Source organism: Micromonospora sp. NPDC005215, from assembly GCF_040607915.1.
Classification (GTDB): domain Bacteria; phylum Actinomycetota; class Actinomycetes; order Mycobacteriales; family Micromonosporaceae; genus Micromonospora.
In genome coordinates, this window is record NZ_JBEXHQ010000027.1 from 1 (window position 1) to 103,700 (window position 103,700).

Genomic DNA, 103,700 nt, shown 5'->3' on the forward strand with positions numbered 1-103,700 from the left:
CACAACCGAAAGCTCATCAGGAGTCACCGCAACATCGAACTACCCGGACGACTCCGATGACCCCACGACACGCCGACCTAACAAAGCACTACTAGCCGACGTCCAGCAGGGTCTTGCCGACCGTCGCGCGCGCCTCGATGGAGGCGTGCGCGTCGGCGGCGCGTTCCAGCGGGAACCGCTGGCCGATGAGCGGTCGCAGGCGGCCGGCAGTCGCGTCCGTCAGGGCCTGCCGGGTGTACGCCCGCAGCAGCGCGGGTGACGTGTCCGGCCGGACCAGTGCGACCTGCCGTGCCGCAGCCGCCTCCACCGACACCGAGGACCACTCCCCGCTCGCCAAGCCGTAGCTGACCATCCGGCCGCCGGGGTCCAGTAGGTCGAAAGCCGCTCGGGCCACCGCCCCGCCGACCCCGTCGAGCACCACGTCGATCCCGCCGAGCGCGGCCCGGACGCGGTCGGCCCAGTCGGGTTGGAGATAGTCGACGGCAAGGTCGGCGCCCAGGCCGGGGAGCAGATCCACCTTGCGTGGCCCACCTGCGACGCCGATCACCCGGGCGCCGGCCTGGGCCGCGAGCTGCACCAACAGGCTGCCCACGCCACCTGCGGCGGCTTCCACCAGCACCCGGTCGCCGGGGCGGACGCCGACCGCCTCGATCAGCATGGTGGCGGTGCGCCCGTCGGCCAGCAGTGCGACCGCCTCGTCCATGGCCAACCCGTCGGGCACCTCGATCGGGGCGGTCGCGTCCACCGCCGCGCGTTCGGCGTATCCGCCGGAGCCGCCGGTGGCGCTGACCACTCGCCGCCCGACCAGTGCCGGGTCGACGTCCGGGCCGACGGCGGCGATCACCCCGCCCACGCCGTTGCCGGGGATCAGGGGCGGGGTGATCTGGAACGGTCCGGGGCGGCCGGAGCGCTGCTGCGTCTCGACGAAGGTGATGTTCGCGTGCGCGACGTCGATCAGCACCTGGCCGGGGCTGGGCGTCGGGTCGGTAGCGGGGCCGGGCACCAGCACCTCGGGTCCGCCGAACTCACGTAACCAGACCGCCCGCATCGTGTCTCCCTCGGCTGCGGTGGGCGGCGCGCCCACGCTCCCGACCACTCCACCTCCTCAACCAGGGTTGAGGTCAAGCGGTGCGGGCGGACGGGCCGACGCCGGGGGACTCGGCCAGCCGGGACAGCACGATCGTGCTGCGGGTGGAGGTCACGAAGGACTCGGCGCGCAGCCGTTCCAGCGCCGCCTCCAGGTGGGCGATGTCGGCGGCGCGCAGGTGGACGAGCGCGTCGGCCTCCCCGGAGACGGTGTACGCGCCGACCACCTCCGGGTGCCGCCGGGCGGCCACGCCGATCTGGGCGGGGGTCGTCCGGCCGGCGCAGAACAGCTCGACGAACGCCTCGGTGGTCCAGCCGACGGCGGCCGGATCAACCACGGCCGTGAATCCCCTGATCACGCCGGTGGCACGCAGTCGGTCGACGCGACGCTTGACGGCCGGGGCGGAGAGTGACACCCGGGTGCCGATGTCGGCGTACGACGCACGAGCGTCGGCGACGAGTAACGCAATGATCCGCTGGTCTACCGCGTCTATCTGCAACGTTCCGCCTCTGAGAAGCAACGGTTGTGGCTGTTACCAAAGTTCTACGGTACCTACTCTTGGTGACCGTGAACCAGCACCGGGTCCCGCGAAAGCGGACATATCTCATGTGCTCGCCCGAGCACTTCGCGGTCGAGTACGCGATCAATCCGTGGATGGACGTGACCACCCCGGTCGACCGGGACCTGGCTGTCAAACAGTGGGACCGGCTGCGCGAGACGCTTGTCGGCCTCGGCCACGAGGTGCACCTGCTCACGCCCGAGCAGGGCCTGCCGGACATGGTCTACGCCGCCAACGGCGCGTTCGTGGTGGACGGCAGCGTGTACGGCGCCCGGTTCAAGCACGAGCAGCGGGCCGCCGAGGCCGGCGTCCACCACGCCTTCTACGAGTCGCAGGGCTGGCGGTTCATCGCGCCGAGCGAGACCAACGAGGGCGAGGGCGACTTCGCGTACGTGCCGGAGGCGCACGGCGGCCTCATCCTCGCCGGGCACGGCTTCCGCACCGAGCTTCCGGCGCACGCCGAGGCGCAGGAGGCGCTGGGCCGTCCGGTGGTGTCGCTGCGGCTGGTCGACCCCCGCTTCTATCACCTGGACGTGGCGTTGGCTGCCGTCGACGACTCGAACGTCGCCTACTTCCCCGGCGCGTTCTCCGCGGCGAGCCAGCGGGTGCTCACCCAACTCTTTCCGGACGCGGTGCTCGCCGACGACGCCGACGCGTTGGCCTTCGGGCTGAACCTGGTCAGCGACGGCGCGAACGTGGTGCTCAACAGCGAGGCCACCCGGCTGGCCGGCAAGCTCAAGGCCGCCGGTTACACGCCGGTCCCCGTCGAGCTGGCCGAGCTGAAGAAGGGCGGCGGCAGCGTGAAGTGCTGCATCGCCGAGCTGCGGCACTGATTCGCGAATGCTCCGGGGCCGGCCTCCCAGTGGGAGACCGGCCCCGAATCGTGCTGCGGGTGGGTGTTCAGCCCAGCGTGGCCAGCTCGTTGATCAGCACGTTCGACATGACCTGGCCGTCGCGCTGCACCTCCCGCAGGTACCACTTCTGCTGGGGGGTGCGCGGCTGGTTGAACTGCCAGATGCCGCGCGGGCTGTCGATCTGGCCGATCTTGCCGAGTGCCAGGTTGACCTGCTGCGGGTTGGGCGAGCCGCCGGTCAGCTGGATCGCCTGGTCGAGCACCTGCGCCGCGTCGTACGACGCCATCGCGTACGTGGTGGGTGTGACCTGGTACTTCTTGCGGTAGGCCGAGGCGAAGACCCGGTTTGACGTGTTGTTCAGGTCGGCCGAGTAGTTCAGCGCGGTCTGGATGCCCAGCGCGTTGTCCTTGAGGTTCTCCAGCACGTCGCCCTCGGTGAGGAAGCCGGGCGCGTAGATCGGCCCGCGGAACTTCTCCCGCAACTGCTTGATGAACTCCACAGCGGCCGCGCCGGCGAAGAAGCAGAAGACCGCTGTGGGCTCCTTGTTCAGCGCCTTGTTGATGTCGGCGGCGTAGGTGGTCTTGCCGGGGTTGGGGTTGGCGCTGGTGTAGGTGACCGGGTCGCCGATGCGCGGGTCGGTAGCGCCGAACTCCTGCCGGAAGCCACGCACCACGTCCGGGCTGCCGACGTTCTCCGGCATGATGATCGCGATGCGGCCGTTGGACGGCAGTTGGTCGCGCAGGTAGCGGCCCAGTGCCCGGCCGGCCTCGTCCAGCACGTACGACGTCCGCCAGATGTAGAAGACGCTCTGCAGGCTGCTCGGCGAGGCGTTGGAGCCGATCAGCGGGACCTTGGCCTGCTCGACGGTGTCCCGGATGCCGACCATCACCGCCGAGTTGACCACCCCGGTGAGTGCCAGCACGCCCTGCTTGAGCAGGCCGTCGACGGCGGCCTTGCCGGTCTTCGCGGTGTCGCCCTCGTCGGCGGTCAGCAGCTCCACCGGGTGGCCGCCCAGCCGCTTGTCGTGCAGGTCGAGGAAGAGTTGGAAGCCGTTGGTGATGTCATCGCCGATGCTCTTGAAACCGCCGGCCTGTGGCGTGATCAGCCCGATCTTGATCGGGCGGCGGTTGACGGTCGGCTGGGCGTCGGTGTCGGAGCCACACCCGGCGACGAACCCGGTGGTACCGAGCGCGGCCAACAGTTGGAGCGCCCGCCTGCGATTCATCTGTGACACCGAGTTCCTTTCAAGGAGCGTTGCAGGGCTGAACACCGGCCCCTCCGGCGTTCTACCTGGTCCGCGACGCTGCGTCAATGGCTAGTGATCAACGTGCAGGGACCGCAACGAATCAAGGACCCGGGACCAGGCGGTGGACTCCGGGTCGATCAGCCCGAAATGCTCGCATTCGGGCAGTTCAAGAAGGGAGATATCGGATCCTGCGGCGGTTGCTTCCGCGACAAATCGCCGGCTCATCTCCACCGGAACCTGCTGATCCTCGGAGCCGTGCAAAACTACGGTCCGTGTCCGCGTGGGCACCAACAATCGTGGATCCGACACCGCGTACCGGTCCGGAACCTCGGTCGGGCCGCCGCCGAGCAACGCGGCCACCGCGCCCGAGTCCAGGTCCCGTCGGTACGCCTCGGCCAGGTCGGCCACCGGGGCCAGGGCGAGCACCCCACCCACCGTCGGCGCGGCGGTGGCCGCCACGTACAGCGCCAGGTGGCCACCGGCGGAGTGCCCGACCAGAATCGGCGCGCCCTCGGTCACCCGGCCGGGCAGCGCCTCGGCGGCCAGCACGGGCAGCTCGGCCACCCCGGTCAGCACGTCGGTCAACGTGCCCGGCCAGCCACCTCCCGGCTGCCCGGTCCGCCGGTATTCCAGCTGCGCCACCGGGTAGCCGTCGGCGGCGAGTGCGGCAGCCAGTGGGTCGGTGTGCCGCCGGTCGTACTCGACCCGCCAGAAACCGCCGTGCAGGACGACGACCAGCGGCCGGGCCGGACCAGCTCCAGCCGGAAACCGCAGGTCAGCCACCTGGTCCGGGTGGTCGCCGTACGCCACGGTCCGGTCGGGCTCCGGTGCGGGCCGGGTCAACACGGCGCGCGGGTCGGCAGGCATGGCGCGACGGTAGCGCGCCCGCGCGGGTAATTCGGGCCCGGTAGTCGGTCCCGGATGCCATGAGTCCTGCCCGCTGGGTAAAGATGGACCCCATGACCGAAGCGCGCTCAGCTGGACACGACGACGAGCCGGGCACCGACGACTCCGGCCACCCCGGCACTGTTGTGGTGGTTGGTCCGGACGGCCGGCCGATCGGGACGATGCAGACCGACGAGGGCCAGGGTGAGGACCCGACCCGCCTTGTCGAACAGCCGGCCAAGGTGATGCGGATCGGCAGCATGATCAAGCAGTTGCTGGAGGAGGTGAAAGCCGCACCTCTCGACGACGCGAGCCGCAACCGGATGCGGGAGATCCACGAGCGGTCGATCGTCGAGCTCAAGGAGGGCCTCGCCCCCGAGCTGCGCGACGAGTTGGAGCGCATCTCGCTGCCCTTCGCCGAGGACAAGGCCCCGAGCGAGAGCGAGTTGCGGATCGCGCACGCCCAGCTCGTCGGTTGGCTGGAGGGCCTGTTCCACGGCATCCAGGCGGCCCTGGTGGCCCAGCAGATGGCCGCCCGGGTTCAACTGGAGCAGATGCGCGGCGGCCGGCAGGCGCTGCCCAGTGGCCCCGGCGGGATGGTCCCCGGGATGTCGGGCATCGTCCAGCCGGGCGGCGGTGAGGGCCACAACACCGGCCAGTACCTGTAGTCCGGCTCAGTCCACCCCGAAAACCTTCTCCAGGTACGCCGCCACGCCGTCCTCGGTGTTCGCCGTCGTCACGTCGTCGGCGACCGCGAGGACGGCGCGGTGCGCGTTGGCCACCGCCACGCCCCGGCCGGCCCAGCTCAACATCGGCACGTCGTTGGGCATGTCACCGAAGGCCAGCACGTCCGCGGCCGCCACCCCGAGCCGGTCGCAGTACCAGTCCAGGCCGGCCGCCTTGGTCACCCCGGCCGCGGAGATCTCCACCAGCCCGGAGGACGACGAGTGCGTGGCCTCCGCCAGCCCCGCCACCGCTGCGGCGATCAGTTCGACGAAGGTGTCCGGGTCCTGCTCGCCGGCCCGAGCGAGCAGCTTCACCGCCGGCGCCGAGAGCAACTCCTCCGGCGTCTCGATCGGTCGGATCCCCTCGGGGTCGACGTCCCACCGCAGCGGGTAGTGCGCCTCATGCCGCATCTCCCGGCTGTCCAGAATCTCCACGGCGAAGCTGATGTCGGGCACCTCGGCCCGTAGCCTCCGGGCCACCTCGGCCAGGTGGTGCGGCGCGAGCGGATCGGCCCGCAGCACCTCGTCGGCGAACGGGTCGTAGACCACCGCGCCGTTGGCGCAGACCGCCGGCAACGGCTCGGCCAGTTGGTCGTACACCATCTTGAGCCAGCGGACCGGACGGCCGGTGACCAGGACGACCGGCGTGCCTCGCGCGGAGATCCGGGCGAGCACGTCGGCCGTGCGTGGACTGACTGTGTGGTCGTCGCGGATCAGCGTGCCGTCGATGTCGGTGGCGATCAGGCGGGGCGTCTCTCCCATCACCGGGACAGTAGCCGGTCGAGATACACCGCCACACCGTCGTCGTCGTTGCGCAGGGTCACCTCGTCGGCGGCGGCGCGCAGGGCGGGGTGCGCGTTGGCCACCGCCACCCGGGACCAGCCGGCCCACTCGAACATCGGCAGGTCGTTGGGCATGTCACCGAAGACCAGGACATCGGCCGGGTCCACCCCGAGGCTCTGCGCCACCACCGTCAGCCCGGTCGCCTTGTCCACCCCCGGCGGGCAGATCTCGATGAAGCCGAGCCCGGCCTGGGTGAGCGTGGCGACCTGCGGCGAGATGATCCGGCGGGCCACCGCCAGCAGTTCGTCCACGTGGTGGTCGGCGGTCCGGGCGAACGCCTTGATCACGTCGCAGGAGAGGCACTCCGCGCGGCTTCGAGCCTCGAACCGGTCCTGGTAGGGCCAACTCTCGTGGTAGTCGCCCCAGAGCGGGGCGTCGTGCTCGTCGGACGCCTCCACCATCACGGTCAGCGGGCCGACCTCGGCCTCCAGGTCGGCGAGCAGCCGGGCCAGCACCTCGGCGGGCAGCCGCTCGTCGCGGAGCACCACAGGGCCGGTCGGGTCGCTCTGGTCGACCACCCGGCCACCACCGGCCATCACCAGGAAGTCGGCGGCCCGGATGTCGTTGCGGGTCAACTCGGTCAGCCGAGGGCCGCGACCGGTCGCGCCGACCACCGGGATTCCGGCGGCCCGCACCCGGTCGAGCACCCCATGGGTGTACGCGGAGACGGTGTCATCGCTGCGGACCAGCGTGCCGTCGAGGTCGGTGGCGATCAGCTTGGGCAGTCCCGGGCGGGTCATCGTTCCTCCTTCGCCCATCGCCGTCGCGCCTGCTGTCCCCTTCTGGTGAGGAGACCCTGGCGTCACGGCGGGCAGCAACCGTACCTCGCGGAACGGGTCGCATCCATGGCTTCCAGGCGAATCGGACGCGAACAGAACCACCCTCGGCGATCTTGCGCGGTCTGTTGCTGGACGCGGGTGATCGCCTGTCGTGTCGACGCGGAAATGGCGAGGTCAGCGTGGGTGGGGTCAGGACGGCGGGGTGGGGTTGGCGAAGGGGGCCGCCGGGGTGACGGTGAGGTCGGCCGGCGCGGGGAGGGCGTCATCCTCGACCGGGTTGCGGTCTCGGTGCCGGCGCCACGGGCGGGTCGCCGGCGCGTCTCCGGGGCGGTCGTCCTCCGCTGGCCCGACCAGTGCGCCCGGCGGTGCGGCCGGAGCCAGCCGCAGAGCCGCACCGAGCAGTACGCAGGCGGCGAACGCCATCACCACACCGCGGCCGTACTCGGCCCGGAAGCCGTCCTGTGGCGAGTAGAAGAAGTTGCGCTGACCGGGATCGTTGAGGGTGGCCGTCGCGGCGACCAGCAGCGCCAGCAGGGCACCGGCCAGGGTGAGGCCGGCGAGCCGGGCGTTCGGCCGCACGGCAGCCGTGCCCCGCAGGGCCAGCGCCACTGTGCAGACGAGACCGAGGAGCCCGACCAGGTAGCCGACCCCGAAGCCACCGACCTCGGACACCCCGGCCGGCACCTCGATCGTGCCCTCACCCTCGGGCCCGCCGTTCGGCAGACTCATGACCAGCCATTCGCCGACCAGCGAGGCGACTCCGGCCACCGCGCCCAGACCGGCGAGCAGCAGAGGCAGCCGAGGGTCCTGCGCGAGACCGGCCAGAGACGAGCCGAACCGCCGCCGTGGAGCCGGGTCGACAGCACCCCACTCGATCACGGCCGGCTCGTCGGACCGGTCGCCCTGCCGCGGGATTGGAAGCTCGTCGGACATCGGCCATCCTTCCGCCGGTCACGGACCTGGTCGCATCATGGCACAGCCAGCCCGTGGTGACAGGGATCGCAGGGTAGGCGTCCGTGCCGGTCGGTCGCTCGCCGGTCACCTTTCCGCTAGCGTTCTCCTCATGCCTATCCGTACCGCTTCAGCACAATGGCAGGGCAATCTCACCGAGGGTGCCGGCACGGTCCGCACCGGTAAGGGCGGCCTGTCGGGCAACTACTCCTTCAAGTCGCGCTTCGAGGAGGGCGAGGGCACCAACCCCGAGGAGCTGATCGCCGCCGCGCACGCCGGCTGCTTCTCGATGGCGTTCTCGAAGGCGCTCGCCGACGCCGGCTCGACGGCCACCTCGGTCGAGACCACCGCCAAGGTCCACCTGGACAAGACCGACGCCGGCATGACAGTGACCCGGATCGACCTGGAGACCGTCGGCCAGGTTCCGGGGATCGACGACGCGGAGTTCCAGAAGCTCGCCGAGGCCGCCAAGGCCAACTGCCCGATCTCCCGCCTGCTCTCGCCGGGTGCCGAGATCACCCTCAGCGCGCGCCTGGCTTCCTGAGCCGGTCGACCCACCACCGCTCGTTCACGGACAGAGTCTCCGCCCGCCCCTGGGCGGTCGCTCTCTCCGTGAGCCTGCGGGCCCGGTCAGCGACACCTCACGAGGGGCCCGCCGGGTCCGGCATCGGGCAGAATGGGTGACGTGCCGGTGGAGATGACCCGTGAGCGCTTCGAGGAGCTGGTTGCCGACGCCCTCGACGAGGTGCCCGAGGAGCTGCTCGGCCTGATGAGCAACGTGGTCATCCTCGTCGAGGACGACCCGCCGCCCGGCGAGGCCGACCTGCTCGGCCTCTACGAAGGCCACGCCCTCACCAGCCGTGGCTGGGACTACTCCGGCGTCCTGCCGGACCGGATCTTCATCTACCGGCACCCGATCCTGCGGATCTGCGACAACGACGACGACGTCGTCGACGAGGTGGCGGTGACCGTCGTGCACGAGATCGCCCACCACTTCGGCATCGACGACGAACGGCTGCACGCGCTGGGCTGGGGCTGAGCCCACCGACAGCCGCGCTGTCGCCGCTCGGCCGATGGCCCGTAGTTGCCCTGGTCGCCTACCTTCGGTGCAGCGACCGCAACCCTGTCAGGAGGCACCCTTTCATGCGCAGTGAGCTGTTCTCCGCGGAGAATCTGGAGAAGGAGTCCGCGCAGCCCGGCATGCGGCTGCAAAACTCCAAGATGTTGAAGATCGAACTCAACGGCGAGGCGATGGCCCGGGTCGGGTCGATGGTCGCCTACCAGGGCAATGTGCAGTTCCAGGCGCTGGGCTCGGGCGGGCTCGGCAAGTTTCTCAAGCAGAAGCTCACCGGCGAGGGTGTCCCCCTGATGAAGGTCTCCGGCCAGGGTGACGTCTTCCTCGCCGAACTCGCCAAGGACGTGCACATCATCGACCTGGAGCCGGGCGACGCCCTCTCCATCAACGGCTCCAGCGTGCTCGCCTTCGACTCGACCCTCCAGTACGACATCAGGATGGTCGGCGGTGCCGGCATGGCCTCATCGTCCGGCCTGTTCAACTGTGTGTTCAGCGGCTACGGACGGATCGCCATCACCACCAAGGGCACCCCGGTCGTGCTCAACGTGGACGCCCCCACGTACGTCGACCCGCAGGCCGCGGTCTGCTGGTCGGCCAACCTCCAGACCGGCTACCACCGGGCCGAGCAGCTGGGCCTCGGCACGCTGCTGGGCCGACGCACCGGTGAGTCGTTCACGATGAGCTTCGCCGGCCAGGGCTTCGTGGTGGTGCAGCCGTCCGAGGAGCCGCCGGTCCTGGGCAGCGGCCAGCAGCAGCAGGAGGGCGGTCTGCTCGGCGGTCTGCTGAGCTGACCACCTCGGCGCGGGCGCTCCTGATCTGTGGGAGCGCCCCGCCCGGTCAGGTCAGCTCACCGGTGCGCAGTCGGGCCAGCCAGGCCGCCGCGTCGACGTAGTCGACGTCGGAGAGGCCCGCCGGCGCGGGCACCGGCCGATCGCCCGCTGCCGCGGCCCACCGGTGCCGGGGGTACGAGCCCAGGAAACGGACCCCCGCGCAGACCCGGCGCAGCCCCTGCAACGCCTCGCCCAGTCGTACGTCGGCCACGTGCCCGGTGCAGTCCAGGAAGAAGACGTACCGGCCCAGCGCCTCCCCGGTGGGGCGGGACTCGATCCGGGTCAGGTTGACGCCCCGGACGGCCAGCTCCATCAGTACGGACAGCAGCGCGCCGACCCGGTCGTGCGCGATGTAGACCGCGAGCGAGGTGAGGTCGTCGCCGGTCGGCGGCGGGGGCGGCCCGGGCCGGGACACCAGCGCGAACCGGGTCACCGCGTCCGGGTGATCGGCGATCTTGTCGGCGAGGGTGGCGAGCCGGTGTCGGACCGCCCCGATCGGCGCGCAGATGGCCGCGTCGTACGCGCCGGCACCGGCACCCGCCGCGGCCGCGCCGTTGGAGAGCACGTCGACCACCACGGCGTCCGGCAGATGGTCGCGCAGCCAGCCCCGGCACTGGGTGGAAGCCTGCGGATGAGCCGCCACGGTGCGGATCGAGGTCAGCGGCGTGCCGGGCCGCGCGCCGAGCACGAACTCCACAGGCAGGATCACCTCTCGGGTGATCACCAGCGGCTCGCCCTCGGCCATCTCGTCCAGGGTGACGCCCACCGCGCCGCCGATCGAGTTTTCCAGCGGCACCAGCGCGGCGTCAGCGTCTCCGGTCCGGACGCTGTCCAGCGCCTCCCCGACGCTGCGGGCAGGCGTACAGGTGCCGCGCTCGGCGGCGGGGAGGGAGCGCAGGGCCTGCTCGGCGAAGGTACCCTCCGGCCCGAGGTAGACGAAGCGTGTCGGCGGTGTTCCCGGCATGCCGATCAGCCTACGCACTCGGCCGGACGGCCGAACCGGCGTCGCAGGCGAGGGCGCGGATCCCGGCCGGGCCGGTGGCGCGTACCTCGATGGTGCAGACGTCGGTGCCGGCGGTGACCAGGGTCGGTGCACTGGCCTGGCCCCGGGTGACCACCTGGAGTTCCTCGTGTCCGGTCACCTCCAGGACGGTGTACTGCCACTCGGCGGCGCAGAGCGGCCCGGTGCGGACCTGGACCCGGACATTTGTCGGAAGCACGCCGGCCCGGCCCCGCAGCAGTTGCACCACCCGCTGGCCGGTCGGGCCGTTCCGGCAGGCCGTCGCGACCAGCCCGGCATCCGGAGTGGGCGTGACCGCACCGACTGGCGGTGCGCTGGCCGGCGGGCCGGTGGGTGGGGTGCTCGGGCCGGACGCCGTCGGGGCCGCGGTGCGGGTGGGCGCGGCGGTCGGCTCCGACAACTCGGGTGGGGCACCACAGCCGGCGAGCACCGCGACGGCGAACACCGCGAAGGCGACCGGTCGGATCCGGACCGTGGGCCGCGCGGGGGCGTGATCGGACGCCCGGCCACGAGGCGCCGGTGGGATGTGGACCGTCGCCCGGGGTGGGGGAGACGAGGGGTGGGGCGGGGTGAACGGCACGGGCCGATCCTCGGGACATCGGAGAATTCGTCGCGGCCGGGGTGGCCGAGCCCATCGTAGGGTCAGCGGCCGATCGGGTGAAGGTCAGCCGGTGACGCGGTGCCCGGCGCGCTGTAGCGCGGCGGTGCCCTCGGCCAGCCGGACGGCCGGCACCAGCAGATAGTCGGTGTCGAAGGTGGAGAAGGTGAGCACGCTGACCCGTGCCTCGGCGAGCGGGTCGACGAGCGCGGCCAGGTTGCCGGTGCTTGCCAACTCCACCGGGGCGGTGACCCGTAGACAGCGCCAGACGGTCTCCACCACGGCGTGCGCCGGAACCCGATCTGCCGGGCAGATCACCGAGATCCCATCGGAGGTCCAGCTCACCGTCACCACGTCGGTGCCGCTCAGCCCGCTCGACAACGCGTACGGCAGGGCGGTGCCGGCGGCCAGCCGACACACAGCGTATTCCCCTGGCAGCACTGCGACATCGAGCATGAGGGCACCTTACGGCCTACTCGCGCAAGGCTGAGCCAGCAACGCCGTGGGGGGCTCTGCCGCTGGTCAGACCTCGGAGAAGAAGGTGAGCGAGCCGGCCACGGCGCCGTCGGTGAGCACCGGGGTGGAGATCGCGTCGACTGTCGCGTCGGAGCTGTTCGCCGAGGCGGCCTGCACCCGGAGTAACCCGCGGGCGAGTCGACCGGAGGTGAGCGCCAGCAGGGGCGGGATCTTGTCGATCTCGGCCTCGGTCAGCTCGCCCCGGTTGGCGGTGAAGTCGAGAAGGCGCAGCCCGCCGTCGAGCAGCGGTCGCCCGATCAGGCCATCTGGCTCGCCCAGGCAGAGCAGCTCGCAGCCGGCGGTGGAGATCGCCACCACCAGGGTGTCGGCGTCGATCAGCAGGCACGGCTCAGCGGCCCGGGAGACCGTCGAGGACCACTGGCCGACGTTGCCGGACTCCGGCTCTGTCAAGCCCCGCGCCGCCGGCACGAACGCTTCTGAGAGCGAAAGTTCGACGTGGGCCACCGCGCCTCCTATGTGCACCGATCGACTGTCCACGCTAGCGGGTCGCCGACGGAATCACCGAGCGCACCGGGTCACCGAGCCGCGCAGCGTGAACCGAGGCGGTCGGCGACGGCGCGGAGGCCGGTGAGGTCGAAGGGGGACCGGAGCCGCGTGGCGTCGCTGGTGACGTTACCGGCGGTGGGCCGGCTTGTCAGCGGCCGTTCGGCCCTCGTCATACCACCGGTAGTCGGCTGGTGGACGGTACGTGCCGTTCAGCCAGGTGCCGGGGTGCTGTGCGACCCGGGAAAGCTTTTCGGCGGTGGCCGGGCTGATCCGGCTGCCACCAGCCACGAGGAGCCGGTCCAGCTCTCGGTGGGTGGCCATCAGACAGTCCTTCGGAAGGCCGTAGACGCTGATCACGCCGGAGCCGACGAAGGTCAGCACCGGCGTCACCGGGACCGGCAGCCCCACCGCGTCGGAGAGGGCCTTACTGGCCCGCTTGGCGTCCCGGCGGGACTCGGCCACGTACGGCGGACGCTTGCCGTTGATCTGCACCACGTCCCCGGCGACGAGCACCCTGGCCCGGCCGTGGTCGGCGATGGTCACGGCGAAGAGGCCGCTCGGCCCGATGGCGAGGAACCCGGCCCGCTCGTCCTGACCGCGGTCGAGGACGTCGGTGACGTCGGTGCGCGGCCACTCGATGACGTGCCAGGCAGGCCCGAGGTGGTCGAGTTGACCCAGTGCCCGCGCCCCGGCCGCCTCCAGGCGGCGCGCACCCCGCTCGGCACGACGGCGGCGGGCCCATTCGAGCGGTGTCGGACGGACCGGTTCGAGAACCCCCGGCGACTCGACGCGGGGATGTGGCACCGCCACGGGCGGCAGTGCCCGAGCGGACGGTACGGCTCGTCGTGCGGGAAAGACAGTCATCGCGACCTCCGGCAAAAGGTCCCTCGAAGTTATGTCCTCACTACCCTACGTTGCCACTACCGGTGTTCGGCAAGCCGGAACGCCGGAGTGACTACGGATGAATGCCATATTCATCCACAGTTCTTTTCTCGGATGCCGCCAAACCCTGCCCTACGCTGCGGGAGTGACCCACTACGTCGACAGTGAAGTCGGCCGGCTCGGCACCGTACTGCTGCACCGGCCCGGCCCCGAACTGGCCCGGCTCACCCCCCGCAACAACGACTCGCTCCTGTTCGACGCGATCCCCTGGGTCGGACGAGCCCAGGAGGAGCACGACGCGTTCGCCGCCGCCCTGCGCGACCGTGGAGTCGAGGTGCTCTACCTGGCCACCCTGCTGACCGAGACACTTGCCGTCGCGGACGCCCGGGCCGAGCTCACCGAGCAGGTGCTGCGCTCCCGGCGGCTCGGCGACACCCTGCGGGCCCGCGTCGCCGACCATCTCTCCTACCTCGACCCGGCCGCCCTGGCCGACGTGCTCACCGCCGGGCTGGCCCACGAGGAACTGCGGATCAGCTCAGAGCGGCCGGGCGGACTGGTCTACACGCTGATGGACCGGCACGACTTCGTCATCGACCCGCTGCCCAACCTGCTGTTCACCCGTGACTCGTCGCTGTGGATCGGCGACCGGGTCGGCGTCACCAGCCTGGCCATGCCGGCGCGACGCCGCGAAACCACTCTGACCGACGCCATCTACCGCCACCATCCACGCTTCGCCGGCACCGAGTTCGTCTACCGCCCGAACCTTGAGCACCTGGAGGGCGGGGACGTGCTGCTGCTCGCCCCCGGGGTGCTGGCGGTCGGGGTGGGCGAACGGACCACCCCGGCCGGCGCGGAACGACTCGGCCGACAGGTCTTCGCCGCCGGCCTGGCCCACACCATCCTTGTGGTGCCGATCGCCCAGAAGCGCGCCACCATGCACCTCGACACGGTCTGCACGATGGTCGACGTGGACGCCGTACTGATGTATCCCAACATCGCGAGCACGCTGTCCGCGTACACGGTGATTGCCGGCGCGGACGGTGCGGACCCGCGGGTGGACGGGCCCGCGCCGTTCCTGCGGGCCGCCGCCGACGCGATGGACCTCGACCTGCTGCGGGTCATCGACACCGGGCTGGACCCGGTGACCGCGGAACGCGAGCAGTGGGACGACGGCAACAACACCCTCGCCCTGGCGCCCCGGCTCTGCGTCGGCTACGAGCGCAACACCGAGACCAACGCCCAGCTGGAGCGCGCTGGCATCGAGGTGATCCCGATCGCCGGCTCCGAGTTGGGCTCCGGTCGTGGCGGGCCGCGCTGCATGTCCTGCCCGATCACCCGCGACCCGTTGTGAGAATGGGCGCCTTCTCCCGGAGAAGGCGCCCAGACGCAGCTCAGCGGAGGGTGAGTTGCCGGCCGAGCAGTCCCTGGCGGGAGCGCCGGCCGGCGGCGTCGAGCGGGTCGGTGGCGGCCAGCGCCTCGGCGTACCGCTTGGCGAACTGCGCCACCGGCTCCTCCCAGTCGGCCGCCGGAGTCGCCTCCGGCAGGTCCCAGACCGGCACCAGCCGACCGTGCGCGCGGAACATGCCGGCGAACTTGGTCTGCTCGCCGAGCGTCAGCGAGCCGGCCGCGCCGAGGCGGGCCAGCGCGTCCAGGGCGGCGTCCTCGTCGTCGGGCAGCACCCAACGCACGTGTGCCTTCTCCGGGACCTGGCACCAGTACGCGGCCTTCGCCGCGGTCAGCCGCACGGTCGGGTAGATGGCCGCGTTCGCCCGCTCCAGCGACGCCTGGACGGTCGGATCGGCGGCGGCGCCGGGGTCGAGCCAGAACTCGAATCCGTCGTGCATGGTGATCTCCAGTGGGCCGTCCACGAGGACGTCCTGCAAGCGGGGCCCGGGGCCGGGCAGCGGCGGCACTGCCACCTGGCCACCCGGCTCGGTCCGCAGCGCGCTGAGCAGCGCCTCGGCCAGATCTCGGGAGACGTCACCGGACTGCTGGTGGCGTTGGAGACCGATGAGCACCCGACCGTCCGGCTTGGTGATCGCCGGAGCGGCCATCGGCAGCACCGTGGCGAGCGTCGCCGGCCGGTCCCCGAACTCCTCGACCAGGGCGGGCGCCAGCCGCAGCGGCGCGGAGGCGGCCGGCACCAACTCGCGCAGCGCGATCCACTCGACCTCGTCGACCAGCCCGTCGAACGGACGCGGCACGAAGACGTCGCGGACCTTGTCGCGGCGGGGGGCGGTGTCGGTGGTGGTGCGCTGGCTCTTTCGACGCTTACTCACGGCGTCACAGCCTAGAGCCCCGGCCGGCCCGCCGTGGGCCGGACCCGCCAGAGCCAGACTCAGCCCGCCGGCACCAGGTCGGGTCGGGGTGCTGGCGCCGGGTCGAACTCCGCCCAGACGCGCTGGCCCATGCCGTCCCGCTCGACACCCCAGCGGGTGGCCAGACCGGCCACGATGTGCAGCCCCCGCCCGTCCGCCGCGTCCGCGCTGGCCGTCCGGATCCGTGGCGCGGTGCTCGCGCCGCCGTCGGTGACTCCGAGTTGGATCACTGGGCCCTGGGTGGAGGGCCGCAACCGCCAGGCCACCCGGACCACTCCGCCGGGCAGCGGCCTGGCGTGCCGCACCGCGTTGCCCACCAGCTCCGCGAGCACCGCGATCAGATCCGCGAGGAGCATCGGGGGTACGACGTCCGCCAGCTCACCGGCGAGCCGGTGCCGGGCCAGCCGTGCCCCGGCCGGGTGGTGGGGGACCACCACGCACCACGCCTGATCCCTCGCTGCCACCGTCGCCTCCACGTCGCGCCACCTCGGTCAACCGCGCGGTAGCCGCACCTCTGCGACCGTACCGCCGTCGGTCCCTGGACGTAGGGATACCCATCCATTCTGTTGTTCAACGATCCGGCGGACGAGATAGAGGCCGAGCCCCGCCCCCGGGTAGCCGCGCCGGTCGCCGGACTCGCCCTGCCAGAACCTGTCGAACGCCCGCTCCACGTGCTCCGGTCGGATGCCGATGCCCCGGTCGCTGACCCGGAACGCCACCAGTTGGCCGTCCACCGAGGCGGTGATCTCGATCGGCGACTCCGGTGGGGAGTACTTGCCGGCGTTCGTCGTCAGCTCGGTCAGCACGGTGGCCAGGCTGGGCCGGTGGCCGAGCGCCTTGGGCAGGTCGGTCGGGAGACGGAGCACCAGCCGGCGACGCAACTCCGTCGGCAGGTCCAGGACCGCGGAGCGCAGCGCCTCGCCGAGGTCGAACGGGGTGGGCGGGTCGTCACCCGGCCCGGCCTCGGCCGCCGAGCTGAGGAGACGGTCGACCAGTCGGGCCAACTCGTTGGCGCGTTGCCCGATCACCCGGGCAGCCTGCCGTCGGTCGACCTCGGTCAGCGAGTCCCAGTGGTCGGTGAGGGTGTCCGCGTACCCCTTGATCACGGTGACCGGGGTGCGGAGTTCGTGGCTGGTCACCGCGACGAACAGCTCCCGGTCATGGTCGCGGCGCTGCTGGTCGGTGATGTCGCGGAAGGTGACCACCCGCAGCGTGCCCGGACCGGGCAACTCGCCGGAGGTGATCCGCAGCCAGCGGCCGTCCGGCATCCGGTGATCCCGCACCTGACCGGAGGGCGGCAGCGGAAACGGCAGCGGACGGCTCAGCGCCTGCTCGACCGTCCGGCCGGTGACCTGGGCGGCGGCCGGGTTCCAGAGCCGGACGTGCCCGTCCCGGTCGACGACGGCCAGCCCGTCGGCGAGGGCCGCCACCACCGGGCCGTCACCGTGCACCGGCAGGCCGCTCTGGTCGCCGTACATGTGCGCGACACAGGACGCGAGGTAGGCGACCACCCCCTGCCGCTCGGCGTCCGGCTCGTCGTCGCCGGGATAGAGCGCGTGCAGGCTGCCGACGGTGTGGCCGCCGATCTCGGCCCGCGAGACCACCATCCAGCGCAGGTCACTGCCGCCCAGCTCGCCGGCCAACTTGCCGTTCAGGCGGCCCACCAGCACGTTGCGCACCCGTGGCCCGTTGAGCAGGCAGACCGTGTCCGGGTCGTCGACCGCCAGCGGACGGCCGAGGGCCCACGCGGCCGCGCCGGTCGCGGAGATCACCCGACCACCGGTCGGACCGAACTCGACGAACGCCATCCCGGTCGCGCCGAGGGCCGGCTGGGCCACCCGGAGCAGCTGGGTGAGGACCGGAAGGCCCGCCTCCCCAGAGTTGATCATTTCGATGACGACGGTGTGACCGGTGAGGAGAGCGGGGAAATCGATACGCTCCGGCATGTGCCGAGTCTGCCCCGCCGACCCGGATTTGGCACCCCTGCGCGGTCAGCGGTCCAGCCGGGCGAGGGCGTACCCGGGCCGGTCGGTGATGATCCCGTCCGCCCCGGCCGCCAGCACCAGCTCAAGGTCGGTCGGCTCGTTGACCGTCCAGACGTAGACCTGGTTGCCGGCCGTGCGAAGTGCGGGCAGCAGCTGCGGACGTGCCCGGACCAGGCCGATGCCCGGCCCCGCGATACGGGTGCCGAACGGCAGCCGACCCAGCCGCGGCCAGCGCGGCAACACCTCCAGCAGCAGCACCGTGGGCAGCGTCGGGGCGAGTTCGTGCACCCGGCGGACCGCCAGCGGGGAGAACGACATGACGGTGACCTGCACCGGGTCGTCCGGTGCCGGCTCGGCCAGCCCGTACCGACGCAGCAGGCTGACCAGTCGCCGTTCCACGTTCGAGCCGTAGCGCGACGGGTGCTTCGTCTCCACCAGCAACCGGACCGGCCGGCCGGCGGCGAGCACCGCGTCCAGCAGTCGGGTCAGGGTCAGCAGCCGGGTGTGCGAATCGTCCGGCGGTACGTCCTCGCTCGGCGCGCTGCCCGGATGCCACGAGCCGAAGTCCAGCGCTTCCAGCTCCGCGAGGGTCCGCGCGCTGACCAGACCGCGACCGTTGCTGGTGCGGTCGAGTCGTCGGTCGTGCACGCAGACCAGGTGCCCGTCCCGGGTCAGCCGGACGTCGCACTCCAGGCCGTCGGCACCCTCGTCGAGTGCCCGCAGGTACGCGGCGAGGGTGTGCTCGGGAAGGTCGTACGAGGCGCCGCGGTGCGCGAAGACCAGTGGGCCACCCATCCCGGCCGCCTCAGATGACCTGGCCGGGCTGCCCGTTCGCGTCGACCACCGGGCGGCCGACCGCAGCCCACTGGCGCATCCCGCCGTCGGCGTTACGCACCTGCTCCCAGCCGTTGTTGACCAGGTAGGCGACGACCTGGGCGGAACGCCCCCCGGAGCGGCAGACGACCGCCACCTCCCGGTCGGTGGGCACCTCCGCGAGCCGAGCCGGCAGCTCCATCATCGGCAGGTGGTGGGCGTTGGGAGCATGGCCGGCCGCCCATTCGTCGGCCTCCCGCACATCCAGCAGGTAGGTCTCGTCGGCGATCTCGGTCACGGGCACGGTGGGAACCTGGGGTCCGAACACAGGAAGCAACACTAGATCCTCGTCGACCGGTTCGGCACCGACCTGGCCGTCGACACCGTCACAACCGGGACACCCAGCGCGGGTTGGCCTGCGCCCAGGACGGCATCTGTCGACCGCGAACCGCCTCGAACAGCCCGTTGCCCCCGTTGTCCAGCACCACGTACGACACCTCGTCGATGATCTGTGGGGACGACGGCAACTGGACGCCGCGCATCCCGTCGGGCGGCAGCGCGCGTAGCGCGAGGAGCAGGTCCTCCAGGGGTACGCCGTTGGTGTCGACGGTCAACGAGCCGCCCACCGCCCGGAGCACCTGATCCAACTTGACCGGGTTGCTCCGCAGGTCGGCCCTACCCGCGCTGTCCAGCATCGCCCGGAGCAGTTGCTGCTGGTGGTGCTGCCGGTCGTAGTCGCCGCCGGGCAGGTCGTAGCGCTGCCGGACGTAGTCCAGGGCCTGCGCTCCGTCCATCTGTCGGCAGCCGACGGGGAAGACCCGGTTGGTGTGGATGGAGCGGACCTCGGTGTCCACGCACATCTGCACCCCGCCGAGCAGGTCGATGACCTTCCGGAAGCCGGAGAAGTCGATGAGCGCGGCACCGTCGAACCGGATGCCGGTGAGTCGGTTGAGGGTGGCGGAGAGCAGTTGGGCTCCGGCCGGTCCGCCACCGCCGTGCTCGTACGCCGCATTGATCTTGTCTTGACCGCCACCGAAGCCGTTCGCGGGCGGGATGGCGACAAGCAGGTCACGCGGCACGGAGACCAGGTAGGCCTCCCGCTGGCCGGCCGGCACGTGCACGATGAGGATGGTGTCGGAGCGTTGGTCCGGTCCGCTGTCGCCGGGGCGGCGGTCGGAGCCGACCAGGAGATAGTTGAGCGGCCCGTCCAGGTCGGTGCGGTCGGTGCGGGCGTCGGGGGCGAGCAGCTGTTCCTTGGTCACCGTGCGGTCGTACCGGTTGCTCAGCGTCTTGAGCCCGACCACGGCCAGTCCGGCCAGCACGACGAGGGTCAGGCCGATGCCGAGCATGATCCGCGAGCCTCGGGCGCGACGTGCTCGGGTGGGCGGGGCCGCTCCGGCCCGGCCCGCCGCGTTCCGTCTCCACCTGGCCGTGACCGCCTCCCCGCAGCCGATACATGAAACCTGCTCATGTCAGGCTACGGGCGGTGACGGGATGGTCGCCGGCTTTCCGGGACTTCCGGCCACCGTCCCTCACTTGCGGGTGGAGATCACCTCGGGGTGGGTGAAGACGAACTCGGCGAGCTTGTCCTGCTTGACCGCCCGGAACATGTCCTTCGTCTCGTCGTTCAGCGCCTCGGTGCCGTTGCTGGTGCCGTTGAAGGTGCCGTTGTTGGTCTTGAGCATGGTCAGCTCGTTCGCTGTCACCCCGCGCATGGTGAAGATGAAGTTCTCGATAGACGCGCCGCCGGTGTCCAGCACGAACGCCTTGCCGGCCGCCTTGATCAGCTGCTGGAGCTTGGTCGGGTTGGTGAGCATCCCGCCATCGGTGGCCTTCTTGGCCATCGCCTTGATCAGCTGCTGCTGGTTCTGCTGCCGGTCGTAGTCGCCACCGGGCAACCCGTAGCGCTGCCGCGAGTAGTCGAGCGCCGCCCAGCCCTCCATCTGCTGGCAGCCCTTCTTGTGCACCACCGGGGTCATCTTCTTGCCGGTCTTCTTGGCGTCGGCGTTCCACATCGGCTTGCCGTCGACGAACGACATGTGCTTCGACTTGACCTCGTGACTCACGCAGATCCGCACGGTGCCGAGGGTGTCGATGACGTTCTTGAAGCCGCCGAAGTTGATGATCGCCGCGCCGTCGAAGCTGACCCCGGTAAGTCCCTTGATCGTCTCGGCCATCAACTGTGCGCCGCCCTCCCAGCCGCCGCCGTTGCGGGCGCCCACCTCGAAGGCTGCATTGATCTTCGCGCTGCCGCCGGACCAACCGTTCTTCGGACGAGCCGGGATCTGCACCTCGGTGTCGCGGGGAATGGAGATCAGGTACGCCTGGTCGTGCGTGGCCGGGATGTGCAGGATGATGATGCTGTCCGAGCGCACGTCGTCGGCGGCCCAGCGCTCCCGAGCGTCAACGCCGAGCAGCAGCATGTCGATCGGGCCGTCCAGACTGGCCCCGCCCTCGGCGTCGGACTTGCTCGCGTCCCCCAGCAGGTTCCGTTGCGCGATGTCCCCGGTCGCCTGGCCGATCAGCACCTTGCCGCCGACGATGCCCACTCCGCTGCTGAGCATCAGCACCGCCCCGAACACCACTGTCAGCCGGGCCCACAGCGGGTCCTTGCGCTTGGTCCGCTTCTTCGCCGGCCCTCCGCCACCCACCCGGCCGCCGTCACCGCCGCCGGGCGGGCGACCGCCAGGCCCACCACGCGAGGGGTGCGCCTGCGCGGGTATGGCCGCGGCGACACGGCCGCTGGGGGCGGCGGACCCGGGGGAAGGAGGGCGGCGACTGGCCTGAACCGGCATGCGTGCTCCAGCTCGTGATCAGGAGGGGGCGGCACCACTGTACGTACATCAAATCGACTTGGCGAGTTCATCGTGGGTCAATCTCGACGCCGATTTACACGAATCAGGTCGATCGTCACACCTCGATGACCGACCGTCGCCGCGGCGTACCACCGGGCCGACCCGTGCGGTCAGCCGCCGTCCTTGCCCTTCGGCGGGTTGGCCTTGACCCAGTCCGCCATGGTGTCCGCCGTCATGGCCTGGTACATGGCGAGTGCCTTCTCCCGGTCCGAGACCACCACCGACTCGCCGTTGATGGTGTCGCTGCCCGAGTTCGGGCTTGTCACAAAGGTGAGGTTCTGGCCGCGCAGGTTGCGGAACTGCAGCGCCATGTCGGTAACCGAGAAATCCTGGTCGACGGTTACGGCCGCGGTCACCGACTTGAGGAAGTTGTTGAGCTTCCCCGGGTTTGCCAGCGTGCCGGTGCTCGCCGCCTTGTCCATCAGCGCCCGGAGGAACTCCTGCTGGTGCCGCATCCGGGCGAAGTCCCCGTCCGGGAACTGCTTGCGCTGCCGGATCCAGTCCAGCGCCTCCGCGCCGTCCATGTGGTTGGTGCCCTTGGTGAACGTCCGGTACGGCTTGTGGATCGAGGTGACGGTCCGCTCCACCTTCAGGTCCACCCCGTCGAGGGCGTCGGTGACCTCCTTGAAACCGCCGAAGTCGATCGCCATCACGTGATCGATCCGAACGTCGGTGAAGCACTCCACTGTGCGAACCGCCAGCGGCAGACCGCCGAACGCGAACGCGGCATTGATCTTCGACCGCTGTCCGGAGCCGCAGTCCGCACCGGCGCTCTCCGGAATCGGCACGTAGAGGTCACGCGGGATGGAGACCAGGTACGCCTCCTGGTGGTCGGCCGGGATGTGCATCACGATGATCGTGTCGGCACGCCACTGGCTCTTGCTGTCGACCGGCGCGTCCGGGTCCCGCGAGTCGCTGCCGACCAGCAGGATGTTCAGCGCGCCATCCACCGTCTTTGCCGGCCGGCCACCGGTGATCTCCGCGAACGGGTCGGTGCGGGCCAGGTCGCCGTCGAGGTTGCGGGCGTACAACCAGGCGCCGACGCCGCCGAGCAGCGCCAGCACCAGCACCGTGACCCCCGACACGAGGGCGATCCGACCCCAACGGGGGCGCGGCCCACGCCGCCCCGCCCCGCCGAGGCCACCCGGTCCGCCGGGCCCCCGTGGCCCCACCGGACCGCCGGGCCTGGGCTGCTCCTCGTCGTACGGCGGGTAGAAGCGTGCCTCGGTCGGACGGGCGCGCCCGGAGGCGCCCCGATCGGGGCCGGGGACCGACGCGCGCCCGGCGCTGCGGTGCAGGTGCGGATGCGGGACGCCGGCAGACGAGGTCGCAGACATGTCACTCAGGGTACGTAGCGGGAGCCACCGCCGCCTTCAGCCGACACTCAGAGAACGCCGGTGCCGACGAACTGGTTATCCCAGCCGCGCCCGGAAGTACGCGATGGTGCGTCGCAGGCCATCTTCGGGCGTCACCGTCGGCTCGTAGCCGAGCAGTTCGCGGGCGAGCGTGAGATCGGGCCGGCGCATCTCCGGGTCGTCCGAGCTGCGAGTGACATAGGTCACCGACGAGGTGCTGTCGGAGAGTGACACGATCAACTCGGCGAGTTGCCGCATCGACAGCTCGTGCTCGGTGCCGCAGTTGACCGGGCCGGTTTCGGTCGAGTCGAGCAGCAGCAGGATGCCCCGCACCAGGTCCTCGACGAAGCAGATGGACCGGGTCTGGTTACCGGTGCCGTGCACGGTGATCGGCTCGCCGCGCAGCGCCTGGGAGATGAAGGTGGGGATGGCGCGGCCGTCGTCCGGGCGCATCCGCGGGCCGTACGTGTTGAAGATCCGGACGATGGCCGCGTCGAGCCCGCGGTAGCGGTGGTACGCCATCGTCGCGGCCTCGGAGAAGCGCTTCGCCTCGTCGTAGACGCTGCGGACCCCGATCGGGTTGACGTTGCCCCAGTAGGTCTCGCGCTGCGGGTGCTCCTTCGGATCCCCGTACGCCTCGGAGGTGGAGGCCATCAGGAACCGGGCGCCGTCGGCGGTCGCGCGCTCCAGCAGGTGCAGGGTGCCCACCGAACCGACCCGGAGGATCTCCACCGGCAGTTGGGCGAAGTCGGTGGGGCTGGCCGGCGAGGCCATGTGCAGGATCGCGTCGAACCGTTCGGCCAGCGCCGGGTGATGGGTCGGCAGACCCTCGGAGATGTCCGCTTCGACGAGCGTGAAGGTGGGCTGGTCCAGCAGGTGGGCGACGTTCTCCTTGGAGCCGGTCACGAAGTTGTCCAGCGCCACCACCGTGCACCCACGGGCGATCAGGACATCCACCAGGTGCGATGGGACGAAACCAGCGCCGCCGGTGACGAGAACGCGATGACCGGAACCGAAGCGCTCAGCAACCTTCATGCTGGTCAGCCTACCGACCCTGGATTGCCGGGACGGGCCCCCGGTCGACGCGTGGCGTTGACCGAGGGCCCGTCCCTGCGAGCTGCGGCGATCAGTGGGCGCCATGCCCGGTGAGGGCACGCACCTCCAACTCCGCGTACTTGTCCTCGTCGTGCTCCTTGGAGACGACAGTGCCGATCCACCCGCACAGGAAACCGAACGGGATGGAGAGGATGCCCGGGTTGGACAGCGGGAACCACTGCCAGTCGTGATCCGGGAACATCGAGGTCGCCGCGCCGGAGACCACGGGCGAGAAGAACACAAGCAGTACGGCCGAGAGCAGACCGCCGTAGATCGCCCACACCGCGCCGGAGGTGTTGAACCGCCGCCAGAAGAGGCTGTAGAGGATCGCCGGCAGGTTGCCCGAGGCGGCGACCGCGAAGGCCAACGCCACCAGGAACGCCACGTTGAGGTTCTGCGCGTAGATCGACAACAGGATGGAGATCGCGCCGATCACCAGGGCGGAGATCCGGGCGACCCGTACCTCCTGGCGCTCCGACGCCTCCCCCTTCTTCATGACGTTGGCGTAGAAGTCGTGCGCGAGGCTGGACGAGGAGGCCAGGGTCAACCCGGCCACCACCGCCAGGATGGTGGCGAAGGCGACCGCCGCGATGATCGCGAGCAGGGCTGCCCCACCCAGGTCACCGCCGAAGAAGTCGAGACCCAACGCCTCGGCCAACTGGGGTGCCGCCGTGTTGCCCGCCTTGTCCTGTTCGGTGATCGCCTTGCTGCCGACCAGCGCCGCCGCACCGAAACCGAGGGCCAGCGTGAGCAGGTAGAAGGTGCCGATGATGCCGATCGCCCAGAGCACGCTCTTGCGGGCCGCCTTCGCGGTCGGCACCGTGTAGAAGCGGATCAGGATGTGCGGCAGACCGGCGGTGCCGAGCACCAGGGCGATGCCCAGGGACAGCAGATCCACCTTGTTGTAGAAGGTCTGCGTCGAGTTGCCGGCGACCTCGACGCCGTACCGCAGTCCGGGTTCGAGGAACGCGCTGCCCTTGCCGGACGCCTCGGCCGCCTGGCCCAGGAGTGCCGACAGGTTGAAGTTGAACTTCGCCAGCACCAGGATGGTCATCAGCAGCGCGCCGGTCATCAGCAGGAACGCCTTGACGATCTGGACGTAGGTGGTGCCCTTCATGCCGCCCACGGTGACGTAGATGATCATCAGCGCGCCGACCATGACGATGGTGGCCACCTTCGCGGTGGCCGCGTCCATGCCGAGGAACTCCGTCCCCGGCTTGATGCCGAGCAGCAGCGCGACAAGCGCGCCGGCACCCACCATCTGGGCGAGCAGGTAGAAGATCGACACCGTGATGGTGGAGACCGCCGCCGCCGTACGCACCGGACGCTGACGCATCCGGAACGCCAGCACGTCGGCCATCGTGTACCGGCCCGAGTTACGCAGCAGCTCCGCGACCAGCAGCAGGGCCACCAGCCAGGCGACCAGGAAGCCGATCGAGTAGAGGAAGCCGTCGTAGCCGTAGAGCGCGATGATGCCGGCGATGCCGAGGAACGACGCGGCCGACATGTAGTCGCCGCCGATCGCCATGCCGTTCTGGAAACCGGAGAAGGACCGGCCACCGGCGTAGAAGTCGGTTGCCGTCTTGGTCTGCCGGCTGGCCCAGATCGTGATGGCCAGGGTCACCGCCACGAAGACCAGGAACAGCGTGATGGTCAGGTTGCGGGCTGTGTGGTTGCCCGCCTCGGCCGCGAGGACCGTCTCAACCGCGTGGACCGTCTTCACGGGTCACCTCCCCGATCTCTTCGCGGATCCGGTCGGCGATGGGGTCGATCTTCCGGTCCGCGTACCGGGAGTAGAGCCAGGCGATCAGGAACGTGGAGACGAACTGGAGCAGGCCGAAGACCAGTGCGACGTTGATGTTGCTGCCGAACAGCTTCGTGCCCATGAAGTCCCGGGCGTACGCGGAGAGAATGACGTAGAGCGCATACCACAGGAAGAACGCGACGGTCATCGGGAAGACGAAGCCGCGCAGCGCACGCCGCAGCCCGGCGAACTCGTCCGACCGTTGTACGGCCAGGTACTTGTCCGACTGGGAAGCGGCCGGAGCGGGTGTGTCCGTGGACATCTGTGGATCACCACCTTCACAGGCGTCAGGGGAGTTTCGCGCACCGTAAAGAGCGCGCTCCCCGACAGGGAAGGCTGAGATCGACGCCGGTAGGCGAGTGCGCCGAGCGGTTGGTTGCTTGCGCCAAGTGACTCAGATCACCCCGGTGACCGGTCAGTCCGTCGAGCCGCCCGATCAGGCCGGCAGCTCGTGGTACCGACCGCGGTAGTGCAGCAGCGGAGACGCCTCGCCGGTTAGCTCGACAGTCTCGATGGTGGCCTCCACCAGCAGGCCCCAGCCGTACTCCCGGGCGTTGTCCAGTCGACATCCGGCCCAGCCGCCAGCGTCCCCCGGCACCGGCCCGTGCGGCGTGTCGATCCACTCGCCGGTGGCGAAGAGCCCGCCCGGAGCGGGGAAGAGGCCGGCGAACCGGTCCGCGAGCTGCCGGTGCGGCGGGCCGAGCGGCGTTACCGCGAACCGGCCCGCCTCGTCCGCCGCCGCCCACAGGTCGGACTCCGGGTCGATCAGGCCGAGCAGCCGGTCCGGTTCCCCCTCGGCGACCAGCGTGGACGACACCGTCAGCCCGGCCGGGCCGGGCGCCGTCCAGAGCGTCACCGGTGCGGCGAGCCGGCCGCGCAGTCGGCGTACCGGCGACCGTTGCCCGCTCGGCACCGCGAACGGGTCGGTGTGATGGATCTCGGCACCCGGTTCATGATTCACGTGAAACATTGTGCCGCCCCGGCCCCGCGCCCAACCAAGGAAGCGCTCGCCAGCCACCTCCGTCGGGCCGCGTCGGCGGGCAAGTCCCGATCGCGGGGTATGACTCAGAGGTATAAATATTCCTCACAGTCATATCGCTCGTGGGAACACGACGGTCTTCGCCGCGCGCCGCGCCGGTCAGCGGCGCGGGGTGACAGTGGCAAGCAGTTCCGGCTGCCGCCGGTCCAGCACGTCGCCGGCCAGGTACGCGCCCAGCAGCGCGGCGCCCACCCCGTACGCCGCGCCGAGCGGCAGGGCCAGCCAGAGCCACACGTCGCCGAGCAGCGCGGCGGCAACCACCATCGGCACTGCGGCGACCGCCGAGGCGACCATGGTCAGCAGGGTGAGCAGCCCCTTCGTGAGGCCCGCACCGCTGTTCATCGCGAACGGGTTGCTCGTCTCCGGCAGCGAGTAGGCCCCGAGCACGGAGACCAGGCTGTTCACCGCCAGCCCGACACCATAGGTGGCGGCCAGGCTGCCGAAGGTGAGCCCGATCCAACCCGGTCGACTGAGCAGCACCGACAGCACCACCGATACGAACGCCAGCATCGGCAGCACGTACAGCGAGAAGGCCGTCATCCGCGCCCGCAACTCCACCCGACCGGGCACCCCGGCCACCACGTTCGCGGCGTACGCGCTGCCGTCGAAGCCGAACTGGTTGGCCAGGGTGGCCGCGGCGAGTACGCCCACGAGAACCATGGAGATGGTGACCACGACCGGTGAGCTGTCGCTGGCAGCCGCGGTGAACCCCGCGCCGTCCTCGACCGCGAAGTCCCCGCCCGTCACGTTGATGAACACGGGTACGAAGATGCCGACCACCGCGATCGTGATCAGGTTGGCCCGGCGGCGAGCGTCCCGCCACCAGTAACGGGCCTCCCGGGCGACCAGGGCACCGAACCGGTCCCGGCGCGCCCAGCCGGTGGCCCGGGGGAACAGTTGGGCGACCGCGCCACCGGCAACGCCGCGCCGCACCGGGGCCTTACCGGCGCTCGCCGCACCCACCATCGCCGACTCCAACGACCGGGACCACCAGGCCAGCAGGGCCACGAGCGCCACCACCGTGATCAGCAACTTGACCGGCGCGGCCCAGACCCGTCCCTGGGCCACGTCGATGCCGGCGGTCCACGGCGCGCCGAACGGCGTCCAACCGATCACGGTCGCCGCGCCGGCCAACCGGGCCCAGTCCGCCTCCCGCAGCGCGGCGAGACCGAAGACCTGCAACGGGCCGATCAGCGCGGCGGTCACCGCCAGCAGCACGGCCGCCAGGTCGCGTACCCGGCGGGACCGCAACATGGTGGCGAAGGCGCTGGTCATCGCCCGGCTCGCGGCCACGCAGAGCAGCAGCCCGGCGAGCACACCCACGACCGCGACCAAGCCGGCCGACCAACCGCCCAACGACCAGGCGGTGAGCACCAGCCCCAACGACGCGATGAGCACCGCCAGCACCGGCACGCTGATCAGGGCCGCCACGAACAGGCCGGTCACCAACGTGCGGCGGGGCAGCGGCAGCAGCGCGAACCGGGCCGGGTCCAGGGTTTCGTCCACACCGAAGAAGACAAGTGGCAGCAGCAGCCAACCGAGCACCAGCAGCCCGCCTCCCGCCGCCGCGACCAGCACCGCGTACTGGCCGTCGCCGGCCAGGCCGGGGGCGGCGAAGAGGAAGAAGCCGCTGGCGGCGAACCAGAGCCCGAGCAGCGCGCCGCCGATGAACAGGGCGATCCGCCAGCCCTGGCCCCGGAAGTTGTTGCCCATCACCCGCAGCTTGAGCCGGGCGAAGTGGTGAGCGGAGACCGTGCGTACGGGCGCGGCGGGGGTGGCCTCCACGCTCACTGGGAGAGCCACGACAGCTCCTCGCCGGTCGCGGTCCGGCCGCCGACCACCTCGACGAAGATCTGCTCCAACGAGCGATCGCCACGGACCTCGTCGAGCGTCCCGACCCGCTTGATGACGCCCTGGGCGAGAATCGCCACGTGCGAGCAGAGCCGCTCGACGACCTCCATCACGTGACTGGAGAAGATCACCGTGCCGCCGCCGGCCGCGTAGCGGGTGAGAATGTCCCGGATCAGCGCGGCGGAGACCGGGTCGACCGCCTCGAACGGCTCGTCCAGCACCAGCACCCGAGGGCCGTGCAGCAGCGCGCAGGCCAGGCCGATCTTCTTCTTCATGCCCGCCGAGTAGTCCACCACGAGCGTCCGACCGGCGTCACCGAGCGCCAGCACGTCCAGCAGCTCCGCGGCCCGCTGGTCGACAACCGCCGGGTCCATCCCCCGCAACAACCCGTTGTACGCCAGCAGCTCCGCCCCGGTGAGCCGGTCGAAGAGGCGGACCCCGTCGGGCATCACGCCGAGCAGCCGTTTGGCGGTCACCGGGTCCTGCCAGACGTCGTGCCCGAGCACCCACGCCGATCCCGCGTCCGGCCGCAACAACCCGACCGCCATCGACAGGGTGGTGGTCTTGCCGGCGCCGTTCGGGCCGAGCAGGCCGTAGAAGGAGCCGGCGGGGACGTCCAGGTCGACGCCGGCCACCGCGACCGTGCCGTCGAATCGCTTCGCCAGGGCACGCAGCGCGAGCGCGGGATGGTCACCAGTCATGAGCTGACGTTATCCGTCGACCGCCAGTTGTGCCCTCCGGCGACGGGCGGATTCGCGATCATTTTGTAGGCGTACGTTGCCGCAAATCGCGTCGTCGGGTGGTGCGGACGCCGGTTGGATGAGCCAGGACGCACCGAGGTTTTCAGCCGTTCTTCTCGACGTCTTTCCGGGCGCGGTCGAGTACCCATCCGAGGAACCGTTCGGCGTACGCCGCGGGCTGCGGATCCAAGCCCAGCCTGAACGCGTCCGTCAGCGCCGCAACGGCATGCTGTGACAGCAGCATCGCCAAACCGTCGAAGTCGCGTTCCCACCGCCACAGCAGCGACAGTCGCGCGGGCGAGCACGGCCAGTGAGCGCCGCAGGTCGTGCAGCGCCAGTGCGGATGCCCGGGGTGGTGCGGTCGGGCGCTCATCCGACGCGCGACGGGGTACGACGCACGGGGCGACCGGTGGTCGGCCTCGTCGGCGTGGCGGGCGGGTCCGACTTCACCAGCTGAACCCCTTCGCGCCGTACGTACAACTCGCGGCGTGTTCGGGCGTCTCCCGCCGCGTTCAGCTCATAACCTTCTATCCACACCCATCCGTCGTACGTGATCCGCTCCGGCAGCTCGCGAATGATACGAACAGAGATCGGGCGCAGAAATTGCACACTCGCGTCGATGGTCAGGCGGACTACGTCGCCGGCTGTCATCTTCACCGTCACCGCGGCACCCACCGGCACTCAGGCACGCGGTTCGCGCGCAAGCCGGGACGCGGCGGGACGGGGCCGATGGTTCCCGCCGGGCGCGGGACCGGCGCGGGCGGCGGTGCCGGGTTCGGTGCGGGCCGGTGGTCAGACATGTGTCTCCCCCTCCAGTGGGTTGGGAGGGGCCGCCCCTTGAGCGCACGCCTGCGGGGCGACCCCGGGCCAGCACCGCCGCCGGGCTGCGCCTCCACCAGCGGTACCGCTCACCCGACACCCTGCCGTTCTGCGATGGGACGCTCACACGCCGTGAGCGTATGCTTGCGGGACATCCGGGACGTCCTTAATGGAGGCACGGTGAACCGAGTCTTGATGGCGGCGATGACCGAGGTCGGTGAGACCGCCGAAAGCCTCGCTGCGCAGGTCGGGGTTGATCCGAAGACCGCTCAGAGGTGGGTGAGCCCAGGGCGCACACCGAGGCCGAGACAACGCGCCCAGGTCGCAGAACTCCTCAGCCGGAGCGTGGAAGATCTATGGCCGGACGTCCTCAAGCGACGCGAACCCGCGTGGTTCCGGCCGTGGGTCGACATCGAGCGTGAGGCGGTCGCGTTGCGGTGGTTCGAACTCGCGTGGGTCCCGGGCCTGTTGCAGACCGAGGCGTACGCGCGAGCGACGCTGTCAATGGAGTCGCTGACCGCCGAGGAGATCGACGAACGCGTGGCGGCGCGGGTGTCGCGGCAGACGATCCTGCACCGCTCGCGCCCGCCGTTGGTCATCGCGGTGCTGGACGAGGCGGTGCTGCGCCGCCAGGTCAGGGGCGACGGCGGGATCATGCGCGAGCAGTGCGAGCAAATCGCGACGTACGGGCTGCTCCCGCATGTTCAGGTGCACGTGGTGCCACTAGACACACCCATGTACCTCGGAATGGGTGGCCCATTCACTATGGCCGAGATGCCTGACGGTGCACAGGTGACACATGTGGACGGACAGGTCAGGGCGCAGATCATCGAAGACGCGGCGGAAATTGCTACCCTGGGCCGCAGGTGGGCGCGCATAGTTGGCGACGCCCTACCTCGGGCGCTATCACTCGACCTCGTCAGGAAAGCGGCAGCATCATGGACATGACCGGCGCGCAGTGGCGAAAGAGCACCCGCAGCGGCAGCAACGGCGGTAACTGCGTCGAGGTCGCCGATAATTTCCCGGGTGTGGTCCTCGTTCGGGACACGAAGGATCGTGACGGCGGGGTGCTGACGTTCAGCGCCGCCGCGTGGCGTGGGTTCGTGTCGATGGCCCGGAACGCCGGCTAACCTACCGACCTCGACGGCTTCCGGCGCTGGTCGGAGGCCTTTCGACGGGTCAGCCCCCGGTGGGGTGCCTTGCCGGCTCCGACGGCGAGCACGTCGACCAGCTACAGCCGGACGGTCTCGGGGGTGTGCAGGCGGAGCATGATGGCCGCGACGTCGGCCGGGGCTCGACGCCGGGTCGCCATCGACACCACGACCATCACGGTGAAGGCCAGCGGCACCGTCCAGGCGGCCGGCTGGGTGGTGAGCGTGGCCGGCCAGCCGGACAGCGGCGGGCCGAGCACGGTGACCAGCACCGCCCCGATCGCCGCCCCGCCGCCGACCACCACACCCGCCGCGGCGCCCACGTCGGTCAGCCCACGCCACCAGATGCCGAGCACCAGCAGCGGGCAGAAACTCGACGCGGCGACCGCGAACGCCAGCCCGACCACCTGCGACACGTCCAGTCCGGAGACGTGCAGCGCCAGCAGCGTCGGCACCGCTCCGGCGATCACCGTGGCCAGCCGGAAGCCGCGTACCGAGCCCCGGCCGAGCACATCCGTCGAGATCACCCCGGCGACGCTGGTCAGCAGCCCGGACGAGGTGGAGAGGAACGCCGCGAACGCGCCCGCCGAGACCAGCGCGGCGAGCAGTCGCCCGGTCGCCCCGTCGCCGAGGGCCGCACCGGGCAGCAACACCACCACCGCGTCGGTCTGCCCGCTGACAAGCAACTGCGGCGTGTAGATCCGGCCGAGCACCCCGTACAGGGTGGGCAGCAGGTAGAAGACGCCGACCAGGGCCAGCACGACCAGGGTGGTCCGGCGGGCCGCCGCGCCGTCCGGGTTGGTATAGAAGCGGACCAGTACGTGCGGCAGGCCCATGGTGCCCAGGAACGTTGCCAGGATCAGGGAGTACGTGGCGAACAGCCCTCGGTCGTCGTTGCCCGCGGCGCTGGGCAGCAGCCAGTCGCTGGCGGCGGTGGCTACCCCGGACACGTCCGGCACCGGGTCGCCGGCCGCAAAGGTCAGCTCGTCGCCGGGGCGTACCTCGCGGATGTCACCGTCGGGCAGGGTGAGGGTCGCGCGGTGCTCGACCACGACGGTGGTCGCGGCCCGGAACGTCGGCCCGTCGGGCGGCGTCACCGCCGGGCGGCCGTCGGCCTGCCACTGCAACGCCAGGAAGATCACCGGTACGGCGAGCGCGGTCAGCTTGAGCCAGTACTGGAACGCCTGCACGAAGGTGATGGCCCGCATTCCGCCCAGCGCCACGTTGGCGGTGACCACGGCGGCCACCAGCAGGGCACCGACCGGGTACGGGGAGCCGGCAACCGTGGCCAGGGTCAGCCCGGCGCCCTGAAGTTGCGGCACCAGGTACAGCCAACCGATGAAGATCACAAACGCGGTGGCCAGGATGCGCAGCCGGCGGGACCCGAGCCGCAGCTCGCAGAAGTCGGGCAGGGTGAACGCGCCGGAGCGGCGCAGCGGCGCCGCCACGAAGAGCAGCAGAGCCAGGTAGCCGGCGGCGAAACCGACCGGATACCAGAGCACGTCCACGCCGTACTTGAGGACCAGACCGGCGATGCCGAGGAAGCTCGCCGCCGACAGGTACTCACCCCCGATGGCTGCGGCGTTCCACGTCGGACTGATCGCCCGGGACGCCACCAGGAAGTCGGACGTGGTCCGGGCCAGCCGCAGCCCGTAGAAGCCGATCCCGACGGTGACCAGGGTGACCGCGACGATGGCCGGGACCACGAAGTCGTTGCCCACTCAGCGCTCCGGCCGCTGCACCAGATCGGTGAAGTCCTGCTCGTTGCGCTCGGCCAACCGCACGTACGCCCAGCCCACCCCGATCAGGAACGGGAACGAGGCCACCCCGAGCAGCAGCCACGGCAGGTTGACGTCGGCGACGGTGGTCCGGCCGAGCGAGGGCGCGATCGCGAACAGCAAGGGCAGCCCACCCAACCCGATGGCCACCACCAGGGAGAGCCGCAACGCCAACGCGAGTTGGGCCCGGACCAGGCCGCGGACCAGCGCCTCGCCGACCTGGGTCTGCTGGGCCAGCTCGGCGCGGGTCCGCTCGGCACGGGTGTCCTGCCGGCTGATCTCGGCCAGCACGACCCGGGTCCGCCGGGGCGGCGGTACCGCACCGCCCGACCCCACGTCAGGGAGTTGCTTGGCCACCCCGGCAGTCTTGCCCGCCGCGCCGGATTGTCAAGCGCTAGCTCTCACCAGAGTCGCGTGCCGGGGCAGTCCGTCACCTTGGCGGTCGTCGGGATCGCCGCAAGGTCCCGGCGCGCCCGCTCCCGGCCGAGGTTCGCCCCCCAGAGACCATCCCGGGGCAGCTCGGCGGCGATCTGCCCCAGCGCGCAGACGCGCATCGGCTCGGGCAACCGGGCCAGGGCCGGTACGGCGTCCGCCGACAGCCCGGACAGGTAACTGACGTCCAACCGGCCGGTCTCCAGGTACCTGTCGACGTTCCGGTCGGCGATCAACCGGTCCGGATTGACCAGAGCCAACCCGAGCAGCGCCAGCACCGCCGTGCCGACCACCAGCCGGGGCAGCCAGGCGGCCCGCAGCCGCACCACCGCCACCCCGACCAGGACGAAGAGCAGCCCGAGCCAGAGTTCGACTGTCGTCACGAAGAGCCGGAGGCGGGTCGCACCGTACGCGTCGGCGTAGACCTGCATTCGGTAGAGCGCGGAGGCGACGACCACCAGGCTGAGCGCGGCGAGCGTGCCGAGCAGTGCACGGACCAGCAGCCGGTCCACTCGGGTGGTCTTCGGTGCCCGGCGGGCGGCGACCGCGATCACCAGCAGGGTCAGCGCGGTGACGGCGAGCAACTGCCAGAAGCCGCCACGGGCGTACTGGGCGTAGGTGAGACCGGCCGTCCGCAGCACGTGCCCCGCGCCGCCGAAGAACACAGTGAGCTGGACCAGCACGAACGCGGCGAACAGGGCGTCGAGCAACACCAGCGGCACTGTCCACTCCAGCCGGTGGGCCGGTCGGGCCGGCCCCGGCCGCAGACCCTCCAGGTCGGGTGGGCGACTGATCAGGTACGCGGCACCGAGCAGAGCGCCGCCGATCAGCACCAGACGTACCAGCCAGCCCACGACACCATCCGGTGAGATGTCGGGCAGGAGACCCGTGACCAGGTCGGCGAAGACCGCGTCGGCGGAGGAGAAGAGCAGGCCGAACAGCGTCAGCAGGCCAGCGGAGATCGTCAGGCTCTTCAGGACGCGTCCCACACCGATCCCCGCCCCGGCCGGGCGGGTGTCGCGCAGTCCGCGTACCGCCCAGGGGAGCGCCCGTACCGTCGCAGCCGGCGGCAGCGTCGCGGCGACCAGCATCCCGAGTGGGCTTCGCCCGCCGGTCACCGCGAGGGTCCCGGTCACCGCGGCCGCGACCAGGCAGAGCGCGAAGAGCCACCCGGCGGCGCGGACCGTGCCGACCGCGACCAACGCGATCGTCGCGACGGCCCAGGCGACCTGTACCGCCCGCCCCGGTGCCCCCGTGGCACCGGGACGGTCGGTCGCCCCCGCGGTTGGCGGCGCTGGCGTGCTGGCGGTGGCCGGCCCACCCGAGGGTGCCGGCGTGTTGGTGGTCGGTGGCGGCGTGCCGGGCTGCGCGGTTGGCGGCGATGTTCTGGGACGGACGACGCCAGCGGTGACCAGGGCGGCGGTGCCGGCCAGGGTGGCCACCAGCCAACCGAGGCCGGGACGAACCATCGTGAGCGTGGCGGCGCCGACGGCCGCCGCCGCCGTCAACGCCGCCAGGACCAGCGGACGGGCGGCGCCGGACGGCCCCGGCCAGCGCCGCTCGATCGCTGACGGTGGCCTCGGTGCAGCCGGGGCGCCCGGCCACTGTTGGGGCTGACCGGCGGCCGGGGCGCCCGGCCACGGATGGGGCTGACCGGCGGCCGGTGCGGTGGCCAGACCCGGTCGGACGGTCGGGACGACCTGCGGTCCGGTCGGTCCGGTCGGGCCGGTGGCCGGAAGCGGGGTGGTGCCAGGGCTGGTCATGCGACCTCTTTCCGGTGTGGCCCGTCGCTCGGGATGGTGACCTGGATGCGGCAGCCGGGCCGATCAACCCGGTGCGGTTTAGCGGGATCGAGGACAGCGATCCGACCACCGTGCAGTTCGACGACCCAGCGGGCGATGGCCAGGCCGAGCCCGGTCCCGCCGCCGGCGGATCGATCGCCGCGGGTGAACCGTTCGAAGACCCGGGACCGCTCGCCAGGTGAAATGCCCTGGCCTTCGTCGCTGACCTCGAAGCGGAGCTGGTCGGCGTGTTCCTCGGCGCTCAGCCGCACCGTGCCGCCGGGTGGGCTGTGCCGGGCCGCGTTGTCGAGCAGGTTCGCGAAGACCTGGTGCAGCCGCCACGGGTCCGCGTGGACGGTCAGCGGCACCGGCAGTTCGCGGAGCTGGAAGCGCACGTCCAGCGCCGCTCCGGACGCGCTGGCGGTGGCGTGCTCCACCGCCTCGTCGAGGAACTCCCCCACGTCGATGCGTACCCGGCGCAGTGGGACCACCCCGGCGTCGAGGCGGGACAGGTCGAGCAGGTCGGCGACGAGGTGCCCGAGCCGTTCGGTCTGGGACAGCGCCGAGCGCAGCGCGGCCGGTTCGGGATCGGCCACCCCGTCGACCATGTTCTCCAGCACGCTCTGCAGGGCGGTGATCGGCGTCCGCAACTCGTGCGAGACGTTGGCGATCAACTCACGTCGGCGCTGGTCCGCGGCGTGCAGATCCTCGGCCATCTTGTTGAACGCCTGAGCCAGCTCGCCGACCTCGTCGCGGGAGGTGGCGCGTACCCGCCGGGTGTAGTCGCCACGGGCCATCGCGCCGGCAGCAGCCGTCATCTCGCGCAGCGGCGAGGTCATCCCGTGGGCGAGCACCTGCGAGGTGACAAGCCCGATGCAGATGCTGGTGACCGCGGTGCCGGGCGGGAGCCATCCGATGCCGTACCAGAAGTAGCCGATGGCCACGGCCCAGGAGGCGACAAGCAGCACGCCGAGCTTCATCTTGATCGAGCGGATCGGATCCAGTGGACGCGGTAACACCCGTTCCAGCCAGTCCAACAGCCGACCGGTCACGCGGGCACCTCCAGGGCGTAGCCGACGCCGTGGACGGTCCGGATCAGGTCGGCGCCGAGCTTGCGGCGCAGCGCCTTGATGTGGCTGTCCACCGTGCGGGTGCCACTCCCGTCGGCCCATCCCCACACGTCGGCGAGCAGGCGTTCCCGGGGCAGCACCGTGCGGGGCCGCCCGGCGAGGTGGACCAGCAGGTCGAACTCCGTCGGCGTGAGGTGCACATCCGCGCCGGCCCGACGGACCCGCCGCTCGGCCTCGTTGATCTCGATGTCGCCGAGGTGGATCGCGGGCGGCGTCGGGGTGGCGGCCCGCTCCACCCGCCGCAGCAGGACGTGCACCCGCGCGGCCAGCTCTCGCATCGAGAAGGGCTTGGTGAGGTAGTCGTCCGCGCCGACCGCGAGCCCCACCAGCAGGTCGGTCTCGTCGTCCCGGGCGGTGAGCATCAGCACCGGCACCGGCCGGTCGGCCTGGATCCGGCGGCACACCTCCAGGCCGTCGAAGCCGGGCAACATCACGTCGAGGACGACGAGATCCGGCTGGCCGCTGCGGAACTGCGTGACGGCGCTGGGCCCGTCCGCCGCGACCTGCACCGTGAAACCCTCGGCCCGCAGGCGGGCGGCGATGGAATCGGCGATGGTCCGTTCGTCCTCGACCACCAGTATCCGGCGTTCCTTCATGGGTCCCGACTGTAGGGAGCCGCCGTGGAGATCAGTGGGTCGCGTTGTGAACAACCTGTGGAGAACCGCTCGTGCCTGTGGATAACTCTGGCGCCAGGCCGCCTGGTGTGCGGGAACTTTCGAGGCTCGTTGTGGACGACCGACTGAGCTGTCAGGGTGGTCCGGTAGAGAGGAGGTGTGACGGTGACCAACCCCGCCCGGCCCGGCTGGGGCGACGCCTGGACGGTGGACGACCTCCAGAGCTTCCCCGAGGACGACCAGGTCTACGAGATCTTCGACGGGAGCCTGCTCGTGTCCCCCCATGCGGACGTCTTCCACGGCGCGGTCGCCAACCGCCTCCGCCGGATCCTCGACCGGCAGGCCCCCGCCGGTGTGCTCGTCGGCCAGGACATCGGCGTCAGTGCGAAGCGCTCGTCATACTTCGTGCCTGACCTCTTCGTCGCCAGCGAGAGCGCACTGGACAGCGGCGGTGCCGCGCTCGACCCGGCCGACGTGCTCCTCGTCGTCGAGGTGATCTCGCCGAGCAACGCGGGCCGGGACCTGGTGCTCAAACGTCACGAGTACGCGTCCGCCGGAATTCCCCTCTACTGGCTGGTCGAGCCCCGTAAGCAGACCTTGACCGTGCTGGTGAACGGCACCGGTGGTTACCGCGAGCAGGCGGTTCTCCCGGTCGACGAGGTCTACCGCACCGAGCAGCCGTTCCCCCTCGCCCTTTCGCTGGCCGACATCTTCTGACCCGTCGCGCGGAACCTTTCCCGCCGCCCAGGAGTGGGACTGGTGAAGAGGGGTGGTGAGGGTGTTCGAGGGCGATCTGATTGGTGATCTCTACACCGGCTGTTTCCGACGCCTGGTGGTCCAGCTCTACGCGGTGACTGGCGATCTGGGCGAGGCGCAGGAGGCGGTCCAGGAGGCGTTCACCAGGGCGGTGGCGGCACCCGGTCGGCTCGCCCGCCTCGACAACCCGGAGGCGTGGCTGCGTCGGGTCGCGGTGAACGTCGCCCGTAGTCGGCACCGGCGGCGGCGGGTGTTGGACGGGCTGCTGCGTCGGATCGGCCCGCCGCCGGAGGTCGCCGACCGCTCGCCCGAGCACCTGGCGCTGCTCGCCGCGTTGCGCGAACTGCCTCAGGGGCAGCGCCACGCGCTGGCCCTGCACTACCTGGTCGACCTGCCGGTCGACGAGGTGGCCGCGACGCTCGGCGTTTCGACGGGCACGGTGAAGTCCCGCCTCTCCCGAGGTCGGCAGGCACTGAAAGCGCTGCTCACCGACTCAGAGATCAGCGAGAGCATGAACATCGGGAGGATCGATGTCCAAACGTGAGTTCACCGGCTTCGACGTCGACACCGTCGCCGACGCGGTGCGCCAGCCACCCCTGGACGACATGCGGACGGTAGCGCGGGCCCGGCGTCGGCGGCGTACCAGCGGGGTGGCGCTGGTTCTGGTTGTCGCCGTGGCCGGCGTGGCGATGCTGCCACTGTTCGGCAATGCCGGCCGGGAGGGCTGGACTGGTCCGGACCAGCCGCCGGTCAGACCGGACCGCAGTGGCCAGCTCTTCCTGACCGGGCCGGACTCGGCAGTCCTCGCCGGGGTGCGGGACGCCGACGAGGGTTGCTTCACGGTGTGGTTCCGGAACACCGACGACGGCGGGCGGAGCTGGACCGACGACGAGATGACCCGTTATCGGACCACCAGTCAATGCGGACCGGATGAACAGGGAAATCCGCTGGGCAACCCGGAGTTCTCGGTGCTGAGTCAGCGCTCCTACCTGGTCCGGGACGGTGACCAGCTCCTGCTCTCCACCGACTACGGCCGTACCTGGCGGGACGCCGAGCAGGCCGTGGTGACGGTGCCGGCCTTTCCGGCGAGGGCGCAGCCGGTCTTCTGTCAGTGGGGCCAGGGCTGCGGGGCGCTACGGGAACCGTTGGCGGTCTCGTCGACCGGGACGGTCTACCGGCTCGGAGGCAAGCCGCCGTCGCCCTATCCACCCGCGATCATCTATCCGAGCGCGGACGGAACTATCTGGGCGACCTACTGGCCGGGTGACATCGGCGTCATGGTGGTGGCCCGGAGCGTGGACCGGGGAGCCACCTGGACAACCTGGCAGCCGCCCGAGAGGGCGGACGTGATCGCGCTAGCCGGGGTCAGCGCGCGGGAGGCGTACCTGTTGATCGGGCCACCACCACCGGCCGGTGCCCAGCCGACGGAGGTCGAGGGCACGGCACAACTGCTGCGTACCACGGACGGGGGGCGAACCTGGGCGGACATGGGCACCGACCTGCCCAACTCATTGGAGAACCGGTTCCTCGTCGTCGGCTCGGACGGGTCCCTGCTGCTCGTCGAGACGGGAAACACAGAGCCCTCCCGCAACACGTCCAAGGCCATGATTGGCCTGGATGCCGGGCGACACTTCAAGACGGTCCGCGAGTACGACCGACGCGACGGAGGCGTCGGTGCCGCGCCCGGATACGCCTGGCTCTACGGCCGGGACGACCTGGCGGTTGGTGGCGCGGACCACGTGCAGTTGACTGGCGACGGCACCGCCTGGACGCGCTTTCCGCTCCCGGACTGAGCGCACACATTTCTTCGGGTACGAAACGGGGCCGGTGGCACAGTGCCACCGGCCCCGCCTCGTCGAACCGTCAGCTGGTCGGTACGACCAGGTCCACTGACATGCTGCCGCTGGCCGGGACGGTGAACCGCGCCAGCTTGCGGGTGCCGTCCGGCTGGGTCACCAGGTAGCGACCGTCGAACTCCTTCGCACCGAGCGAGACGTTGTAGGTGAAGAAGACCTTCTGCGGCCCCTTGAGGCGGAAGCTGAACTGCCCGTTGGTCATCCAGATGTTGCCCGCGATGTCGCCGGTGTCGACGTTGCGGGCGATGACGAACCCATCGGTGAAGGGGGTGCCGTCCGGCGTACGGAAGGTGCCTGTCAACTGGACGCCCTGGTCGAGTTGGACGTTGTTGGTGGCTGCCGTTCCGGCGGTGACCGTCACCGGAGTGGCGGTGAAGCGGCTGGGCTTGTCGCCGGACCACTCGCTCGCGTACGGGTAGGCGCCGACCACCACCGGCCAGGCGTACGGGCCGAGCCGGCTGAGGGTGTAGACGCCGTGCTCGTCGGTGGTGGCGTCCTGCGCCCCGACCCCGGGGTGGCCGGTCAGCACCGACACTAGGGCGTCCGGGACCGGCTTGCCGGCCGTGCCGGTGACCGTGCCGGTGACCGTGCCGGCCCGGTCCAGCTTGACCTGCGGCCCGGAGACGACCTGGCCGGCGGTCGCGGTGACAGCGATCGCCTCCCGCTCGTCACCGGTGCCGCCGTTGGCGCCCACCCACTGACGACCGTAGGTGTCCGCCTGCGGCACTGCGAAGAGCTTGTAGCTGCCGGCGGCGAGCGGTCCAACCTGGATCCGGCCGGCGCGGTCGCTGCAGTCGCCGTAACCGTCCTTGAGCGCGGCCTGCTTGGGCAGGAAGGTGTCCAGGCAGACGTCCGCAACCGGTGCACCGCTCTGCCGATCCACGATCGTGGTGCTGATGACCGCGCCGGGCCGCAGCTTCGCGGTCACGTTGGTGTCGCGGTCCGCCTTGACCCGCACCCCGCTCACCTCGCGGCTGAAGTGGAGCCGGTCCGGTGCGTTCAGGTAGATGGTGTGGCTGCCCTGCGGCAGGTCGGTGACGGTCACCGAGCCGGTGCCCCTGCTGCACAGTGACTCGACGCAGAAGTCGGCGACAGGTGCTCCGGTGACCGAGTCGACAGCCTTCACGGTGACCGAACCGGTGCCGAGCAGGCTGTCCGTGATCCTCGTCTGCTGCCCGCCGCGTACCTCGACGCGGTCGGCGTCCATGGAGGTCAACTTGCCGCGGTAGTACTGCTGGCGATCACCGGCGTACACGCCGACCAGGTAGGAACCCGGGAGTAGTTGCGCGGAGAACTCACCGTTCGCGTCGGTCTGCGTGTACGCCCCGGTGGAGCCGTTGCCGGTGGAGATGCTGACCTGGGCGTCGGTGAGCGGGGCACCGGCGGCAGTGGTGAACCGACCGCTTAGGGTGCCCGCGGGCAGCGCTGTGTCGTTGACCGTGATCGCCTCACCCGCCTTCACCTCGAAGACCGTGGCGCTCTCCTGGTCGGTCTTTCCGGGTACGTACTGCAGCTGGGAGGAGCCCTCGATCGGCCCGAAGCTCACGACGTAGCGGCCTGGCCGGGTGGAGATGGTGAATCGACCCTGGTCGTCAGTGAGATTCCCGGCCGTGCCGTCCGTCTCGACCTCGCGGGCTTCGACGTACAGGTTGGGCAGGGGTGCACCGGCGGTGTTGACAAGCTGGCCGGTGATGGTGCCGGCGGGGAAGAGCTGGTCATCGGCCTTGGCGGTGCCACCAGCGGTGACGGTGACCGGCGTGGCGTCCCAGATCGTCGCCTGCTGGCGGTAGAACTGCCCAGGCTGCTCGGGCGGGAAATAGCCCAGCAGGTACGCGCCTACGGGCAGATCGGCGACGGTGTAGTTGCCGTCGGCGTCGGTGCTGGCGTTGCCGACCCAGTCGTAGGTCTCCGACTCGTAGACCTGTACCCGGACCTCGGCGGCGGGGGTGCCGGTGCTGGTGGTCAGGTGTCCGCTGACCGCACCGGTGGCCGCAGCCTGGGCCGGAGTGGCGCCGGGCAGCACGAGTGCCGCCACGACGGCACCGGCCAGCAGGGCGCGGCGGGTTGGGAATAGCTGCATTGATGTCCCTTGTGAGGGTGGTGGGGCGACTAGAGCAGGCTTCGCCCACACCGACCCTGCGCCCCGTACGGGAATCGGCATCAGGAGAATAGGCCACCGGCGATGTCCGTCGGCAGGGCCGGTCGGGCGGACCTGAACGACCGGTCATCCCTCCTCAGCGGACTGTCACTCCAGGCCGACGCGCTCCGGGCGGGCCGAGGCGGAGCCGAGCCAGGTGTGCGGGTTGCCGTACCAGCACCAGCCCAGCTTCGGTGCCCCCTGGCTGATCCAGAGCGCCGGCACCCGCTTGTCGCCGCATCGGGAACCGACGAGCGAGAAGCACCTGTTGCTCGCCAGTGCGGCCGGGTGCAGCGTGACGAAGGCGAGACCCTCGTCGATGGTGAGTGGCAGCCGGCCCTGGGCGGTGATCCCCTCCATGGCGGCAGCCGGGGCCAGATTGCGGAACTCCTCGCCCCGGTCGACGTCGAAGAGCAGGTACGCCGGCCCGGTCGGCACCTCCAGCTCCTTGATCGGGTCGAAGCGCGGCAGGTCGTCGTCGGCGTAGTTGCGGTCGAGGACGCCGGGCTTGCGCTTGCCGGCCAGGTTGGTGAGCCCCAGCCGCTCCACCACCCCGATCAGGTCCCGGGTGATGACAAGCAGGAACGGCACCCGGGCGTCGGTGGGGGCGGGCAGATCGGCGGTGCCCTCGATCGCCCTGGCCCGCAGCGGCGCGACCAGGTCGCGGAAGGCGGGCTCGGGCAGCCCCGCCAGCGCGGGGTAGCCGAGTTGCACCAGGTGGTCGAGTTGACTGTCGAACTCGGTGGCGGCGTCGAACACGGCGGCTCCATTCGTCAATTGACAACGTACCGTACGACGTACGGGCAGGCGCGCTTATTCCCGCCGTGTCGGTGCGACAGTGCTTGTCGGCAGGAGAGCCGGGTCAGCGGCCCCAGTCCTGCTTCGCCGCCCGGACCAGCTTGTCCTTCAGCTCCCGGGTGTGCCGCCGGCTCACCGGCAGCTCGGTGGCGTCGATCACCACGACGTAACCGGAGTTGACCAGCCGCAGCTCGGCGATCAACTTCAGCTGCACCAGGTACGACCGGTGCACCCGGACGAAACCGGCGTCGGCCCACCGCTCCGCCAGCGTGGCCAGCGAAACCCGCACCAGGTGCGACCCGTCCGCCGTGTGTAACCGGGCGTAGTCGCCCTGCGCCTCCACCCACCGCACCGCCGAGCGGGGCAGCATCCGGGTGGTGCCGGCCAACTCGATGGGAATGGTCGGGTCCTCCTCCGCGCGGGCCAGCGCCGCCGGATGCGACGGCACCACCCGCGACCCGATCACCCGCCGCAGCGACTCGGCCAACCGGTCGGCACGAACCGGCTTGCGGACGTAGTCGGTGGCACCCAGGTCGAAGGCGTCCACCGCGCCGTCGTCGTACGCGGTGACGAAGACGATCGCCGGTGGCCGGGCGAACCGGCGCAGCACCCGGGCCAACTCCATCCCGTCCAGGCCCGGCATCCGGATGTCCAGGAAGACCACGTCCACGTCGCCATCCCGCAGGAGCCGCAACGCCTCCGTCGCGTCCCCGGCGGTGTGCAGCCGGGCCACCCGCGGATCGGCCCGCAGGTGGTACGCCAGCTCGTCGAGCGCGGGCGGCTCGTCGTCCACCGCCAGGACCCGCAGAAATCCGGACCCGTTCACCGCACCCGTCCCGGTTCGCTCGCTCACGACCCCGCCCGTACGCCGGGGTGGAACTTCGGCACCCGCATGCTCACCTTCGTGCCCGAGCCCAGCCCCGTCTCCACCACCAGGCCGAACCGGTCCCCGAAGACCGACCGCAGCCGCTCGTCGACGTTGGAGAGGCCGACGTGCTGACCGGGGTCGTCGCCCGGGTCGACCGTGCCCCGGGCCAGCTCGGCGATGCCGGCGGTCAGCGTGGTCGGGTCCATCCCCACTCCGTCGTCCTCCACCGTGATGTGGCATTCGGCGCCCGCGTCCCGGGCCTCGATGCTCACCATGCCCGTGCCCGGCTTGCGGGACAACCCGTGGCGGACGGCGTTCTCCACAAGCGGCTGAAGGCAGAGGAACGGCAACGTCACAGGCAGCACCTCCGGGGCGATCTGCAACCGCACCTGCAACCGGTCGCCGAACCGGGCCCGCTCGATCGTCAGGTAACGGTCGATCGAGCGCAGCTCCTCGGCGAGGGTGGTGAACTCCCCGTGCGCCCGGAACGAGTACCTGGTGAACTCCGCGAACTCCAGGATCAGCTCCCGGGCCCGCTCCGGGTCGGTGCGGACGAACGAGCCGATGGCGGTCAGCGCGTTGTAGATGAAGTGCGGGCTGATCTGCGCCCGCAACGCGCGGATCTCGGCACGGGCCAGCCGCTCCCGCGACGAGTCCAGCTCGGCCAGGGCGAGCTGGTTGCCGGCCCAGTGCGCGGTCTCCAGGGTGGCCTGCACCAACCCCGGGGCAGGCGGGCTGTCGGCGATCGCCACCAGCGCGCCGACCACCCGGCCGTCCGCCCCCTGCAACGGCGCGACCACCGCCCCCCGGATCGGGCAGTCGACCCGGTCGCAGTGCAGCTCCTGCTCGCCGAGCACCGTCGACCGCCCGGTGTCCACCGTCCGCCGGGCCGCCGCGAGCAGTTGGTCGCCGTGGTGCGTGCCCCGCCCGTCGAGGGCCAGCAGCCGGTCGACGTCGGTGAGGGCCAGGCCGACCGCGCCCACCAGGGCCCGGAGATGACGTACGGCCTTCGCCGCGCCCGCCGCGCTCAGCCCCGCCCGCAGCGGCTCGGCGGCCAGGCCGGCGGTGTGCAGCACCTCGTAGGTGGCCCGCTGGGTGGCGGTGGCGATGCCCCGGCGGGCCCGCAGCCGCAGCACCGCCAGCAGGGCGGCGGTCAACGCGGTGACGAGTGATACGACGCCGACCACGGCGGAGAGGTTGGCGCCCACGCAGTGATCCTTGCCCCTGGGAGCCGGTGCGCCAAGACCCTAGTACGCGCCCTTGCGGGCGAGCACCACTCCGACAGTGCGCCACAGGATGCTCAGGTCGTACGCCAACGACCAGTTGTCGACGTAGTAGAGGTCCAACCGGACCGACTCGTCCCAGGACAGGTCGGAGCGGCCCGAGACCTGCCACAGGCCGGTCATGCCGGGGCGGACCAGCAGCCGCCGGCGTACGTCACCCAGGAAGTCGCCGTCGTCGGCCGGCAGCGGGCGTGGCCCGACCAGCGACATCTCCCCCCAGAGCACGTTGATCAGCTGCGGCAGCTCGTCCAGTGACGAGGCGCGCAGGAAGCCGCCCACCGGGAAGACCCGGGGGTCCTGCTTCATCTTGAACAGCATGCCGTCGGTCTCGTTCCGGTCGACCAGACTGGCCAGCCGATCCTCGGCGTCGACATACATGGTCCGGAACTTCCACACCCGGAACGTGCGCCCCTCGTGCCCCACCCGGGGCTGGCGGAAGAAGACCGGCCCACGATCGGAGATCCGGATCGCCAGGGCGATGGCCAGGAAGAGCGGGACCAGCAGCAGCAGGCCGAGGCCGGCGGCGACGCGGTCCATCAGGTTCTTGGCCAGCAGCGCCGGCCCGGAGAGGGTCGGCTCTTCGACGTACAGCAGCGGCAGGCCCTCGATCGGGCGGATGTGCACCCGGGGGCCGGCGATGTCGGTCAGCTGCGGGGCGACCACCAGGTCGACACCGGAGCCTTCCAGCTGCCAGGCCAGCCGGCGCAGCTCACCCGGCTCGGCGCTGGCGGACCCGCAGACGGCGATGGTGTCCCCGCCGACCTCCCGGACCAGGGCCAGGACGTCCCGCCCGGCGTATATCGGCACCGGGGTCGGCATTCCCCGAGCCGCCGCGTACCCGTCGGTGATGTGGATGGCGACGGGCACCAGCCCGGCGTTCGGGTTGCGGGTGACCGCCGCGTAGACCTCCAGGCACTCGGGCAGGGTGCCGACCAGCACCATCCGGTGGGCGGCCTGGCCGGCCCGCCGCCGGATGTAGTGCAGCGCCCAGCGGGCCACGAAACGACCCCAGAGGATCAGCAGCGTCGCACCGACCAGCGCCGTGCCCACGGTGAACCGGGAGAGGTGGGTCACTGTGGAGAAGGCGAGGAACGAGACACTCGCGGCCACCGTCACCGAGGCCCGGATCACCCGCTTGAACTCGTCCGGGCCGAGCCCCAGGTAGCGCCGGTCGTAGGCCCGGTTGCTCCAGAGGATCACCACCCAGCCGAGCGGCAGCAGCAGGTACGAGACGGTGTGGAACCAGGTCGGGTCCTGCTGGGTGCCGGAGAACCCGGAGGCGGCCTGGTCGAACAGCTGGATCGCGATCCAACTGGCGAACGCCGCCGCGCCGAAGTCGAGCAGCAGCAGGACGGCGATGTACGGGCGGTGCCAGCGGGAGACCCGGCGACGCGACCTGGTCCACGCCGACCGGGGGACGCCGTTGTGAGACGGCGGCGTCGGCGGCTGGATCTCGAAGCTGTCGACGTGCCGCACGAGTCTGCTCCGGCCTTCGTTGGTTACCGGGCGCTGGAGGCTTGCCGTCACCTCACCCATGTCCTCCCGCATGACGCGGGCCGCTCACTCGGCGTGAGGGCCCGGGTCGCCCACCGTCCCAGTCTCCCACGCGGGCTCCGACCGGTCGCCGCCCCGAAGGAGATTGGCGAGCGATGGTGCCGGTGCGATCTGGCCGGCTCCGCACCATTTCAGAAGCCGGGGACCGGGCCACTATACCGATGGATGCGCGCGTGGCGAGAACGGCGGACCGGAGCTTCCGCTCAGCGTGGGCGATTCCGCTGCGTAGTCGCCGAGTGGAATTACTCACCGTACGAGTCTGGACAACCGTCGGTCAGCTAGGGGCTTCCCGCCGGTCTGGCACGACGGGCAATATTGGAGGCTGGAATCGGCGAACGAAACCTCACGCACGGTGTCCCCGCACACCGGGCAGGGCAGCCCGGCACGGGCGTGCACCTTCAGCCCGGAGCGCTTCTCGCCCTTCAGTTCCGCGGCCCGCTGACCGAGGGACCGTTCGACAGCGTCGCCGAGGACCTGCCGGGTGGCCGCGTGCAGGGTGGCGATCTGGGCGTCGGTGAGCCGATCGGTGATCGCGAACGGGGACAGCTTCGCGGCGTGCAGGATCTCGTCGGAATAGGCGTTGCCCACCCCGGACAGCACCGACTGGTCGGTCAGCACCCCCTTGACCTGCCCCCGCCGGCTGCGCAGTCGCTCCGCGAAGGTGGGTAGGTCGGCGGCGAGCGCGTCCGGGCCCAGCTTGACCACCCCGGGCACCGCCGCCAGGTCGGTCACCAGGTACGCGGCCAGCTTCTTCTGGGTGCCGGCCTCGGTGAGGTCGAAGCCGGAGCCGTCGTCCAGGCGTACGCGCAGCGCGATCGGACCCTTGCCGGGACGCAGCGGCGTGGTGGCCGGGAATGCCTCCCGGTAGTGCAGCCAGCCCGCCCGGGCCAGGTGCACCACCAGGTGCAGGTCGCCCTCGAAGAGCACGTCGAGGAACTTGCCGTGCCGGCTGGCGTCGACCACCGCCCGACCGGCGACCGCTGTCGGTGCCGGTTCGTACGTCTTCAGGGCGCTGATCGCGGCGATCTCCAGCCGATCGACGCGCCGGCCCACCGCGCGCTGTCGCAGATAACCCGCGAGCGCCTCAACCTCCGGTAGTTCGGGCACGACTCAACGGTAGCCTTCTTTCCCGTGAGAATCGTCGTGGCGCACAACCGGTACCGGGAAGCCCAACCCTCCGGCGAGAACACCATCGTCGACTCGGAGATCGCTCAGCTCACCGCCGCTGGCGTCGAGGTGCTGCCCTTCATCCGGAGTTCGGACGAGATCCCGTCGATGTCGAAGGCGGCGAAGGCTCTGCTGCCGATCTCGCCGATCTGGGCTCCGCGCGCCCAGCACGACCTGAGCCGGCTGCTCACCGAGCATCGGCCGGACGTTCTGCACCTGCACAACCCGTACCCCCTGCTGTCGCCCTGGGTGGTGCGGACGGCGCACCGCCACGGCGTGCCGGTGGTGCAGACGGTGCACAACTACCGGCAGGTCTGCTCGTCGGGGATCTACTTCCGGGACGGCGTGATCTGTCAGGACTGCAAGGGTCGGGCGCTGGGTGTGCCGGCGATCAGGCATCGCTGCTACCGCGACTCGGCGGCGCAGAGCGCGTTGATGGCGACCACCCTGGCCGTGCACCGGGGGACCTGGCGGTCGGTGGATCGGTACGTGGCGCTCACCTCGGCCATCGCCGACCACCTCCGCGATTACGGCATTCCGGACGAACGGGTCGTGGTGAAGCCGAATTCCGTCCCCGACCCGGGCCGGCCGACCCCAATCGGCGACGGATTCGTCTACCTGGCCCGGCTCTCGCCGGAAAAGGGCGTCGACCTGCTGTTGAACGCCTGGCGGCAACACCCGGTGGGTGCCCTGGGCACGCTCCGCGTGGCGGGCGACGGTGAGCTGCGCCCGCTGGTGGAGGCCGCCGCCGCCGAGCGACCCGACGTGGTCTACCTCGGTCAGCTCGACCGGGCCGGGGTGCGGGCGGCGGTCGAGGCGAGCGCCGTGGTGATCGCCGCCTCCATGTGGCACGACGTGCTGCCGACCGTGATCATCGAGGCGTTGGCGAGTGGCCGGCCGGTGCTCGGCACGGCGTTGGGCGGCATTCCGTACCTGGTCGGAGCCGACGCCCCGCACGAGCCCGCCGGCACCGGCCCGGCCGCTGTCGCCTCCGCCGTCGTCGGGGGCGGGTCGCCCATGCCCGCTGGCATCGGTCTCGGCGAGGCCGGCTGGGTGGTCGCACCGGAAGTGGCAGCGCTGGCCGCCGCCCTACCGGTCGCCCGAGCCGGTGCGGCCGGACTGGCCCCGGCCGCCCGCGCCCGCTACGAGCGCACCTTCCACCCCGACGTGGTGACCAAGCAACTCATCGACATCTACGCGGGCCTGGCCCGAACCCCCAACCACGTCTGAACCCCGCCCGCACCGGAACCACCCGCGCTGGTCCTGTCGCGCCGCCGGGCTTGCCCGACGCAGGGGGCTCGTCAAGATCGCGCTCGATCCAGGAGGTCGCGCCGTGGCTGGCGAGCGGCGCGCAGGCCCGGGGCCCTGGATCAGGTGGGGACCGATGCAGTGGCCCTCGCGAGGACCCGGGCGCCATGATCGGCGCAACATCAGGGATGTTGGTGCCTCCCCGGCGTCGGAGGCAGCAACATCCCGGTAGTTGCGCGGATCTTATGGCGCGGGTCGGGTGGAGCGGGGAGAAGTGGGTCAGCGCAGGGAGGCGCGGGCGGAGAAGGCGATGCTCGCGAGCAGGAAGCCGCCGTTGACGATGGTGAACGCGACAATCACCCAGAGGACCAGCGCGGGGGCCACGGCGAGCACCAGGGCGGCCACGAAGACCACCGCGCCGTAGTCGCGGACCAGCTTCACGAGACGCACCGGCAGCGAGGTCGAGGTGACCATGCTGGCCGCGTTCGGGCCGGCCTGCATCACCGAGGTGACCAGGTTGACCATCCAGGTCCCCGCGAACGTCGCCACCAGCCAGGTCGGGGTGGACGGCTGCTGCGCCACGGCGGTGGCGGCCAGCGCGGCGACCAGGGCGATCTGCGCCGCCACGTCGCAGAGCACGTCGATCCGGGCCCCGGCCGCGCTGCCCTGGCCGGTCACCCGGGCGAGCTGCCCGTCGGCGCAGTCCAGGGAGTACGCCACCTGCCAGCCGACCAGGGCGAGCAGGCCGACCACCCAGGCCGGTACGTCGCCGGAGGCCACCGGGCCGGCGAGCGCCACCACGGTGACCGAGGTGGCCAGTCCGAGCACCAGGTTGGTGATGGTCAGCGCCGTGGGACGCAGGCCGAGGCGCTGGGCGACAAGCGCGAAGGCGGCGCCCAGCCACTGGCTGATCGACTCGCTGAACAGGCCGCCGCCCCGGTTCACCCGGTGGAAGTCGGCGATGGTGGGACGGGGGTCAGCCAAGCTGGTCGCGGATTGCACCGGCGTAGTCTGCCAGCCGTTCCCGCGTCTCGGTAGGAGACAGCGCCAGGTGCTCGAGGATCGTGTACCGGTCCGGTCGGGTACGCGGGGCGAACTGCACCGCCTCCACGAACTGGTCGTCGCTGAGCGCCACCTCGGCGGGGAGCCGGGGCAGACCGTGCCGGGCCAGGCAGGCCGACATCTCCCCGAAGCGGCGCAGGTCCCCGCGCAGCCAGGTGCAGAACAGCGCACCCAGCCCGGCCAACTCGCCGTGTGAGGCGGTGCCGGGGAAGAGCGCGTCGACGGCGTGCATGATCTCGTGGCAGCCGCCACTGCACGGGCGGCTGGTGCCCTCGATGGCCATGGCCAGGCCGCTGGAGATCAACGCGTCGGCCAGCACTGTGACGAAGGCGTCGTCGGTCATGTCGCCCGGGTGGTTGAGCACCGCTTCGGCGCCTGCCCGGGACAGCGACGCGGCGAGCCCGTCGAACGGTTCGACGCGTACCCGGCGGGCCAGTTCCCAGTCGGCCAGCGCACTGATGTTGCTGATCACGTCGCCGATGCCGGCCCGGTTGTGCCGGTCCGGACCGCTCTCCACGAAGTCCAGGTCGACGATCACCGCGATCGGGATGTGCACCCCGTAGGAGCCCTTGAGCCCGTCGGTGATGAGGCTGGCCACCGGGGAGGCGATCCCGTCGTTGGCGAGGCTGGTCGCCACCGACACCATCGGGAGCCCTCGGCGGGTCGCCGCGTACTTGGCCACGTCGATGGTCTTGCCGCCACCGATCCCCACTACCGCGTCGTACGACCGGGCGCGCAGTTTGCCACCGAGGTCGTCGGCGGCGTCCAGCGTGCCCCCGGAGACGGTGAACACGTCGGCCGTCCGCAGTGACGGTCGGATCAGCTCCGCGATCTGGGTGCCCTGACCTGGGCCGACCACCACCGCGACGTCACCGCCGGCGGAGATCCGCCCGTCGGCCAGGATCGCGCCCAGGTCGGCCACCGCCCCACGTCGCACGTCGATGTGCAGCGGCGTGAGGACGCTCCGAGCTAGTAGCGGCACGCGATCTCCCGCGCACGGGCCAGATCGGCGTGGTTGTCGACCTCGACCCACGGAACGTCACCGATCGGTGCCGCCCGTACCTCCCCGCCGCGGTCGGAGAACTCCTGGTAGCCGTCCTCGTAGTAGAGGTTCGGGTCCCGTCGCCAGGTCGCCTCCAGCGCGTCGGCGAGGGCGTCGGCGACCTGCGGCTCGATCAGCGTCGCGCCGATGTACTCCCCGTACGCCTCGCCCGGGTCCATCACCTTGGTGATCCGGGTGAGCTGACCGGCGGCGTCGAAGGTGGTCTTCATCTCCTCCTCCGCCAGCGGCTTCAGCGTGTCGACGGCGAGCAGGATGCCCGGCCCGCGCTCGGCGAGGAGCGTCTTCTCCACGCTCACCGGGTGCACGGTGTCCCCGTTGACAAGCAGCACTCCGCGGGCGAAGTACTCCCGGGCCAGCCAGAGCGAGTAGGCGTTGTTCCACTCCTCGGCCCTGTCGTTGTGCACAAGGGTGAGCGTGACCCCGTACCGCTTCTCCAGGTCGGCCTGCCGCTCGCGGACCGCGTCCGCCGCGTAGCCGACCACGATCACGATGTCGGTGAGCCCGACCTCGGCGAGGTTGCCCAGCGCGATGTCCAGGATCGTGGTGTCGCCGTCCACCGGCACCAACGCCTTGGGCAGGGTGTCGGTGTACGGGCGCAGCCGGCGTCCTGCTCCGGCCGCGAGCACCATTCCGATCATCGCGACTTCCTCCCTCGTCCTGCTCCCCGTCACCGCTGGAGGATAGCGCCGGCTGGCCTCGCCGCTCCGGCCAACCGGGTCAGCCGGGCAGCACGGCCAGGTCGGCGAGCATGGCCAGCCGCTCGTCCGCGCTGAGCACGGAGTACGGGCCGGCGGCCCGTCGGTCGGTTTCCAGCTCGATGGCGAGCCGCTCGGGCCCGGCCGGCAGGGCGGCGATGCTGGACGCGGTGTGCCCGGCGGCAGCCCAGGCGTCGGCGTGCGCGTCGGCGCGGTGGTAGCGCAGCGTGCCGAGCCGGTTGAGCAGCAGCACGCCCGACGGGGTGCCGTCCGGCTCGTGGGGAGGCGCCATCGCGGCGAAGGCCGAGCCGCCCCGGTCGCCCTCCTCGTCGGCCAGCACCAGGGCGTACGACAGCAGCCGGCCGAGCACCGCGACCAGCCGGGACACCCGCTCGTCGTGCCCGGCCCACAGTTCCTCGGTGACCTCCGCGTGCACCTGGTACAGCTCGGCGAGGAAGGCCGCGCCCCGCTCGGTGGCGGAGAGCGCGCCGTCTGGGCGGCGGTGGAGCATCCCGTGCGCCACCTGCTTGTCGACCGTCCGCCGGCTGACGACCGGATCCCAGTACCGGGTGATCGCCGCGAATCCACCGCCGTCGACAGTGCCGCCCGGCGCGGCCAGGCGGGTGCGCAGGTCCACCAGGAAGCCGTTCGCGGTCGGCCCGCCGTACCGCTGGCTCAGCTCGGCGCCCCCACCGTCGCGGCCGGCCAGCATGCCGGCGCGGAAGACCCGGTCCACGGCCGGGGCGAGCAGCCCGGCGACGCGGTGCGGCGCCAGCTCGACGGTGTTCACAGACCGATCGACCGCAGGAGCGCGAAGCCCTCCTCCGCGATCCGCCGGATCAGCCCGTCGTTGACGTAGCGGTGCTCGTCCAGCACGGCCACCTCGTGCTCGGCCAGCCAGCGGAACTCGGTGTGCTTGCCGGCCTCCAGCGTCGGGCGGTCCAGGTCACCGTCGACCCGGACCAGGAAGTCGTACTCGATGCGGGCCAGACCGTCGTCGCCCACGTAGCTGTACTCGCCGACCGGACCGAGGACGTGTGAGAGGAGCCAGCCGGTCTCCTCGGTGATCTCCCGGCGGAGTGCCTCGTCGATCTCCTCGCCCGGTTCGAGGTGGCCGCCGACGATGTCCCAGCAGTCGGGGAAGAGGCGTCGGTGCGGTGAACGGCGCTGGAAGAAGATGCGGCCGTCGTGGTCGACGATCAGCGCGCCGGCGCAGCGCAGGGGCTCGGTGGACACGGTCCGACAGTAGCGAGCGGCCGCTGGTACGGCGATGTTCGGTCTTGTCCCGGAAACATCCACGGACGACCATGTCCGTACCGGATGCCACCGTCCCAAGGGAGTGATGTGTGATGCAGGTACGGGATGCGATGTCCAACCAGGTTCTCGTCGTCGGTCCGGAGCACACGCTCCGCCAGGCGGCCCGGATGATGTCGGCCCGTGGTGTCGGGTCGGCCGTCGTGATCGACCCGGATTCCGAGGGGGTCGGGATCATGACCGAACGCGACGTGTTGAAGGCGATCGGCGCCGGCCTGGACTGCGACGTGGAACGCACCGGGGCCCATTTGACCTGGGACGTGGTCTACGCGGGGCCGGAATGGACGGTGGCCGAGGCGGCCGCCGCCATGGCCCGTGGTGGATTCCGGCACCTGGTGGTGTTGGACGGCCGCGAGGTGGCCGGGGTGATCTCCGTTCGGGACATCATGCGGGTCTGGGCGGAGAGCCAGGTGGCCGCCACGACCTGAGCCGCGCAGGTGTGCCAGGCCGGATCGACGGGTAAGGATCCCCTGCGGGCGCGGAGGTGCCGTGGCCCGCGAGGGAGGGCCCGATGCGTGACGCGGAGCGCCTGGTCGAGCAGCAGTACGCCATGCTCCTGCGTCGGGACGTGGCCCGTCTACCGGACCTCTACGCCCCGGAGGCGTTCTACGCCATGCCGGGTGTGACGGTCCGCCCGATCGAGCTGCCCGCGCTGCTGCGCACCTGGACCGGTGCCTTCCCGGACCTGCGGGTGGACCCGCTGGGCGTGGTCCGTACGGGCGGTGGCGTGGCCGTCGAGCTGCGCCTGACCGGCAGCCACACCGGCACGCTGCACTCGCCGTACGGCACTGTCGCGCCCACGGGTCGGCTGGTGAGCTGGGAGGTGGCCGACGTGGTCCGGGCTCGTCAGGGCCGGATCACCGCCTGGCGCTCCTACTTCGACTGGAGCCAGCTCCTCGACGCGCTCGGCGTGCAGTTTGAGGGGCTTTCCCGGGCGGCGCACCACGACGCGCTCGCCCTTCCGGTCTGATCTGGCGCCGACCGGTGGAGTCGGGTCACCCGTCCCGGTGGCTCAGGATGCGGACATCGCCGTGCCGTCCGCGCGTCCCCCGCCGCCGCCCGTACGCTCAACATCCATGACCGCCGAGCAGTTGATCTCCTTTGCCCGTGGGGCTCCCTCGCTGGACATCGTCGATGTCGAGGGGCTCAAGGCCGCCGCCGTTCGCGCCTTCGACGCCGACCCCGCGGGGGTCACGGCGTATGGCACCTCCGTCGGCTACCTTCCGCTGCGAAAGTGGATCGCCGACAAGCACGGCGTCCAGGCCGACCAGGTGCTTGTCACAAACGGGTCGCTTCAGGCCGACGCGTTCCTCTTCGACCACCTGGTCCGCCCCGGCGACGCGGTGGTGGTGGAACGCCCGACGTACGACCGGACGCTGCTCAACCTCCAGCGGATGGGCAGTGAGCTGCACGGCATCTCGGTGCAGCCGGATGGGCTCGACACCGCCGAGCTGCGCAAGCTGCTGGAGTCCGGGGTCCGGCCCCGGCTCGCGCACGTCATCCCCAATTACCAGAACCCGGCCGGCATGACCCTCTCGCTGGAGAAGCGTCGGGAGTTGCTCGACCTGGCCGCCGAGTACGAGTTCACGATCTTCGAGGACGACCCGTACGCGGACATCCGGTTCCGTGGCGAGGCGTTGCCGTCGATGCTCTCGCTGGACACCCGCAACGTGGTGGTGCACGCGTCGAGCTTCACCAAGACGGTCTGCCCGGGTGTGCGGGTCGGTTACCTGGTCGGCCCGGCGGACCTGATCGCCGCCATCGCCAAGAACGCGACAAGCCTCTACATTTCGCCGGGCATGGTGTCCCAGGCGATCGTGCACGAGTTCTGTGTCTCCGGTGACATCGACCGCTCCATCGAGACGGTTCGGGCGGCGCTTGGCGAGCGGTCCGCGTTGCTCGCCGAGTCGTTGCGCCGGCACCTGCCGCAGGCGCGGTTCGTGGAACCCGACGGCGGCTACTTCCTCTGGATCGAGTTCCCGGAGGACGTGCTTGTCGATCGGCTCGCCCCGGCGGCGGCCGAGCGTGGGGTTGCCGTGGTCAAGGGCAGCGACTTCGTGCTGGAAGGTGGGCGGCACGCCCTCCGGTTGGCCTTCTCGGCGGTGACCGCCGACAAGATCGACGAGGGCGTTCGTCGGCTCGCCGAGGCCGTCGAGGCGGTCCGTAGCTGAACTGACTGTCGGGTTCCCGACAGTACGAGGACGCCGGCCGCCTCGGGGCTCCCGCCCGGGGCGGTTGGCGGCCCACAATGCTGCGAGCGTCACCCACCAGCTGTTGCGGAGGTCACCAGCGGCCTTCGGCCGACCGCGACCCGGGTGCCGCGGCAGCACAACCTCCCGCCCCCACAGGTGCCGGGTGGGCCGTGTCGTCCCCGCACACCCCCCGATGCGGCCCGCCCGGCGCCGCCCCACGCGATCGCCGTCACAGGTGTCCTGGACCGCGGTCGGCGTAGCCTGCAAGCCGCAGCCGAGCGTGGGAGGTGACGCGATGACGGATCGGACAGAGCGGGACCGGACGGCACCCCCGACCAGCGGTCGGGTGCTGCGGCCCCGGGCGTGGCCCTCCCCGGTCCGGGCGATGACCCGGATCCTCAACGCCGACGGGTCGCCACCCGTGCCGACGCCCGCTGGCACCGGCCGCAGCGCCGTTGTCGACTGCGCCCTCTACGTCGACGGCAAGCGGCAACCCGGCGACTGGACGTACGCCGACGCGCTGACCGCGGCCCGCCGCGAGGAACACGGCTTCGTGTGGATCGGTCTGCACCAGCCCGAGTTGGCCGAGATGAGCGCCATCGCGGAGACCTACGGTCTGCACGAGCTGGCCGTCGAGGACGCGGTGAAGGCCGAGCAGCGCCCGAAGCTGGAGCGGTTCGGTGACGTCGTCTTCCTGGTGCTGCGTACCGCGCGGTACTGCGAGCACGCCGAGCTGACCGAGAACTCCGAGGTCGTGGAGACCGGGCAGGTGATGCTCTTCATCGGCCCGAACTTCGTGATCAGCGTCCGACACGGGGATGCCTGCCGGCTCGCACCGATCCGCGCCGACCTGGAGACCAAGCAGGATCTGCTGCTGCAAGGCCCGTGGGCGGTGGCGTACGGGGTGACCGACCGGGTGGTCGACCTCTACCTGGAGGTCGCCGACCAGATCGAGGACGACCTGGATGTGCTGGAGGCCGAGGTCTTCGACCGGCACGGCCACGGGCGGATCCAGCGGATCTACCAGATGAAGCGGGAGCTGGTGGAGTTCAAGCGGGCGGTGGTGCCGCTGCAACGGCCGCTGATGACGCTGACCTCCCAGGTCAACCGGGACGTGCCCAAGGAGATCCGCAAGTACTTCCGGGACGTGCAGGACCACCTGAGCCGCACGGTGGAGCAGGTCAACTCCTACGACGACCTGCTGAACTCGATCCTCCAGGCGCGGTTGGCCCAGGTCACCGTTGACCAGAACAACGACATGCGCAAGATCGCCGCCTGGGCCGGCATCGCCGCGGTGTGGACCGCCATCGCCGGCATCTACGGGATGAACTTCGACAACATGCCCGAGCTGAAGATGACGTACGGCTATCCCGTCGTCCTCGCCCTCATGCTCGGCGTCTCGCTGGCCCTCTACCGCTGGTTCCGCCGCAACGGCTGGCTCTGACGCGAGGGCGGAAGCCGAGTGGGTCTTGGCATGCCGCTTAGGCGGAGCGGGCGGCGAGCATGCGAACAGCGCCGGCGCGCGGGGTGGCCCCGCGTCGCCGGCGCTCGACGCGCTGTCGTCGGGTCAGCGACGGCCGTTGGTGCGGGCCGTATCCTTGCCCAGCGCCTTGGTGAGGTCGTCGGTCGGCCGACCGGAGACATCCGTGGCGCCCTCGGCGACCGACGGAACCTTGTCCGTCGGACGGATGCCGGTCTGCTTGGCCGGGCCGGTGGTGCTCGCGCTGGAGCCGCCGGCCACCGCCGAGCTGCCGGCACCGGTCATTCCCGCCGCGCCGGTCATGGCCGCCCCGTCGGTCCCCTTCGGGGCGGACGGCGTGCGCACCTCGATCGAGTCGACCTCGTCGCGCATCGGTTCGAGGTTGCGGGTCGGGTCGTACTCGGCCCACTCCTGCTGCTCCCGGCGGCGGCGCATCGCGACGGCGCCGGCCAGGCCGGCGACGACACCCGCGGCCAGCAGGCCGGTCATCATCGAGCCGCGACGGCGCGGCTGCTTCTTCTTACCGGTGATCCGCATGGTCTTCGACTTGGCCTTCCTGGTCAGCGGCCCTGCCTGCGCGGCGCCGTCACGGGCCGCCGCGGCCAGCGGTGCCAGCGTGGTGAGTGTCGTCCCCCAGCCGGTCGACGCCTGGCCGCGAACCCTCGCCGCAGCCGGCCCGACGTAGCCCCGGGCCACCTGGACCCGCGGACCGACTGTCGCGCCAGCACCCTTCGCGGCGTGGTTGGCTGCCTGCATCAGGTGGCTGATGCTCTGGTTCAGCTCGGCCTTGGCCAGCTGCCCCTGGGACTTACGCCGCCCGAATCCAAACACGGTCCTACCTCCTGGGAGTTGTTCCTTCGTCATCCTCCACCTTCGGATGCCTCCGCGATGCCAGATCGGGCACATGGGAGGATCCGCATGGAACTGACCAACGAGTGAGGAGTACCCGTGGCCGAGGCTGTCTACGCCACCCTGCACACCAACGCTGGCCCGATCCGGCTGGAGCTCTTCCCCAACCACGCGCCGAAGACCGTCCGCAACTTCGTCGACCTGGCCGAGGGCAACCGTGAGTACACCGACCCGCGCACCGGTCAGCCGGGCAGTGGGCCGTACTACGACGGCACCATCTCGCACCGGGTGATCAGCGGATTCATGGTCCAGATGGGCGACCCGACCGGCACCGGTCGGGGCGGACCGGGCTACAAGTTCGCCGACGAGTTCCACCCGGAGCTGCGCTTCGACCGGCCGTACCTGCTGGCGATGGCGAACGCCGGACCGGGCACCAACGGTTCGCAGTTCTTCATCACGGTGTCGCCGACGCCGCACCTGAACAACCGGCACACCATTTTCGGGCAGGTCGCCGACGAGCAGTCGGTGAAGATCGTCGACTCGATCGCCAGCACCCCGACCGGCCCGAGCGACCGTCCGCTCCAGGACGTCGTCATCGAGCGGGTCGAGATCGAGCGGTCTGCTGCCTGACCGACCGACGAGGTACCTTTGCTCGCATGATTGAGCGCTCCGGAGCACCGCACCGGCCGGCGCCGGTGGATCGCGCGGCGGTGGACGGAGGATCAACCCGGTGAACGAGTCTCCGCCGACCACCCCGGTCTGTTATCGGCACCCCGGTCGGGAGACCTACGTCCGGTGCTCACGCTGCGACCGGCCGATCTGTCCGGACTGCATGCGGGACGCGTCCGTCGGGCACCAGTGCCCGGAGTGCGTCAACGAGGGACGTCGCAGTGTCCGGCCGGCGCGTACCGCCTTCGGTGGCGGTACGGCCGGCCGGCACGGCTATGTCACAAAGGCGCTGATCGCGCTGAACGTGCTGCTCATGCTGCTCTCCATCGCCTCCGATCGGGGCGGGGACGCGGCGCTGGGTGGTTCCGGTTTCGGTGGTCTGATGGGCGGCGATACGCCGCTGACCGACTGGGGTTCGGTGCTCGGCCGGGCGTTCCTCCCCGACGGCACGCTGGGCGGGATCGCCGAGGGTCAGTGGTACCGGCTGGTCACAGCGATGTTCCTGCACTACGGCGTGATTCACCTACTGCTCAACATGTGGGCGCTGTGGGTGCTCGGCCGGTCGTTGGAGGCCAGCCTCGGGCGGGTGCGTTTCGCCGCCCTCTACCTGATCGCGGGCCTCGGCGGCAACGTGGCGGCCTACCTGTTCAGTGACCCGAGAGCGACCACTGTCGGCGCGTCGACGGCGATCTTCGGGCTCTTCGCCGCGCTGCTCATCGTCGAGCGCAAAATGGGCCGGGACATCTCCCAGATCATCCCGGTCCTGGTGATCAATCTCGTGTTCACGCTGACCGTGAAGGGCATCTCGATCCCCGGGCACCTCGGTGGCCTGCTGGTCGGGGCGCTGATGGCGCTGGTGCTCGCGTACGCACCACGCGGTCGGCGCACGTTGGTGCAGGTCGCCGGCGGGGCGATCATCCTGCTGGTCCTGCTGGGCCTGGTCCTCGTCCGCACCGCCTACCTGCTCGGCTGACTCATCCGGTCGGGTCCCGGCGGGCGGCACGCAGCTCTGCGGCCACCTCCTCCGGGGTAGCTCCCAGGTCGTACCGGCCGAAGAGGTGCAGCGAGTCGCCGGCGTCGATCTCCAGGGTGTCGCTTGTCAGCCCCATCCGTGCGCGACGGTCCACGGCGATCGCCTGGACCGTCGACCACTGCAGCAACCGGTGGCCCGCGAACCCGTGGATCACGGTGAGTCCCGCCGGGTCCACCGCCAACCGGACCGGCGCGACCAGATCGCGTACCGCCCAGCCGGCCAGGGTGGCGGCGGCCAGGACGGCCACCACCAGCCGGACCGGGTCGCCGTCGGCGAAGAGCAGCCCGAGCGCGACAAGCAGGGCCGCGCCGACCAGCTTCACCGCGGGCACTGTCGCCGGCACCCGCCACTGTCGCATCGGGGGATTCTCGTCCACCCGCCCAGCATGCCAGCGGCGGTCGAGTGCCGCCGGTGCGGCTGCCCGGTCCCCTGGGCGACGTAGGATCGGGGCCAGCCCACGTTACCGGGGAGTAAACATGAGTGACGCGGTCATCGTCGGCGCGGTACGCACCCCGGTCGGGCGGCGCAGGGGCAGCCTCGCCAGCGTCCACCCGGTCGACCTCTCGGCGCACGTGCTGCGCGCCCTCGCCGAGCGCACCGGCATCGACCCGGTCCAGGTCGACGACGTCTTCTGGGGCTGCGTGTCCCAGGTCGGCGAGCAGTCGTGGAACGTCGCCCGCATCGCCGTACTCGCCGCCGGCTGGCCCGAGACGGTGCCCGGGACGAGCCTGGACCGGCAGTGCGGTTCCAGCCAGCAGGCACTGCACTTCGCCGCCGCGACGGTGCTCTCCGGCCAGGCCGACCTGGTGGTCGCCGGTGGCGTGGAGTCGATGACCCAGGTGCCGTTGGGCACCGCCAGCGCGGCCGGCGGTACGCCGTTCACCGACCAGGTGCGCGCCCGCTACCGGGGCGTCGACGGCTTCGCCGATGACGCGCACCTGCCGTTCAACCAGGGCGTCGGCGCCGAGCTGATCGCCCAGCGGTGGCGGCTCTCGCGTCCGCAGCTCGACGAGTATTCGCTGGCCAGCCACGAGAAGGCGGCCGCCGCGCAGGATGCCGGCGCGTTCGACCCGGAGCTGACGCCGGTGCCGCTCGCCGATGGTGGCAAGTTCCTCGCCGACGAGGGCATCCGCCGCGACACGTCCCTTGACAAGCTCGGCGCGCTGACCACCCCGTTCCGCGCCGACGGTGTGGTGACCGCCGGGTCCGCGTCCCAGATCTCCGACGGCGCAGCGGCTCTCGCGGTGACCACCTCGGAGTGGGCCAGCCGGCACGGCCTGCGGCCACTTGCCCGGATCCACACCGCAGTGGTCGCCGCCTCCGATCCGGTCACCATGCTCACCGCGCCCATCCCGGCCACCGCGAAGGCGCTGCGCCGCGCGGGGCTGGGCATCGAGGAGATCGGGGTGTACGAGGTGAACGAGGCGTTCGCGTCGGTGCCGCTGGCGTGGCTGGCCGAGACCGAGGCGGACCCGGAGCGGCTCAACCCGCGCGGTGGGGCGATCGCCATCGGTCACCCGCTCGGCGGTTCCGGTGCCCGGATCATGACCACCATGCTCCAGCACATGCGGGACAACGGGATTCGGTACGGCCTGCAGACCATGTGCGAGGGCGGCGGCATGGCCAACGCGACAATCGTCGAGCTGGTCTGACGGTGCGGGCGGAAAACGCCTCGCCCGGCCCGGGAGGGCCGCCTATGGTGCCCAACGTGACGACGATCGCGGGTGGGCGCGTCCCCGACTGGTCCAGCAAGCAGTGGCAGGTGCGGGCCCGGTCCTGGGTCGACGCGCAGCTGAGCCGGGTCGGCCGTCGGGTGACCGGGTCGGTGGAGCCGCGGGTGCGTCCCTGGTCGTTGGTCTGGCGGGTGCCGACCGACGACGGCCCGGTCTGGTTCAAGGCCAACAACCCGGGCACCGTGCACGAGGCGGTGCTGATCGCGACACTCGCCCAGCTGACGCCGGAACGGGTGCTGACCCCGATCGCGGTGGACCCGGCGCAGGGCTGGTCGCTGCTGCCCGACGGTGGCGAGTCGTTGCGCGACGTGTTGGCGCGCGACAGCGATCCGGCCCACTGGGAGCGGGCGCTGCCCGGGTACGCGGCGCTCCAACGGGCCACCGCGCCGCACGCCGACGAGCTGGTCACCCTGGGCGTGCCGGACCACCGTCCCGAGGTGCTGGCCGGGCTGCTCGCCGAGCTGCTCGATGATCGCGAGTCGCTGCTGATCGGTGCGGAGGGCGGGCTCAGCCCGGACCTGCACGAGCGGCTGCGGGCGGAGCTGCCGTCGTACGCCGAGCGGTGCCGGCGGCTCGCCGACATCGGCATCCCGGCCACTGTGCAACACGACGACCTGCACGACGGCAACGTCTTCGCTGCCCCGGACAGCTACCGCTACTTCGACTGGGGCGACGCCTCGGTGGCACACCCGTTCGGCACGTTGCTGGTGACCCTGCGTTCCATCAGGTACGCCACGGAGCTGGCGGCCGACGACGCCCAGTTGGCCCGGTTGCGCGACGCGTACCTGGAGGCGTGGACCGACCGGTACGACCGGCGGACCCTCGTCGAGGCTGCCGACCTCGCGATCGACCTGGGTGCGGTGAGCCGGTCGCTCTCCTGGCGTCGGGCCCTGGACACCGCCGAGGAGTCACGGGCCGAGTACGCCGCTGCGGTTCCCGGCTGGCTGGCGGAGCTGTTCGCCGCCAGTCCGCTCCCGACCGACTCCTGACCATGATCCGTCCACGTCGGAAATCGGACAGGCAGTGCGACCCGCCGCGTGGAACTTCCAAAAAAGCGTCGTGACCCACGTCACCCCGCCGGGGAGGTCGTTGGGCAGGTCATGGACGTCTTCTCCCGAACGTTCCTCCCGGCCGCCGCTGAGGCTGGCCTGGCCGTGCAGACCGTGAGCCGGCACATGCCGGTCTTCCGGCGCTGTGTCGGCTCCGGTGACGCCACCATCCTGGTCACCCGTTGCAGCCGCCCCGACCGCCCGGTCACCGGCGACTACCTGCTCCTGCTCACCCATCGTCGGCTCGTGGTGACCCAGCAGACCCGTCTGCTGCACCGACTGCGTCTGCACCTCAACACCGAGTTACGCGAGCTGAGCAACGTCACCTGGAGCCCGGACCCCCGACTGCACTCGGTCGAGATGGCGGCCACCGCGATCGACGGGATCCGTGAGCGGTTCCTGATCCGCACCAGCCACCCGAAGCAGGTCTGGCAGCTCGACGCGCTGCTCAACCAGGCGTTCCGGACCCGCCTGCGGCCGCCCGGCGCGCGGGTCGTCGCCAGCATCGGCGACGCGCCGGCCGTCGCGCGGCCCGGAGTGTTCGCCCCGTCCTGGTGAGCTGACACCCGACCGGGTTCGCGGCACCTTTACCGAACTCGAACACACACCGATCGCCCCGAACGTCCGCCGTCGGGAATCATGGGCCGGTGACCGTCGAACCGCCGCACCGCGGGCTCGTCCTCGTGGTCGAGGACGAGCCGGCCATCGCCGACCTGGTCCGGCTCTATCTGGCCCGGGACGGGTTCGGCGTCCACCTGGAACGGGACGGCCAGGCCGGGCTGAACGCGGCTCGCCGGCTACGCCCGGTGGCCTGCGTCCTGGACATCGCGCTGCCGGGTCTTCCCGGCACCGAGATCTGTCGCCGGCTACGCGAGGCCGGCGACTGGACCCCGGTCATCTTCCTCACCGCCCGGGACGACGAGGTGGATCGGATCGTCGGCCTGGAGTTGGGCGCCGACGACTACGTCACCAAGCCGTTCAGCCCCCGGGAGTTGGTCGCCCGGGTACGCGCGGTGCTGCGCCGGGCCGCCGGTGGCCCGGAGGGCGCGGACCGGCCGCGCGTCGTCGGCCCGGTGACGCTCGACCCGGGCCGCCGCACTGTCACCGTCGCGGGCGCACCGGTGCAGCTCACCTCCACCGAGTTCGACCTGCTGGCCCACCTGATGGCCCGGCCCGGCCGGGTCTTCACCCGGGAGGAGCTGCTGGCCGGGGTCTGGGGTTACGCGGCGCACGCCGGCACCCGCACTGTCGACGTGCACGTCGCCCAGGTGCGGGCGAAACTCGGCCCGGCGAGCGTCATCCGGACCCACCGTGGCGTCGGGTACGCGGTCGATGCCTGACCGCCCCGGGCCCGTCGAGTCGCCGACCATGACCCTGCCGGTGATCGGTGCCGGCCCGCCCGCCGCACCTCGACGAGGCCGGTTCGGCCGTACCCTGACCGCCCGCGCGGTGCTTGTCACCTGCGCGGTCGCGCTGGTGTCGGTGCTGGTCACCGCGATCGTGGCGGTGCCGTTGGCGATCCGCGGAGCGGAGCGACGCGATCAGGACGCCCTCGCCGCGCAGGCGCGGCTCGCCGCCGAGGTGCTGCGGACCCGCCTGGACCGGGGCCGCACCGCCGACGAGGAGCGGCTCATCCAGCAGCTGCGCAACCAGGGCATTGACGCGTATCTGATCCGGCGTGGGGCGGTCGACCGGCCGGGGTTGCCATCTCGGGTGGTGCAGCGGATCGAGCAGGGCCGCAACGTGTCGGTGCGGCGCGTCGTCAACGGCGAGCGTGCCCTGGTCGAGGGTCGGGCGCTACCCGACGGCAATGGGGTGGTGCTCTCCCGTAGCGCGTCGAACGGGTTGTGGGCCCAGGTGCTGCTCGGTCTCTGGGTGCCGCTGCTGGCCGGGTTGGCCGCCGGTGTGGTGGCCGGCCTGCTGCTGGCCCGCCGGCTGGCCCGACCGATCCGCGTCGCGGCCACCGCCGCCGCCCGGCTACGCGCCGGCGACCGCGCCGTCCGGATACCTGTCGAGTCACCGGACGAGGTCGCCGACCTGGCCGAGGCGTTGAACGGCCTGGCCAGCGCGCTGGCCACCAGCGAGGGGCGGCAGCGGGAGTTCCTGCTGTCCGTCTCGCACGAGTTGCGCACCCCGTTGACCGCGATCCGGGGGTACGCCGAGGCACTCGCTGACGGGGTGCTCGGCGCGGACGACACCGTCGACACCGGTCGGACGATGCTGACCGAGGCCCAACACCTGGACCGGCTGATCGGGGACCTGCTGGCGCTGGCCCGGTTGGAGGCCGCCGACTTCCCGCTCGAACCGATGCCGGTGGACCTGACCGAGTTGGTGGTGGACGCGGAGCCGACCTGGGCCGGTCGGTGCGCGGCGGTGGGCGTGCCGTTCCGGTTGGAGACGCCCGGTCGGCCGGTGCCCGCGTACACCGATCCGGGGCGGATCCGGCAGGTGCTGGACGGGTTGCTGGAAAACGCGCTGCGGGTCGTACCCCCGGGGTCGCCGGTGGTGCTCGCGGTCCGGGCGGCCGGCGCGGACCCGGCCGCCGGCGGTGAGCTGGAGGTCCGCGACGGCGGGCCCGGCTTCACCGACGACGACCTGGCGGTGGCGTTCGAACGCGGTGCGCTGCACGAGCGGTACCGGGGAGTGCGCAAGGTGGGCAGTGGGCTCGGGTTGGCGCTGGCCGCCGGCCTGGTCCGTCGGCTGGGCGGGGAGATCACCGCGGGGCACGCGCCGGAGGGCGGCGCCGCCTTCACGGTCCGGCTGCCCGGCGATCCTTACCTGGCTCGAACATCGGCCTGACGCTCCGCTCGTCTCCGGCGGGAATGCTGAGGACTCCACGGACGAGAGGAACGTCATGCCACGTTGGGGATTCGCCACCGGCACCACGGCACTGCTCGCGGCGGTCACGCTGGGCGTCACCGGCTGCGGTGCGGCCGAGGTGGCCAGCCAACCCGCCCGGGAGGCCGCCGTCGAGGTCGCCGCCGCGATGGGGGTGGAGGGTCAGGCGCTGGCCGCGATGGGCTTCGACGCCGACGACCTGGACGTGCAGACCGTGGCCGCGCCGGCCTCCCCGACGCCGGGCGCCTCCCCCACGGCCGGCGACAAGGCCCGGGAGAAGCGCGGCGAGGAGTGGCGCAAGCGCCGCCAGGCCCGCGTGCTGTTGCGCAAGAACACCCTGCACGGTGAGGCGGTGGTCAAGACGAAGGACGCCGGTACGCAGACCGTGGCCGTGCAGCGCGGCGAGGTGACAGCTGTCGACGGTGACTCGATGACCGTCAAGTCCACCGACGGCTTCACAATGACCTGGACCTTCGGCGACGACCTGCGGGTCGTCGAGCGGCGCGCCACGGTGCAGCCGAGTGAGGTCAAGGTCGGCGCGACGCTCGGTGTCGCCGGCGCGAAGGACGGCGACAAGGGTGTTGCCCGGCTGATCCTCATCCCCCGGGCCAAGTGAGCGAGGGGCCCCCGATCGACTCGGGGGCCCCTCCTTCCGTCAGTAGACGCGGGAGCCGATGAAGTCGTCGTGACCGTAGCCGACCGGGTTGGCGGCGGTACGGGCCTCGAACGACCACTGCTGTCGGGTGCTGCTTCCGCAGTTGGCCAACCGCAGGCGCGGGCTGCCCAGCAACGGGTTGTCGAACGCCACGCAGAGGTTGCTCGCCGCCGCCGGCTTGAGCTGGTTGCCGGCGAAGACGAACTGCTGCGCGGCGGTGCCGTTGCAGTCGTAGATGTTGACCGCCGTACCCGAGGTCATCGAGCTGTTGGCGACGTCCAGGCAGCGGTCGTGGGACAGCTCCGAGTGCAGCGACCGCCGGGTCGAGTCGTACCAGAAGCCCTGGTTACGCCCGCCGTGACAGGCGTACGGCTGCTGCATTGTGCCGTTGCGGGAGTCGTACCCCTTGCCGTCGACGCAGGTGCCGGTGGCGAGGTTGCGCAGTTGCCTGAAGTCGAGCAGCCCCGGGTAGAGCACACCGCTGCCGGTGCTGGCCGGGTCGACGCAGCTGGCCCGTTCCTGCCCGGAGTTCCAGAACTGGGTGATGCACTGGGCGAACATGCCGTGCCCGCGGGCGTTGGGGTGGAACGACTGCCGGGCGGCGTTCTCGTTCCAGATCCCGATTTCGATGAAGAGGCCGCGGACCGAGGTGTTGTCGGTGCACACCTCGTGGCCGTGGAAGAGTCGGCTGGCGTCCAGGTAGCGGGTGCCGGTGTTCGCGGCGGCCGACCGTAGCGCCGACTCGAACATCGGCACCGCCTTGTTCCGGGCGAACGCAGCGTCGGCCAGGTAGAGCAGGCAGCCGCCGGAGTACCACCCGGGGAAGTTCGGGTTGTCCTCCACGTCCGGGCTACCCGGGCTCGGGTACGACATGAGCACCAGTTCGTAGTCCGAGCGCAGGTAGCCGGCGTCGGTCATGGTCTGCCGGATGTCGGTGAGCGCGTCGGTCACGGCCTGCCGGCTGCCGTCGGTACGGATCGTCCACTGGTCGGTGTAGGTGGGGTAGCAGGCCCCCTGGAAGAGGACCCGACGGATGGCGCAGTCGGTGGCGACCGGGCCGAACTGGATGGTGCCGTCGCCGTTCGCGCCGACCACCACCCAGATCAGCTTCACGTGCGTGTTGCGCGCCTTGATGCCCAGGTAGTCGCCCTGGTTCAGCTCGTTGTGCTGGGTCGGTCCGCCGGCGACGAGGTTCCACGGGGTGGCGCCGGAACAGGCCAGGTTGTACTGCGCGTCCGACGGGATGCCGGTCCGGAAGACCGCCTGGTCGTACGAGCGGTCGCACCAGTTGCCGTCCTGGTGGGTGCCGGGGACGTAGTTGCCGACGCCCTCGCCGGAGATCTCGCTGTCGCCCATGGTGATCAGCGCGGTGCGACGTTGCTCGATCGGGCGGATCGCGGGACTGCCGTAGAGGGCGGTGGCCTCGGCGGCCCGGACGGCTTCGAGGTTGGCGGGGAGCGGCTGGACAGCCGGCCGGTCGGCGGCGGTGGCGGGGGTGGCAGGTCCGGCGAGCATCGGTAGGACGAGAGCGGCGACGGCGACGACGACGGTGCTGGCCCGTCGTCGGGTCGCGCGTTCGGGCCTGGCGGGGATTGCAGGCATCGACGCACTCCTTTCGGCTCAGTCGCGGGACGTCGACTGAGTTACCAGACGGTAACGTGCGGATCAACGGATGTGAATGCGTCTCGGATCCTTGCGCGCGGGCTGCAGAACCGCCCGGATCGGACGATCCGGACGCAGGGTCAGCGCGCGGGTGGCAGTGCGTAACCGACGTAGGTGCGGAACTCCAACCGCCAGCCGGCCGGAACCAGCTTGGCGCAGGCCGGCCGACTGCCGGTGCAGACGATCGCGTCCACCGAGCTGGGGTCGGCCGGCGGTCGTTCGGGCAGTACCGACTGCAACGACACCAGCTCCGGCGAGCCGCCGTCCGGCTGGCGCAGCACCAGCCACCACGGGTACTCCCAGTTGTCGTTCTGCTCCACCAGCCCGATCCGCCGGGCGTCGCTGCCGCGGACCGCCGTCGCCGCCCAGCGGAACTCGTCGGCCCACTGGGGACGGCGCAGGAACCGGGTGTCCCAGTCCGAGGTGGTGAAGACCGAGCCGGAGCCGACGAGCCGGCGTGGGAAGCCGTACGACAGCGCGAGCACCCCGGCCAGTGCCGAGGTGGCCAACACGACGACCACCGCCAGAGTGGCCACCGACCGCCGACGGCCGGCCGTGCCGGTGGTGCGGCTGGTGTGGCGGCGCAGGAGCGCGTCCAGCCACAGCCCGGCGAGCGGCACGGCGAGCACCACTGCGTAGAGCAGCAGCCGGTTGCCCCACGGCTGCCATTTGATCATCGAGGTGTGCAGCAGAACGGTGGCCAGCACCACCACCGCGTACGCGCGCAGCGGCCCGACCTGCCCGCTGTCGATCCGGCGCGGCCGGGCCAGCGCGACCACCGCACCGATCAACGCCAGCGCCCCGGTGACCGGGAAGGCCACCCGGTCCTCGTCCGGATACCAGGCGGGTTCCGGGAAGATCTCCCGGCCGAAGGTGATCGCCGGGTCCTGGGGGTCGACGCCGATCGCGTCCGCGCCGCCGATGATCGCCTCCCCGCCGAGGTGACGCAGCGGCGCCAGCGGTGTGTCGAACGCGGTGTGTCCGATCCGCATTGCGTTGATCAGGATCGACGGCGGATCGTGCCGCTCCATCGGGATCGACTCGCGCAACCGGGGCGGGCCCAGCGGGTGCCCGAACTCGGCAGTCACCCGAGCCAGGAACGGGCCGACCACCACGGCCGCCACCAGCACGACAAGCACCGAACCACCGATGACGCGCGCCACCTGGGCAACCGGTCGGGACGTGGGCGCCTCGGCCGGGACGGCGTGAACTGTCGACCCCCCGGCGGCCGGTGCCCGGGTAGCCAGGGCCAGCCGGAGCTGCGCCAACCCCCAGAGCACCAGCAACGGACCCACCGCGATCAGGCCACTGGTCTTCGTCAGCGCGGTCAGCCCGGTGGCCGCGCCCAACCCGAGCAGGGTGCCCCAGCCGGTCCGCCGACGCAGCCCGTCCAGCACCAGTGTCGCCGCGCAGGCCACCCATGCCGCACAGACCAGGTCGGTCTGCGTGCTGGTGGCCTGGAGCACCACCATCGGCGTGGTGGCCAGCACGAAAGCGGTGATCAACTGAGCCCGCCGGCCGCCGCCGAGCTGCGCCGTGATCCGTGCGGCCACCAGCAGGCAGAGCACCCCGGCGGCCCACTGCACCAGGTTGTACAGGTGGTCCCCGCCGGTCAGCAGGCGTAGGTGCAGCAGCAGATACTCGGCTCCGGGCGGAATGGTCACCTGTCGGTGGATGGCGGTCGGCCAGAAGTCCAGGTCGCCCTGGGCCACCCAGTGCTCCACCTTCGGCAGGTGGTACGTCTGCGAGTCGAAGTTGTTCGGCTCGGCCAGCAGCGCGACAAGCAACTCCACAAGGACCAGCCCGCCGACAGTGCCGGCGAGCAGACGTTCACCCCGACCCGCCGTACGCCAGGCGTCGACCGCCCTGGCGAACGGGCCACCGCGTACCCGACCGTCCTGGCCCGGCCGGTGCTCGGCTTCGACCCGGCCGCCGTCGGCGATCGGCGCGGGCAGCTCCGGGCCGGCGCTGGCGGGCAGTGCCGCGCCGACCGGTACCGGACGGGGCGCCGCGGCGGGCTGTTGTGCGGGATTGGTGTCCCGGCGCCAGCGCCGCCACGCGGCCGTCGCGCAGGCGAGCAGGAAGAGCAGCCAGGCGGCGAGGAATGCCGGCCGGGTCAGCGCGTGCGACGCGCCGAGCACCTCGACGACGAGCACCGCGTACGCCCCGCTGAGCAGGGCGGCGCGTACCACGGCGAGCCGTAGCGGCGCCACCCCGGCGGCCCTGCGCGGCCTCGTCACGACGGTGAGCAGGAGCACCGCGGCGGCAGGTACCACCGCGAGCAGGGAGCCGGCAGCCGACATGGCGGGAAGTAAACACCATCGGTCTGGGACCGCCACGCCGACGGCCCGTCGATGGCGGCATACGTCGGGCTGACCAGCCAGGCTAGGCTATGCCCGACGTGTCGTCGCCACCGTGGAGATTCCCGTGAAGCTCTCGATCCTCATGCCGGTCTTCAACGAGGAAGAACGCATCGCGGATGCCCTCAAGCAGGCATTGGCGGTGGACTATCCGTGCGAGATCGAGCTGATCGTCGTCGACGACGGGAGCCGGGACGGCACCGGCGAGGTCCTCGGTCGCGCCGACGACGCACGCCTGCGGGTCGTCACCCACCAGCGCAACGCCGGTAAGGGTGCCGCCATCAAGACCGCGGTCGACAGCGCGGAGGGCGACTACATGGTCATCCTCGACGCCGACCTGGAGTACGACCCGCAGGACATCCCCAAGCTGCTCGACCCGGTGCTCGACGGGCGAGCCACTGTCGTCTACGGCAATCGCACCTTCGGCAGCCACAGCGCCTACAGCTTCTGGTACGTGATGGGCAACAAGGGCGTCACGATGGCGGCCAACGTGCTGTTCAACTCGTACATCGGTGACCTGGAGACCTGCTTCAAGCTGATGCCGGTGGCGCTCTACCGGTCGCTGGAGGTCCGCTCGCGCGGCTTCGGCATGGAGGCCGAGGTGACCGGCAAGCTGCTGCGCCGCCGGATTCGGCCGTACGAGGTGCCGATCAGCTACCGGGCACGTGGCCGGGAAGAGGGCAAGAAGATCACCTGGAAGGACGGCGTCGAGGCGATCTGGATCCTCGGCCGCGAGCGCGCACGCCGCCGTCCCGCCCCCTCATCCGCGCGCTGACCCCAGGAACGCGCTGATCGACCGCCGCAGACCGGCGGCGTCCAGGCCGTGCCACCGGGTGTGGTCGGCGGGACTGCCGTACCGTCGCAGGTCGGTCTGGCCCACCCCGAGCGCGAGCAGCCGATGCGGCACGTCCGCCATCGCCCGGCTGACGACCGCGCTCGACGTGCCGGCCAGGTACGGCTCGACAAGCACCACCTCGGTCCCGGCGAGCGCCCGTAGCCCCGGCGTGTCGAACGGCCGGGGAGTGTGGGTGTACGCGACAGTCACGTCCATCGCCTCGGTCGCGGCCAACGTGGCATCGAGCGTCGGCCCGACGGCCACCACCAGCGGCGCGCCCGTCCCACCCTGCCGCAGCACCCGGAGCCGGTCCGCGTCCGGATGCGCCTCGGCGTTGCGCTGCTCACTGAGCCGCAGGTAGACCGGGTCGTCGCTGGTCGCGGCGTGCCGGAGCAGCGGCGCGACCTCGTCCGGGTGGCCGGGCACCCGCACCGTCCAGCCGTCGCCGAGAGAGTCGAAGAGCGCCACGTCTCCGGGCGACTGGTGGGTCCGTCCCTCCGCCGACCCGTCGTACGACGCGCCGATGCTGACCAGGACCGCGCCCACGCCCTGGTGGTCCAGACCCAACTTGATCTGCTCGTACGCCCGGTCCACGAGGAACGTCGCGTACGAGTGCACGATCGGGCGGAGCCCGGTCAGGGCGAGCCCGCCGGCCACACCGATCATCAGTTGTTCCCGGATACCGACGTTGAGCACCCGGTCCGGGTGCCGTCGACCGGCCGGAGCGAACTGGCTGGCCGAGATGTCGGCAACGACGAGCGCGGTTCGCGGGTCCTCGTCGAGAAGCGCGGCGGTGCTGTCGATGAAGGCGGCACGCATGACGGTCATCCCTTGCTCTCGATGCGGGCGACCACCAGGTGGGGCCGCCGTGGGCGGTGCCCGGTCAGCGCCCGGTACAGGGCGGTGTGGTGTCGGCCGTCGACGGTGTCGGCGGTCCAGCCGTTGACGGTGAAGCGGCTGGCGATGCCACCCGACCAGCCGTGGGTGGCCGACGAGTTGTCGACAACGATCGCGGTGAGGCTCTCCAGGCCGGTTGCCCCCGCGTACGCGATCGCCTCGTGGTTGGATCCCTCGTCCAGTTCGGCGTCGCCGAGCAGCACGTACACCCGGGGTGTGAGCAGCCCCTGGGCCCGCAGGCCGAGGGCGGTGCCGACGGCGAGCCCGAGCCCGTGGCCGAGCGAGCCGGAGCCGATCTCGACCCCGGGCACCAGCAGCCGGTCCGGGTGGTGGCCGAGCCGGCTGTGTGGCCCGGCCAGGTCGTCGAGCCAGGCGTCCGGGATGAAGCCGTGCGCGGCGAGCACCGCGTAGTAGGCGGCCGGCCCGTGCCCCTTGGAGAGCAGGAACCGGTCCCGCTCCGGGTCGTCGACGGTGTCCGGGGTGACCCGCAGCACCCGGTCGTAGAGCACCTGGAGCACGTCGATGGTGGAGTGCGCGCTGGGGGCGTGCTTCTCGTCGCCGGTCAGTCGTCGGATCAGCCCGGGGAGCCGGGCCCCGGTGTCGGTGGTCAGTGTGGTGGTCATGCCACTACTGTCTGACTTGAAGTGCACTTCAACTCAAGGACCTGGTGATGCAGGATCTACTGACGATCGGCGAGCTGTCCGCCCGATCCGGCGTGGCACCGTCGGCGCTGCGCTACTACGAGCGACTCGGGCTGATCCGCGCCGCCCGTACCGGCGGCAACCAGCGCCGGTACGCCCGCGCCGAGCTGCGCCGGGTCGCCTTCATCCGGATCTCCCAGCAGGTCGGCGTCTCACTCGACGAGATCCGGGCGGCGTTGGAGTCGCTCCCCGAGGCCCGCACGCCCAGCCCGCAGGACTGGGCGCGGCTCTCCGCGAGCTGGCGGGGCCGGTTGGACGAGAAGATCCGGCTGCTCACCAACCTCCGCGACGACCTGGACGGCTGCATCGGCTGTGGGTGCCTGTCCCTGCAACGCTGCACGCTGAACAACCCGGGGGACGCGCTGGCCGGCGAGGGGCCGGGCGCCCGCCTGCTGCTGCCCCGACCAACTGACGACACGCTCGTCTGAACACCCGCGCCAGCTTGCGTCACCCGCGCGTGAGCAGCACCTTGCCGAAGTGGTCGCTCGACTCGACGAGCCGGTGCGCCGTCGCCGCCTCGCTCATCGGCACCCGCCGGTCCACGATCGGTCGGACCGTGCCGGCCTCGATCAACGGCCACACCTCGTCCCGTACGCCCTGGACGATCTCCGCCTTCTCGGCGAGCGGTCGGGAGCGGAGCGACGTCGCGGCGACGCTCGCCCGTTTGGTAAGCAGCGCGCCGAGATCCAACTCGGCCTTGCGCCCACCCTGCATCCCGATCACCACCAGCCGGCCGCCGGTGGCCAGCGCGGAGACGTTCCGGCCCAGGTAGGACGCGCCCATGATGTCCAGGATGACGTCCGCGCCCCGACCGTCGGTGACTCGTCGGACCTCCTCGACGAAGTCCTGCTCCCGGTAGTCGATCGGGTGGGCCGCGCCCAGCTCACGCAGCCGGGAGTGCTTGGCCTCCCGGGCGGTGGTCACAACTGTCGCGCCGAGGGCCGCCCCGAGTTGGACCGCGAAGGTGCCGATCCCACTGCCCCCGCCGTGCACCAGCAGCGTGTCACCCGCGCCGAGCCGCCCCACCTGGACGAGATTCGACCAGACCGTGCAGGCCACCTCCGGCAGCGCCCCCGCGTCCACCGGGTCGCAGGCCGGCACCGGCAGCAACTGCCCGGCCGGGACCGCGACCCGCTCGGCGTACCCCCCGCCCGCCAGCAGCGCGCACACCTGCTGACCGACCGCCCACCCGGCGACCTCCGACCCGACCTCGGTGATCACCCCAGAGCACTCCAACCCGGGGTACGCGGACGCGCCCGGCGGCGGCGGGTAGTGCCCCTGCCGTTGCAGCAGGTCAGCGCGGTTGACCGCACTGGCCCGCACATCCACGATCACCTCGTCGGGGCCCGGCTCCGGGTCGGGCACCTCGGCCCAGACCAGCGCGTCGGGTCCACCGGGCTCGGGAATGGTGATGGCTCGCATGGGCCCAGTCTTCCCGATCTCGTCGGCTGTCGCAGGCGCAACCGCGAGCCCACAGTGGACAGCCGAGATGGCCTGGTCGGCGCGTTCGGGGAGGGACGCCGGGCCGTCCGGCGGGAGCCGTGGCAGACTGTGCGTGGCCGTACGCCCGCGGGTGGCGGCCCAGGAGGGTTCGCCTAGTGGCCGATGGCGCTGGTCTTGAAAACCGGTAAGGCAGCGATGTCTTCGTGGGTTCGAATCCCACACCCTCCGCCCCCTTGGACAGCAAAACGCCCCCTGACCAGCGCGAACGCTGGCCGGGGGCGCGTCTGTGAATGGCGAGTCAGTCTCACTTCGTCCTGCTCAGGGCTGCCGCACCTCACTCGTCGCGGCAAATGGGCGGCAAAGTTTCGTCGGCCGGTCGGGCGTTCTCATGCTGGTCAGGAGTGACTAGCGCCGCCTCGATCCGCTTCCGCGCCGCCTCGTCCTGACCATCGATGCACGAGGCGTAGACCTTGAGCAGGACGTGCGCGCTGTGCCCTGCCCACTCGGCGACCTGGGTAGCCGGCACACCAGCGTTGAGCCAGAGCGCCACGGCAGCGATGGTGCAGGTGGTAGGGCAATCGTGCAAGAACGGCGCGCTGCTGAGCGGGGTTAGCGCCTTTTCTCGTGCCTGTCGCCAGGCTCGTATGTAGGTGCTTTTCGTGACAGGGCCGGGCCGTGAGCCTGGTGCGTTGAACATCCGCCTGCCCGGGTTGCCGGAGTGCTGCCGACGGTGCCGCAAAATGCGGACAAGCTTCGGGCAAGTTTGGCACAACGCGCGTCTCCGTCTTCGCTCGGTGCTTCAGCTCTCGGTCCTTGCGCATTCGCCGCTGACCGCCCATTCGTCGCCGACGTGTTGGGTTGGCCCGCTGAGGAGGTGAAGCCATTTCATCCGGCCTACTTGCATCTCCTCACCGGTCATCTCCTCCCACAAGATGCCCCTCGACCACTGCGGCTTGATCTTGATGGTTCCAGACGAAGTTTGCCATGGCTCGCACAAACTCGGTTGCCTTAGGTGCTTCTTTGTAAGCGAGGGTTCGGAGGACCTCTCTCAACCAAAACGCTTTATTGTCAGACGGTATGGATTTGTGGAAACCTTCGAGTTCTCCAACAGGAACTAGGAAAATTCCGAGTTTCCTTAGATTAGCGTCCAACGACTGGTATGCGGCGGCAGCCTCGCCGCGCAATATTGTGTCGGCGGCAATCTTGAAGAGACGCCAACCGCTCCGAGCTGTCAGTAACCCCTTGATTTGGTTGATGTCCCCAGAAGTTAAGAAAGCGTCCCTCCGGCCTCCGAAGACTTCTTCGATCTTGACTTTTGCTACGACTTTGTCGACTTTCTCCGTCCTCGCCTGAATGGCGGAAATGACCACCTTTCGATCCCGCTCAAGGGCGTCCGGGTCGCCGCCGCAAGCAGTCACTAAGCCCTTAAAGTCATGGTCGGCCTGCAAGAAATCAATGTCTACGGCACAGGAGACGGGAACCCGGGACGCGCGCAAGGCGCGGACAGCCTCAGGCATCCGAGATTTTCCGCCGCAATGCGCAAAATGCAAGCTGAGGGCTGTTGCAGGATGCCCTCGGTCTAGGTCATGCACGGTCGATTCGAGTACAGCGCGGTAGTAGGTGCAGTCAGAATCTGCTTCGCACAACAGAACCCCGTGGAAGAAGAGTCCGTCAAGAATGCCGTAGTATTTGATGAGCGGATCTTCGTACAGCTTCTGGACGTCCTGAACATGCACCTGCGCCGCATGGTTTCCCCGTGGCGATCGAGTGAGACGTACAACAGTAACGGCAGCCTCGGCTCCCTTAACGGAAACTATGCCCCGAAGGATGTCATCGCTATGAGTGGCGACAATTACTTGGGTGTCGTTGTCGTGCTGTCGGGCGAGAAACTGGCCTAGCATGTATGCCTGAGGTGGGTGCAGAAAGGTCTCCGGCTCGTCAATTAATACAATGGGATAGGCTGCCGTGATTAACGTCAGCACGACTCCCATGTACGAGCGCACGCCGTCTCCCTGTTCTTGCAGCAAGGGTAGACGCTCGATCTCGGCCAAATATTTCAAGGACGCAGGTGGCGGCGTTTCCGGGGTGGTTACTTTACCGATGTGGAGACTTATTTGGCTTCCTGCGTACCGGTGTATGACTAGTTCCTCACCAAATGCTCGCCGCATTTCTGCGCTGACCAACTTTTCTAAATCTCTATCGGAGAAGAGTCTTTGAATCGGACTTGCGGGAGCTTCGCGTCCAACGTGGTACGTCGAAGTCGACGAGATCGATCCGCCCTGGCTCCCGGCCGGCATGTAGGCCATAAGAAAGGGCACTAGTGGTTGGAAGTGGCCGGCGTGCCTCCTCCACACATGCGAGATGCTAGAAACTGGCATCGCCGTGCCGCCTTGATTAGGAATAGGAAAGTGTTCCTCATCAAACGATCCGTAGTTGTAGACGCCAGGCGGTTGAACTCTGTACCTGCCTCTCATCCAGTCCGCGAGTTCGCCTGCAGTACACCGCTCCTCGTAGTTGACCGAAGACGTAACCTTCGGCCTGTAATGCCCATATGTTGCCGTTCCGCTCAGTCTCTCCTGAATCTCCTGCAAAAGACGGCTTTTGCCGGCATTGTTTGGGCCAACAAGAACAGTCAATCCTTCCGCTATGGATATGACTTCTCCGCTCGTAAGGGACACTTTGTTGATCTGGATGATCTTGGCCCGCCGGCCGCCGAGGCCCGGTCCGATGCCTTGCTGTGGGTTTTCGTCAATGGTCACTCGCCTATGATGCGGGCAGCGGCGTCCGCAGGTGCTGTTCGGAGTAGTCGCCACGCCGTGCCAATGAAACTCGCGCATCGAGACCGTCGAGAGAACGCGGACAAACGAATCCCAGCTGGCTGGACGTCGTTCAGACGTTTGGGCGAAGTGGCGAGGTCGGCGGCTGAGGGTCGAGACCGAGTGGGCCGATGTGTTGCTATGAGTGTTAGCAAGCTTAGGTAGAGCTCGCGTGAGGGAAATCAGCGGCATCAGATGGTAGGTCAATGCCGTTTTCCCTGGTCAGTTCCTCATGCCTAGATCTTGAAACCGGTAAGGCAGTGATGTCTTCGTGGGTTGGGTCCCATAACCTCCGCCCATCCGAGCGCCGAGCTTGATCTACTCGGCTTACGCCCGTAGTGGCTGAAGCCGTCGCCGTAGCGGAACCGGAGAGCGGGATGTCCCTACTCCGGATACCCCGACGTCACTGAAACGGAGTTGATCATCTAAGGCGAGGACTGGCGGCGTAGGCATCGACGGGTGGCTTATGCCGGCGTACGGTCGGGGTACGCGATGTACCCAATTCGGCGAGGTGTCTCATGGCGGATCAGCAACCCACCCCCGGCCAGCGTGTCGAGCGGCTTCGTCGAGCGGCCGGCCTCTCCCGTGAGCAGCTCGCCGGCCTCGCCGGACTGTCGCCGACCACCATCAAGTTCGTGGAGAACGGGCGTCGGAGCCTGACGTTGCGGGCCGCCCAACAGGTCGCACCGCACCTCGGCGTGCGTGACCTTGGTGATCTGTTCGGGCCGCAGGTGACCCTGTCCCTGGATGGGCGTCCCAGTCATCCCGCGATCGGAGATGTCCGTCGGGCGTTGACCGCCTGGCACATTTCGATCTCTGGTGAACCGGAGTCCCCCGACTATCTGCGCGGCGCTGTCGACTCCGCGTGGCAGACCTGGCACACCTCTCGACATCAGCGCACCGAGGTGAGCGTCATCCTGCCCGGTCTGCTCGACGCCACTCAGCGAGCGGCCCGGCTGCACACCGGCGAGGATCGGCGCGACAGTCTCGCTCTGCTCGCCCAGGCGCATCACCTCGCGCAGGCTTACCTTGCCTGGCACGGTGACCGCGAGCTGTGTTGGCTGACCGTCGACCGCGGTATGACGGCGGCCCTCGATGCTGACGACCCCCTCGCCATCGCCCAGTCCACCTGGTACGCGGCGCATCTGTTGCGCGCCGTCGGCCGGGGTGACGAGGCGTTGGAGCGCTTGCGGGAGGCTCGCGATCTGATCGAGCCCCGAGTTGCCGATGGTGGCAGCGAGTGGGCCGAGATGCTGGCCGACCTGCATCTTTGCACCGCGTTGACGCGGGCTCGTACCGGTGACCAGGGCGCCTGGTCCGACTGGGATGCCGCTCGTCGGGTGGTCGAGCAGGCCCTGCCGACCGGTTTCGTCGGCCTTCGCACCCGGGTGTCGCGGCCGTTGGTCGACGTGTACGCGGTGATGTGCGCGGTCGACCTGGGCGATCCTGACGAGGCGCAACGGCGGGCGCACTCGCTCGACCCGGCGTCGATCCCGTCGACTGAACGGCGGGGCCGGCACTACGTGGAGTTGGCTCGGTCTGCCGACCTGGAGGGGGCGCAAGAGGCGACGCTTCACCTGTTGGGCCTCGCGGAGTCCACCTCTCCCGAGACGGTCCGATACTCACCAGCGGCTCAGGAGTTGGCAGGCCGGCTGGCCCGGGAGGCACCGGCGGCCATCCGCGCCCAGGCGATCCAGTTGGAGAGCAGGATCGCGGTGCCAGAGCTGTAGGGGTACCTCCTGTCGCTGGGTACGCCGCGTACCCTGCACGCCCCCCGCCGCTGCCTAGCGTGTTCTCACGATTGCAGCGGGTGTGCGGCATCGCCCCCGATTGGGGGTGATGGCCTGCCGCCTCTGAGACGGGAGGGCACGCGATGATGTGGCCGTTCAACCTGCTCCGCCGGCAAGCTAGGCGCCTGGGGGCTTCTGCACCGCTCGGTGCTACCGGTCCGGCGATCCAACGCGCAGAGCAGGAAGCTGCCCGGGAACGGTTGTTGGCTGAAGCTCGGCGTCACTCCGCCGGCATTGGCGACGGCGGTGCCGGCCGATGTTGGGCGAGATCCCCACCACGATCAGAGCGGCTGTGGATGCCCGATCGGCACAGGGCCAACGCGCTGCCGCTGTCTTGGCGAGCCGCCTCGCCGACCAGCACATCCCGCGCCGGCCCGAGTGGACCTGCCGTAGCTGCGAGCAGGACACGCCGTGGCCCTGCGCTCCGGCCCGAGTCCGACTGTCTGAGGCGTACGGCCGGGACCGGATCGGGCTGTCCATGTACCTGGGCAGTCTGCACGCGGTGGTGGTCACGGAGTTGCCCGCCGTCCCTGCGGGTGAACTGTTCGAGCGCTTTGTTGGGTGGGCGCGTTGAGCAGCGCGATCACTCCGGAGCGCTCTGTGACGCGCCGCCTGTCGCGGATCGCTTGGTCCACGCCTCGTAGCTGAGGAGTGCGACGAGGAACGCGGTGAGCAGGGCGAGGGCGGCCAGGCCGGGCAGGTAACGGCCGACGGGTAGCAACAGCAGTGCCAGTCCGGGCGCCACATACTGCTCGGGCCGTACGCACCGGACGATGAGACTCAGGAACGTCGCCCGGCCCGCGAGGTACAGGGCGGTCCCGCCGAACAGCGCGATGGCCGGGATCCAGTTCAAAGCGGCGTGCGACTCCTCATGGGCCAGGGCGGCGAGCACCTCCTCGACTCCCAGCGCCACGTAGACGGTCCCGGCGAGCAGCGGGAGGTGGGCGACGCTGTACGCGTTGCCGGCCACGAGGCCCCGCCGTAGGCCGGACTCCATCGTCAGTGCCTTTCCGGCGTTCGCCGCGCTCGCGGAGTACAACCAGTACAGGCACACGGTGACGGCGAGGGTGAGCAGCGCCGCCACCAGGGTTGGCGGGTGGATCATCTGGGTTCCGACCCCGGCGCCGACCGAGATCAGGGATTCGCCGAGCGCGATGATCACCACTAGGCCGTGCCGCTCCACGAAGTGGCCGGGACTGCGTACCGGCCACCCGCTCACCAGCAGGGCGAACACCCCGCCGCTCATGTCGATGAGGAGCGCCGCGGCCCAGAGCAGGATCTGCGCGGTGCCGCCGAGCACGGCCCCGAGGACGAGGGGAATCCAGGACAGCGCGGTGGTGAGGGCGTAGAGGCGAACTGTCCTGCGCAGCCGGGGGTCGTCGGCCGCCGCCCAGTGGAAGAGGGCGGTGTCCACTACCCGCACCACGACGTACGCCAGCACCAGGATCAGCCGCGGTTTCGTCGTGTGCGGGCCGGTCTGCCAGGTCTCGGGGATGATCAGCGCGATGAGGAAGACGGCGGCCATCGCCACGGTGACGCCGGCCCGGGTCAGCCCGACGTCGAGCCGGACGTAGTTGCCCAACCAGGCGTAGACCAACCAGGAGTTCCACAGCAGCATGAGGACGAGCAGTCCCTGCGCCAGGATCACCGACGAGGGCCGTTCGGTCATGAACGTGGTGATCCGGATGAGACCGAAGACCAGCACCAGGTCGAAGAAGACCTCGAACAGCGTCGGTCGGTGTGTCTCCGTCGTGACTACCGGCCGCGACTGGAAGATCCGCCCCATCGGGTCATCTTCATCGGTTGCCCGGTGACGGGTCCGGCACCCGGCAGCGCGGTCACTCCGGCGGGTCTGTGGTCCTCCGGTCCTCGCGGATGGTTTCTTCGGCCAGTCGTTCGACAGCGCGTCGGCGTTCCCGGGCGAGCGACTGCTCGTCCGGTTTGCGGAGCGCGGTGACGACGGCGACCAGGAAGTCGCGCCAGATGTTCAAGAATTTCCCCCGTGAACGTTGCGACATTGATCATATCCGCGCTGGCGGTGCCCGGACAGCGCCCAACCGGTCGTCGGCGGCCCCGGAACGGGGTAAGAAGGGGCTGATATCTCCGCACACCGGAAGGACGCGTTCTGATGACCCTGGAACGACCGATCGCCCCGGACCCGTACGAGCTGCTGCCGACGCTGCCTTCGTTCACGCTGACAAGTGACGACGTGCAGAACGGTGAGCCGATGGAGGCCCGGCACGCGCATGGCAGCACCGGGGGTGACAACGTCTCGCCGCAGCTGACCTGGTCGGATTTCCCCGCTGAGACGAAGAGCTTCGCGGTGACCTGCTACGACCCCGACGCACCGACCGGCAGCGGTTTCTGGCACTGGGTGCTCGTGAACGTGCCGGTCGAGGTCACGCAGTTGCCAAGCGGCGTCGGTGGCGCCGCCGGCGCGGACCTCGGTGGGGCGTTCTCGGTCCGCAACGACTACGGCGAGCAGGGTTACGGCGGTGCGGCGCCGCCGGCCGGCGACCGCCCGCACCGGTACGTCTTCGCGGTGCACGCCGTGGACGTCGACCGGCTGGACCTGACTCCGGACGCCAGCCCCGCCTACGTCGGCTTCAACCTCACGTTCCACACCCTGGCCCGAGCGGTGATCCGCCCGACCTACCAGATCAAGGAGTGATCCGTACCCCGCGATCTTGCGCTTGACCATGAGGGTGAGTGCAGGATCGCGGGGTGGGCGGGTCAGGACGGGACGCGGGCCACCGCGAAGACCGACTGGCCGAACGGGGGGCGGACGAGCTGCTCGGCGGCCTTGGTGGCGGGCAGGACCACCGTGTCGTACACCTTGACCATCGGGCCCTCCTTCGGCATCAGCCGGAAGACCTTGGTGGCCATGAAGTAGCCGATCAGCCCCAGCGCGTTGGCGTAGTGGATCTTCTCGACGGTCAGGCCGGCCTCGGTCATCGCCGCGTGCAGGGTCTTCTTCGTGTAGCGGCGGACGTGCCCGGTGGCGATGTCGGCCGGACCCATCGCGAACTGGAAGGCCGGCACGATGATGACCACGGCGCCGCCGGGTCGGACCAGGTCGCGCATGCTGCTCAGCGCGCCCACGTGGTCCTCAATGTGCTCCAGGACGTTGTACGAGACGGCGGCGCTGTAGTGGCCCCGATCGTTGTGCGGGAGCAGCATCTGCCGGACGTCGATGTTCGGCCGGTCGGCGAGGCGCTCCTTGAGCTGCACCAGACGGTCCGGGTCGGCCTCGGTCGCGGTGAACCGGGGCAGCAGCTCGGACCACTCCAGCGCGTAGTCACCGAGGCCGCTGCCGATCTCGATCGGGTCGTCGCCGAGGTACGGCACGGCCAGCTCGATGAACCAGCGACGGTGGTTGACAGCGGTCGCCAGGCCTTCCAACACCTCGGACTGAACGCGCTGATCCCCAGTGATTTCTGCCATGCGTCGATTCCTCACGATATGAACTCGACCCGTGCCTGGACCGACAGAGTGAATCATCCGCTGAGACGGCAGAAGAATCGGGGCATCGGGGGTGGCCGAATTGTGGTCGGGGGTGGGTTCGTGATCGGCGGTCGGCGAACCCGGCACATAGTACGGCAGTACCCCGAAACATGTCACGGCAGCGCCATGCCCTGACTACCCTGTGAATTGTCATGACTACTCCTGAGCCGGACCCGCCCAGCGACAGCGACGGTCCGGTCGTCGCGCCGTCGGCGCAGGGGGAGCCGGGCCGCGCTCGGCCTTCCCGCAGGGGGAAGTGGGCCGATCTGGTCGCGGTGCTGAGCTTCGTGGCTCTCGGCTTGTGGGTTACCGCTCGACTCTGGTTGGACCCGGGCAGTGGCGTACGGGACAACCAGTCTGATCAGTCGCAGTTCGAATGGATGATGGCGCACGGTGCACGAGTCGTCACACAGTTTGCGTATCCGTTCCATTCCAATCAGATGAACGTCCCGGACGGCGTCAATCTGATGGCCAATACGTCCGTATTATCCATTTCGCTGCCACTGACACCCGTCACAGTGCTCCTGGGGCCGAGAGTGGCATTCCTGGTCTTTCTCACCGTCGGCATGATTGCCACCGCCACCGCCTGGTATTTCCTGCTCTCCCGCGTCCTGATCGGCAGCCGCGGGCCGGCGTGGCTGGGTGGTGCCTTCTGCGCGTTCGCGCCGGCAATGGTGTCGCACGCCAACGGGCACCCGAACATCGTGTCGCAGTTCGTCGTCCCGTTGATCATCTGGCGGACCCTGCGGCTCGGCGAACCGGGCCGCTGGCTGCGCAACGGGGTCCTTCTCGCGCTCGTGATCGTCTGGCAGGCGTTCCTCAACCTGGAGATCCTGCTGATGACCGCGATCGGGCTCGGCCTGGTCATCGGCGTGCTCGCCCTCGGTCGTGCCGAGCTACGCTCGCGGGCCCCGTCCTTCCTCGCCGGCCTCGCCGTCGCCGCCGGGCTCGCCGCGCTGCTGCTCGCGTACCCCCTGTACGTGCAGTTCTTCGGACCGGACGCGTACTCCGGGCTGTCCCGGCTGATCCGCGGCTATTCCAGCGACCTGGCGTCGTTCGTCGCGTACTCCCGGGAGTCACTCGCCGGTAGCTCGCGCACCGCCGCGGGCCTGGCCAAGAACCCGACCGAGGAGAACAGCTTCTTCGGCTGGGCGCTGGTGGTGCTGGTGATCGCCCTGCTCTGGTGGCTGCGGCGCTCGGTCGTGGTGCTCGCGCTGGCCGCGCTCGCGCTGCTCTTCGCGGTGCTCTCGCTGGGCCGGGAGGTCCGCTTCGACAACCGGGGTACGGGGGTGCCAGGCCCCTGGGCGGCGCTGGAGAACCTGCCGATCCTGCACTCGGTGGTGCCGACCCGGTGGGCGTTGGCGATCACCCCGATCATCGGGCTGCTCCTCGCCTACGGCGCCGAACGTGCCCGGGAACTGGCCGGCTCGCACCCGGTCGCCAGGGGGCAGGTCCGCTTCGTCACCGCAACAGTGCTCACGATGGCCCTGTTGCCGATCGTCCCCACTCCGCTCCCCGTGGTCCACCTCGATCCGGTCCCCACGTTCGTGACAAGTGGGGCCTGGCGGCCGTACGTGACCGGTGGGCGCAGCGTGGTGGCCCTGCCGTTGCCGGACAGCACCTACGCGGAGCCGCTGCGGTGGGCGGCGGAGACCCGGCTGGACATGCCGCTGGCCCGTGGTTACTTCCTCGGCCCGGACACCCGCCCGAGCGCCGATCCCCCGAGCGTCGCGTTGTTCGGTGCGCCGCCCCGCCCCACCAGCAGCTTCTTCGCCACCATCCGGCGTACCGGGGCGGTGCCGCCGATCACCCCGCAGGCACGGGTCCGAGCGGTCGACGACCTGCGCTTCTGGCGGGCCGGGGTGGTCATTCTCGGGCCGCACGAGCCCGAGCACGAGACCGCGCTGCGTCGGGGAATGACCGAGCTGACCGGGATCCAGCCGGTCCACACCGGGGGTGTGTGGGTGTGGGACGTCCGGTCGTTTACCGACTGACCCGACGGTGGGTTAACGGACGCAGCAGCCCTGGCAGACCTTGGGACGGGGCAGGGTGAAGGCGAGGCAGCAGGTACGCCGCTGCACGCTCGGCTCACCGGTCGGCCCCGGCACCAGCTCGATCAGGTCGGCCAGGTCGAGTGCGCCGAGCAGGGTGTCGATGCTCTGCACCGTCGAGCCGGGCAGACCGTCCGCGGCCCGCAGGATGCCGTGCGCGATGCCGGAGGCGACCGAGCCGAGCAGCGTCCGGGTGCCCACCCGGACCTCCGACTGGATCGCCGTGATGAGCGGCGCCAGGTGGGCGTCGAGCAGGGACGCGCGCAGCGCGGCCAGCAGCTCCGCCTCGTCGGCGACGACCCGCACCTCCGGCAGGGCGGCGAGCGCCAGCGGATCGTTCGGCAGCACCGCCACGGTGGTCCGACGACGCAGGCCCATGGTGAGCAGCGGCCGATGGTCCTCGAAGTGGATCAGCACGTCGGTCGGATCGACAAGCGGCACCCGCCGGGCCGAGGCCCAGCCGAGCACGACCGGCAGCGCCGTCCAGTAGCTGTACGACTTCCAGGCCAGCGCCGCGCACGCGTGCGGGGTGCCACCCCAGCGGACGGCGGCGCCGCGCAGCAGCTCCGGCAGCCGACTGCCGTCGATCAGGGTGCTGGCGGGCACCCAGCCGAACTCGTCGTCGACCACCAGGCCCCGGGCGAGCCCGGGAACGTCGTCGGTGCCGAACATGGCCCGGAGCGCCGCGGTGACGGGGGCGAGTGGCGTGGCGACGGTGTCCCGCCTCGGCATCACCGCTGTCACCTGAGTCATCCCCCGTCCACGTGACCGGGGAGGTGCCCCGGCGGACGACAGCTGCCGTCCTGAGCTAAGGCTAGCCTAACCAGACTCGCGGGTCTAAGGGAAGCCTCACCTTGGTCTGACAGGGAGGCCCAGGTCACCGGCGTTCGGTGCGAGCAGCGCTCCGCGTTCCGCCTACTACCCGCCGTGTGTGCCGAGAAACGGCACCGCACGATCGACGGCTGTCGGTGGATTGTCAAGCAGTGTGTCGAAAAGATGCCAGTTGCGTGTGTGCTCACGCACAGAACGTGAAACTTAATACCCCGGCCGTGAGGAAGCCGATGACGACCTCACCCCTCGAACGGGCTGCCGACTCCTTCGCGGCCGAACTCGCCCGGCAACGGACCGGGCGCGGGCTGTCCAAGAAACAACTGGCCGTTCTCATGGGGTTCGACCCGTCCTACGTGAGCCACGTCGAAGGGCGCCGACACCGCCCGACCGAGGACTTCGCCCGCCGGGCCGAGGCCGTCCTGGAAGCCAACGGCGCGATCTGGCAGCGCTTCCGGGAGTACGACGACCTGCGGCACACCCGCGCGGGTCAGTCGTACCGCGAATCCCACCTGCCCGGACAGTGGCTGCCGCCCGGCACCGGCCTCGTCGTGGAACGGGAACTCGCCACGCTCACCCACTCCGACGACGGTTACCGGTGCATGATCCGCCGGGAGCTGTACAACGCCGGGACCGAGCCGGTCACCCGTTACCTGATCCGGGTCGCCGTCGACCGCTACCCGAACGATCCGGGCCGCTCCAACCGGCACCACCGCGAGCACCAACTCACGTTCGCCGAGCTGCAACTACAGGCCCGCCGAGACGACGGCAGCGGCGACCCGGAGCCGATGCACTGGCGAGCCAAACACGATCGGGACGCGTTCAAGGAAATCTGGCTGCTCTTCGAGAACGGGGAACGGCGCTTCCCGCTCTATCCGGGCGACCGGGCCACCATCGAGTACGCGTACAGCGTCGGGCACGAGAAGTGGGGCCCCTGGTTCCAGCGGGCCGTCCGGCTACCCACCCGACAGCTCGCCGTACGGCTGGACCTGCCCGCGGCGCTCGACCCGCAGGTCTGGGGCGAGGAAACCTCGCTCTCCGCGGAGGAGGGCCCGCTGCGGACGGCACCGCAGCGCCACGACGAGGGTGACCGGGCGATCTACGAATGGCAGACCGAGGACCCGCCGCTGAACGCCCGCTACCGGATGCAGTGGCGCTTCCGCGCCCGACCCGATATCGAACCGGACAACGGCCCCGGCGGTGTCCGGGTGCGCCCCAGCGACCGGATGCGCGGCCTCGGCATCGTGCAGCGCGGCGACGACCTGCTCCGCCAGCGCGCCCGCCCGTTCGACCTGCCGGGGGAGGAGCCGGTCGCGCGGGACGTGGTCGACCGGCTCACCACGGCCCTGGCCCGACTCGACGAACTGCACCCGTTCAACAAGGGGGTGGGCGTCGCCGCCCCGCAGCTCGGCATCGGCCGGGCGGCGGCCGTGGTGCGGCCCCCCGACCGGTCGGCAGAACCCGTCGTGCTGCTCAACCCCCGGGTGGTCGACGCCGACCCGGACACCGACGAGCAGTACGAGGGTTGCCTGTCCTTCTTCGATCACCGAGGTCTGGTGCCCCGACCGCTGCGGCTGGACGTGGAACATGCCCAGTGGGACGGCAGCCGGATCATCACCTCGTTCGAGTTCGGCATGGCTCGCCTTGTCGCACACGAGATCGACCACCTGGAGGGCCGCCTCTACGTCGACCTGATGGCACCGGGCGTGCCGCTGGTGCCGGTCGAGGAATACCGCGAGACCGGGCACCCCTGGCGCTACTGACAGGTGAGGGACCGGGGCGCGTGCCCCAGGGGGCGGGGGCACGCGCCCCGGTGTGGGGGGAGGAACGTCTAGAGGTCACCGAAGGTGTCGTAGCGGATGTGCGGCGGCGGCACCTCGTCCGCGGCGAGCACCCGCAGCGTGGACCGGACCATCCGGGCCGAGCCGGAGACGTAGCAGTCGTGCGCGGTCCACGGGCCGAACCGGGCCACCACATCCGGGACGTCGCCCAGCTCACCGTCGAAGTTCGGGTCGTCGCTGCACGCCGCGGTGACCGACAACCACGGGTGTACGGCGACCAACTCCTCCAACCCGGCCAGGCCGTACAGGTCCGCTGCCTCCCGGGCACCGTAGAAGACGTGCACCCACCGGGTGCGGTTGTAGGTGGCGAGATCCTCCACCAGCGCCTTGATCGGTGCCAGGCCGACCCCGCCGGCCACACAGAGGATGTCCCGTTCCGAGGAGCGGTCCAGGGTCATCGACCCCATCGGCGCCGCCAGGCGGAGCAGGTCACCCGGCCGCACCCGACGCACCAACGCACCGGACACCCAACCGGCTCCCGGCGACCGGACGTGGAACTCCAGCACGTTGTCGTCGTTCGGGGCGTTCGCCACCGAGTAGTTCCGCCACTCCCGGGGGTGGTGGCGCGGCACCTCCAGGCTGACGTACTGCCCGGCCTGCCAACGCAGTGGATGCTGCAACGCCTGGCAGGTCAACACGGCGGTGTCCGGGCCGTAACGCTTGTGGGTCAGCACCTCGGCGTGCCAGAACGGCGGGCCGTCGTCCTCCGCCGCCCCGGCCACCATCAGGGCGGCGACCGCCTCGTACGCCTCCCGCCACGCCTGGTCGTACTCCAGGTTCCAGCCGTCGCCGGCGATGCGGCGCAGCGCGTCCAGCAGCGCGGTGCCCATCGTGGCGTAGTGCCGATCGTCGACGTGGTACTTCCGGTGGTCGCGGCCCAGTGCCCGGAGGAACTCGGCGAAGCTCTCCGGGTCGTCGACCGTGTGGATCGCTGTGATGATCGCTTCCAGCAGCCGGTCGCCCTGGCCGGTCATCTGCACCGGGAAGAGGTGCCGCAGGGCGGGGTCGAGCAGGAACATCCGGGCGTAGAAGTGGTCGGTCAGTCGGGCCCGATCGTCCTCGACCAAGGTCCAGCTCTCCTTCAGCAACCGTGCGAGGTTGTCCACGGGGCGCTCCTCCTCCAGTCGACAGCGGATCGGGCGCCCATAGAATCTCCACGGAGAGTGTCGACCGGTCGCACAGAATGTGCGATCGGCTCATGCTGGCCGGTCGCCCGTGCCACCGCTGTAGCTCGTCGGGCAGAGTGGTGCGGTGACCGTTGAGCTGACCCGCCCGGTGTCCCGCCGTCTGCTGGGCACCGAAACGCTGCTGGTCCTCGGCCTGTCCCTGGGCCAGTCGGCGGTCTACGCGGTGGTCTCGATCATCGCGAAGCTGACCGCCGAGGGTCCGCTCTCCAAACAGACCGCCTCGCTGAACACGTCAGCATCGACCCGGCCCTGGCTGGACCTCACCTACCAGCTCCTCGGCATCGTGTTCGCGCTGCTGCCGGTGCTGCTCGCCGTACACCTGCTCAGCCGTGACCCCGGCGACCCGGCGCGGACCCTCGGCGTGGACGCCCGGCGGCCCGGCCAGGATCTGGCCCGCGGCGCCGGTCTGGCCGCGCTGATCGGCCTGCCCGGACTGGCCCTGTTCTTCGTCGCGGCCCAGCTCGGCCTCAACGCCACGCTGGTGCCGGCCGCGCTGCCGTCGGTCTGGTGGGCGGTCCCCGTGCTGATCCTCGCCGCCGTGCAGAACGCCGTGCTGGAAGAGGTGATCGTGGTCGGCTACCTGGTCACCCGGCTGCGCCAGCTCCAGTGGCGGCTCGCCGCGATCATCGCGGCCAGTGCGCTGCTGCGCGGCTCGTACCACCTCTACCAGGGCTTCGGCGCGTTCGTCGGCAACGCGGTGATGGGCGTGATCTTCAGCCTCTTCTACCTGCGTACCCGGCGGGTGCTGCCGCTGATCATCGCGCACACCCTGCTCGACGTTGTCGCCTTCGTCGGCTACGCGTCGCTGCCCCGGGAGTGGTTCGACTGGCTCTGACGGATCAGCGCCGGTAGACGGCCACCGTTCGAGCGGCGAGCCGGTCGGTCGCCGCCGCGTCGCCCAGCGCCGCCGCCAGCACCGCCGCGCCCGGCAACAGCCGAGCCGCCAGCCGCAACGCCACCCAACCGCCGGCCTGCGCGGTGAGCGGCGCGGCCAACCGCCGAGCCGCCTCCGCCGCCCGCGGCCAGGCGCCCTCGACCGCATCGCCCGCCGTCTGTGCGGCAGTCAGGGCCTCCCGCGCGCTCGCCGCGTCCGGATGCACCTGGGTCAGCACCAGCAGCTCGACGGCCCGGTCGGGATCCGCCGGATCCTTGCCGTACACCGCCGCCAGGTGCAACACCAGGTTCGCCTGCGTCCACAACACCGAGGCCAACTCGGCGAGCGGCGCGAAGAAACCAGCCAACGCCGCGGTCGCCCCGCCCGCGCCCGCCGCCCGCACATACCGCCGGGTCACCAACCGGGCCAGGCCGTCCGCCGGCGCGTCCGGATACCGGTCGCGCAGCCGCGCGGTCCACTCGGCCGCGCCGGGTCCGAGCGACCGCACCGCAGCCAGCGCCAGCAACTCCGGCGCGAAGCCCGGGTGATCGAGCACGCGCGCGGCGACCGCCCGCAGCTCCAATTCCGGGGTACGCCCCGAAGCCGGCACCGGGTTGCTGAGCTGCGCTCGGGCCTGCGGTGCTGGGGTGACTTCCTCGGAGGCGGCGTTCCGGCGTGGGGTCCCCGCGCGCTCGGCCGTCGAGGCAGCTCGCCTGGCCGGGACGGTGGGTTGGGTGGCCGGGCTGGCCGCCTTCTCAGTAGGTGGGGCCTTCTTGGTGGGGGCTGCTCTCCTGGCCGGCGCGGCTTTCTTGGCCGGCGCGGCTTTTTTGGCCGGCGCGATCGTCGTGCTGGTCGGGGTTGGCACCTGGCTGGTCGGGCTGTCCGTTGTGCTGGCCGGGCTGTCCGTTGTGCTGGTCGGGCTGTCCGTCGTGCTGGTCGCAGCGGGTATGGCCGGGGCTGTGGCGCTCGGTTTCGCGGCCTTCCCGGCGCTGGCCTTCCCGGCGGTGGCCTTTCGAGGGGTGGCCTTACGAGGGGTGGCCTTACGAGGGGTGGCGCGAGCCGTCGGCGTGCGTGTCGACGCTGCGGTGGGTGGTTGCGGGTCGCCTTCGGGTGCATCGGCCTGCTCGGTGGCCGGTGCGGGCTCCTCGGGTGGGCCGGTCCGGATGGAGGCGGGTGCGGGCTCCTCCGACGGGCCGGCCTGGTCGACGGCGGGTGCGGCCTTCTCGGGTGCGTCGGCCTGGTCGGCGGCGGGTGCGGCCTTTTTGGGGGGACCAGCCTGGTCGGGGGCGGCGACCTTCTTGGAAGGGGCGGCCGGGTTGACGGCGGGTGCGGCGTCGTCGGGTGGGGCGCTCGGCGAGGGTTTCGAGCGGACCGGCTGCCGAGGCAGCGGGCGGTCCGGCTCCGGAGGCTGGAAGATCACCGCCGGGGCGGCCTTGGCCCGTCGAGGACGCGGGCTCGCCGGAGCGGCTGGCGGGGGTGGCGCCGTCTCCCCGGGCTGCTCGGCGGCGGTCGGCGGTGTGAAGGTGGGCCGCGGGGAGCGCCGGCGCGCTCTTTCAGCAGGCTCTCGACGGGTCGACTCGCTGGGCGGCTGCTCCTGCATATCGATGGAGCGTAGTCCCGATCACGCCGCCGCACAGCGCTGAAACACGGGGGCGGGCGGCCCCTGGTCGGCGTACCCCGGAAGTCGTTTTGCTCCCGGCGGGTGGCGACCTGTATTCTCGGGCGCGGTGGTCTGCGGATCACCGGGGAGACTTCGCCTAGTCTGGTCTATGGCGCCGCACTGCTAATGCGGTTGGGGTCTTAAAGCCCCTCCCGGGTTCGAATCCCGGAGTCTCCGCGCGAAAGCCGGGTGTGTAGACTGGCTGAGCACGAGCGCCCGTAGCTCAATGGATAGAGCATCTGACTACGGATCAGAAGGTTAGGGGTTCGAGTCCCTTCGGGCGCACAAGATCAAACAACGTCTGGCCTGCGGAAACGCGGTCAGGCGTTTCTTGTTGATCGTCCTGCTTGGACAGTGGGTGTCATGTGGGCGCCGTCACTTTCTGTAATCATGCTTAGGTTGCATAGGTGTTGACCTGCTCTTTTGTGGTGTGGTAACCGCTGCTTTGCGGGTGGTGTGCTTATTTTTTCTGGGGTTGGGGCGGTTGCTCTGGCCCCTCTTCCTGATCTTTTCGCGGGTGCGGCGGGCTGCGGCGAGGACCAGTCGAGCGGTGGCCTCGGCGCACTTGCACTGGGCATATGGCAGGACGCTGGTGACGATGCTGGCGTGGCCGAGTAGGTCTTGAACGGTTTTGAGGTCGGCACCGGCTTGGTGAGCGAGGGATGCGGCGCCGTGGCGGAGGTCGTGCAGGCGGATCGGTGGGATGTCGGCTCGCTTGACGAGTCGGGTGAAGTGCCGCGTCGCGTATTCGGGGTGCAGCCGGCCTGCCGTCGGGGCGGATGAACACGTAACCGCTGTCGTAGCAGGCTCTGCCTGCCGTCTCGCGTGCGGCTTGTTGCTGACGTTGTCGGCGTAGGTGCTCGCGGAGCACGGCCATCTGCGCAACCTGGCCGGGATGGTCGGCATCGGCCTGCTGTGCGCGGCCCTGCTCGGCGGCGCGCTGGCCTGGGCCGGCCCTGCCGCCTATCTCATGATCGCCCTCTCGCGTTGTACACGCAGTGGCACGGACCGGCGGTGACCACGCCATGGATGTGGCCGGCTCGACCGCCGTACGACGTCGGCGCCGCACTCTGCGCCGGCCTGGTGTTCGTCGCCGGAGTGGTGCTCATCGCCGTGCGCGGAGCCCGTGACAGCGGCACCGGCTGAGCGCGCCGATCACGGGTACGACGGAGCTCAGCGGTACACCCTGCCGATGACGATGTTGAACGGGATCACCGGCCCGGAGACCGCACGCAGCGAGACGGCGGGGGAGTTGCACCACCCCTCCGTCTCTCAGCGATCCCAAGCCCGATGCGGCTGAATCACCGTCCACGTCGCCACGATGCCCCGGTGGCGTCTGCCGGCACCGCCGAGCAGGGCGCCCGGAACAGTTGGGCGAACACTTGCTTCGACGCCACCACAGCCGTCGTCCGCTCTTTCGAGGCGGCGGCCGCGGGCAGGGGCGGTGCGGGCGCCCGTCTGTCGCGCCGCCCGGGCGGTCCGATGGCCTTGCGGGGGATTGTCATCGCGGTCCGGTTACTCGACACATCGTGCAGGGTCAGCGCGGTCGAGCGGAGGGGACGCGGGTGCGGTTGCGCTGCTGGTGGCGCCCGAGCGCGACTGCCACGACGGCGAGGCCGGCGATGGCTGCCGCGGCGAGGATGTCGCCTGGATAGTGCACGCCAACCCATACCCGTGCGATGCCGACGGTCAGCGCCGCGGCGGCCAGGATGACGCCCCATCGGTGGTTCAGGAAGGCGTAGACGCCGAAGGCCAGCGTGAACGCCGCGGTGGCATGGTCGCTGGGCAGTGACACTCCCGGGTCGTGGGGGATCAGTTGGTGGACGTGATGGCTCTGGAACGGGCGTAGCTGGTTGTTCAGGTGTGCCAGGACGGTAGCCGCGGCGAAGGCGAGGCACAGGGCGACGCCGAGTTCGAGCACCGGACGTATTCGTCGGCGGTGCAGTGCCACCGCAACCGGAACCGCGGAGGCCGCGATTATCAGGTAGAACAGCCAGGTCGCGGCGAATTCCATCACGTCATCCATGCTGTCGATCTGCCCGGCCGGGCCGTTGATCAGCTCGAACAATCGGTAGTTCACCCGTTCATCCTGCCGAGCGGGTGATAAGAATTCGCTGAAAGCGGGTCATCCGGGCGGGTTCGGGCGGCGTAGTAGCCCGTTGGACACCAGTTCGATGGTCACGGCCACGGCGATCGCCTCGACGGCCAACAGCGCCACCAGGACCAGCAGTTGGGTTGCTCCGGCTTGAACGGGTGGGCCGCCGCCCAGCAGCACGCCGACGAAGGCACCGGGAAGCGTGACCAGACCCACGGTGCGAGTTTGATCCAGCGCGGGCACCAGCGCCCGCCCCGCGCTGGGCCGGCAGATTTCGAGAGCCGCCTCGCGAGGCAGGAAGCCCAATGCCAGGGCCGCCTCGTACTCGCCGTGCCGGTCGCGTAGTTCGTCCAGCGCGCGGCGGCCCGCCAGCGAGGTGGCGGTCATCGCCCCGCCGATGAGGATCCCGGCGATGGGCACGACCGCGACTTCGGTCAGCGGTACGGTGCCGGACGCCACGACGAGGACGCAGATCGGGAGCGCCCCGAGCGCAATGGGCGCGAGCACCGGCCAGCCGAGGCGAAGCGAGCTGACCCGGCGGGCGGAGGTGACCGCCGCGACCAGGACCATCAGCGTGATGAACCCGACGCTCGCCGACCACGAGCGCAGGACGGCGGCTATCAGCAGCGCGACGGCGCCCAGTTGCAGCACGGCGCGGGCCGACGCGGTCGCGATGCCGCGGCCGCTGCCCAATCGGCCGATCCACACCGTTACCACCGCGACGAGGACAAGAGCGGCCAGCACGACCGCGAACACCGGACCGACCGAGACCGCACCCTGATCCACCCGCACAGTGAAGCAGCCCGACTTGACAACTCCCACAGCCTGTAGGAGTTTGGCGATAGTAGGTAAGGCTTACCAATCTGAGGGGTGCGAGTGGGCGCGGTCTTCATCGCCAGCTATCTCATCGGTCTGCGCGACGGCCTGGAGGCGGCGCTCGTCGTCGCGATTCTGCTCACCGTCCTGGCCCGTTCCTCACGCCGTGACGGGCGGGCGCCGTTGTGGTGGGGCGTGGGGCTGGCCGTGCTGGTCGCCGGCGTGCTCGGCGCGGTGCTCACCTACGTCGCGACGTCACTGCTCGGCGGCGTGCGGCTGGAACTGTTCGAGGCGGTGACGTCCCTGGTCGCCGTAGCGATGGTCACCTGGATGATCTTCTGGATGCGGCGTAGCGCCCGCACCCTCAAGGCTGAGCTGACCGGCAGGCTCACCGAAGCGCTCGGCATGGGCCGGGCGGCGATAGCCTTGCTCGCTTTCGTCGCGGTCATCCGCGAGGGCGTCGAGATGGTGCTGCTGGTCTTCTCCGCCGCCCAAGCCGCCGCGCAGACCATCGCGCCGCTGCTCGGCATGATCGCCGGCGTGCTGTCCGCGGTGCTGCTCGGCTGGCTGATGAACAAGGCCGTCGCCCGGGTCAATCTTTCTCGGCTGTTCACTTGGACGGGTGTGCTGCTGATCCTGGTCGCCGCCGGCATCGCCAAGTACGCGGTGCACGGTTTCCAGGTCGCGGGCGCGCTGCCGGGCGCCGGGAACCTCGCCTACGACGTCTCCCACACGGTCGAACCGGCATCCTGGTACGCCACTCTGCTCGCCGCCACGGTCAATCTCACCCCGCGCGCCACCGTACTGGAGATCCTTACCTGGATCGGCTACGCCGTCGTTGTCCTCTTGGCGTTCTTCCGCCCGGCGCGCGCGGCGACGAGGTCAGTGCAGGAGCGTGAGGTCACGCAAGCCGAGGCGGCCGCGTGAGGGCCAGGGCCGCCCAGGCTGTCGCGGCGCTGATGAGCGCCGCCGTCGTGGTGGCCGGTTGCGGCGGCACGCCGAGCGCCTCCCGCACGGTTGTCGTCGGGGTCGCCGCCGATGACACGGCCTGCACTGCGGCCCCGGCGCAGGTGCGGGAGCTCTCTGATGCGATCAACGGCTTGGCCGAGCCGGTCAGCCGGCTCGCCGCCGCTGTCGGCCAGCGGTGACCTTCGGCCCGTCGCGAGCGAGCGCCGCGCGCAGCACCACCGCCGTGCCGGGGACCGTGACCAGCACGAACAGCCAGGCGCCGATGATGTCGCTGGGCCAGTGCACCACGAGCGCCACCCGGCTGACTCCGACGCTGAGCGCCCACCCGCCGGCGGCGACTGCCAGCAGGATCCGGCTGCGCCGCAGCCGCAGCAGCGGCCAACACACGACGAGCAGGATCAGCGCGGTGGCGGCGGACACCGTGCTGTGCCCGGACGGGAACGAGTAGCTCGACGCCGACGCGAGCTGGTCGACCGGACGGGCCCGGGCGACGACAGCGAGCACGACCAACCGCAGGCACACCGTGGTGGTCATCGCGACCGCGGCGAAGACGGCTTGGCGCCACCGGCCGAACACCAGCAGGATCACACAGCCCAGGGCGGTCAGCGGACCCAGGACCGCGGTGCTGCCGGTCACCGTGACAGCGGCCATGCTGGCTCGCCAGAGGGGATGGGCCATTGCCGCGGCGTACGCCGCGCTGCTGACCCAGGCGTCGAGACGCGGGACCGGCCCGGCCGAACCGGCCACCAGCAGAGCGAGCAGCACGAACGCCACAGTGGCCCAGCCGACGAGCAGTACAGCGGCGCGGGTCCCGGCGGGAGGAGGGTGCGACGAGCGCAGGGTCACGACGACGAGACTAGCTCCTACAACTAGTAGGTTGCTGATGTCGCCCTGGCGTTCGCCGTGGAGGTGTCGGGTTATTCTGGCGGCGGAGGTCGGTGACTGTGACGATCAAGGGCGGCCGGCGGCCGCCGGGCACCCTCGAGGCCGAGGTCATGGGGGTGTTGTGGGCCGCCGTCGAGCCGATGACGGCGACCGAGGTGCACGCCGCGATCGGCGCTGATCTCGCGTACAACACGGTGCAGACGATCATGATTCGGCTGCACGACAAGGGCCTCGTCGCGCGACGCCGAGCCGGCCGCGGGCACCTCTACTGGCCGGTCGAGGACGCCGCCACCGCGGCCGCCTCGCAGATGCGCGCGGCGCTGGCCGGCCGCCCCGACCGTCAGGCCGTGCTCCAGCAGTTCGCGGCCTCACTGGAAGAGGCCGACGCCGTCGCCCTGCGAGACCTCTTGGACGCCGCCCGGCGCCGACGACGCTCATGACGGTCACGGTCTACCTGCCGCTGCTGCTGGCTGTGGTGCTGGCCTGGTCGGCTCCCCGGATCGCCAAACGCGGTGGACCCGGCCCCGCCGCTCGCGGGCTGAGCGCGATCGCGGTCATCGCGGCCGCCTCGTCCACCTGGTCGCTCACGATGCTCGCGCTGACCGCGTTGGACGACCTGCCGCCGTTGGCCGCCCTGGACGAGCACCCGAGCATGGAGCTGCCAGAGCCCGTACCGGGGCCGGTCGCGCTCGTCGCGGGACTCGCGCTGCTCCTCGGCGGCGTACGCTTGTTAATCGATCTGCGCCGTCGGCTGGTCACGCACCGGCAGTTGCGCGCGGCCGGCACGGCGGAGCACGGCCTGGTCGTTGCCGATTGGTCTGCGCCGCTGGCGGTCGCTGTGCCTGGTCGGCGGGGCCGCGAGGGTCACCTGCTGGTCACCACCGGGATGGTCCGGCTGCTCGACGCCGACGAGCGCCGGGTGGTCTTCGCCCACGAGCAGGCTCACCTGGCGCACCGTCACCACCGCCTCGTGGCCGCCACCGCGGCCGCGGCCGCACTGAATCCGCTGCTCGTACCGGTCCGTGAGACCGTCGCGTATCTGGTCGAGCGGTGGGCCGACGAGGACGCCGCCGCAGTCGTCGACGACCGCGATCTGACCGCTCAAGCCGTAGCCCGGGCCGCGCTGGCAACGGTCGGGGCCGGGCCGGGCGCCGCGCTCGGAATCAACGGCGGCGCCGCGCTGCACCGGGTGCGGGCACTCACCGAGCCCGCACCCGCACCGCGACGACGGCGGCTGATCGGCCCGGCCCTGCTCGGCGTTGGCTATCTCACGACCGTCACCGCGGCGACCGTCGAGTTCGTGGCCCTGGCCCGCGCCTGGCTTTGATTCCAGCGGGTCGGGTGCGGCGCTCAGACGTCGGCGTCTGAGCGTCGCTGCACCTGGGCGCGACGACGGCGTCCGAGCAGCAACTCGACGCCGATCGGGAGCACCGAGACGACCACGATGCCGATCAGGATGAGCTCGATGTTGTTCTTGACGAACGTCACCTGGCCCAGGAAGTAGCCGAGGACGGTGACCCCGCACCCCCACAGCGTGCCTCCGAGGACGTTGTAGACGAGGAACGTGCGGTAGTGCATGTGGCTCGCGCCGGCCACGATCGGCGTGAACGTCCGCACGATCGGCACGAACCGGGCCAGCACGATCGAGCGGGCGCCGTACCTGCCGAAGAAGTCCTGGGCCCTGGTCAGGTTTTCCTGCTTGAACAACCGGGAGTCGGGTCGCCGGAAAAGGGTGGGGCCGAGGCGTCGCCCGAAGAGGTAGCCGAACTGGTCGCCCGCGACCGCCGCGATCGACACCAGCAGGCACATCAGCCACAGCGACTGGTGCAGGTAGGTGCCGTCGGCCACGAGCAGGCCGGCGGTGAACAGCAGCGAGTCGCCGGGCAGGAAGAAGCCGATCAGCAGGCCGGACTCGGCGAAGACGATGGCCAGGATGCCGATCAGTCCGAAGGTGGAGATGAGCCACTCCGGGTTCAGGAACGACGGTCCCAGCGCAAGGGTGTTCGGTGCGGCCAGCATCTGTGCGACTTCTCCTCGACGGCGTGCCATTAAACCTACACGCCGTAGGTTTCAGGGTTGGGGATCGGCAGCCGGACCCGCAGCGCGGCGCCGTCGGTCAGCGCGTCCACGGTCACGGTCCCACCGAGCGCGACGACGATGTCGCGGGCGATCGGCAGCCCCAGCCCAGCGCCGCCGCCCTGCCGGGACCGGCTGTCGTCGAGCCGCACGAACCGGTCGAAGACGCGCTCCCGGTCAGCGGCGGCGATAGCGGGCCCGTCGTTGCCGACAACCACCTCGGCATGCGAGTCGTTGGTGGTGAGGCTGACGAAGACGGTGTGACGAGCGTGCCGCACGGCATTGTCGACCAGGTTGCGCAGCGCACGGTGCAACTGATCGGGATCCCCCACCACGCGCACCGGCTCGACTCCACCCTCGACGCGCAGGCCGGAATGCTCGACGGCGATGCGTTCACGCTCGGCGTAGACCAGATCGTCGAGGTCGACCTCGTCACGGCGCAGCCGCGCGGTTGAGTGCGGGTGACCTGACCCTCGACCCGGCCGAACACCGCGTCGCCGCGCCGGTCCGACAACCCACCGTTGACAACATCACTCGCCTCTCAATACGCTTAACATATTGGTTAAGTGAAGGAGGCTTCGGATGGCTGGCACCGACCAGCTCAGCGCGGTGTTCTCGGCACTGTCCGACCCGACCCGACGGGCGATCATCGCCGAGCTGGCCGAACGCGACGCCACGGTCACCGAACTCACCGCTCCTCTGTCGATCTCGATGCCAGCGGTGTCACGGCACCTGAAGGTGCTCGAGCGCGCCGCGCTCATCTCGCGGTCACGGTCGGGCAAGTGGCGCGCGAGCCACCTCGAATCTGCCCCGCTGCGCGAGGCGGCCGACTGGATCGAGCGCTACCGGCGGCTCTGGGACTCGGCCCTCACCCGCCTCGATGCCCACCTCGCCGCAGTGCAGGCCGCCGGACCGGCAACGGACCGGATGGTCGACGACCCCAGGGGGATCGAATGAAAACGGAAACTCCGCAGCTCGTCATCTCGCGTGTGTTCGACGCCCCGCGGGAGCTCGTCTACCGAGCCTTCACCGATCCCGACCACCTGGCGGCGTGGTGGGGCCCGACCGGCAACTCACTAGCGCGCGACGAGATCGAGTTCGACGTACGCCCCGGCGGCTTTCAACGGTGGATGGAGGTCAGGGCATCCGACCCCGGCCTTCGCGTGCACATCCACGTCGACCTCACCGACGTCGCCGACGGCGAACTACTCGAAGGCGTCATGCACGTCAGTGGCCGGCTGCAAGAGGGCATCGAGCCGTTCGAGACGAGACTGCGGGTCGAGTTCCACGACGAGGCTGACGGACGGACGCGACTGGAGAGCCGCCAGTGGCTCCCCGAACATCTGGCGCACCCCAGCGAGCAGGGTTGGCGCCAAGCATTCACCAAGCTGGACGCCACGTTGATGAATGTCCAGGCTGTTGCAGCTAATTATCGAAGCAGGTAACCACCGCTCCAACAAAGCGGGGGAAACTCACGTGTGCGCCGGCGTCGAGTTGAACGTCGCTGTTGTTGAGGCCGATGAGTTCGGACAGGCGCAGACCGGTCTGGACGGCCAGGGTTATCAGGGCGCGGTCTCGGCGGCCTTCCCAGCGGCGGCTGGCGTTCGGGGCGGCGAGCAGAGCGTCGACCTCCTCGGCGGTCAGGAAGGACACCGTGGTGTGCCGGCCGAAGCGCGCCGGACAAACCCGGCGCTGGTCGTATCCCGGGACGCGCGGAAAGGGCGCGGGAGCCTGTCCGCTCCCGCGTCCTGACCGTCAGCGTGCCCCTCGGCCGGCCGTCACGCGGCCTTCACGAAGGACTGTGCGGCCGATCCGTTGCAGTCCCAGATCTGCAGTCGCGCGCCGTCCGCTGTCGAGCCTTCCGGGGAGTCCAGGCACCTGTTGGAGTTCGGGTTGCGCAACCGGTTACCTTCCTGGACCCAGTTCTGTGCGCCGCCGCCGTTGCAGTCCCAGAGCTGCACCCTCGTGCCGTTGGCCGTACCCGCGCCGGTGACGTCGAGGCACCGGCCCAACGTCCGCAGGGTCTGGCCGTCCCAACTCCACTGCTGGTCCCTCGAAACAGAAGGCCCCTGGCACGTCCACAGCTGCACGGCCGCGCCATTGCCGCCCGTGTCGTTTCCGCCCACGTCCACGCATTTGCCGCCCGGCCCGTTGATCTGCGTCGCGGGTCCGCCCGTGGAAGGCGGCGTCGTGCCCCCGCCGTCCTGGTAGTAGCGCACGTAGTCGATCGATGCGGTGAGCGGGAACTGGCTCTGCACGGGGTTCTGTCCGGGGTACGTGCCGCCCAGCGCCAGGTTGAAGATGACGTGGAACGGCTTGCGGAACTCCTCCAAGGTCGCCGGTGTCGTGTCGATCACGTGCGTTTGCACACCGTCGATGTACCAGCGGATCTGCGCGGCCGTCCACTCGATCGCATAGACGTGGAAGGCCGCGGCGTTGTTGACGGCGGGGTTCGCGACGTAGTTGGCGTTCTGACCCGCTGTCCACGGGAACACGCCGGTCCGGAGATCCCAGAAGATGTTGTTCGTCACGGTCGCGTTCGCGTTCGCGTGTTCCATGATGTCGACCTCGCCGCAACTGGCCCAGTTGGTGGGCAGGCGGTCGTAGTAGGTCTGCGCTGGGTTGTAGGCGCTCGTGGACGTCTCGTCGCACGAGTCACCGAGCATCCAGAAAGCCGGCCACGAGCCGGCGGCGGTCGGGAGCGCCATGCGCGCCTCGATGCGGCCGTACTGGAAGGACCTCTTCGTGTCCGTCGTCATGCGGCACGACGTCTGGTAGAAGTTGCGGCCGTTGACCGTGATGGGCGTCGTGAGCCAGTTGGCGCGCATCACGAGGTTGCCGCCGGACTGCGTGCAGTTCTCGGGGCGGTACCACTCCCACTCGCCGTTGCCCCAGCCGTCGAAAGTATTGAGGCCGGGGTTGAGGCCGTTGCCGACGTTGTAGTTCCAGTTGGCGCTGCTGGGCGCGCCGGACCCGTTGAACTCGTCGGCCCACACGAGGTTCCACGCGGCGTGTGCGGGCTGCTGCTGGATGACCACGCTGCCGACCAGCGCAGTGACGGCCGCGGTGAGGAGGACCATGAGGCGCCGGCTGCTGCGTGACAGCGCTCGGTCCGCGAAACCTGCATTCCTGATCTTCATGTCGGGGAGCCTCGCCTTTCCATTGGGGATGACGGATCGACGCCATGCCCGGGGCGACCCCGCGGCCGGACACAGCGAGTGGGCGACGGACACTCCCGCCCGGGGCGACCGAGAGTGCTCTTCCTGGACAAGCAATGCGAGCCATCAATGCGTGAGAGCGCTCTCACGCTAACCACACGGCTCAATCGATGTCAATGGCTGATGAACGCCGTGTTGCCGGTACATTGCCAGCTGACAGTTGACTCAAGAGACGGTCATGGTGCTGGTGGCCGCGCCGTGGGCGATCAGGGTCGCGGCGAGGATCCAGAACCGGGTGTCGCGCATCGCGGCCTGGGCGGCGGCGCGCCGTTGGGCGTGCCCGGACCGCTGGGTGCTGGCAGGTGCCGCCGTCGCCACCGGTCGGGGCTGGCGGATGGTGAGTGCGTGCAGGGGCACGGTGACCGCGCCGTGGATGGCGGCGAGGACGAGCAGCGCGCCGCGCCAGCCGAGGTGTGCGCTCAGGAGGCCGGTCAGGGGCATGAAGATGGTGCTGGCGAATCCGGCGACGATGGTGACGGCGAGCAGGGCGGCGGCCCGTCGGTCGGGGGTGAACCAGGCGACGATGACGGCGAAGGCGGGTTCGTAGAGGACCATCGCGCCGGTGATCCCGACGCCGACCATCACGGCATACAGCTGGCCGATGGTGTGCACCTGGGACCACGCCACGAGCAGGGCGGTGGCGGTGATCGAGCCGGTGGTCATGAGGGCACGTCCGCCGTGGTGGTCTAGCCACCGGCCGACGGGGATGGCCGCGAGAGCACCGGCAAGGACACTCGCGGTGAGCGCGCCGGTAACGGCGGTGGTGGAGACGCCGAGGGTGGCGGCCATCGGGGTGAGCAGGACCGCGTAGGCGTAGTAGAGGGTGCCGTAGCCGACGGTCGAGGTGATGGCGAGGGCGGCGACGATCCGCCACCCGTGGTGCCCACCGACGGCGGGGTCGGCGGGCACCGTAATGCTGGTGGGCATCAGCTGCTGCAGCAGCTGCCGGTCTGAGCGTCGGCGGGGGCGGCGTTGAGGGTGAGCAGGGTCAGCGGCGCGGCGAGGAGTCCGCCGGAGATGCCGGTGGCCAGGCCTCGTCCGGCCGTCTCGGCGGTCGGGGCCGGCGCGCAGCAGCTGTCGCTGGTCGCGGAGTCGTCGGGGTTGCTGTTGCAAACGCTGGTTTCGGCAGGTCGAGTTGCACGTCGCGGGCGGCGGTCCAGTCTCCGGCGAGGGCGGCGACGACGGAGCGGACCTGCTCGTAGCCGGTGGCCATGAGGAACGTCGGGGCCCGTCCGTAGGACTTCATGCCGCCGGCGTAGTAGCCGACCTCCGGGTGGGTGAGCTCGTGCACGCCGTGTGGGGGCACGGTGCCGCAGGAGTGCTCGTTCGGGTCGATCAGCGGTGCCAGGGCGCGGGTGTCCACGCCGGTAGCGGCTACGCCGGCCGGGTCGCCGTCGGTCGGCGTGGACCCCACCCGGGCCATACTCGCCGGACAGCGGCGAATCCTGCTGCACGTGGTGAAGATCGACCATGACCTCTCGCTGCCGTCTCACGGTGAGCTTGAGGTCGGCGACGGGACCGGCAAGGACGCGCTCTTCGTGCTCGAACCGGTCGGCGTCGACTACATGATCAAATCGGTGAACCCGGACATCGCCCACCGACCGTGCCTCGGGGTCAAGATCGATGCGGAGGGGTACAAGTCGCTGGTGGGAGCCGACTGCCGGCCGACCGTGGCAACCCTGTTCGTGATATCCCGGGAGGGCAAGGACGACAAGGGGCGCACCTCCTACTCTGTCGTCAGCGAAGAGTACGGCGTGGTGCGGTGGAGCCCGACCAAGAGGGAGATCTACGTCGAGTTTCTCGGTGACGCCCCGCTCGACACCGCGTTCAGCCTGGTCGACCGTGGCGCGATCTGACGCGGGCGTACCCCGAATGACCCGGTCAGCGCGCAGCACCTGCCGTTGCCGAACCCCAGGCGCAACCCCACGTCTCCTGAACCTGGATCGTGACCGGCACACTCTGCGTCCGCACGCCGTCCGACGCGGTCAGCTCCAACTGGTAAATCCCGAACGGTAGCGGCGGCAGGGTCATCGCTACCAGATTGAGCACCGTGTGCCCGTCGCTGGATCCCGGGGGGATCGGCGCATGCGGGAGACTCGTGGTGGTGCCGGGGGGCAGATTGCGTGCTCCCACCTCGATGGGTGTCGACCAGGTCCCGTCAATGGTGATCCAGAAGTAGGTGAACCACGACTGGTCGGCCGGGATGCAGATGCGCTGACCGACGCTCGTCAGCGTCCAGGTGGCGGCCGGTGTGCGGGTAGGTGACGCGGCGGCTGGCTGGGTGGCTATCAGCGCCAGCGTCGCCGCGGTAACCAGCGCGAGCGCCAGCCGAGCGATGCCGAAGGTCGATCGCAACATCAAGGTCTCCTACCTTTGCGCGATGGGCCGTTCAGGACTGAACCGGTGGCGAATAAATCGGCGTGCATAAATATCAGAGCCCACTGTGCTGCTTTTGGCAAGACGCCGGATTCGCCCCGGAGCGGTCATCGCGCCTGGGCCGTGTGTCCACCGAGGGTGCGCCACCCTCGGCAACCGGAGCGGTGGTGCAGTCACACCGCTGGTGTCGATCGCACGGCTCGCGTCGCGGCGCCGGCGATCCAGCCGGCCGAAACATGCCGGGCTGGGGTTGCTCCCGAATAATGGGCAAACGTCGATGTTAGCGCCAACGCATCGGCTCCTCAAGGGTCCCGCGGCGGTCTGTGCCGGCAAGCTCGGGGCGATGCCTGCGCAGTGCTGGTGGGGAGCGGTCGGGTCCTGGGTCACGGCCCGTCACCGCCAGATGTTCCCAGCACGTTACGTCTTGACGAACGGCATGTTATCGCTCACAGTCGATGGCTAAGGACGACGACATCTATGGCTTACCGGGGAAGCCTGCTTCGTCGACCCTCGAATCGGTCGTGCGCCAGGGCAGCAGGCGTGTTGTTAGCGCTAACTTCCTCGACGCCTCGCCCGGACACGTATCGCGGTGCGCCCACCCTCGGGCAGGCCGTTCGGCTTTGGTCATTGAAGGAGGATCATGTCTGCCCTCGATAGGTCTCCATCGATCGCGCCGCCGTCGCGGCGGCGGCGTTGGTGGTTGCCCCGCATTCTCGCCGCCGGCGCGGCGGCGGTGCTGGTCGGCGGTGCTGCCGTAGCGGTGGTGTCGTCACCCGCCGCCGCGGCGACGGTCGACACGAGCGCGTGGTACGTGTTGATCAACCGCAACAGCGGCAAGGCCCTGGACGTGTACAACCTGGCCACGACTGACGGGGCCCGGATCACCCAGTGGACCCGCAACAACGGCAACCAGCAGCAGTGGCAGTTCGTCGACTCCGGGAGTGGCAACTACCGGGTGAAGTCACGGTTGTCGGGCAAGGTGCTTGACGTCTCCGGCTTCTCGACCGCCAACGGCGCCAGCATCGTGCAGTGGGCCGACAACAACAGCACCAACCAGCAGTTCCGGTTGGCCGACTCGGACAGCGGCTACGTCCGGCTGATCAACCGCAACAGCAACAAGGTGATGGAGGTGCAGGGCGCCTCGACCGCCGACGGTGGCAACATCGTGCAGTACGACGACTGGAACGGCACCAACCAGCAGTGGCAACTCGTCCGCGTCGACGGTGGGAGCAACCCCACCACGCCGCCACCGACGACGCCGCCGCCGGGCGGCACCTGTGACCTTCCCTCGTCGTACCGTTGGTCGTCGACGGGTCAGCTGGCGACTCCGAAGTCGGGGTGGGTGTCGCTGAAGGACTTCACGGTGGCCCCCTACAACGGTCAGCAGTTGGTCTACGCCACCACCCACGACAACGGCAGCAGTTGGGGTTCGATGAACTTCGGCCTGTTCACGAACTACTCGCAGATGGCCTCGGCGAGCCAGAACGGGATGAACAACGCGACTGTCGCGCCGTCGTTGTTCTACTTCGCGCCGAAGAACATCTGGGTGCTCACCTATCAGTGGGGTGGGCCGGCGTTCTCGTACCGGACCTCGACTGA

At 70.5% G+C, this 103,700-nt stretch carries 112 protein-coding genes, 3 tRNA genes and 1 pseudogene; 46 read left to right on the forward strand and 70 right to left on the reverse strand.

From position 1 onward, the window contains the following. Window positions 1-91: 91 nt before the first annotated feature. Both ABZU25_RS20380 and ABZU25_RS20385 read right to left on the reverse strand, forming a co-directional pair. Complete coding sequence (locus ABZU25_RS20380; RefSeq protein ID WP_355030923.1) at window positions 92-1,096, reverse strand: zinc-binding dehydrogenase; 1,005 nt, start codon at window positions 1,094-1,096, stop codon at window positions 92-94. Window positions 1,097-1,121: 25 nt separating this feature from the next. Next, window positions 1,122-1,586: an Lrp/AsnC family transcriptional regulator gene (locus tag ABZU25_RS20385; protein WP_355030924.1), complete on the reverse strand. Its 465-nt coding sequence runs from the start codon at window positions 1,584-1,586 to the stop codon at window positions 1,122-1,124. 59 nt (window positions 1,587-1,645) lie between these two features. Here ABZU25_RS20385 and ddaH point away from each other — a divergent pair, with 59 nt between their 5' ends. Continuing rightward, complete coding sequence (ddaH, locus tag ABZU25_RS20390) at window positions 1,646-2,479, forward strand: dimethylargininase (RefSeq protein ID WP_355030925.1); 834 nt, start codon at window positions 1,646-1,648, stop codon at window positions 2,477-2,479. Window positions 2,480-2,546: 67 nt separating this feature from the next. On the opposite strand, the gene ABZU25_RS20395 is transcribed toward ddaH, so the two are convergent. Beyond that, window positions 2,547-3,734, reverse strand: a complete 1,188-nt coding sequence (locus ABZU25_RS20395) for an ABC transporter substrate-binding protein (protein ID WP_355030926.1) — start codon at window positions 3,732-3,734, stop codon at window positions 2,547-2,549. An 81-nt stretch (window positions 3,735-3,815) separates the two neighbouring features. Continuing rightward, window positions 3,816-4,613 (reverse strand): alpha/beta fold hydrolase, encoded by a 798-nt coding sequence (locus tag ABZU25_RS20400; protein WP_355030927.1) that lies wholly within the window; start codon window positions 4,611-4,613, stop codon window positions 3,816-3,818. Window positions 4,614-4,696: 83 nt separating this feature from the next. On the opposite strand from ABZU25_RS20400, the gene ABZU25_RS20405 reads away from it, so the two are divergent. After that, window positions 4,697-5,299 (forward strand): bacterial proteasome activator family protein, encoded by a 603-nt coding sequence (locus ABZU25_RS20405; RefSeq protein ID WP_355030928.1) that lies wholly within the window; start codon window positions 4,697-4,699, stop codon window positions 5,297-5,299. Window positions 5,300-5,305: 6 nt separating this feature from the next. Here the strand turns inward: ABZU25_RS20405 and ABZU25_RS20410 are convergent, their stop codons facing one another. From ABZU25_RS20410 to ABZU25_RS20420, 3 genes are all read right to left on the reverse strand, one after another. Continuing rightward, window positions 5,306-6,118, reverse strand: a complete 813-nt coding sequence (locus ABZU25_RS20410) for an HAD family hydrolase (RefSeq protein WP_355030929.1) — start codon at window positions 6,116-6,118, stop codon at window positions 5,306-5,308. Further along, window positions 6,118-6,939 carry an HAD family hydrolase gene (locus tag ABZU25_RS20415; protein WP_355030930.1) on the reverse strand — a complete coding sequence of 274 codons (822 nt, stop codon included), beginning with the start codon at window positions 6,937-6,939 and terminating at the stop codon, window positions 6,118-6,120. Before ABZU25_RS20415 ends, ABZU25_RS20410 begins: the two co-directional genes overlap by 1 nt. Window positions 6,940-7,167: 228 nt before the next feature. Beyond that, entirely contained in the window at window positions 7,168-7,911 is a 744-nt protein-coding gene (locus tag ABZU25_RS20420; RefSeq protein WP_355030931.1) for a hypothetical protein, read from the reverse strand. Between the two features lie 130 nt (window positions 7,912-8,041). Here ABZU25_RS20420 and ABZU25_RS20425 point away from each other — a divergent pair, with 130 nt between their 5' ends. The 3 genes from ABZU25_RS20425 to ABZU25_RS20435 all read left to right on the forward strand — a co-directional run bounded on the left by ABZU25_RS20425 (window position 8,042) and on the right by ABZU25_RS20435 (window position 9,795). Continuing rightward, the gene (locus tag ABZU25_RS20425; protein WP_110564777.1) at window positions 8,042-8,473 is read left to right on the forward strand and encodes an OsmC family protein; all 432 of its coding nucleotides are present in this window, start codon (window positions 8,042-8,044) and stop codon (window positions 8,471-8,473) included. A 147-nt stretch (window positions 8,474-8,620) separates the two neighbouring features. Continuing rightward, window positions 8,621-8,968 (forward strand): metallopeptidase family protein, encoded by a 348-nt coding sequence (locus ABZU25_RS20430; protein ID WP_355031019.1) that lies wholly within the window; start codon window positions 8,621-8,623, stop codon window positions 8,966-8,968. Window positions 8,969-9,072: 104 nt separating this feature from the next. Next, window positions 9,073-9,795 carry an AIM24 family protein gene (locus ABZU25_RS20435; RefSeq protein ID WP_196920294.1) on the forward strand — a complete coding sequence of 241 codons (723 nt, stop codon included), beginning with the start codon at window positions 9,073-9,075 and terminating at the stop codon, window positions 9,793-9,795. 46 nt (window positions 9,796-9,841) lie between these two features. Here ABZU25_RS20435 and pheA read toward each other — a convergent pair whose 3' ends face one another. The 5 genes from pheA to ABZU25_RS20460 form a co-directional block, all read right to left on the reverse strand. Further along, window positions 9,842-10,798: a prephenate dehydratase gene (gene pheA / locus ABZU25_RS20440; protein ID WP_355030932.1), complete on the reverse strand. Its 957-nt coding sequence runs from the start codon at window positions 10,796-10,798 to the stop codon at window positions 9,842-9,844. Window positions 10,799-10,808: 10 nt separating this feature from the next. Beyond that, window positions 10,809-11,321 carry a hypothetical protein gene (locus ABZU25_RS20445; protein ID WP_355031020.1) on the reverse strand — a complete coding sequence of 171 codons (513 nt, stop codon included), beginning with the start codon at window positions 11,319-11,321 and terminating at the stop codon, window positions 10,809-10,811. A gap of 198 nt (window positions 11,322-11,519) precedes the next feature. Continuing rightward, a complete protein-coding gene (locus tag ABZU25_RS20450; RefSeq protein ID WP_355030933.1) occupies window positions 11,520-11,909 on the reverse strand; it encodes an ACT domain-containing protein in 390 nt (129 codons plus the stop codon). Between the two features lie 66 nt (window positions 11,910-11,975). Then, window positions 11,976-12,434: a hypothetical protein gene (locus ABZU25_RS20455; RefSeq protein WP_355030934.1), complete on the reverse strand. Its 459-nt coding sequence runs from the start codon at window positions 12,432-12,434 to the stop codon at window positions 11,976-11,978. A 168-nt stretch (window positions 12,435-12,602) separates the two neighbouring features. After that, window positions 12,603-13,340 (reverse strand): hypothetical protein, encoded by a 738-nt coding sequence (locus tag ABZU25_RS20460; protein ID WP_355030935.1) that lies wholly within the window; start codon window positions 13,338-13,340, stop codon window positions 12,603-12,605. A gap of 163 nt (window positions 13,341-13,503) precedes the next feature. Between ABZU25_RS20460 and ABZU25_RS20465 the strand changes: the two genes are divergently transcribed. Further along, window positions 13,504-14,709, forward strand: a complete 1,206-nt coding sequence (locus tag ABZU25_RS20465; protein ID WP_355030936.1) for an arginine deiminase — start codon at window positions 13,504-13,506, stop codon at window positions 14,707-14,709. Window positions 14,710-14,749: 40 nt separating this feature from the next. Here the strand turns inward: ABZU25_RS20465 and ABZU25_RS20470 are convergent, their stop codons facing one another. The 16 genes from ABZU25_RS20470 to ABZU25_RS20545 form a co-directional block, all read right to left on the reverse strand. Then, entirely contained in the window at window positions 14,750-15,637 is an 888-nt protein-coding gene (locus tag ABZU25_RS20470; RefSeq protein ID WP_355030937.1) for a DUF5926 family protein, read from the reverse strand. Between the two features lie 59 nt (window positions 15,638-15,696). Beyond that, the gene (locus ABZU25_RS20475; protein WP_355031021.1) at window positions 15,697-16,113 is read right to left on the reverse strand and encodes an ATP-binding protein; all 417 of its coding nucleotides are present in this window, start codon (window positions 16,111-16,113) and stop codon (window positions 15,697-15,699) included. Between the two features lie 54 nt (window positions 16,114-16,167). Continuing rightward, window positions 16,168-17,622: a PAS domain-containing sensor histidine kinase gene (locus tag ABZU25_RS20480; RefSeq protein WP_355030938.1), complete on the reverse strand. Its 1,455-nt coding sequence runs from the start codon at window positions 17,620-17,622 to the stop codon at window positions 16,168-16,170. A gap of 45 nt (window positions 17,623-17,667) precedes the next feature. After that, window positions 17,668-18,456: a glycerophosphodiester phosphodiesterase family protein gene (locus ABZU25_RS20485; protein ID WP_355030939.1), complete on the reverse strand. Its 789-nt coding sequence runs from the start codon at window positions 18,454-18,456 to the stop codon at window positions 17,668-17,670. Between the two features lie 10 nt (window positions 18,457-18,466). Next, entirely contained in the window at window positions 18,467-18,802 is a 336-nt protein-coding gene (locus ABZU25_RS20490; RefSeq protein ID WP_355030940.1) for a rhodanese-like domain-containing protein, read from the reverse strand. Between the two features lie 58 nt (window positions 18,803-18,860). Next, entirely contained in the window at window positions 18,861-19,823 is a 963-nt protein-coding gene (locus ABZU25_RS20495) for an LCP family protein (protein WP_355030941.1), read from the reverse strand. A gap of 183 nt (window positions 19,824-20,006) precedes the next feature. After that, window positions 20,007-21,125, reverse strand: a complete 1,119-nt coding sequence (locus ABZU25_RS20500; protein ID WP_355030942.1) for an LCP family protein — start codon at window positions 21,123-21,125, stop codon at window positions 20,007-20,009. A 314-nt stretch (window positions 21,126-21,439) separates the two neighbouring features. Further along, window positions 21,440-22,666 (reverse strand): LCP family protein, encoded by a 1,227-nt coding sequence (locus tag ABZU25_RS20505; protein ID WP_355030943.1) that lies wholly within the window; start codon window positions 22,664-22,666, stop codon window positions 21,440-21,442. Between the two features lie 75 nt (window positions 22,667-22,741). Further along, complete coding sequence (locus tag ABZU25_RS20510; RefSeq protein ID WP_355030944.1) at window positions 22,742-23,719, reverse strand: NAD-dependent epimerase/dehydratase family protein; 978 nt, start codon at window positions 23,717-23,719, stop codon at window positions 22,742-22,744. 91 nt (window positions 23,720-23,810) lie between these two features. After that, complete coding sequence (locus ABZU25_RS20515) at window positions 23,811-25,502, reverse strand: cation acetate symporter (RefSeq protein WP_355030945.1); 1,692 nt, start codon at window positions 25,500-25,502, stop codon at window positions 23,811-23,813. After that, the gene (locus ABZU25_RS20520; RefSeq protein ID WP_355030946.1) at window positions 25,480-25,845 is read right to left on the reverse strand and encodes a DUF485 domain-containing protein; all 366 of its coding nucleotides are present in this window, start codon (window positions 25,843-25,845) and stop codon (window positions 25,480-25,482) included. The genes ABZU25_RS20515 and ABZU25_RS20520 overlap by 23 nt, the downstream gene beginning before the upstream one ends. A 174-nt stretch (window positions 25,846-26,019) precedes the next feature. Further along, entirely contained in the window at window positions 26,020-26,652 is a 633-nt protein-coding gene (locus ABZU25_RS20525; RefSeq protein WP_355031022.1) for a flavin reductase family protein, read from the reverse strand. 69 nt (window positions 26,653-26,721) lie between these two features. Then, entirely contained in the window at window positions 26,722-28,413 is a 1,692-nt protein-coding gene (locus ABZU25_RS20530; RefSeq protein WP_355031023.1) for an ABC transporter permease, read from the reverse strand. Further along, entirely contained in the window at window positions 28,410-29,174 is a 765-nt protein-coding gene (locus tag ABZU25_RS20535; protein ID WP_355030947.1) for an ABC transporter ATP-binding protein, read from the reverse strand. The genes ABZU25_RS20530 and ABZU25_RS20535 overlap by 4 nt, the downstream gene beginning before the upstream one ends. A 142-nt stretch (window positions 29,175-29,316) precedes the next feature. Further along, a complete protein-coding gene (locus tag ABZU25_RS20540) occupies window positions 29,317-29,586 on the reverse strand; it encodes a hypothetical protein (protein WP_355030948.1) in 270 nt (89 codons plus the stop codon). Next, window positions 29,583-29,864 (reverse strand): hypothetical protein, encoded by a 282-nt coding sequence (locus tag ABZU25_RS20545; protein ID WP_355031024.1) that lies wholly within the window; start codon window positions 29,862-29,864, stop codon window positions 29,583-29,585. The genes ABZU25_RS20540 and ABZU25_RS20545 overlap by 4 nt, the downstream gene beginning before the upstream one ends. 348 nt (window positions 29,865-30,212) lie before the next feature. On the opposite strand from ABZU25_RS20545, the gene ABZU25_RS20550 reads away from it, so the two are divergent. Then, window positions 30,213-30,980, forward strand: a complete 768-nt coding sequence (locus ABZU25_RS20550; RefSeq protein WP_355030949.1) for a DUF5753 domain-containing protein — start codon at window positions 30,213-30,215, stop codon at window positions 30,978-30,980. Beyond that, a complete protein-coding gene (locus ABZU25_RS20555) occupies window positions 30,977-31,162 on the forward strand; it encodes a DUF397 domain-containing protein (RefSeq protein WP_355030950.1) in 186 nt (61 codons plus the stop codon). The genes ABZU25_RS20550 and ABZU25_RS20555 overlap by 4 nt, the downstream gene beginning before the upstream one ends. Window positions 31,163-31,263: 101 nt before the next feature. Here the strand turns inward: ABZU25_RS20555 and ABZU25_RS20560 are convergent, their stop codons facing one another. The 5 genes from ABZU25_RS20560 to ABZU25_RS20580 form a co-directional block, all read right to left on the reverse strand. Further along, a complete protein-coding gene (locus tag ABZU25_RS20560) occupies window positions 31,264-32,904 on the reverse strand; it encodes a cation acetate symporter (protein WP_355030951.1) in 1,641 nt (546 codons plus the stop codon). Then, window positions 32,905-33,318, reverse strand: coding sequence for a hypothetical protein (locus ABZU25_RS20565; protein WP_355030952.1), 414 nt, complete (start codon window positions 33,316-33,318; stop codon window positions 32,905-32,907). It lies immediately after the preceding gene. Between the two features lie 44 nt (window positions 33,319-33,362). Next, window positions 33,363-35,156, reverse strand: a complete 1,794-nt coding sequence (locus tag ABZU25_RS20570) for a DUF4153 domain-containing protein (protein ID WP_355030953.1) — start codon at window positions 35,154-35,156, stop codon at window positions 33,363-33,365. Further along, window positions 35,153-36,154 (reverse strand): HAMP domain-containing sensor histidine kinase, encoded by a 1,002-nt coding sequence (locus ABZU25_RS20575; protein WP_355031025.1) that lies wholly within the window; start codon window positions 36,152-36,154, stop codon window positions 35,153-35,155. The genes ABZU25_RS20570 and ABZU25_RS20575 overlap by 4 nt, the downstream gene beginning before the upstream one ends. A 68-nt stretch (window positions 36,155-36,222) precedes the next feature. Beyond that, on the reverse strand, window positions 36,223-36,900 hold the full coding sequence (locus ABZU25_RS20580) for a response regulator transcription factor (protein ID WP_355030954.1): 678 nt from the start codon (window positions 36,898-36,900) through the stop codon (window positions 36,223-36,225). 183 nt (window positions 36,901-37,083) lie between these two features. Between ABZU25_RS20580 and ABZU25_RS20585 the strand changes: the two genes are divergently transcribed. Genes ABZU25_RS20585 through ABZU25_RS20595 form a run of 3 tightly spaced genes read left to right on the forward strand, consistent with a single transcriptional unit; the run spans window position 37,084 to window position 39,467 of the window. Continuing rightward, window positions 37,084-37,635, forward strand: coding sequence for a Uma2 family endonuclease (locus ABZU25_RS20585; RefSeq protein ID WP_355030955.1), 552 nt, complete (start codon window positions 37,084-37,086; stop codon window positions 37,633-37,635). Window positions 37,636-37,690: 55 nt separating this feature from the next. Then, window positions 37,691-38,218, forward strand: a complete 528-nt coding sequence (locus ABZU25_RS20590; protein ID WP_355030956.1) for a sigma-70 family RNA polymerase sigma factor — start codon at window positions 37,691-37,693, stop codon at window positions 38,216-38,218. Continuing rightward, a complete protein-coding gene (locus tag ABZU25_RS20595; protein WP_355030957.1) occupies window positions 38,205-39,467 on the forward strand; it encodes a hypothetical protein in 1,263 nt (420 codons plus the stop codon). The genes ABZU25_RS20590 and ABZU25_RS20595 overlap by 14 nt, the downstream gene beginning before the upstream one ends. A 70-nt stretch (window positions 39,468-39,537) precedes the next feature. Here the strand turns inward: ABZU25_RS20595 and ABZU25_RS20600 are convergent, their stop codons facing one another. The 6 genes from ABZU25_RS20600 to ABZU25_RS20625 all read right to left on the reverse strand — a co-directional run bounded on the left by ABZU25_RS20600 (window position 39,538) and on the right by ABZU25_RS20625 (window position 47,277). After that, on the reverse strand, window positions 39,538-41,610 hold the full coding sequence (locus ABZU25_RS20600; protein WP_355030958.1) for a carboxypeptidase regulatory-like domain-containing protein: 2,073 nt from the start codon (window positions 41,608-41,610) through the stop codon (window positions 39,538-39,540). 165 nt (window positions 41,611-41,775) lie between these two features. Beyond that, window positions 41,776-42,426 carry a DUF5701 family protein gene (locus ABZU25_RS20605; protein ID WP_355030959.1) on the reverse strand — a complete coding sequence of 217 codons (651 nt, stop codon included), beginning with the start codon at window positions 42,424-42,426 and terminating at the stop codon, window positions 41,776-41,778. A 103-nt stretch (window positions 42,427-42,529) separates the two neighbouring features. Continuing rightward, on the reverse strand, window positions 42,530-43,291 hold the full coding sequence (locus tag ABZU25_RS20610; protein WP_355031026.1) for a LytTR family DNA-binding domain-containing protein: 762 nt from the start codon (window positions 43,289-43,291) through the stop codon (window positions 42,530-42,532). A gap of 23 nt (window positions 43,292-43,314) precedes the next feature. Continuing rightward, the gene (locus ABZU25_RS20615; protein ID WP_355030960.1) at window positions 43,315-44,541 is read right to left on the reverse strand and encodes a histidine kinase; all 1,227 of its coding nucleotides are present in this window, start codon (window positions 44,539-44,541) and stop codon (window positions 43,315-43,317) included. Between the two features lie 39 nt (window positions 44,542-44,580). After that, the gene (locus tag ABZU25_RS20620; RefSeq protein ID WP_355031027.1) at window positions 44,581-46,152 is read right to left on the reverse strand and encodes a sugar transferase; all 1,572 of its coding nucleotides are present in this window, start codon (window positions 46,150-46,152) and stop codon (window positions 44,581-44,583) included. A 264-nt stretch (window positions 46,153-46,416) separates the two neighbouring features. Next, on the reverse strand, window positions 46,417-47,277 hold the full coding sequence (locus ABZU25_RS20625) for a DNA-formamidopyrimidine glycosylase family protein (RefSeq protein ID WP_355030961.1): 861 nt from the start codon (window positions 47,275-47,277) through the stop codon (window positions 46,417-46,419). A gap of 24 nt (window positions 47,278-47,301) precedes the next feature. On the opposite strand from ABZU25_RS20625, the gene ABZU25_RS20630 reads away from it, so the two are divergent. Beyond that, complete coding sequence (locus tag ABZU25_RS20630) at window positions 47,302-48,567, forward strand: glycosyltransferase (protein ID WP_355030962.1); 1,266 nt, start codon at window positions 47,302-47,304, stop codon at window positions 48,565-48,567. 297 nt (window positions 48,568-48,864) lie between these two features. Here the strand turns inward: ABZU25_RS20630 and ABZU25_RS20635 are convergent, their stop codons facing one another. The 5 genes from ABZU25_RS20635 to ABZU25_RS20655 form a co-directional block, all read right to left on the reverse strand. Then, window positions 48,865-49,587: a CDP-alcohol phosphatidyltransferase family protein gene (locus ABZU25_RS20635; RefSeq protein ID WP_355030963.1), complete on the reverse strand. Its 723-nt coding sequence runs from the start codon at window positions 49,585-49,587 to the stop codon at window positions 48,865-48,867. Next, window positions 49,562-50,629 carry an iron-containing alcohol dehydrogenase family protein gene (locus ABZU25_RS20640; RefSeq protein ID WP_355030964.1) on the reverse strand — a complete coding sequence of 356 codons (1,068 nt, stop codon included), beginning with the start codon at window positions 50,627-50,629 and terminating at the stop codon, window positions 49,562-49,564. The genes ABZU25_RS20635 and ABZU25_RS20640 overlap by 26 nt, the downstream gene beginning before the upstream one ends. Continuing rightward, the gene (locus ABZU25_RS20645) at window positions 50,617-51,348 is read right to left on the reverse strand and encodes a phosphocholine cytidylyltransferase family protein (RefSeq protein ID WP_355030965.1); all 732 of its coding nucleotides are present in this window, start codon (window positions 51,346-51,348) and stop codon (window positions 50,617-50,619) included. The genes ABZU25_RS20640 and ABZU25_RS20645 overlap by 13 nt, the downstream gene beginning before the upstream one ends. A gap of 79 nt (window positions 51,349-51,427) precedes the next feature. After that, on the reverse strand, window positions 51,428-52,195 hold the full coding sequence (locus ABZU25_RS20650; RefSeq protein ID WP_355030966.1) for a hypothetical protein: 768 nt from the start codon (window positions 52,193-52,195) through the stop codon (window positions 51,428-51,430). After that, window positions 52,192-52,641, reverse strand: coding sequence for an NUDIX domain-containing protein (locus tag ABZU25_RS20655; RefSeq protein ID WP_355030967.1), 450 nt, complete (start codon window positions 52,639-52,641; stop codon window positions 52,192-52,194). Before ABZU25_RS20655 ends, ABZU25_RS20650 begins: the two co-directional genes overlap by 4 nt. Before the next feature lie 113 nt (window positions 52,642-52,754). On the opposite strand from ABZU25_RS20655, the gene ABZU25_RS20660 reads away from it, so the two are divergent. The 4 genes from ABZU25_RS20660 to corA all read left to right on the forward strand — a co-directional run bounded on the left by ABZU25_RS20660 (window position 52,755) and on the right by corA (window position 56,355). Beyond that, entirely contained in the window at window positions 52,755-53,147 is a 393-nt protein-coding gene (locus tag ABZU25_RS20660) for a CBS domain-containing protein (RefSeq protein ID WP_355030968.1), read from the forward strand. Between the two features lie 83 nt (window positions 53,148-53,230). Continuing rightward, on the forward strand, window positions 53,231-53,689 hold the full coding sequence (locus ABZU25_RS20665) for an ester cyclase (RefSeq protein WP_355030969.1): 459 nt from the start codon (window positions 53,231-53,233) through the stop codon (window positions 53,687-53,689). A gap of 106 nt (window positions 53,690-53,795) precedes the next feature. Beyond that, window positions 53,796-54,890 carry a PLP-dependent aminotransferase family protein gene (locus tag ABZU25_RS20670; RefSeq protein ID WP_355030970.1) on the forward strand — a complete coding sequence of 365 codons (1,095 nt, stop codon included), beginning with the start codon at window positions 53,796-53,798 and terminating at the stop codon, window positions 54,888-54,890. Between the two features lie 316 nt (window positions 54,891-55,206). Beyond that, window positions 55,207-56,355: a magnesium/cobalt transporter CorA gene (corA, locus tag ABZU25_RS20675; RefSeq protein WP_355030971.1), complete on the forward strand. Its 1,149-nt coding sequence runs from the start codon at window positions 55,207-55,209 to the stop codon at window positions 56,353-56,355. A 123-nt stretch (window positions 56,356-56,478) separates the two neighbouring features. Here corA and ABZU25_RS20680 read toward each other — a convergent pair whose 3' ends face one another. Continuing rightward, on the reverse strand, window positions 56,479-57,255 hold the full coding sequence (locus tag ABZU25_RS20680; RefSeq protein ID WP_355030972.1) for a hypothetical protein: 777 nt from the start codon (window positions 57,253-57,255) through the stop codon (window positions 56,479-56,481). A gap of 84 nt (window positions 57,256-57,339) precedes the next feature. Between ABZU25_RS20680 and ABZU25_RS20685 the strand changes: the two genes are divergently transcribed. Continuing rightward, window positions 57,340-57,870: a peptidylprolyl isomerase gene (locus ABZU25_RS20685; protein WP_204942580.1), complete on the forward strand. Its 531-nt coding sequence runs from the start codon at window positions 57,340-57,342 to the stop codon at window positions 57,868-57,870. Between the two features lie 100 nt (window positions 57,871-57,970). After that, window positions 57,971-58,882 (forward strand): rhomboid family intramembrane serine protease, encoded by a 912-nt coding sequence (locus tag ABZU25_RS20690; protein WP_355030973.1) that lies wholly within the window; start codon window positions 57,971-57,973, stop codon window positions 58,880-58,882. 1 nt (window position 58,883) lies between these two features. Here the strand turns inward: ABZU25_RS20690 and ABZU25_RS20695 are convergent, their stop codons facing one another. Next, complete coding sequence (locus tag ABZU25_RS20695) at window positions 58,884-59,300, reverse strand: PH domain-containing protein (RefSeq protein ID WP_355031028.1); 417 nt, start codon at window positions 59,298-59,300, stop codon at window positions 58,884-58,886. A 118-nt stretch (window positions 59,301-59,418) separates the two neighbouring features. On the opposite strand from ABZU25_RS20695, the gene ABZU25_RS20700 reads away from it, so the two are divergent. From ABZU25_RS20700 to ABZU25_RS20725, 6 genes are all read left to right on the forward strand, one after another. Continuing rightward, window positions 59,419-60,594: an acetyl-CoA C-acyltransferase gene (locus tag ABZU25_RS20700; RefSeq protein ID WP_355030974.1), complete on the forward strand. Its 1,176-nt coding sequence runs from the start codon at window positions 59,419-59,421 to the stop codon at window positions 60,592-60,594. 56 nt (window positions 60,595-60,650) lie between these two features. Beyond that, window positions 60,651-61,664, forward strand: coding sequence for an aminoglycoside phosphotransferase family protein (locus ABZU25_RS20705; protein WP_355030975.1), 1,014 nt, complete (start codon window positions 60,651-60,653; stop codon window positions 61,662-61,664). A 111-nt stretch (window positions 61,665-61,775) separates the two neighbouring features. After that, window positions 61,776-62,282: a hypothetical protein gene (locus ABZU25_RS20710; protein WP_355030976.1), complete on the forward strand. Its 507-nt coding sequence runs from the start codon at window positions 61,776-61,778 to the stop codon at window positions 62,280-62,282. Window positions 62,283-62,371: 89 nt separating this feature from the next. After that, entirely contained in the window at window positions 62,372-63,064 is a 693-nt protein-coding gene (locus ABZU25_RS20715) for a response regulator transcription factor (RefSeq protein ID WP_355030977.1), read from the forward strand. Then, the gene (locus tag ABZU25_RS20720; RefSeq protein WP_355030978.1) at window positions 63,057-64,523 is read left to right on the forward strand and encodes a HAMP domain-containing sensor histidine kinase; all 1,467 of its coding nucleotides are present in this window, start codon (window positions 63,057-63,059) and stop codon (window positions 64,521-64,523) included. The genes ABZU25_RS20715 and ABZU25_RS20720 overlap by 8 nt, the downstream gene beginning before the upstream one ends. Window positions 64,524-64,578: 55 nt before the next feature. Beyond that, a complete protein-coding gene (locus ABZU25_RS20725; RefSeq protein WP_355030979.1) occupies window positions 64,579-65,178 on the forward strand; it encodes a hypothetical protein in 600 nt (199 codons plus the stop codon). A gap of 39 nt (window positions 65,179-65,217) precedes the next feature. On the opposite strand, the gene ABZU25_RS20730 is transcribed toward ABZU25_RS20725, so the two are convergent. Beyond that, window positions 65,218-66,819, reverse strand: coding sequence for a ricin-type beta-trefoil lectin domain protein (locus ABZU25_RS20730; RefSeq protein WP_355030980.1), 1,602 nt, complete (start codon window positions 66,817-66,819; stop codon window positions 65,218-65,220). Between the two features lie 140 nt (window positions 66,820-66,959). Continuing rightward, window positions 66,960-69,182 (reverse strand): glycosyltransferase family 39 protein, encoded by a 2,223-nt coding sequence (locus tag ABZU25_RS20735; RefSeq protein WP_355030981.1) that lies wholly within the window; start codon window positions 69,180-69,182, stop codon window positions 66,960-66,962. Window positions 69,183-69,306: 124 nt separating this feature from the next. On the opposite strand from ABZU25_RS20735, the gene ABZU25_RS20740 reads away from it, so the two are divergent. Then, window positions 69,307-70,014: a glycosyltransferase family 2 protein gene (locus ABZU25_RS20740; RefSeq protein WP_355030982.1), complete on the forward strand. Its 708-nt coding sequence runs from the start codon at window positions 69,307-69,309 to the stop codon at window positions 70,012-70,014. Here the strand turns inward: ABZU25_RS20740 and ABZU25_RS20745 are convergent. Then, window positions 70,000-70,893, reverse strand: coding sequence for a transketolase (locus ABZU25_RS20745; RefSeq protein ID WP_355031029.1), 894 nt, complete (start codon window positions 70,891-70,893; stop codon window positions 70,000-70,002). The genes ABZU25_RS20740 and ABZU25_RS20745 overlap by 15 nt on opposite strands. Before the next feature lie 5 nt (window positions 70,894-70,898). Next, on the reverse strand, window positions 70,899-71,594 hold the full coding sequence (locus ABZU25_RS20750; RefSeq protein ID WP_355030983.1) for a transketolase: 696 nt from the start codon (window positions 71,592-71,594) through the stop codon (window positions 70,899-70,901). Window positions 71,595-71,641: 47 nt separating this feature from the next. Between ABZU25_RS20750 and soxR the strand changes: the two genes are divergently transcribed. After that, window positions 71,642-72,100, forward strand: coding sequence for a redox-sensitive transcriptional activator SoxR (gene soxR, locus ABZU25_RS20755; protein WP_355030984.1), 459 nt, complete (start codon window positions 71,642-71,644; stop codon window positions 72,098-72,100). A gap of 19 nt (window positions 72,101-72,119) precedes the next feature. Here soxR and ABZU25_RS20760 read toward each other — a convergent pair whose 3' ends face one another. Continuing rightward, entirely contained in the window at window positions 72,120-73,094 is a 975-nt protein-coding gene (locus ABZU25_RS20760; protein ID WP_355030985.1) for an NAD(P)H-quinone oxidoreductase, read from the reverse strand. 162 nt (window positions 73,095-73,256) lie between these two features. On the opposite strand from ABZU25_RS20760, the gene ABZU25_RS20765 reads away from it, so the two are divergent. Beyond that, window positions 73,257-73,343 (forward strand) — tRNA-Ser (locus ABZU25_RS20765). Window positions 73,344-73,449: 106 nt separating this feature from the next. Here the strand turns inward: ABZU25_RS20765 and ABZU25_RS20770 are convergent. Then, entirely contained in the window at window positions 73,450-73,665 is a 216-nt protein-coding gene (locus ABZU25_RS20770; protein ID WP_355030986.1) for a hypothetical protein, read from the reverse strand. Between the two features lie 358 nt (window positions 73,666-74,023). Next, window positions 74,024-75,874 (reverse strand): AAA family ATPase, encoded by a 1,851-nt coding sequence (locus ABZU25_RS20775; protein WP_355030987.1) that lies wholly within the window; start codon window positions 75,872-75,874, stop codon window positions 74,024-74,026. A 575-nt stretch (window positions 75,875-76,449) separates the two neighbouring features. On the opposite strand from ABZU25_RS20775, the gene ABZU25_RS20780 reads away from it, so the two are divergent. Further along, window positions 76,450-77,661, forward strand: a complete 1,212-nt coding sequence (locus ABZU25_RS20780; RefSeq protein WP_355030988.1) for a helix-turn-helix transcriptional regulator — start codon at window positions 76,450-76,452, stop codon at window positions 77,659-77,661. 316 nt (window positions 77,662-77,977) lie between these two features. Beyond that, on the forward strand, window positions 77,978-78,295 hold the full coding sequence (locus ABZU25_RS20785) for a hypothetical protein (protein WP_355030989.1): 318 nt from the start codon (window positions 77,978-77,980) through the stop codon (window positions 78,293-78,295). A gap of 9 nt (window positions 78,296-78,304) precedes the next feature. Here ABZU25_RS20785 and ABZU25_RS20790 read toward each other — a convergent pair whose 3' ends face one another. Both ABZU25_RS20790 and ABZU25_RS20795 read right to left on the reverse strand, forming a co-directional pair. Further along, window positions 78,305-79,507: a low temperature requirement protein A gene (locus tag ABZU25_RS20790; RefSeq protein WP_355030990.1), complete on the reverse strand. Its 1,203-nt coding sequence runs from the start codon at window positions 79,505-79,507 to the stop codon at window positions 78,305-78,307. A 52-nt stretch (window positions 79,508-79,559) separates the two neighbouring features. Next, window positions 79,560-79,739, reverse strand: a complete 180-nt coding sequence (locus ABZU25_RS20795) for a hypothetical protein (RefSeq protein WP_355030991.1) — start codon at window positions 79,737-79,739, stop codon at window positions 79,560-79,562. Between the two features lie 110 nt (window positions 79,740-79,849). On the opposite strand from ABZU25_RS20795, the gene ABZU25_RS20800 reads away from it, so the two are divergent. Further along, complete coding sequence (locus tag ABZU25_RS20800) at window positions 79,850-80,392, forward strand: YbhB/YbcL family Raf kinase inhibitor-like protein (protein WP_355030992.1); 543 nt, start codon at window positions 79,850-79,852, stop codon at window positions 80,390-80,392. Between the two features lie 62 nt (window positions 80,393-80,454). Here the strand turns inward: ABZU25_RS20800 and ABZU25_RS20805 are convergent, their stop codons facing one another. Beyond that, on the reverse strand, window positions 80,455-81,165 hold the full coding sequence (locus tag ABZU25_RS20805) for a class I SAM-dependent methyltransferase (RefSeq protein ID WP_355030993.1): 711 nt from the start codon (window positions 81,163-81,165) through the stop codon (window positions 80,455-80,457). A gap of 212 nt (window positions 81,166-81,377) precedes the next feature. Here ABZU25_RS20805 and ABZU25_RS20810 point away from each other — a divergent pair, with 212 nt between their 5' ends. Then, window positions 81,378-83,219, forward strand: coding sequence for a hypothetical protein (locus tag ABZU25_RS20810; protein WP_355030994.1), 1,842 nt, complete (start codon window positions 81,378-81,380; stop codon window positions 83,217-83,219). A 12-nt stretch (window positions 83,220-83,231) separates the two neighbouring features. Here ABZU25_RS20810 and ABZU25_RS20815 read toward each other — a convergent pair whose 3' ends face one another. Then, window positions 83,232-84,008, reverse strand: a complete 777-nt coding sequence (locus ABZU25_RS20815) for an IucA/IucC family C-terminal-domain containing protein (protein WP_355031030.1) — start codon at window positions 84,006-84,008, stop codon at window positions 83,232-83,234. Between the two features lie 329 nt (window positions 84,009-84,337). On the opposite strand from ABZU25_RS20815, the gene ABZU25_RS20820 reads away from it, so the two are divergent. Continuing rightward, window positions 84,338-85,867, forward strand: coding sequence for a peptide deformylase (locus tag ABZU25_RS20820; protein WP_355030995.1), 1,530 nt, complete (start codon window positions 84,338-84,340; stop codon window positions 85,865-85,867). Between the two features lie 68 nt (window positions 85,868-85,935). Here ABZU25_RS20820 and ABZU25_RS20825 read toward each other — a convergent pair whose 3' ends face one another. Beyond that, a complete protein-coding gene (locus ABZU25_RS20825) occupies window positions 85,936-87,051 on the reverse strand; it encodes a globin domain-containing protein (RefSeq protein WP_355030996.1) in 1,116 nt (371 codons plus the stop codon). Between the two features lie 145 nt (window positions 87,052-87,196). Between ABZU25_RS20825 and ABZU25_RS20830 the strand changes: the two genes are divergently transcribed. After that, a complete protein-coding gene (locus ABZU25_RS20830; RefSeq protein ID WP_355030997.1) occupies window positions 87,197-87,967 on the forward strand; it encodes a CPBP family intramembrane glutamic endopeptidase in 771 nt (256 codons plus the stop codon). Between the two features lie 4 nt (window positions 87,968-87,971). Here ABZU25_RS20830 and ABZU25_RS20835 read toward each other — a convergent pair whose 3' ends face one another. Then, window positions 87,972-89,606: a hypothetical protein gene (locus ABZU25_RS20835; RefSeq protein ID WP_355030998.1), complete on the reverse strand. Its 1,635-nt coding sequence runs from the start codon at window positions 89,604-89,606 to the stop codon at window positions 87,972-87,974. Window positions 89,607-89,752: 146 nt separating this feature from the next. Between ABZU25_RS20835 and ABZU25_RS20840 the strand changes: the two genes are divergently transcribed. Beyond that, window positions 89,753-89,843 (forward strand) — tRNA-Ser (locus ABZU25_RS20840). A 35-nt stretch (window positions 89,844-89,878) separates the two neighbouring features. Further along, window positions 89,879-89,951 (forward strand) — tRNA-Arg (locus ABZU25_RS20845). 90 nt (window positions 89,952-90,041) lie between these two features. Here the strand turns inward: ABZU25_RS20845 and ABZU25_RS20850 are convergent. Further along, complete coding sequence (locus tag ABZU25_RS20850; RefSeq protein ID WP_355030999.1) at window positions 90,042-90,572, reverse strand: tyrosine-type recombinase/integrase; 531 nt, start codon at window positions 90,570-90,572, stop codon at window positions 90,042-90,044. Between ABZU25_RS20850 and ABZU25_RS20855 the strand changes: the two genes are divergently transcribed. Together ABZU25_RS20855 and ABZU25_RS20860 are read left to right on the forward strand one after the other, a co-directional pair. Further along, the gene (locus tag ABZU25_RS20855) at window positions 90,523-90,684 is read left to right on the forward strand and encodes a hypothetical protein (RefSeq protein WP_355031031.1); all 162 of its coding nucleotides are present in this window, start codon (window positions 90,523-90,525) and stop codon (window positions 90,682-90,684) included. The two genes, ABZU25_RS20850 and ABZU25_RS20855, sit on opposite strands and share 50 nt — an antisense overlap. Further along, a complete protein-coding gene (locus ABZU25_RS20860) occupies window positions 90,681-90,812 on the forward strand; it encodes a hypothetical protein (RefSeq protein WP_355031000.1) in 132 nt (43 codons plus the stop codon). Before ABZU25_RS20855 ends, ABZU25_RS20860 begins: the two co-directional genes overlap by 4 nt. 391 nt (window positions 90,813-91,203) lie before the next feature. Here ABZU25_RS20860 and ABZU25_RS20865 read toward each other — a convergent pair whose 3' ends face one another. Together ABZU25_RS20865 and ABZU25_RS20870 are read right to left on the reverse strand one after the other, a co-directional pair. Continuing rightward, window positions 91,204-91,746 carry a phosphatase PAP2 family protein gene (locus ABZU25_RS20865; protein ID WP_355031001.1) on the reverse strand — a complete coding sequence of 181 codons (543 nt, stop codon included), beginning with the start codon at window positions 91,744-91,746 and terminating at the stop codon, window positions 91,204-91,206. Between the two features lie 45 nt (window positions 91,747-91,791). Further along, a complete protein-coding gene (locus tag ABZU25_RS20870; protein WP_355031002.1) occupies window positions 91,792-92,547 on the reverse strand; it encodes an ABC transporter permease in 756 nt (251 codons plus the stop codon). A 90-nt stretch (window positions 92,548-92,637) separates the two neighbouring features. Between ABZU25_RS20870 and efeU the strand changes: the two genes are divergently transcribed. Next, window positions 92,638-93,504, forward strand: coding sequence for an iron uptake transporter permease EfeU (gene efeU / locus ABZU25_RS20875; protein WP_355031003.1), 867 nt, complete (start codon window positions 92,638-92,640; stop codon window positions 93,502-93,504). Then, a complete protein-coding gene (locus ABZU25_RS20880; protein ID WP_355031004.1) occupies window positions 93,501-93,725 on the forward strand; it encodes a hypothetical protein in 225 nt (74 codons plus the stop codon). The genes efeU and ABZU25_RS20880 overlap by 4 nt, the downstream gene beginning before the upstream one ends. Here ABZU25_RS20880 and ABZU25_RS20885 read toward each other — a convergent pair. Beyond that, the gene (locus ABZU25_RS20885) at window positions 93,691-94,392 is read right to left on the reverse strand and encodes a phosphatase PAP2 family protein (protein WP_355031005.1); all 702 of its coding nucleotides are present in this window, start codon (window positions 94,390-94,392) and stop codon (window positions 93,691-93,693) included. The genes ABZU25_RS20880 and ABZU25_RS20885 overlap by 35 nt on opposite strands. A gap of 92 nt (window positions 94,393-94,484) precedes the next feature. Here ABZU25_RS20885 and ABZU25_RS20890 point away from each other — a divergent pair, with 92 nt between their 5' ends. Together ABZU25_RS20890 and ABZU25_RS20895 are read left to right on the forward strand one after the other, a co-directional pair. Next, window positions 94,485-94,871, forward strand: a complete 387-nt coding sequence (locus tag ABZU25_RS20890; RefSeq protein ID WP_355031006.1) for a BlaI/MecI/CopY family transcriptional regulator — start codon at window positions 94,485-94,487, stop codon at window positions 94,869-94,871. Then, a complete protein-coding gene (locus ABZU25_RS20895; RefSeq protein ID WP_355031007.1) occupies window positions 94,868-95,758 on the forward strand; it encodes a M56 family metallopeptidase in 891 nt (296 codons plus the stop codon). Before ABZU25_RS20890 ends, ABZU25_RS20895 begins: the two co-directional genes overlap by 4 nt. Before the next feature lie 23 nt (window positions 95,759-95,781). Here the strand turns inward: ABZU25_RS20895 and ABZU25_RS20900 are convergent, their stop codons facing one another. Together ABZU25_RS20900 and ABZU25_RS20905 are read right to left on the reverse strand one after the other, a co-directional pair. Next, entirely contained in the window at window positions 95,782-96,450 is a 669-nt protein-coding gene (locus ABZU25_RS20900; protein WP_355031008.1) for a VTT domain-containing protein, read from the reverse strand. 35 nt (window positions 96,451-96,485) lie between these two features. Then, on the reverse strand, window positions 96,486-96,785 hold the full coding sequence (locus ABZU25_RS20905) for an ATP-binding protein (RefSeq protein WP_355031009.1): 300 nt from the start codon (window positions 96,783-96,785) through the stop codon (window positions 96,486-96,488). Here ABZU25_RS20905 and ABZU25_RS20910 point away from each other — a divergent pair. The 3 genes from ABZU25_RS20910 (at window position 96,777) to ABZU25_RS20920 (ending at window position 97,952) form a co-directional block, all read left to right on the forward strand. Continuing rightward, entirely contained in the window at window positions 96,777-96,962 is a 186-nt protein-coding gene (locus ABZU25_RS20910) for a hypothetical protein (protein ID WP_355031010.1), read from the forward strand. The genes ABZU25_RS20905 and ABZU25_RS20910 overlap by 9 nt on opposite strands. A gap of 127 nt (window positions 96,963-97,089) precedes the next feature. Beyond that, entirely contained in the window at window positions 97,090-97,464 is a 375-nt protein-coding gene (locus ABZU25_RS20915; RefSeq protein ID WP_355031011.1) for a metalloregulator ArsR/SmtB family transcription factor, read from the forward strand. Then, on the forward strand, window positions 97,461-97,952 hold the full coding sequence (locus tag ABZU25_RS20920; RefSeq protein WP_355031012.1) for an SRPBCC domain-containing protein: 492 nt from the start codon (window positions 97,461-97,463) through the stop codon (window positions 97,950-97,952). The genes ABZU25_RS20915 and ABZU25_RS20920 overlap by 4 nt, the downstream gene beginning before the upstream one ends. Here the strand turns inward: ABZU25_RS20920 and ABZU25_RS20925 are convergent. The 4 genes and pseudogenes from ABZU25_RS20925 to ABZU25_RS20940 form a co-directional block, all read right to left on the reverse strand. Then, entirely contained in the window at window positions 97,933-98,160 is a 228-nt protein-coding gene (locus ABZU25_RS20925; RefSeq protein WP_355031013.1) for a tyrosine-type recombinase/integrase, read from the reverse strand. The genes ABZU25_RS20920 and ABZU25_RS20925 overlap by 20 nt on opposite strands. Window positions 98,161-98,285: 125 nt before the next feature. After that, window positions 98,286-99,740, reverse strand: coding sequence for a ricin-type beta-trefoil lectin domain protein (locus tag ABZU25_RS20930; RefSeq protein WP_355031014.1), 1,455 nt, complete (start codon window positions 99,738-99,740; stop codon window positions 98,286-98,288). Between the two features lie 150 nt (window positions 99,741-99,890). After that, window positions 99,891-100,652 carry an MFS transporter gene (locus ABZU25_RS20935; RefSeq protein WP_355031015.1) on the reverse strand — a complete coding sequence of 254 codons (762 nt, stop codon included), beginning with the start codon at window positions 100,650-100,652 and terminating at the stop codon, window positions 99,891-99,893. 61 nt (window positions 100,653-100,713) lie between these two features. Beyond that, a pseudogene (locus tag ABZU25_RS20940) lies at window positions 100,714-101,082 on the reverse strand (hypothetical protein); the annotation flags it as partial. 97 nt (window positions 101,083-101,179) lie between these two features. On the opposite strand from ABZU25_RS20940, the gene ABZU25_RS20945 reads away from it, so the two are divergent. After that, window positions 101,180-101,581 (forward strand): hypothetical protein, encoded by a 402-nt coding sequence (locus ABZU25_RS20945; RefSeq protein WP_355031016.1) that lies wholly within the window; start codon window positions 101,180-101,182, stop codon window positions 101,579-101,581. 25 nt (window positions 101,582-101,606) lie between these two features. On the opposite strand, the gene ABZU25_RS20950 is transcribed toward ABZU25_RS20945, so the two are convergent. Continuing rightward, on the reverse strand, window positions 101,607-102,083 hold the full coding sequence (locus tag ABZU25_RS20950; protein ID WP_355031017.1) for a DUF5980 family protein: 477 nt from the start codon (window positions 102,081-102,083) through the stop codon (window positions 101,607-101,609). A 658-nt stretch (window positions 102,084-102,741) separates the two neighbouring features. Here ABZU25_RS20950 and ABZU25_RS20955 point away from each other — a divergent pair. Beyond that, window positions 102,742-103,700, forward strand: a 959-nt coding sequence (locus ABZU25_RS20955; protein ID WP_355031018.1) for a non-reducing end alpha-L-arabinofuranosidase family hydrolase, incomplete at its 3' end; no start/stop codon positions are given.

Bases quoted from the DNA above. Each gene is read 5' to 3' on its own strand.
- ABZU25_RS20400 (WP_355030927.1), bottom strand. From the start codon at position 4,613: ATGCCTGCCGACCCGCGCGCCGTGTTGACCCGGCCCGCACCGGAGCCC.
- ABZU25_RS20405 (WP_355030928.1), top strand. From the start codon at position 4,697: ATGGACCCCATGACCGAAGCGCGCTCAGCTGGACACGACGACGAGCCG.
- ABZU25_RS20410 (WP_355030929.1), bottom strand. From the start codon at position 6,118: ATGGGAGAGACGCCCCGCCTGATCGCCACCGACATCGACGGCACGCTG.
- ABZU25_RS20415 (WP_355030930.1), bottom strand. From the start codon at position 6,939: ATGACCCGCCCGGGACTGCCCAAGCTGATCGCCACCGACCTCGACGGC.
- ABZU25_RS20420 (WP_355030931.1), bottom strand. From the start codon at position 7,911: ATGTCCGACGAGCTTCCAATCCCGCGGCAGGGCGACCGGTCCGACGAG.
- ABZU25_RS20425 (WP_110564777.1), top strand. From the start codon at position 8,042: ATGCCTATCCGTACCGCTTCAGCACAATGGCAGGGCAATCTCACCGAG.
- ABZU25_RS20435 (WP_196920294.1), top strand. From the start codon at position 9,073: ATGCGCAGTGAGCTGTTCTCCGCGGAGAATCTGGAGAAGGAGTCCGCG.
- pheA (WP_355030932.1), bottom strand. From the start codon at position 10,798: ATGCCGGGAACACCGCCGACACGCTTCGTCTACCTCGGGCCGGAGGGT.
- ABZU25_RS20450 (WP_355030933.1), bottom strand. From the start codon at position 11,909: ATGCTCGATGTCGCAGTGCTGCCAGGGGAATACGCTGTGTGTCGGCTG.
- ABZU25_RS20460 (WP_355030935.1), bottom strand. From the start codon at position 13,340: ATGACTGTCTTTCCCGCACGACGAGCCGTACCGTCCGCTCGGGCACTG.
- ABZU25_RS20480 (WP_355030938.1), bottom strand. From the start codon at position 17,622: ATGCCGGAGCGTATCGATTTCCCCGCTCTCCTCACCGGTCACACCGTC.
- ABZU25_RS20485 (WP_355030939.1), bottom strand. From the start codon at position 18,456: ATGGGTGGCCCACTGGTCTTCGCGCACCGCGGCGCCTCGTACGACCTT.
- ABZU25_RS20495 (WP_355030941.1), bottom strand. From the start codon at position 19,823: ATGCTCGGCATCGGCCTGACCCTCGTCGTGCTGGCCGGACTGGCCGTG.
- ABZU25_RS20505 (WP_355030943.1), bottom strand. From the start codon at position 22,666: ATGTCTGCGACCTCGTCTGCCGGCGTCCCGCATCCGCACCTGCACCGC.
- ABZU25_RS20510 (WP_355030944.1), bottom strand. From the start codon at position 23,719: ATGAAGGTTGCTGAGCGCTTCGGTTCCGGTCATCGCGTTCTCGTCACC.
- ABZU25_RS20520 (WP_355030946.1), bottom strand. From the start codon at position 25,845: ATGTCCACGGACACACCCGCTCCGGCCGCTTCCCAGTCGGACAAGTAC.
- ABZU25_RS20535 (WP_355030947.1), bottom strand. From the start codon at position 29,174: ATGACTGGTGACCATCCCGCGCTCGCGCTGCGTGCCCTGGCGAAGCGA.
- ABZU25_RS20540 (WP_355030948.1), bottom strand. From the start codon at position 29,586: ATGAGCGCCCGACCGCACCACCCCGGGCATCCGCACTGGCGCTGCACG.
- ABZU25_RS20545 (WP_355031024.1), bottom strand. From the start codon at position 29,864: ATGACAGCCGGCGACGTAGTCCGCCTGACCATCGACGCGAGTGTGCAA.
- ABZU25_RS20555 (WP_355030950.1), top strand. From the start codon at position 30,977: ATGACCGGCGCGCAGTGGCGAAAGAGCACCCGCAGCGGCAGCAACGGC.
- ABZU25_RS20570 (WP_355030953.1), bottom strand. From the start codon at position 35,156: ATGACCAGCCCTGGCACCACCCCGCTTCCGGCCACCGGCCCGACCGGA.
- ABZU25_RS20575 (WP_355031025.1), bottom strand. From the start codon at position 36,154: ATGAAGCTCGGCGTGCTGCTTGTCGCCTCCTGGGCCGTGGCCATCGGC.
- ABZU25_RS20580 (WP_355030954.1), bottom strand. From the start codon at position 36,900: ATGAAGGAACGCCGGATACTGGTGGTCGAGGACGAACGGACCATCGCC.
- ABZU25_RS20595 (WP_355030957.1), top strand. From the start codon at position 38,205: ATGTCCAAACGTGAGTTCACCGGCTTCGACGTCGACACCGTCGCCGAC.
- ABZU25_RS20600 (WP_355030958.1), bottom strand. From the start codon at position 41,610: ATGCAGCTATTCCCAACCCGCCGCGCCCTGCTGGCCGGTGCCGTCGTG.
- ABZU25_RS20620 (WP_355031027.1), bottom strand. From the start codon at position 46,152: ATGGGTGAGGTGACGGCAAGCCTCCAGCGCCCGGTAACCAACGAAGGC.
- ABZU25_RS20645 (WP_355030965.1), bottom strand. From the start codon at position 51,348: ATGATCGGAATGGTGCTCGCGGCCGGAGCAGGACGCCGGCTGCGCCCG.
- ABZU25_RS20660 (WP_355030968.1), top strand. From the start codon at position 52,755: ATGCAGGTACGGGATGCGATGTCCAACCAGGTTCTCGTCGTCGGTCCG.
- ABZU25_RS20665 (WP_355030969.1), top strand. From the start codon at position 53,231: ATGCGTGACGCGGAGCGCCTGGTCGAGCAGCAGTACGCCATGCTCCTG.
- ABZU25_RS20670 (WP_355030970.1), top strand. From the start codon at position 53,796: ATGACCGCCGAGCAGTTGATCTCCTTTGCCCGTGGGGCTCCCTCGCTG.
- corA (WP_355030971.1), top strand. From the start codon at position 55,207: ATGACGGATCGGACAGAGCGGGACCGGACGGCACCCCCGACCAGCGGT.
- ABZU25_RS20680 (WP_355030972.1), bottom strand. From the start codon at position 57,255: ATGACGAAGGAACAACTCCCAGGAGGTAGGACCGTGTTTGGATTCGGG.
- ABZU25_RS20695 (WP_355031028.1), bottom strand. From the start codon at position 59,300: ATGCGACAGTGGCGGGTGCCGGCGACAGTGCCCGCGGTGAAGCTGGTC.
- ABZU25_RS20700 (WP_355030974.1), top strand. From the start codon at position 59,419: ATGAGTGACGCGGTCATCGTCGGCGCGGTACGCACCCCGGTCGGGCGG.
- ABZU25_RS20710 (WP_355030976.1), top strand. From the start codon at position 61,776: ATGGACGTCTTCTCCCGAACGTTCCTCCCGGCCGCCGCTGAGGCTGGC.
- ABZU25_RS20720 (WP_355030978.1), top strand. From the start codon at position 63,057: ATGCCTGACCGCCCCGGGCCCGTCGAGTCGCCGACCATGACCCTGCCG.
- ABZU25_RS20725 (WP_355030979.1), top strand. From the start codon at position 64,579: ATGCCACGTTGGGGATTCGCCACCGGCACCACGGCACTGCTCGCGGCG.
- ABZU25_RS20730 (WP_355030980.1), bottom strand. From the start codon at position 66,819: ATGCCTGCAATCCCCGCCAGGCCCGAACGCGCGACCCGACGACGGGCC.
- ABZU25_RS20735 (WP_355030981.1), bottom strand. From the start codon at position 69,182: ATGTCGGCTGCCGGCTCCCTGCTCGCGGTGGTACCTGCCGCCGCGGTG.
- ABZU25_RS20745 (WP_355031029.1), bottom strand. From the start codon at position 70,893: ATGCGTGCCGCCTTCATCGACAGCACCGCCGCGCTTCTCGACGAGGAC.
- ABZU25_RS20750 (WP_355030983.1), bottom strand. From the start codon at position 71,594: ATGACCACCACACTGACCACCGACACCGGGGCCCGGCTCCCCGGGCTG.
- soxR (WP_355030984.1), top strand. From the start codon at position 71,642: ATGCAGGATCTACTGACGATCGGCGAGCTGTCCGCCCGATCCGGCGTG.
- ABZU25_RS20760 (WP_355030985.1), bottom strand. From the start codon at position 73,094: ATGCGAGCCATCACCATTCCCGAGCCCGGTGGACCCGACGCGCTGGTC.
- ABZU25_RS20780 (WP_355030988.1), top strand. From the start codon at position 76,450: ATGGCGGATCAGCAACCCACCCCCGGCCAGCGTGTCGAGCGGCTTCGT.
- ABZU25_RS20785 (WP_355030989.1), top strand. From the start codon at position 77,978: ATGTTGGGCGAGATCCCCACCACGATCAGAGCGGCTGTGGATGCCCGA.
- ABZU25_RS20790 (WP_355030990.1), bottom strand. From the start codon at position 79,507: ATGGGGCGGATCTTCCAGTCGCGGCCGGTAGTCACGACGGAGACACAC.
- ABZU25_RS20795 (WP_355030991.1), bottom strand. From the start codon at position 79,739: ATGTCGCAACGTTCACGGGGGAAATTCTTGAACATCTGGCGCGACTTC.
- ABZU25_RS20800 (WP_355030992.1), top strand. From the start codon at position 79,850: ATGACCCTGGAACGACCGATCGCCCCGGACCCGTACGAGCTGCTGCCG.
- ABZU25_RS20805 (WP_355030993.1), bottom strand. From the start codon at position 81,165: ATGGCAGAAATCACTGGGGATCAGCGCGTTCAGTCCGAGGTGTTGGAA.
- ABZU25_RS20810 (WP_355030994.1), top strand. From the start codon at position 81,378: ATGACTACTCCTGAGCCGGACCCGCCCAGCGACAGCGACGGTCCGGTC.
- ABZU25_RS20815 (WP_355031030.1), bottom strand. From the start codon at position 84,008: ATGCCGAGGCGGGACACCGTCGCCACGCCACTCGCCCCCGTCACCGCG.
- ABZU25_RS20820 (WP_355030995.1), top strand. From the start codon at position 84,338: ATGACGACCTCACCCCTCGAACGGGCTGCCGACTCCTTCGCGGCCGAA.
- ABZU25_RS20835 (WP_355030998.1), bottom strand. From the start codon at position 89,606: ATGCAGGAGCAGCCGCCCAGCGAGTCGACCCGTCGAGAGCCTGCTGAA.
- ABZU25_RS20850 (WP_355030999.1), bottom strand. From the start codon at position 90,572: ATGCCGACCATCCCGGCCAGGTTGCGCAGATGGCCGTGCTCCGCGAGC.
- ABZU25_RS20895 (WP_355031007.1), top strand. From the start codon at position 94,868: ATGACGGTCACGGTCTACCTGCCGCTGCTGCTGGCTGTGGTGCTGGCC.
- ABZU25_RS20900 (WP_355031008.1), bottom strand. From the start codon at position 96,450: ATGCTGGCCGCACCGAACACCCTTGCGCTGGGACCGTCGTTCCTGAAC.
- ABZU25_RS20915 (WP_355031011.1), top strand. From the start codon at position 97,090: ATGGCTGGCACCGACCAGCTCAGCGCGGTGTTCTCGGCACTGTCCGAC.
- ABZU25_RS20920 (WP_355031012.1), top strand. From the start codon at position 97,461: ATGAAAACGGAAACTCCGCAGCTCGTCATCTCGCGTGTGTTCGACGCC.
- ABZU25_RS20935 (WP_355031015.1), bottom strand. From the start codon at position 100,652: ATGCCCACCAGCATTACGGTGCCCGCCGACCCCGCCGTCGGTGGGCAC.
- ABZU25_RS20950 (WP_355031017.1), bottom strand. From the start codon at position 102,083: ATGTTGCGATCGACCTTCGGCATCGCTCGGCTGGCGCTCGCGCTGGTT.